General features: G+C 42.6%; 102 protein-coding genes, 5 pseudogenes and 2 riboswitches (1 of these 109 running past the window's edge). Of the genes and pseudogenes, 94 read left to right on the top strand and 13 right to left on the bottom strand.

The window, feature by feature from the left end; translation table 11 throughout:
• The 9 genes from ygfK to DSOL_RS27885 all read left to right on the top strand — a co-directional run.
• Nucleotides 1-1,190 carry the final stretch of a putative selenate reductase subunit YgfK gene (gene ygfK / locus DSOL_RS07095; protein WP_075364176.1) on the top strand. It extends 1,864 nt beyond the left edge of the window, so 1,190 of the gene's 3,054 nt are visible here — the last part of the coding sequence; its start codon lies off the left edge, out of view; the stop codon is at nucleotides 1,188-1,190.
• A 516-nt stretch (nucleotides 1,191-1,706) separates the two neighbouring features.
• Nucleotides 1,707-3,056, top strand: a complete 1,350-nt coding sequence (locus DSOL_RS07090; RefSeq protein ID WP_075364175.1) for a nucleobase:cation symporter-2 family protein — start codon at nucleotides 1,707-1,709, stop codon at nucleotides 3,054-3,056.
• A gap of 82 nt (nucleotides 3,057-3,138) precedes the next feature.
• On the top strand, nucleotides 3,139-4,371 hold the full coding sequence (gene preA, locus DSOL_RS07085; RefSeq protein ID WP_075364174.1) for an NAD-dependent dihydropyrimidine dehydrogenase subunit PreA: 1,233 nt from the start codon (nucleotides 3,139-3,141) through the stop codon (nucleotides 4,369-4,371).
• A gap of 18 nt (nucleotides 4,372-4,389) precedes the next feature.
• A complete protein-coding gene (gene ssnA, locus DSOL_RS07080; RefSeq protein WP_075364173.1) occupies nucleotides 4,390-5,718 on the top strand; it encodes a putative aminohydrolase SsnA in 1,329 nt (442 codons plus the stop codon).
• Nucleotides 5,719-5,728: 10 nt separating this feature from the next.
• Nucleotides 5,729-6,976: a threonine synthase gene (thrC, locus tag DSOL_RS07075; protein ID WP_075364206.1), complete on the top strand. Its 1,248-nt coding sequence runs from the start codon at nucleotides 5,729-5,731 to the stop codon at nucleotides 6,974-6,976.
• A 166-nt stretch (nucleotides 6,977-7,142) separates the two neighbouring features.
• On the top strand, nucleotides 7,143-8,624 hold the full coding sequence (locus DSOL_RS07070; RefSeq protein WP_075364172.1) for a pyridoxal-phosphate dependent enzyme: 1,482 nt from the start codon (nucleotides 7,143-7,145) through the stop codon (nucleotides 8,622-8,624).
• A gap of 219 nt (nucleotides 8,625-8,843) precedes the next feature.
• Nucleotides 8,844-11,531: a PAS domain S-box protein gene (locus DSOL_RS07065; protein ID WP_075364171.1), complete on the top strand. Its 2,688-nt coding sequence runs from the start codon at nucleotides 8,844-8,846 to the stop codon at nucleotides 11,529-11,531.
• A gap of 222 nt (nucleotides 11,532-11,753) precedes the next feature.
• Complete coding sequence (locus DSOL_RS07060; RefSeq protein ID WP_075364170.1) at nucleotides 11,754-13,235, top strand: putative sulfate exporter family transporter; 1,482 nt, start codon at nucleotides 11,754-11,756, stop codon at nucleotides 13,233-13,235.
• Nucleotides 13,236-13,276: 41 nt separating this feature from the next.
• Nucleotides 13,277-13,453 (top strand): hypothetical protein, encoded by a 177-nt coding sequence (locus tag DSOL_RS27885; protein ID WP_170871460.1) that lies wholly within the window; start codon nucleotides 13,277-13,279, stop codon nucleotides 13,451-13,453.
• Nucleotides 13,454-13,702: 249 nt separating this feature from the next.
• Here the strand turns inward: DSOL_RS27885 and DSOL_RS07055 are convergent, their stop codons facing one another.
• Nucleotides 13,703-13,999: a hypothetical protein gene (locus tag DSOL_RS07055; RefSeq protein WP_235838724.1), complete on the bottom strand. Its 297-nt coding sequence runs from the start codon at nucleotides 13,997-13,999 to the stop codon at nucleotides 13,703-13,705.
• Between the two features lie 330 nt (nucleotides 14,000-14,329).
• Here DSOL_RS07055 and dpaL point away from each other — a divergent pair, with 330 nt between their 5' ends.
• The 21 genes from dpaL (at nucleotide 14,330) to DSOL_RS06950 (ending at nucleotide 40,161) form a co-directional block, all read left to right on the top strand.
• Entirely contained in the window at nucleotides 14,330-15,553 is a 1,224-nt protein-coding gene (gene dpaL, locus DSOL_RS07050; RefSeq protein WP_075364169.1) for a diaminopropionate ammonia-lyase, read from the top strand.
• Nucleotides 15,554-15,756: 203 nt separating this feature from the next.
• Nucleotides 15,757-17,529, top strand: a complete 1,773-nt coding sequence (locus DSOL_RS07045) for a sigma-54-dependent Fis family transcriptional regulator (protein WP_075364168.1) — start codon at nucleotides 15,757-15,759, stop codon at nucleotides 17,527-17,529.
• 336 nt (nucleotides 17,530-17,865) lie between these two features.
• Entirely contained in the window at nucleotides 17,866-19,116 is a 1,251-nt protein-coding gene (locus DSOL_RS07040) for a YgeY family selenium metabolism-linked hydrolase (RefSeq protein WP_139314405.1), read from the top strand.
• Between the two features lie 52 nt (nucleotides 19,117-19,168).
• Entirely contained in the window at nucleotides 19,169-20,173 is a 1,005-nt protein-coding gene (locus DSOL_RS07035; protein WP_075364166.1) for an ornithine carbamoyltransferase, read from the top strand.
• A 2-nt stretch (nucleotides 20,174-20,175) separates the two neighbouring features.
• The gene (arcC, locus tag DSOL_RS07030; RefSeq protein ID WP_075364165.1) at nucleotides 20,176-21,126 is read left to right on the top strand and encodes a carbamate kinase; all 951 of its coding nucleotides are present in this window, start codon (nucleotides 20,176-20,178) and stop codon (nucleotides 21,124-21,126) included.
• Between the two features lie 152 nt (nucleotides 21,127-21,278).
• A complete protein-coding gene (gene hydA / locus DSOL_RS07025) occupies nucleotides 21,279-22,691 on the top strand; it encodes a dihydropyrimidinase (RefSeq protein ID WP_075364164.1) in 1,413 nt (470 codons plus the stop codon).
• Nucleotides 22,678-25,236: a selenium-dependent xanthine dehydrogenase gene (gene xdh, locus DSOL_RS07020; RefSeq protein ID WP_075364163.1), complete on the top strand. Its 2,559-nt coding sequence runs from the start codon at nucleotides 22,678-22,680 to the stop codon at nucleotides 25,234-25,236. Before hydA ends, xdh begins: the two co-directional genes overlap by 14 nt.
• Nucleotides 25,237-25,291: 55 nt before the next feature.
• Nucleotides 25,292-26,080 (top strand): selenium cofactor biosynthesis protein YqeC, encoded by a 789-nt coding sequence (gene yqeC, locus DSOL_RS07015; RefSeq protein ID WP_075364162.1) that lies wholly within the window; start codon nucleotides 25,292-25,294, stop codon nucleotides 26,078-26,080.
• Nucleotides 26,062-26,691, top strand: a complete 630-nt coding sequence (locus DSOL_RS07010; RefSeq protein ID WP_075364161.1) for a nucleotidyltransferase family protein — start codon at nucleotides 26,062-26,064, stop codon at nucleotides 26,689-26,691. Before yqeC ends, DSOL_RS07010 begins: the two co-directional genes overlap by 19 nt.
• On the top strand, nucleotides 26,678-27,466 hold the full coding sequence (locus DSOL_RS07005; RefSeq protein ID WP_235838723.1) for an XdhC family protein: 789 nt from the start codon (nucleotides 26,678-26,680) through the stop codon (nucleotides 27,464-27,466). Before DSOL_RS07010 ends, DSOL_RS07005 begins: the two co-directional genes overlap by 14 nt.
• On the top strand, nucleotides 27,459-27,773 hold the full coding sequence (locus tag DSOL_RS07000; protein WP_075364160.1) for an XdhC family protein: 315 nt from the start codon (nucleotides 27,459-27,461) through the stop codon (nucleotides 27,771-27,773). The genes DSOL_RS07005 and DSOL_RS07000 overlap by 8 nt, the downstream gene beginning before the upstream one ends.
• A 46-nt stretch (nucleotides 27,774-27,819) precedes the next feature.
• Complete coding sequence (gene yqeB / locus DSOL_RS06995) at nucleotides 27,820-28,650, top strand: selenium-dependent molybdenum cofactor biosynthesis protein YqeB (protein WP_075364159.1); 831 nt, start codon at nucleotides 27,820-27,822, stop codon at nucleotides 28,648-28,650.
• A gap of 99 nt (nucleotides 28,651-28,749) precedes the next feature.
• Nucleotides 28,750-28,850: riboswitch (purine riboswitch) on the top strand.
• A gap of 56 nt (nucleotides 28,851-28,906) precedes the next feature.
• Nucleotides 28,907-29,758 (top strand): FAD binding domain-containing protein, encoded by an 852-nt coding sequence (locus DSOL_RS06990; protein WP_075364203.1) that lies wholly within the window; start codon nucleotides 28,907-28,909, stop codon nucleotides 29,756-29,758.
• Entirely contained in the window at nucleotides 29,745-30,212 is a 468-nt protein-coding gene (locus DSOL_RS06985; RefSeq protein ID WP_075364158.1) for a (2Fe-2S)-binding protein, read from the top strand. Before DSOL_RS06990 ends, DSOL_RS06985 begins: the two co-directional genes overlap by 14 nt.
• Complete coding sequence (locus DSOL_RS29465) at nucleotides 30,209-31,474, top strand: xanthine dehydrogenase family protein molybdopterin-binding subunit (protein ID WP_075364157.1); 1,266 nt, start codon at nucleotides 30,209-30,211, stop codon at nucleotides 31,472-31,474. Before DSOL_RS06985 ends, DSOL_RS29465 begins: the two co-directional genes overlap by 4 nt.
• A complete protein-coding gene (locus tag DSOL_RS29460) occupies nucleotides 31,471-32,478 on the top strand; it encodes a xanthine dehydrogenase family protein molybdopterin-binding subunit (RefSeq protein ID WP_075364156.1) in 1,008 nt (335 codons plus the stop codon). Before DSOL_RS29465 ends, DSOL_RS29460 begins: the two co-directional genes overlap by 4 nt.
• Nucleotides 32,479-32,622: 144 nt before the next feature.
• Nucleotides 32,623-33,987, top strand: a complete 1,365-nt coding sequence (locus tag DSOL_RS06970) for an NCS2 family permease (RefSeq protein ID WP_075364155.1) — start codon at nucleotides 32,623-32,625, stop codon at nucleotides 33,985-33,987.
• Between the two features lie 182 nt (nucleotides 33,988-34,169).
• Nucleotides 34,170-35,501: a 5'-deoxyadenosine deaminase gene (locus DSOL_RS06965; RefSeq protein WP_075364154.1), complete on the top strand. Its 1,332-nt coding sequence runs from the start codon at nucleotides 34,170-34,172 to the stop codon at nucleotides 35,499-35,501.
• A gap of 179 nt (nucleotides 35,502-35,680) precedes the next feature.
• Entirely contained in the window at nucleotides 35,681-37,420 is a 1,740-nt protein-coding gene (gene ade / locus DSOL_RS06960) for an adenine deaminase (protein WP_075364153.1), read from the top strand.
• Nucleotides 37,421-37,604: 184 nt separating this feature from the next.
• The gene (locus DSOL_RS06955; RefSeq protein ID WP_075364152.1) at nucleotides 37,605-38,969 is read left to right on the top strand and encodes a sodium-dependent transporter; all 1,365 of its coding nucleotides are present in this window, start codon (nucleotides 37,605-37,607) and stop codon (nucleotides 38,967-38,969) included.
• Nucleotides 38,970-39,093: 124 nt separating this feature from the next.
• Complete coding sequence (locus DSOL_RS06950; protein ID WP_075364151.1) at nucleotides 39,094-40,161, top strand: HD-GYP domain-containing protein; 1,068 nt, start codon at nucleotides 39,094-39,096, stop codon at nucleotides 40,159-40,161.
• A 153-nt stretch (nucleotides 40,162-40,314) separates the two neighbouring features.
• On the opposite strand, the gene DSOL_RS06945 is transcribed toward DSOL_RS06950, so the two are convergent.
• Nucleotides 40,315-42,450: a thioredoxin domain-containing protein gene (locus DSOL_RS06945; RefSeq protein ID WP_075364150.1), complete on the bottom strand. Its 2,136-nt coding sequence runs from the start codon at nucleotides 42,448-42,450 to the stop codon at nucleotides 40,315-40,317.
• Between the two features lie 108 nt (nucleotides 42,451-42,558).
• On the opposite strand from DSOL_RS06945, the gene DSOL_RS27135 reads away from it, so the two are divergent.
• The 4 genes from DSOL_RS27135 to DSOL_RS06930 all read left to right on the top strand — a co-directional run bounded on the left by DSOL_RS27135 (nucleotide 42,559) and on the right by DSOL_RS06930 (nucleotide 46,343).
• Nucleotides 42,559-42,771, top strand: coding sequence for a hypothetical protein (locus DSOL_RS27135; protein WP_139314404.1), 213 nt, complete (start codon nucleotides 42,559-42,561; stop codon nucleotides 42,769-42,771).
• A gap of 320 nt (nucleotides 42,772-43,091) precedes the next feature.
• On the top strand, nucleotides 43,092-43,676 hold the full coding sequence (locus DSOL_RS06940) for a TetR/AcrR family transcriptional regulator (protein WP_075364149.1): 585 nt from the start codon (nucleotides 43,092-43,094) through the stop codon (nucleotides 43,674-43,676).
• A gap of 41 nt (nucleotides 43,677-43,717) precedes the next feature.
• On the top strand, nucleotides 43,718-45,400 hold the full coding sequence (locus tag DSOL_RS06935; RefSeq protein WP_075364148.1) for a PEP-utilizing enzyme: 1,683 nt from the start codon (nucleotides 43,718-43,720) through the stop codon (nucleotides 45,398-45,400).
• 37 nt (nucleotides 45,401-45,437) lie between these two features.
• On the top strand, nucleotides 45,438-46,343 hold the full coding sequence (locus tag DSOL_RS06930) for a PEP/pyruvate-binding domain-containing protein (protein WP_075364147.1): 906 nt from the start codon (nucleotides 45,438-45,440) through the stop codon (nucleotides 46,341-46,343).
• Between the two features lie 542 nt (nucleotides 46,344-46,885).
• Here DSOL_RS06930 and DSOL_RS06925 read toward each other — a convergent pair.
• Nucleotides 46,886-47,047 (bottom strand): annotated as a pseudogene (locus DSOL_RS06925) (DUF255 domain-containing protein); the annotation flags it as partial.
• Nucleotides 47,048-47,603: 556 nt separating this feature from the next.
• On the opposite strand from DSOL_RS06925, the gene DSOL_RS06915 reads away from it, so the two are divergent.
• The 3 genes from DSOL_RS06915 (at nucleotide 47,604) to DSOL_RS06905 (ending at nucleotide 50,606) form a co-directional block, all read left to right on the top strand.
• Nucleotides 47,604-48,809: an MFS transporter gene (locus tag DSOL_RS06915; RefSeq protein ID WP_075364144.1), complete on the top strand. Its 1,206-nt coding sequence runs from the start codon at nucleotides 47,604-47,606 to the stop codon at nucleotides 48,807-48,809.
• Between the two features lie 155 nt (nucleotides 48,810-48,964).
• The gene (locus DSOL_RS06910) at nucleotides 48,965-49,603 is read left to right on the top strand and encodes a corrinoid protein (RefSeq protein WP_075364143.1); all 639 of its coding nucleotides are present in this window, start codon (nucleotides 48,965-48,967) and stop codon (nucleotides 49,601-49,603) included.
• 25 nt (nucleotides 49,604-49,628) lie between these two features.
• Complete coding sequence (locus DSOL_RS06905; RefSeq protein WP_075364142.1) at nucleotides 49,629-50,606, top strand: uroporphyrinogen decarboxylase family protein; 978 nt, start codon at nucleotides 49,629-49,631, stop codon at nucleotides 50,604-50,606.
• A 165-nt stretch (nucleotides 50,607-50,771) separates the two neighbouring features.
• Here the strand turns inward: DSOL_RS06905 and DSOL_RS06900 are convergent.
• The 6 genes and pseudogenes from DSOL_RS06900 to DSOL_RS06875 all read right to left on the bottom strand — a co-directional run.
• Nucleotides 50,772-50,933: pseudogene (locus DSOL_RS06900) on the bottom strand (DUF255 domain-containing protein); the annotation flags it as partial.
• Between the two features lie 118 nt (nucleotides 50,934-51,051).
• Nucleotides 51,052-51,375, bottom strand: coding sequence for an IS66 family transposase (locus DSOL_RS06895; protein WP_075364140.1), 324 nt, complete (start codon nucleotides 51,373-51,375; stop codon nucleotides 51,052-51,054).
• A 7-nt stretch (nucleotides 51,376-51,382) separates the two neighbouring features.
• Nucleotides 51,383-52,084 (bottom strand): ABC transporter permease, encoded by a 702-nt coding sequence (locus DSOL_RS06890; protein WP_075364139.1) that lies wholly within the window; start codon nucleotides 52,082-52,084, stop codon nucleotides 51,383-51,385.
• A gap of 39 nt (nucleotides 52,085-52,123) precedes the next feature.
• Nucleotides 52,124-52,724: pseudogene (locus DSOL_RS06885) on the bottom strand (ABC transporter substrate-binding protein); the annotation flags it as partial.
• 289 nt (nucleotides 52,725-53,013) lie between these two features.
• Nucleotides 53,014-53,391 carry a hypothetical protein gene (locus DSOL_RS06880; protein ID WP_170871459.1) on the bottom strand — a complete coding sequence of 126 codons (378 nt, stop codon included), beginning with the start codon at nucleotides 53,389-53,391 and terminating at the stop codon, nucleotides 53,014-53,016.
• Nucleotides 53,392-53,626: 235 nt separating this feature from the next.
• Nucleotides 53,627-54,109: a hypothetical protein gene (locus tag DSOL_RS06875; protein WP_139314403.1), complete on the bottom strand. Its 483-nt coding sequence runs from the start codon at nucleotides 54,107-54,109 to the stop codon at nucleotides 53,627-53,629.
• 1,141 nt (nucleotides 54,110-55,250) lie between these two features.
• On the opposite strand from DSOL_RS06875, the gene DSOL_RS06870 reads away from it, so the two are divergent.
• From DSOL_RS06870 to DSOL_RS06715, 32 genes and pseudogenes are all read left to right on the top strand, one after another.
• Entirely contained in the window at nucleotides 55,251-56,114 is an 864-nt protein-coding gene (locus tag DSOL_RS06870) for a branched-chain amino acid ABC transporter permease (protein WP_075364136.1), read from the top strand.
• Nucleotides 56,101-57,039, top strand: a complete 939-nt coding sequence (locus DSOL_RS06865) for a branched-chain amino acid ABC transporter permease (protein ID WP_083642359.1) — start codon at nucleotides 56,101-56,103, stop codon at nucleotides 57,037-57,039. The genes DSOL_RS06870 and DSOL_RS06865 overlap by 14 nt, the downstream gene beginning before the upstream one ends.
• 13 nt (nucleotides 57,040-57,052) lie before the next feature.
• Nucleotides 57,053-57,811 (top strand): ABC transporter ATP-binding protein, encoded by a 759-nt coding sequence (locus tag DSOL_RS06860; protein WP_139314401.1) that lies wholly within the window; start codon nucleotides 57,053-57,055, stop codon nucleotides 57,809-57,811.
• The gene (locus DSOL_RS06855) at nucleotides 57,808-58,524 is read left to right on the top strand and encodes an ABC transporter ATP-binding protein (protein ID WP_075364134.1); all 717 of its coding nucleotides are present in this window, start codon (nucleotides 57,808-57,810) and stop codon (nucleotides 58,522-58,524) included. Before DSOL_RS06860 ends, DSOL_RS06855 begins: the two co-directional genes overlap by 4 nt.
• Nucleotides 58,525-58,642: 118 nt before the next feature.
• Nucleotides 58,643-59,941: an ABC transporter substrate-binding protein gene (locus DSOL_RS06850; protein WP_075364133.1), complete on the top strand. Its 1,299-nt coding sequence runs from the start codon at nucleotides 58,643-58,645 to the stop codon at nucleotides 59,939-59,941.
• Nucleotides 59,942-60,020: 79 nt separating this feature from the next.
• Nucleotides 60,021-60,884 (top strand): FAD binding domain-containing protein, encoded by an 864-nt coding sequence (locus tag DSOL_RS06845; RefSeq protein WP_075364132.1) that lies wholly within the window; start codon nucleotides 60,021-60,023, stop codon nucleotides 60,882-60,884.
• A complete protein-coding gene (locus DSOL_RS06840) occupies nucleotides 60,881-61,348 on the top strand; it encodes a (2Fe-2S)-binding protein (RefSeq protein WP_075364131.1) in 468 nt (155 codons plus the stop codon). Before DSOL_RS06845 ends, DSOL_RS06840 begins: the two co-directional genes overlap by 4 nt.
• 13 nt (nucleotides 61,349-61,361) lie before the next feature.
• Nucleotides 61,362-63,650 (top strand): xanthine dehydrogenase family protein molybdopterin-binding subunit, encoded by a 2,289-nt coding sequence (locus DSOL_RS06835; protein WP_075364130.1) that lies wholly within the window; start codon nucleotides 61,362-61,364, stop codon nucleotides 63,648-63,650.
• 425 nt (nucleotides 63,651-64,075) lie between these two features.
• A pseudogene (locus DSOL_RS06830) lies at nucleotides 64,076-64,971 on the top strand (IS110 family RNA-guided transposase); the annotation flags it as partial.
• A gap of 89 nt (nucleotides 64,972-65,060) precedes the next feature.
• Complete coding sequence (locus DSOL_RS29960; protein ID WP_083642356.1) at nucleotides 65,061-65,303, top strand: molybdopterin cofactor-binding domain-containing protein; 243 nt, start codon at nucleotides 65,061-65,063, stop codon at nucleotides 65,301-65,303.
• Nucleotides 65,275-65,586 carry a molybdopterin-dependent oxidoreductase gene (locus tag DSOL_RS06820; protein ID WP_139314400.1) on the top strand — a complete coding sequence of 104 codons (312 nt, stop codon included), beginning with the start codon at nucleotides 65,275-65,277 and terminating at the stop codon, nucleotides 65,584-65,586. The genes DSOL_RS29960 and DSOL_RS06820 overlap by 29 nt, the downstream gene beginning before the upstream one ends.
• A gap of 11 nt (nucleotides 65,587-65,597) precedes the next feature.
• The gene (locus DSOL_RS29455) at nucleotides 65,598-65,927 is read left to right on the top strand and encodes a molybdopterin cofactor-binding domain-containing protein (RefSeq protein ID WP_139314399.1); all 330 of its coding nucleotides are present in this window, start codon (nucleotides 65,598-65,600) and stop codon (nucleotides 65,925-65,927) included.
• Nucleotides 65,902-66,414 carry a molybdopterin cofactor-binding domain-containing protein gene (locus DSOL_RS29450; RefSeq protein ID WP_075364125.1) on the top strand — a complete coding sequence of 171 codons (513 nt, stop codon included), beginning with the start codon at nucleotides 65,902-65,904 and terminating at the stop codon, nucleotides 66,412-66,414. The genes DSOL_RS29455 and DSOL_RS29450 overlap by 26 nt, the downstream gene beginning before the upstream one ends.
• Before the next feature lie 410 nt (nucleotides 66,415-66,824).
• Nucleotides 66,825-68,651 (top strand): sigma 54-interacting transcriptional regulator, encoded by a 1,827-nt coding sequence (locus tag DSOL_RS06805; RefSeq protein ID WP_083642354.1) that lies wholly within the window; start codon nucleotides 66,825-66,827, stop codon nucleotides 68,649-68,651.
• 128 nt (nucleotides 68,652-68,779) lie between these two features.
• Nucleotides 68,780-69,124, top strand: coding sequence for a cupin domain-containing protein (locus DSOL_RS06800; RefSeq protein ID WP_075364123.1), 345 nt, complete (start codon nucleotides 68,780-68,782; stop codon nucleotides 69,122-69,124).
• 267 nt (nucleotides 69,125-69,391) lie between these two features.
• Nucleotides 69,392-70,600 carry a tRNA-dihydrouridine synthase gene (locus DSOL_RS06795; RefSeq protein ID WP_075364122.1) on the top strand — a complete coding sequence of 403 codons (1,209 nt, stop codon included), beginning with the start codon at nucleotides 69,392-69,394 and terminating at the stop codon, nucleotides 70,598-70,600.
• A 70-nt stretch (nucleotides 70,601-70,670) separates the two neighbouring features.
• The gene (locus DSOL_RS06790) at nucleotides 70,671-71,447 is read left to right on the top strand and encodes a carbon-nitrogen family hydrolase (RefSeq protein ID WP_075364121.1); all 777 of its coding nucleotides are present in this window, start codon (nucleotides 70,671-70,673) and stop codon (nucleotides 71,445-71,447) included.
• Between the two features lie 101 nt (nucleotides 71,448-71,548).
• On the top strand, nucleotides 71,549-72,247 hold the full coding sequence (locus DSOL_RS06785) for a DUF2848 family protein (protein WP_075364120.1): 699 nt from the start codon (nucleotides 71,549-71,551) through the stop codon (nucleotides 72,245-72,247).
• Nucleotides 72,248-72,359: 112 nt separating this feature from the next.
• Nucleotides 72,360-72,566, top strand: a complete 207-nt coding sequence (locus tag DSOL_RS06780) for a 4Fe-4S dicluster domain-containing protein (RefSeq protein ID WP_075364119.1) — start codon at nucleotides 72,360-72,362, stop codon at nucleotides 72,564-72,566.
• Entirely contained in the window at nucleotides 72,563-73,735 is a 1,173-nt protein-coding gene (locus DSOL_RS06775; protein WP_235838722.1) for a 2-oxoacid:acceptor oxidoreductase subunit alpha, read from the top strand. Before DSOL_RS06780 ends, DSOL_RS06775 begins: the two co-directional genes overlap by 4 nt.
• Nucleotides 73,705-74,535 (top strand): thiamine pyrophosphate-dependent enzyme, encoded by an 831-nt coding sequence (locus DSOL_RS06770; protein WP_075364118.1) that lies wholly within the window; start codon nucleotides 73,705-73,707, stop codon nucleotides 74,533-74,535. The genes DSOL_RS06775 and DSOL_RS06770 overlap by 31 nt, the downstream gene beginning before the upstream one ends.
• Nucleotides 74,536-75,063 (top strand): 2-oxoacid:acceptor oxidoreductase family protein, encoded by a 528-nt coding sequence (locus DSOL_RS06765; protein WP_075364117.1) that lies wholly within the window; start codon nucleotides 74,536-74,538, stop codon nucleotides 75,061-75,063.
• Nucleotides 75,064-75,221: 158 nt separating this feature from the next.
• Nucleotides 75,222-76,586 (top strand): MFS transporter, encoded by a 1,365-nt coding sequence (locus tag DSOL_RS06760; RefSeq protein ID WP_170871458.1) that lies wholly within the window; start codon nucleotides 75,222-75,224, stop codon nucleotides 76,584-76,586.
• Between the two features lie 76 nt (nucleotides 76,587-76,662).
• Nucleotides 76,663-79,422: a molybdopterin-dependent oxidoreductase gene (locus DSOL_RS06755; RefSeq protein ID WP_075364115.1), complete on the top strand. Its 2,760-nt coding sequence runs from the start codon at nucleotides 76,663-76,665 to the stop codon at nucleotides 79,420-79,422.
• A gap of 85 nt (nucleotides 79,423-79,507) precedes the next feature.
• Entirely contained in the window at nucleotides 79,508-80,347 is an 840-nt protein-coding gene (locus DSOL_RS06750; RefSeq protein WP_075364114.1) for an FAD binding domain-containing protein, read from the top strand.
• A complete protein-coding gene (locus DSOL_RS06745) occupies nucleotides 80,344-80,847 on the top strand; it encodes a (2Fe-2S)-binding protein (protein ID WP_075364113.1) in 504 nt (167 codons plus the stop codon). Before DSOL_RS06750 ends, DSOL_RS06745 begins: the two co-directional genes overlap by 4 nt.
• A 2-nt stretch (nucleotides 80,848-80,849) precedes the next feature.
• A complete protein-coding gene (locus DSOL_RS06740) occupies nucleotides 80,850-83,141 on the top strand; it encodes a xanthine dehydrogenase family protein molybdopterin-binding subunit (protein WP_170871457.1) in 2,292 nt (763 codons plus the stop codon).
• Nucleotides 83,142-83,499: 358 nt separating this feature from the next.
• A complete protein-coding gene (locus tag DSOL_RS06735; protein ID WP_075364112.1) occupies nucleotides 83,500-84,285 on the top strand; it encodes an XdhC family protein in 786 nt (261 codons plus the stop codon).
• Entirely contained in the window at nucleotides 84,278-84,631 is a 354-nt protein-coding gene (locus DSOL_RS06730) for an XdhC family protein (protein WP_075364111.1), read from the top strand. Before DSOL_RS06735 ends, DSOL_RS06730 begins: the two co-directional genes overlap by 8 nt.
• Before the next feature lie 16 nt (nucleotides 84,632-84,647).
• Nucleotides 84,648-85,580 (top strand): DMT family transporter, encoded by a 933-nt coding sequence (locus DSOL_RS06725; protein WP_075364110.1) that lies wholly within the window; start codon nucleotides 84,648-84,650, stop codon nucleotides 85,578-85,580.
• A gap of 33 nt (nucleotides 85,581-85,613) precedes the next feature.
• The gene (locus DSOL_RS27880) at nucleotides 85,614-85,856 is read left to right on the top strand and encodes a hypothetical protein (protein ID WP_075364109.1); all 243 of its coding nucleotides are present in this window, start codon (nucleotides 85,614-85,616) and stop codon (nucleotides 85,854-85,856) included.
• A gap of 240 nt (nucleotides 85,857-86,096) precedes the next feature.
• Nucleotides 86,097-87,761 (top strand): methyl-accepting chemotaxis protein, encoded by a 1,665-nt coding sequence (locus DSOL_RS06715; RefSeq protein ID WP_075364108.1) that lies wholly within the window; start codon nucleotides 86,097-86,099, stop codon nucleotides 87,759-87,761.
• A 176-nt stretch (nucleotides 87,762-87,937) separates the two neighbouring features.
• Here DSOL_RS06715 and DSOL_RS06710 read toward each other — a convergent pair.
• Nucleotides 87,938-88,174, bottom strand: a pseudogene (locus DSOL_RS06710) (ABC transporter permease); the annotation flags it as partial.
• 16 nt (nucleotides 88,175-88,190) lie between these two features.
• Between DSOL_RS06710 and DSOL_RS06705 the strand changes: the two are divergent.
• The 4 genes from DSOL_RS06705 (at nucleotide 88,191) to DSOL_RS06690 (ending at nucleotide 90,115) form a co-directional block, all read left to right on the top strand.
• Nucleotides 88,191-88,379 carry a ferredoxin gene (locus DSOL_RS06705; RefSeq protein WP_075364107.1) on the top strand — a complete coding sequence of 63 codons (189 nt, stop codon included), beginning with the start codon at nucleotides 88,191-88,193 and terminating at the stop codon, nucleotides 88,377-88,379.
• A gap of 95 nt (nucleotides 88,380-88,474) precedes the next feature.
• On the top strand, nucleotides 88,475-89,356 hold the full coding sequence (locus DSOL_RS06700) for a VOC family protein (RefSeq protein ID WP_075364106.1): 882 nt from the start codon (nucleotides 88,475-88,477) through the stop codon (nucleotides 89,354-89,356).
• A 188-nt stretch (nucleotides 89,357-89,544) separates the two neighbouring features.
• Entirely contained in the window at nucleotides 89,545-89,817 is a 273-nt protein-coding gene (locus tag DSOL_RS06695; RefSeq protein WP_045574418.1) for a type II toxin-antitoxin system Phd/YefM family antitoxin, read from the top strand.
• Nucleotides 89,804-90,115, top strand: coding sequence for a type II toxin-antitoxin system RelE/ParE family toxin (locus DSOL_RS06690; RefSeq protein WP_075364105.1), 312 nt, complete (start codon nucleotides 89,804-89,806; stop codon nucleotides 90,113-90,115). The genes DSOL_RS06695 and DSOL_RS06690 overlap by 14 nt, the downstream gene beginning before the upstream one ends.
• Before the next feature lie 51 nt (nucleotides 90,116-90,166).
• Here the strand turns inward: DSOL_RS06690 and DSOL_RS06685 are convergent, their stop codons facing one another.
• A complete protein-coding gene (locus DSOL_RS06685; protein ID WP_075364104.1) occupies nucleotides 90,167-91,126 on the bottom strand; it encodes a DMT family transporter in 960 nt (319 codons plus the stop codon).
• 137 nt (nucleotides 91,127-91,263) lie between these two features.
• Nucleotides 91,264-91,414: riboswitch (FMN riboswitch) on the bottom strand.
• A gap of 160 nt (nucleotides 91,415-91,574) precedes the next feature.
• Between DSOL_RS06685 and DSOL_RS06680 the strand changes: the two genes are divergently transcribed.
• Both DSOL_RS06680 and DSOL_RS06675 read left to right on the top strand, forming a co-directional pair.
• Nucleotides 91,575-92,429, top strand: coding sequence for a 4Fe-4S binding protein (locus DSOL_RS06680; protein ID WP_075364103.1), 855 nt, complete (start codon nucleotides 91,575-91,577; stop codon nucleotides 92,427-92,429).
• Between the two features lie 111 nt (nucleotides 92,430-92,540).
• Nucleotides 92,541-93,074 (top strand): GNAT family N-acetyltransferase, encoded by a 534-nt coding sequence (locus DSOL_RS06675; RefSeq protein ID WP_075364102.1) that lies wholly within the window; start codon nucleotides 92,541-92,543, stop codon nucleotides 93,072-93,074.
• Between the two features lie 211 nt (nucleotides 93,075-93,285).
• Here the strand turns inward: DSOL_RS06675 and DSOL_RS06670 are convergent, their stop codons facing one another.
• A complete protein-coding gene (locus DSOL_RS06670) occupies nucleotides 93,286-93,810 on the bottom strand; it encodes a 3-isopropylmalate dehydratase small subunit (RefSeq protein WP_075364101.1) in 525 nt (174 codons plus the stop codon).
• Between the two features lie 15 nt (nucleotides 93,811-93,825).
• The gene (locus DSOL_RS06665) at nucleotides 93,826-95,112 is read right to left on the bottom strand and encodes a 3-isopropylmalate dehydratase large subunit (protein ID WP_075364199.1); all 1,287 of its coding nucleotides are present in this window, start codon (nucleotides 95,110-95,112) and stop codon (nucleotides 93,826-93,828) included.
• Nucleotides 95,113-95,332: 220 nt separating this feature from the next.
• Between DSOL_RS06665 and DSOL_RS06660 the strand changes: the two genes are divergently transcribed.
• The 19 genes from DSOL_RS06660 (at nucleotide 95,333) to DSOL_RS06570 (ending at nucleotide 115,289) form a co-directional block, all read left to right on the top strand.
• Nucleotides 95,333-95,983, top strand: coding sequence for a Crp/Fnr family transcriptional regulator (locus tag DSOL_RS06660; RefSeq protein ID WP_075364100.1), 651 nt, complete (start codon nucleotides 95,333-95,335; stop codon nucleotides 95,981-95,983).
• 89 nt (nucleotides 95,984-96,072) lie between these two features.
• Nucleotides 96,073-96,243 (top strand): hypothetical protein, encoded by a 171-nt coding sequence (locus DSOL_RS27875; protein WP_170871456.1) that lies wholly within the window; start codon nucleotides 96,073-96,075, stop codon nucleotides 96,241-96,243.
• Nucleotides 96,244-96,294: 51 nt separating this feature from the next.
• Complete coding sequence (locus tag DSOL_RS06655; protein ID WP_235838721.1) at nucleotides 96,295-96,516, top strand: Fic family protein; 222 nt, start codon at nucleotides 96,295-96,297, stop codon at nucleotides 96,514-96,516.
• A 195-nt stretch (nucleotides 96,517-96,711) separates the two neighbouring features.
• Entirely contained in the window at nucleotides 96,712-96,963 is a 252-nt protein-coding gene (locus DSOL_RS06650; RefSeq protein WP_075364099.1) for an adenylate cyclase, read from the top strand.
• A gap of 21 nt (nucleotides 96,964-96,984) precedes the next feature.
• Nucleotides 96,985-97,533: a hydrolase gene (locus DSOL_RS06645; RefSeq protein ID WP_075364098.1), complete on the top strand. Its 549-nt coding sequence runs from the start codon at nucleotides 96,985-96,987 to the stop codon at nucleotides 97,531-97,533.
• A 476-nt stretch (nucleotides 97,534-98,009) separates the two neighbouring features.
• Nucleotides 98,010-98,288: a DUF429 domain-containing protein gene (locus tag DSOL_RS28740; protein ID WP_075364096.1), complete on the top strand. Its 279-nt coding sequence runs from the start codon at nucleotides 98,010-98,012 to the stop codon at nucleotides 98,286-98,288.
• A 30-nt stretch (nucleotides 98,289-98,318) separates the two neighbouring features.
• Nucleotides 98,319-98,549 carry a hypothetical protein gene (locus DSOL_RS28735; protein WP_075364095.1) on the top strand — a complete coding sequence of 77 codons (231 nt, stop codon included), beginning with the start codon at nucleotides 98,319-98,321 and terminating at the stop codon, nucleotides 98,547-98,549.
• A 149-nt stretch (nucleotides 98,550-98,698) separates the two neighbouring features.
• Entirely contained in the window at nucleotides 98,699-99,388 is a 690-nt protein-coding gene (locus DSOL_RS06625) for a restriction endonuclease (RefSeq protein WP_075364094.1), read from the top strand.
• Between the two features lie 16 nt (nucleotides 99,389-99,404).
• Nucleotides 99,405-99,725: a nucleoside triphosphate pyrophosphohydrolase gene (locus DSOL_RS06620; RefSeq protein WP_139314398.1), complete on the top strand. Its 321-nt coding sequence runs from the start codon at nucleotides 99,405-99,407 to the stop codon at nucleotides 99,723-99,725.
• Nucleotides 99,726-99,737: 12 nt separating this feature from the next.
• Nucleotides 99,738-102,044, top strand: coding sequence for a DEAD/DEAH box helicase (locus DSOL_RS06615; RefSeq protein ID WP_075364092.1), 2,307 nt, complete (start codon nucleotides 99,738-99,740; stop codon nucleotides 102,042-102,044).
• Nucleotides 102,045-102,162: 118 nt separating this feature from the next.
• Complete coding sequence (locus DSOL_RS06610; protein WP_075364091.1) at nucleotides 102,163-102,528, top strand: hypothetical protein; 366 nt, start codon at nucleotides 102,163-102,165, stop codon at nucleotides 102,526-102,528.
• 519 nt (nucleotides 102,529-103,047) lie between these two features.
• Nucleotides 103,048-104,601 carry a DEAD/DEAH box helicase family protein gene (locus DSOL_RS28395; protein WP_207649613.1) on the top strand — a complete coding sequence of 518 codons (1,554 nt, stop codon included), beginning with the start codon at nucleotides 103,048-103,050 and terminating at the stop codon, nucleotides 104,599-104,601.
• Complete coding sequence (locus tag DSOL_RS28390; RefSeq protein ID WP_207649612.1) at nucleotides 104,544-105,848, top strand: type I restriction-modification enzyme R subunit C-terminal domain-containing protein; 1,305 nt, start codon at nucleotides 104,544-104,546, stop codon at nucleotides 105,846-105,848. The genes DSOL_RS28395 and DSOL_RS28390 overlap by 58 nt, the downstream gene beginning before the upstream one ends.
• A gap of 1 nt (nucleotide 105,849) precedes the next feature.
• Nucleotides 105,850-107,427 (top strand): type I restriction-modification system subunit M, encoded by a 1,578-nt coding sequence (locus DSOL_RS06595; RefSeq protein ID WP_075364089.1) that lies wholly within the window; start codon nucleotides 105,850-105,852, stop codon nucleotides 107,425-107,427.
• The gene (locus DSOL_RS06590; protein WP_075364088.1) at nucleotides 107,424-108,899 is read left to right on the top strand and encodes a restriction endonuclease subunit S; all 1,476 of its coding nucleotides are present in this window, start codon (nucleotides 107,424-107,426) and stop codon (nucleotides 108,897-108,899) included. Before DSOL_RS06595 ends, DSOL_RS06590 begins: the two co-directional genes overlap by 4 nt.
• Entirely contained in the window at nucleotides 108,896-110,611 is a 1,716-nt protein-coding gene (locus tag DSOL_RS06585) for a restriction system-associated AAA family ATPase (protein ID WP_075364087.1), read from the top strand. Before DSOL_RS06590 ends, DSOL_RS06585 begins: the two co-directional genes overlap by 4 nt.
• Nucleotides 110,611-111,684, top strand: a complete 1,074-nt coding sequence (locus DSOL_RS06580; protein ID WP_075364086.1) for a hypothetical protein — start codon at nucleotides 110,611-110,613, stop codon at nucleotides 111,682-111,684. Before DSOL_RS06585 ends, DSOL_RS06580 begins: the two co-directional genes overlap by 1 nt.
• 471 nt (nucleotides 111,685-112,155) lie before the next feature.
• Nucleotides 112,156-114,240, top strand: a complete 2,085-nt coding sequence (locus tag DSOL_RS06575) for a RecQ family ATP-dependent DNA helicase (RefSeq protein WP_235838720.1) — start codon at nucleotides 112,156-112,158, stop codon at nucleotides 114,238-114,240.
• Nucleotides 114,237-115,289 (top strand): DNA-processing protein DprA, encoded by a 1,053-nt coding sequence (locus DSOL_RS06570; RefSeq protein ID WP_075364085.1) that lies wholly within the window; start codon nucleotides 114,237-114,239, stop codon nucleotides 115,287-115,289. The genes DSOL_RS06575 and DSOL_RS06570 overlap by 4 nt, the downstream gene beginning before the upstream one ends.
• The last annotated feature ends 54 nt before the right edge of the window (nucleotides 115,290-115,343 follow it).

The raw sequence follows: 115,343 nt of genomic DNA, 5'->3' as shown, positions 1-115,343 counted from the left end.
GATTTCAGTATGTCTATTTGGCAATTGGGGCAGGTAAGACCAACACTCTCGATATAAAAGGAGATACTGGACGGGTTATGGGGGCCATTCCGTTCTTAGAAGCCTTTAACACCAACAGGGATGCCTTAAATCTTGGGAGGAGTGTAGCTGTGGTCGGGGGCGGTAATTCTGCGATGGATGCTGCTCGAGCTGCCCTCAGAGTCAAAGGCGTGGAGAAGGTTTATATCATCTATCGCCGAACAAAAGATTATATGCCGGCAGACAAAGAGGAACTGCACTATGCAGTCGAAGATGGGGTTATTTTCAAAGAGCTCCTTTCCCCAGTTTCTTTAACTGAGGGTGTGCTGAAATGTCAGACGATGGAACTGGGTCAACCGGATACCTCGGGTCGGAGAAGTCCTGTGGCTAAAGCGGGTGCTTTCGAAGAATTACCAGTCGATACCGTTCTGGCAGCGATCGGGGAACTGATTGATTATGATTTGCTGAAGAACAATGGGATAGAAGTAGGGGATAAGGGTAAAATCAACGTTAATGAAACAACGTTGGAAACGAGTGTGGAGAATGTCTTTATTGGCGGGGATGCTCTTGTCGGACCTTGGACGGTAGTCGGAGCCATTAAGCATGGCACGCAAGTGGCTAAAGCTATTCTGGAAAAAGAACAGTTTGAATTTAAACAAGAGTATTCTTCACGGATCTCCTTTAATAATGAAAAGCAGTTGTTAGAAATTGCTGAAAAGAAAGGAGTTATGAAGCCGGTTCGTGACGATGAACAAGAACCGAGCCGATGTTTAGAATGTAACAAGGTTTGTAATATCTGTGCGGAGGTTTGTCCAAACCGTGCCAACCTTATGATTCCGGTCAATGGACAAGGTTTCACCAGCATGAATCAGATTGTGCATGTCGATGGAATGTGTAATGAATGTGGTAACTGCGCGACCTTCTGTCCATATTCAAGTGAGCCTTACAAAGTTAAATTAACGTTATTCTGGAGTGAAGAAGAATTTATGAATAGTTCGAATTCAGGCTTCTTGCTCTTAGGTGACGGTACAAAGGCGGAGTTCAAGCTTCGCCTGGACGGAAAAATAATAATAGCCAAGTTCGATGAAATGGGGAAACCGAGTGTTCCGATGGAAAGTTCTATTGCGTCTATTGTCTGGACCGTCTATAAACAGCATCAATATCTGTTTTAGAGTTTAAGACTGTAAGTTCATGATTTCAGAGGCTAAGGTTGGCCTTGGTCTCTGAAATTAATCAACCTCTTACTATCATTACGATAAAAGCAGTTATCACAATGATAAGTCTACTGTGGAAGAAGCATACCATGATGCCTTTGCTACTTTCATCTTGATAACAGTTTTTAAATACTCCTAATCTAAAGATCTCATTATCATTTTGATAAGATTCGTCTTCGAAGCCTATAATGTAGGTCGTATTCTGGGCACATTTGACGATATTTGTCGGTTGGCACGAAACTTGCTACAATCATAGATATGTGCACTGAAGTACAATCATAAATCGTCCATATCCTATCTTTCGCCTTACCACCGACCCAAACAATGGTTTGTTTAAACCTTGAATTGAAAGGTCGGCTTATGAAGTAAGACCCTCGAAGTAGTTTGCGGGACCACTTACGAGGTTGAATGATCTAGGGAGGTGACCTAACGCTTAATCGAATTATTCCGCAATGAAAAAAAGGAGGAACAAAAATGGCTAACACAAAACAATCAGTGGCTCCTGTTGACGAGATGATGCCTGCCGGCAAGCTTTTTGTGTATGGGTTACAACACGTTTTAGCGATGTATGCAGGAGCGGTTGCTGTACCTTTGATTATTGCGGCTGCAGCAGGTTTATCAAAATCCCAAACTGCTTTTTTGATTAACGCTGACTTATTCACCTGTGGTTTGGCGACGTTACTCCAAACCTTAGGAATTTGGAAGATTGGAATTAAAATCCCGGTCATTCAGGGGGTCACATTTGCTGCCGTAACACCCATGATTATGATTGCCAAGACGGGTGGCATGCCCACAATTTATGGGGCTATTATTGTAGCCGGTTTATGTACGTTTCTACTGGCCCCCTACTTTAGTAAGTTGATCCGGTTTTTCCCCCCGATTGTTACCGGAAGTGTCATTACGGTTATCGGTATTTCTCTGTTGCCGGTTGGTATAGCCTGGGCTGCAGGCGGAGTTGGGAATAAAAACTATGGATCTTTAACTTACCTAGCGGTTGCAGGGATTGTTCTTTTATCCATTCTTCTAATTAACAGACTTTTTAAAGGATTTGTTGCGCACATTTCCGTGTTAATTGGTTTAGCTATCGGTCTTATTATTGCGATGCCCTTAGGTCTGGTGAACTTTGCGGGGGTTTCTTCCGCCGCTATGTTTGGGATTGATTATCCGTTTGCTTTCGGACTACCGAAGTTTGACATCGGTGCCATTATCGCTATGATCATAGTCATGTTGGTCGTAATGGTTGAGTCTACCGGTGATTTCCTGGCTATTGGTCAGATGGTGGAAAAACCAATCGGCGAGAAGGAACTCACGGCTGGATTAAGAGCGGATGGGTTGGCTACAGCACTCGGTGGCATTTTTAACGCTTTCCCTTACACGGCGTTTGCCCAGAACGTTGGACTGGTAGGTTTAACGGGTGTTAAGAGTCGTTTTGTTGTCGCTACGTCTGGATTGATCCTTGTTGTATTGGGTTTTTTCCCAAAATTAGCCACTATAATTGCCTCGTTGCCTAACCCAGTACTCGGCGGCGCAGGGATTGCTATGTTCGGAATCGTTGCAGCGAGTGGGATTAAGACTCTCTCTAAAGTTGACTTCGAGAAGAATGCTAACAACATTTTCATTGTCGCCATAAGTATCGGTATGGGTGTAATCCCTGTGGTGGACCCGAACTTTTTCAAATTATTCCCTAATTGGAGCCAGACCATATTACACAGTGGTATTACCTTAGGTTCAATCACCGCCATCATCCTCAATGCTTTCTTCAACGGTAGCAAAGGGGCAGGAGACTTAGACGATCTCAAAGATAATGCTGGAATGAACGGATAATAAGTTGGAGTGGGAAAGAGAATCCTTTCCCACCTTTCCTGTTTGTCAGAACGAAACCGGCACTGCGAAGGGGCTTTGAGCAATGACAGTCGATTTAGCGGTGGATTTTTGCGGACTTGAACTGGAAAACCCCTTTATCTTGGCCCCTTCGCCTTGTACAGATCAGCTCGATCGTTTGATTCAGGCGTTCGAAGCTGGGTGGGCTGGGGCAGTGTTAAAGACGGTCACAGTTGATTCCAGTATAGTAAGTCGAGTTTTCCCCTTGGTCATCGGTGTAGATCAAGGGGCTGAGTTCATGGGTTTGCAAAACATAGATCTTGTCTCTGAGCATTCGGTAGAAGATATCGAACAAAGTCTGCGCACCCTTAAAGCACGGTTTCCAACCAAAGTTGTGATCCCCAGTATCATGGCCACTAAGAAGGAAGATTGGCAAACGTTGGCAAAACGGTTTGTCGAGGCGGGTGCGGACATCATAGAATGTAGTATTTCGTTTCCGCATGGAGCTGAGTGGGGTTTATGTTCTAAGGTTCAAGAGCCAGTGGGAACTGAGCAAATTGCTCGCTGGGTGAAGGAAGCGGTCGGAGACGTTCCTGTTGTCATCAAATTATCAGCACAGGATTCCGATATCATTGCCACGGCTGTAGCAGTAGAGCACAGCGGCGCGGATGGAGTTTGTGCGGTAAACACAATAAAGAGTATTACTGGAGTTAACCTGGCTACATTGATTCCTTATCCCAATGTAGCCGGGCTTTCAACATATGGAGGACTTTCTGGACCGGCCTTGAAACCGATTGCCTTGCGTTGTACAGCGGAAATAGCGCAAAAGGTTGATTTGGATATTTCTTCCAGTGGTGGGATTACCACTTGGCAGGATGGGGCTGAATTCTTGCTTCTTGGAGCTTCAACTTTGCAAATTTGCACCGCTGTTTTGCGGTACGGAATAGGAATTATAGACGAACTTGTTCTCGGCTTGAAAGGCTGGATGGAGGAAAAAGGTTTCCAGAACATGACGGATGTCATCGGAAGGTCGTTGCCCTTTTTAGTTGAACATTCTCAACTTCCGAGAGGTATTCAATTTGTATCGCATATCCTACCAGAAGTCTGTAATGGTTGTGGCGTTTGCTATACCGCTTGTCGAACAGGCGGACATGAAGCGATCGTTTTGCGGGAAGGATATTTACCTCAGGTGATTAAGAGTAAGTGTATTGGGTGTGGCATTTGTCGGGCGATGTGTTCCTTAAAGGCAATCACTTTAATCCGGCCTGCCGAAGAACTTAATTCGTATCAGAAGGAAGATCTGATCATAAATTTGTAGAGGGAGGATGAGTACATAATGCTTTTAATTGGTAATGGTATGGTGTTAACCCTTGGAAAAGCCAATCGGGTGATCCCTAATGGTGGGGTTCTAATTCAAGATGCTAAGATTTTAGAAATCGGTTCAACTCAAGATTTGCAAACTCGCTTTCCAGACGCAAGGTTTATCGATGCTCACGGAAAGCTCATCATGCCGGGCTTGATTAATACCCATATGCATCTCTACAGCACTTTCGCTCGGGGAATGGATTCCAAGAGCAAATCTCCCCAGAACTTTCGTGACATCTTGGAAGGGCTCTGGTGGAAACTCGATAAATTGTTATCCATGGAAGACGTTTATTACAGTGCCCTGACCCCGTTGATCGAGTGCATCAAAACGGGTACGACCACGATAATTGACCACCATGCTAGCCCGATGGCTATTACGGGAAGCTTGTCCACTCTGGCCAAGGCGGCCAAGGAAATGGGAGTTCGCGCTGCATTTTGTTATGAGGTCTCAGATCGGGACGGCGAAAAGATTGCCCAAGAAGGTATTAAGGAAAATGCCGACTTCATTTCGGCTTGTCAGGCCAAACCGGACTCCATGGTTGCGGGATTATTTGGGCTTCACGCTTCGTTGACCTTATCCGATCAAACTTTGGTTGCTTGTAGTGAGGCTGCCAAACGTCTGGGAGCAGGTTTTCATGTTCATGTTGCCGAAGGAATTGAAGATGTTGAAGACTGTCTGACTAACCATGGTATGCGAGTTGTGGAACGTTTCGAGAAATTCGGGGTACTAGGACCGAAAACAATTGCGGCCCACTGTGTGCACATCAATGATCACGAGATTGAACTTATTAAAGCTTCCAATACTCAAGTGGTGCATAACCCAGAATCGAATATGGGCAATGCGGTGGGAGTGACTCCAGTCCTGAAAATGTTGGATCAAGGAGTTAGGGTTGGACTGGGGACCGATGGCTACACCTGTGATATGTTTGAGAGTGCAAAAGTTGAAAATGTCCTCCAAAAACATGCTGCAGCCAATCCCAGTGTGGCCTGGGCCGAAGTTCCGCAAATGCTTTATGCCAATAATCCTCAGATCGCCTCTGATTTATTTGGCGGGACGTTTGGGGAACTGAAGGAAGGGGCCTGGGCAGATGTCATTGTTGTAGACTATGTGCCACCAACTCCGCTGGATGCGAACAATTGGAGTGGACATCTTTTGTTCGGGGTTTCCGGACATGCTGTTGAAACAACGGTCATCAATGGGCAAGTGCGCATGCTCGATCGAGTCCTGGTAGACATCGATGAAGAAGGAATCTGTGCTCGCTCCCGGGAATTGGCACAGGTTATTTGGAATAGAATTTGAGGTGATCGAATTGGAAAATGTTTTAGGTCTACGCTGTATTCAGTGTGGAAAGGGGCTTGCTGCTGAGCCTGGGGTGTATACCTGTCCTTCCTGTGGCTCAAAAGCAGGCATCATGGATGTTGAGTACGATTATCAAGTGATTAATCGCCTGACTTCTCGCGAGAAACTGACTCAGTCGAAAGATTATTCCATCTTTCGATATCTGCCATTTCTACCGATTCGTCCGGAGACTCCCCGTCCCCATCTCAGAGTGGGCTGGAGCCCACTTTATAAACCGTCGGAGTTGGGAATTAGTATGGGGATGAGTAACTTATATATCAAAGATGACGGGCAGAACCCAACAGCATCGCTAAAAGATAGGGCTTCGATTATTGCGGTCATCAAAGCAGTGGAGGAAAAGGCTCCAACCGTCGCTTGTTCTTCAACCGGTAATGCGGCCTCCTCCTTAGCGGGAAGTGCAGCTGCTATGGGATTAAAAAGTGTTATCTTTGTGCCGAGTCGTGCCCCTCAAGGCAAGGTTGCCCAATTGCTGATTTTTGGGGCAACGGTGATTAGCGTGCAGGGGTCTTATGAAGATACCTTCAGACTTTCGGCTGAAGCGATTGATCGCTTTGGCTGGTACAATCGAAATGCGGCCATTAACCCCTATCTTGTTGAAGGTAAGAAAACTGTGGCCTTGGAGATTGCGGAGCAATTCAATTGGGAAGTTCCAGATTGGGTGGTTCTCTCCGTCGGCGACGGTTGCACGATTGCCGGGGTTTGGAAAGGATTTAAGGATCTTTACCAAGCGGGGTGGATTGAGCGTTTACCCAAAATCGTAGGGGTTCAGTCAACAGGTTGTTGCCCCCTCGTGGATGCCTTTTTAGAAGACAGACCTTGGCGTCCGGCTGAAGAGAATACCTTGGCTGACAGTATTGCAGTTGGTGTACCGCGCAATCCAGATAAAGCTCTACGCGCGGTTCGGGAGTCGGGCGGGACAATGATAGCTGTGCCTGATGGAGCTATCTTGGAAGCCATGCGTGAACTGGGTAGAACAAGTGGTATTTTCGGTGAACCGGCTGGTGTGACTGGAATGGCAGGGCTTAAAGTTTTGGTGGAAAAAGGTGTTATCGGAGTAGACGAAAAAGTGGTGGCCATTGTCACGGGTAATGGTTTAAAAGATGTCAAAAATGCTATTGCGGCAGTTGGCGAACCGATTAAAGTGGAACCGTCGCTCGAAGAACTTATGGTGAAGCTTGACGCGAGGCTCGATGCGTGAGGCTCGATGCGTGAGGCTCGATGCACGACGATTCGCGATTTCGTGGCGTAGTTTAGTGTCTACAGTTCACAAGTGCTATATTTCGATAGTCTTACTTTGATGAGAGAGCACATGGTGAGAAGCGTGATAGTCGAGCCTCGTGCTTCGATAATTAGGGAGGAAAATCATGAGTAACTTGATTGATTTGACAATTAATGAGGAACAGCTTAAAAAGACGGTGCAGAGTGTTAAAGAAAGAGACATTTTAATCCCAACCATGGCTCAGATGAAGGATCCTGATAAGATACCTGCAAAAGTAAAAGAGAAATTGAAGAAAACTGGTTTATGGGATGTTGATCCTATTAACTTGTTTAGAATCTCCTGGAAAAATGAACCTGTTAAGGAAGGTGGATTATTCAATAAATTACCAAATTATGTAGAGATTCCGACTGAAATTTCAGGAGTCAAAGCAAGAATTATTGCTATGGCAGGGAAATATTTTCCGACAGGAGCTCACAAGGTTGGAGCAAGCTTTGCTTGTTTAGTTCCCCGGTTAGTGACTGGACAATTTGATCCAAAATACCATGAAGCAGTGTGGCCTTCAACAGGGAACTACTGCCGTGGTGGAGCCTATAATTCTGCCTTATTAGGCTGTAAGTCCATTGCTATTTTGCCGGAAAATATGAGTAAAGAGCGTTTTGATTGGCTTAAAACAGTCGCTGGCGAAGTTATTGCGACTCCTGGTTGCGAAAGTAACGTTAAGGAAATTTATGATAAAACATGGGAACTAAGAAGAACCCGAGATAATGTAGTGATCTTTAACCAATTCGGAGAACTTGGCAATCATCTGTGGCATTATGAAGTCACGGGTAATGCAATGGATGAGATTATTAAAGCGGAAGCCGGTTCGAAGGGCAGACTTGCAGGGGTATGTTTAACGTCAGGTTCTGCGGGCACACTTGGTAGCGGGGATTACTTAAAAGATCAATATCCACATGCTAAACTAGCGGTTGGGGAAGCCTTACAATGCCCAACATTATTAAATAATGGTTTTGGTGACCATAGAATTGAAGGGATCGGGGATAAACATATCCCTTGGATTCATAACATCAAAAATACAGATATGGTGATCGCCATCGATGATAATGATAGTTTGGGTATGTTCCGCCTCTTTAATGAACCTGCTGGCCAAAGCTATTTAAGAGAGCAAGGAGTTTCTGAAGAGGTTATTTCCAAGCTTTCTTGGGTGGGGATTTCCGGAGCAGCCAACATCCTATCCTGCATTAAATTCGCAAAATACTTCGAGTTAACAGAGGATGATATTGTTATAACCGTCCTTACGGACTCGGCGGAAATGTATCAGTCGAGATTGCAAGAAATGGAAGCTGAAAGAGGCAAAGGCTATAGTTCCCTGAATGCTGCCATTGACCATAACAGAAATGTTTTGGGCGTTAGAACCGATAGTATGGAAGAGTTAACTTACCAGAGTAAAAAGCGCATTCATAACCTCAAGTACTACACTTGGATTGAACAACAAGAGTATGATTTAGATGAGCTGAATGCCCAATGGTACGATTACGACAATTATTGGGGCAAGTTGCATCAGATGGGACCTGAACTCGATAAACTGATTGAACAGTTCAATGAGAAAACTGGTATTGCAAAATAAACTTTAAGGTTTTATCAATATGAAAGGTTATAGGTTGTCTAGAGGCAGCGGTTCTTGCTAAGGAACCGCTGCCTCTTTTTAATGAGAAAATGAGACCACATTTGTTTTAAAATAAACTGAACTCCTGAAATCATTATTATAATACGACAAATTTCTGATAACATTGGAGGTACAATTGAAACAGTTGACTTAGATTGTTAGCAAAATGAGGTGGCTGTTTTGTACTATAACTTTGTAATTAATGTTGCTGCGGTCTTATTTCTTTGTGGCTTTGTCATATGGATAGATTTGTCACTTAATAGAAAATACTCTCCTTACATGTTGGGTGTTTTGTTCGGTCTTATCACTATTTTTGTAATGAAGGGTAGAATCATGGTTGTCGAAGGTCGTTTTTATGATTTCCGACATATCACAATGACTATGGCCGGTTTTATTGGTGGTCCAGTAACTGCAGCAATAGCAGCTATCATAAGCGTTCTGTATCGGTACTATGCGGGCGGAACTGGTTCGATGGGAGGCATCACCAACATTATCGTTTTTGCTTGTTTTGGAAGTATCTTGGGTAGACATTTGAGGAGTAGCCAAAATGGAAAGAAAGTATTATTTTGGTTTATCATCGGCATCGTCATGGCATGTATTTTGCTTTTTATTATTGCTTTTATCCCCCCGTGGAAGAGTGGCTCAGCAATGGTTCTTAGAATTGTCGCTGGTCCTTTTTTATTAATTACTCCCTTGGCAACGACTATAATTTTTAACTTCTATTTCTGGACCTATAATTTCTTTGGCAAAGCATCGATTCTGAATACCATAATAAACTGCAGTCCAGTAAACTTAATGATTTTTGATGCCCATGGGCCAATACTGTTTAGTAAAAGACTAAAAACGCAAGGCCAATCTTATCCTTTTATTGAAAACCTGAATTTATTACTGTATAACGATAAAACATGGCTGAATACGACAAAACAACAACATAGAGAAATCGCTACAGAAGACGGAAGGCAATTTGTCGTTGACTTGTCTAATTTTCAGATGCCTAGCGGAGAATACGCATGTGTAGCGATTGTTAACGATGTAACTGAACGGAAAAGGGAACAGAAAACGCTCAGGGGAGCAAAAGATAGATTTTCCAAAGCTTTTCAGTTGGGTCCCCATATGATGGCCATTATTAAGACGTCTGACTATAGATATGTTGATGTTAACCGTCGTTTCCTTGAAGCAAGAGGTTTTGAATATGAAGATGTAATTGGTAAAACACCAATCGAGATTGGTGTGTCCGAAAGTGAATTTAAAAAGACTATTGAAATCCTTGAGAGAGTAGGGTCAGTACAAAATATTGAAACTTCACTAGTTACGAAATACGGTCCTAAAGGTTCGGTTATTCTTTCTGCCGAAAAAATACAAATCGACGATCAAGAATGTATTTTGTTCGCGTATAACGACATTACTGAAATGAAACAAATGCAAACGGAAAGAGTGGAACAACTCACCAAACACTTAGAATTAGAGGCGGATCTTTCCCGGAGTAATCAACTCATTGCAGATATTATCAATAATATGCCTGACACTTTCTATGTATTAGATGATCAATGGCGGTTTACGTTTGTAAATAAAAAGGCAGAGGAGTTATTGCTAAAAACACGAGAAGAGCTTTTAGGTGAAGTTTTATGGGAAGTGATTCCCCAAATACCAGGAAGCTTACTCGAGCTAAATTATCAGAAGGCGAAGAATTTTTGTAAACCAATTACGTTCGAAAGTCCTGGTCATTTATGTAAAGACATATGGTATCAAGTAACTGTGTTCCCCTCGAAGTTTGGATTGTCCGTTTATTACAGGGATATTACTGAACGAAAATTAGCGAGTGGGAAATTGATTAAATCTCAAGAAGAGATGGCTTCTATTCTGGAAAGTATGACAGATTGTTTTTTTGCGATTGATGGGAACTGGCAATTCACTTACATAAATCACCCAGGCGAAATAGCCTTCGGAAAATCTCGTGACGAGTTGTTGGGCCGAAATATCACTGAAGTATTTGGGGTCAATGAAACCGCCCTACAACACTATCATGAAGTAATGAGCGAAAAGAGGCCAGTTACGTATGAAAATATTTGCCAAACTTCAGGTAACAAATGGTTCGAGATAAGTCTCTACCCATCAGAAAGTGGACTGATCTGTTTTTTTCGAGATATTACAAGCCAGAAAATAGCAGCAAACGAAATAGCTAGACTTGACAGTCTTAACCTTGTGGGGCAATTGGCTGCTGGAATCGGTCATGAAATAAGGAATCCCATGACCACGGTGCGTGGTTATCTCCAACTGTTGGGCGCAAAACCTGATTATGTAGCTCAGAAATCTACCTTCGAGCTGATGATTTCGGAACTAGATCGTGCAAACTCGATTATTACAGAATTTCTCTCCCTGGCTCGGACAAAACAAACTGAACTAAAATCCCAAAACCTCAACGACATTCTAAATAATTTATACCCACTATTAGAAGCGGACGCTTTTACTCAAAATAAACAGATTCTTTTCATTCCGGGAGAGATTTCCGACCTGAAACTTAATGGAAAAGAAATCTCCCAACTGATTCTTAATTTGATCCGTAATGGGCTTGAAGCAATGGAGGAGAGAGGTTGCCTGACCATTAAAAGTTATGTAGAGGATGATAAGGTAGTGCTGGCGATTGAGGATGAAGGATGTGGTATTCCATCAGAAGATCTCAATAAGTTAGGCACCCCTTTCTTTACTACTAAAGACAATGGAACTGGATTGGGCCTAGCAACATGCTACAGAATTGCAGAATCTCATAACGCCAAGATTCACATCGATTCTAGTCCTAGAGGGACAACATTCTTTGTATTTTTTCCTATTCGTGTTAAGGGGCAGGAACAAAATGAAATGATCGCCTAATTATAATACCAAGTCAGAAAGTATAAGTTTCGGGTGGATAAGTTCAAAGACTTCCGCCGGCGCCTGTGGCTAGGCGTAAGCCAGGTTTTCTTTATGTGTCCTCATCAAAGCTTGTTATATTTCTCAATATACAGAATAAAAGAATGGTAAGGAGGTGGAAAGACGGCTTAGCAAAGCCAAATAGGCTGTGGCTTTTAATTATCGGAAGAAAGGGTGAAAAACATGATTGCGGAAGGAAATGGGCTTTTTCAGAAAAAGTCAGTGCTCAAAAGTGAAGATTGGTGGGCAGTCTGGCTTGGGTTGTTTGTCTTTGTACTGAGTCTGGGTCCCGTTATCGGGATAGATCTGCTGGGATGGGTAGTCAAATTCAATGTCTGGATAGACACGTCCAAAGCACTAGCGCCAGTGTCTAAAACCTTTCAAAGTATGTCGGGCATTAATGCAGCCTTGTTAACCTATCTATTCTTGCTAGTAATCACCACTGTCGGCGCGGTGGCTATGGGCGCAAAGCCCGTAAAATATCTCGTTGGTTTCAGTATCATTTACTGGATTACCTTTAGCTGCCTGTTATTGGGTAACAACGCTTTCATTGCTGCCACTCCCGACAAACAAGCCAGTCTCAAAATTCCCTGGTCTTTGAGCTTGGGAGAGATGGGCTTTGTTTTTGCCATGATTATCGGACTTATTATAGGAAACTTTTTCCTTGGCTTTGCTAAGTTCCTGGAAGAGGCAGCAAAGCCCGAATGGTTCATTAAAACCGGTATTGTAATCTTGGGTGCGGCCATTGGTATAAAGACGGTGGGCGCTCTAGGACTGGCCAGTACGGTGATTATCCGGGGACTTTGCGCTGTGGTCGAGGCATACTTAATATATTGGCCAATAGTGTATTTCATTTCGCGCAAATACTTTAAATTCACACCGGAATGGGCTGCTCCCCTGGCTTCGGGTATCTCCATCTGTGGGGTTGCGGCTGCCATCGCCACTGGCGGAGCAATTCGAGCCCGACAAATGATTCCGGTTGTTTTGTCTGCTGTCATTATTGTATTTGTAGCTGTAGAGCTGCTCTTTTTACCTTGGCTTGCTCAGTCTTGGCTGTTTCGCGAACCAATGGTAGCCGGCGCATGGATGGGCTTGGCAGTGAAGAGCGACGGTGGGGCTGTAGCTAGCGGTGCGATCACAGATTCGCTGATCCGAGCCAAGGCGCTGAAAGAACTAGGGATTAATTGGCAAGAAGGCTGGATCCTGATGGCAGCGACCACCACTAAAGTCTTTATTGATGTCTTTATCGGCGTGTGGGCATTTGTCTTGGCGGTCATCTGGTCTGTTTTCCGGATTGATAAAACTAAGACCCCAAACGCAGGTAGCAAGGTTTCAGCGGGAGAGATCTGGGAGCGTTTCCCAAAATTCGTGATTGGTTTTGTTTTGACTTTCTTGATCCTACTGGTGATGGGCTTGAATAATCCTAGTATCGTTAAGGCGGCGACTGCAGGCTCAGACCAGGCGAACGCTTTGAGGACATTTTTCTTTGCGTTATGTTTCTTCTCTATTGGTTTGGTTACCAACGTACGTAAACTCTGGGCCGCTGGTATGGGTCGTATTGTAGGGGTGTATGCTGTCTGCCTGTTTGGCTTCATACTCTGGGTTGGCTTGTTTGTTTCCTGGATTTTCTACCATGGTATTACACCGCCGATCATCGGCGGCTAGCTAAGAACAGTTTTAAACGTGACAAGGGGAGGTCTGAAAATATGGCAAAAGAACAATCCAATAAAACAGGGCAGCCAACAATAGATGTTCAGGCAACGCTCGAAGTTGATGAATGGTATGATTTGCTCCCTATTGAGAAAAAACTTATCTCCTATAGTTTAGGGTTGGGTTTGGCATTACTGGCTATCTTTATAGTAATCTTTGGTGTGCTTAAATGATAAGATCATGAGGGGTACATTAAAGGGTCAATCCTAAATAATGGTGCAAGGATTTAAGTTTTTGAGCAATCTTCTTCCCAAGGTAGCTAGAACAGCTGAAAAGATGCTCTTAATCTCGACAACCATCGGAACAGCGATTGAGGATGTAACTTCTGCAACTTGCAAACAACTTGTCCGCTGAGGCAGGCTGGGTAGAGATAAAAACACCGTCTTCGGCACTATGTTGTGATGGCGGTGTTTTGCTTAAAGTTATGGTTTTCTAAAAGGTATCACCTTGCCTTTGTTTTTCTTAGGCATTTGCTCGCTGTCGTTGCAAGATTCGCATCCTCCGCTACAGCCTGTTTTGTTACCAATAAATACTTTGCGCCAGAACACCTGCCATTTTTCGTCGATTTGCTCTACCTGGGTCTCGATTTCATACTGGGGTCCGCGTTGTTGATTGGCTAACCTTGCTTCGGTTGTAGCAACAATATTGGCAGTTTTTAACGCTTGCTTCTCAGAATCATAGAGAGTCTGTATTTTTACCCATTCAATTAATTCCATCATGAATCGCTCCCTTAGTAAACACTTCTCTCTTCCTATGATAACCACTTTGTTGAAGGGATTGCAAGTTTCTTAAATTCTCGAATTAGGTATACAATGTATGGCTTGTATGGTGGCCCTTCGAGGGCTACTTTTTTATGGGTTGTTTGCATTGATCTTGCAGCTCGAATTGTTGGCACAATAATTGCATTAAGTATTACCGAAAGTTGAGGTCAATCAATTCGTTTAGGGGGAGATATAGAGCTAAAAGGTAAAACAAGAAATTGTTTTTTTGATACTGTATTGAAAGATTATTTTGGTCGCACAATATCTAGGAATAGGAGCGGATTAATTATGAATGAAGAAATCAAATGGATAGAGAACAACATGCTTAAAAACTATGGAGACGGTGTTTCGACCGAGCTTTTTAGTGAACTTGAAATAGATAAAGCGAGGAAATTTCACTCGACGTTCCCTGATTACGAGCCTACCCCTTTGCGTTCACTTCAGAAACTTGCCATGAATTATGGTGTAGGCGGGATCTTTGTCAAAGATGAGTCTTTTCGTTTTGGTTTGAATGCCTTTAAGGCTTTAGGGGGTTCGTACGCGATCGGAAGATACTTAGCGAAGCGACTCAACAAAGATATTAGTGAGCTACCTTTCGATGTTCTCACTTCACCCGAGGTTAAGAAACAATTAGGGGACATCACCTTTGCCACCACGACGGACGGGAATCATGGTCGGGGAATCGCTTGGACCGCTCGGCAATTGCGCCAAAAATCTGTAGTCTATATGCCGAAGGGATCTTCTCAGTTCCGTTTAGAAAAAATTAGGGAGGAGGGCGCGGAAGCGTCAATTACTGATTTAAATTACGATGATGCTGTACGGATGACAGCTGTCGAGGCTGAAAAAAATGGTTGGATAGTTGTACAAGATACGTCCTGGGAAGGGTATGAGGAAATTCCAAGCTGGATTATGCAAGGCTACGGGACAATGTCGGCTGAGGCCTTAGAAGAGATGAATAACTTGGGTGTGGAGAAACCGACCCATATTTTTGTTCAGGCAGGGGTCGGAGCCTTAGCTGGGTCTGTGCAGGGTTATTTTGCATCTTTGTTTAAAGCTGATCGTCCCAAAACTGTGATAGTAGAAGCCAATAAAGCGGATTGCTTGTACAAATCGGCTCTTGCTAGGGATGGTAAACCGCGGGTGGTTGGTGGAGATATGTCAACGATTATGGCCGGGCTGGCCTGTGGAGAACCCAATCTCATTGGCTGGAATATTTTGCGGGATTACAGCAATATGTTTGTATCTTCTCCCGACTGGGTCGCTGCAAGGGGAATGAGAGTTTTGGCCAATCCTCTGCTTGGCGATCCGAAAGTAATTTCCGGTGAATCAGGCGCAGTGACAGCCGGGTTGCTTAGTTCGCTTTTGAAAGATCAAGCCTTCAAAGATGCGCGGGAAGCGCTTCAACTGAATGAAAAATCTCAGATTTTGATCTTTAACACCGAAGGAAATACCGATCCCTATAAATATCGCAGCATTGTGTGGGACGGGGAATTACCGTCAACAGGCCGATAATCAAGGGTATACCATTTGAAGTTGTACTTTTTGAGGGATCACAAATAGTTTATTATGAAGCACAGTTTCGTTGGAGAAAGGTGCTTCTTTTTTTAAAAATTTAACATACTTTCTCTTTTTTCACCTATCTTTGTATTTAGTATCGAAATGAGACAAAGAGTTGTATATAATAAAGTTATAGCTAAAGATTTGAGGGGGAAAGCATGTATAACCTGCGCGACATAAAGAGTACAGTACAACAAACCGCAGATGCTATCGCAGCAGCACTAAAGATTGAAGTTGAGATCGCAGATGCCGATCTTATACGTGTTGCGGGGACGGGTAAGTATAAGAGTCGTTGCGGTTACCCAATGGATGATGGTTTTGTATACGGACATGTGATGAAAACCGGGGTGCCAGTTATTATCGACAATCCCGGATTTAATGAACTCTGTCAGCCTTGTCCATGCCGCGGAAACTGCTTGGAATATGCAGAAGTAGCTATACCCATACGTTCTGAAGATCAAATTATTGGGGTTATTGGCCTAGTTAGCTTTGATGAGGAACAAACAAAACGACTAATGGATAACAAGCAATCCTTGCTGCTCTTTCTGGAGAAGATGGCGGACCTTTTAGTGGGAAAAGTCGTTGAAAATCAGCAAAACCACGAACGAGAACTACTGACCAATCAATTGTTGACGGTGCTGAATCTCTTGCACGATGGAATTTTATTGATAAATGATCAACAGCAAGTGACGCATTTTAATACGCATGCAGGCAAATTGCTGGATATTGATGCTGAGCAAGAACAGGCGTTATATCAATTGTTGGATGATAAAAAACTGTGGAAAGCCGTTGAACGAGGGGAAACATTTTCGGGTCCCATCCAGGGGAAGAGGGTTGCTACCCAGCTTTATTGTGATGTTGTTCCTATTACAAATAATGGTAGTTTTGAAGGTGCTGTTGTCACTTTAAAGGATATTCAGCAAATTAAGAAGTTAGTTAAAGAAGCCACCGTTAGCGAGATTGAAACTCACTTTTCACAGATTATCGGAAATTCTTCCAAGATGAATGAGTTAAAAACCATGGCCTTGCGCGTGGCCCCCAGTAAGGCGACGCTCTTGATTCAAGGAGAGAGCGGAACAGGAAAAGAACTGTTGGCTCGTGCGATTCATCAGAGCAGTAATCGAAAAGGGCATGCGTTCATTGCTATAAATTGCGGTGCCATACCTGAAAATCTCCTGGAGAGCGAATTATTCGGCTATGAAGAGGGGTCGTTTACGGGTGCTAGACGGGGTGGAAAACTAGGGAAATTTGAACTGGCGCACAATGGTACCATATTTTTAGATGAAATAGGCGACATGCCACTTCATTTACAGGTTAAAATCCTAAGAGTCTTGCAAGAAAGAAGAGTTGAACGTGTTGGTAGTAACCGCTCAATCCCCTTGGATGTACGTGTGATTGCCGCAACCCATCGAGATTTAGATGAAATGGTAAAATCGGGTGAGTTTAGAGAAGATCTCTTTTATCGTTTAAATGTAATTCCTTTAACGATTCCGCCGCTTCGTGAACGTCAAGAGGATATCCCCATCTTGATTCAATTCTATTTAGATCATTATTCGACGGTAACCGACAAAGTGGTCAGAGGAATCACGCCAGAAGCAATTGAAATCCTAACCCATTACCCTTGGCCAGGTAATGTTCGAGAAATGGGTAATGTCATAGAGTACTGCGTTACAATGGTGGTAGGGGAGGATAATATTACGCCTGATATACTGCCCAAACGGGTCAAAACGGAACCTAAAGCCGAAATAGAAGCGAAAAACTTGTCCCTAAACCTAAAAATCTTAGAGCGGGAAGCGATCATGAAGGCCCTAACTCTAGTTGATGCAGAGGGACATAAGGATGATGCGGCAAAATTACTGGGGATAAGCAGGGCAACCCTCTATCGTAAAATTAAAGATTATAACATTGGTGAAAATAAAACGTTTTTCTAGTGATTGGTCAAGACTAAAATTGCTCATTTACGTTAAAATGGTGTGTCAAAACCAGACTTATGTATCATAATGAGATTAGATGCAAAGAGTGTCGAATTGGCGACCGTTTAGAGATTCATGTCATGCTATTTTCCTAACTAATCATCTCAAGATGAGACAATGCTGCAAGCGTCAGACGGTGGAATTAATGGAGAATGTAAAATTATTTAGATAAAAGATTCTGGTAAAGCCTGATGGAAGGTTGGCACGGTTCTTGCATTAAATATTATCTGAAAGATGATACTAAGCATGATTGACTTTCACAACAATCCAAGAGTAGCGAAAGGGGAATTTATAGTGGATACCGATTTTGCAAAAGTTCTAGATCTGGCTAAAAAATATGAGCCAGAAATAAGCCGTTTTTTAAGGGACCTTATCGCCATTCCTGGCGAAAGCTGCGGTGAGAAGGAAGTTGTACTGCGTATTAAGGAAGAAATGAAAAAAGTAGGGTTCGATAAAGTGGATATTGACCCAATGGGTAATATTCTAGGCTATATCGGTCATGGCAAACATCTGATCGCGATGGATGCTCACATTGATACGGTTGGCGTGGGTGATCCTGAACTGTGGAAGTACGACCCCTATCTAGGGTATGAAGATGAAGAAATTATTATTGGCCGCGGTGCCTCTGACCAAATTGGTGGGATGGCCTCAATGGTTTACGCCGGAAAGATTATTAAGGATCTTGGTTTAGAAAGCGAATACACTATGGTTGTTGTAGGCTCAGTGCAGGAAGAAGACTGTGATGGCCTATGCTGGCAGTACATCATCAACGAAGACAAAGTTGTACCAGAATTTGTCGTGATTACCGAACCGACTGATGGCAAGATTTATCGAGGACATCGTGGTCGGATGGAAATTAAAGTTACGACTAAAGGGGTTAGTTGTCACGGTTCGGCGCCAGAGCGCGGAGACAATGCGATTTACAAAATGGCTCCAATTCTATCTGAACTGCGTGGCTTGCATGAAAACCTCATGGACCATCCGTTCCTTGGTAAGGGAAGTTTGACGGTTTCCGAGATCTTCCATACCTCTCCTTCTCGTTGTGCTGTCGCTGACAGCTGCTGGATTTCTGTCGACCGCCGCCTGACAGCAGGAGAATCATGGGAATATGCTATTCAACAGATTAAGAATCTTCCTTCAGTGAAGGCTGCTAATGCGGAAGTTACGATGTACTCTTATGAAAGACCTTCCTATACGAATCTGGTTTATCCGACAGAAGCCTATTTCCCGACTTGGCTAATCGAGGAGGGGCATCCAGTAAGCTCAACACTGGAAGAAGCCTACAAGGGATTATTTGGTAAAGATCCGGTGGTCGATAAATGGACGTTCTCTACGAACGGGGTTTCCATCATGGGTCGCTATGGAATTCCTTGCATTGGTTTTGGACCGGGCCATGAGGATCAAGCCCATGCGCCAAATGAGCGGACTTGGAAAAAAGAACTGGTGAATTGCGCAGCTATGTACGCAGTGATTCCGAGTCTTTTTGTGCAGAAGTATGCGGATAAGATGCCGAAAGCGACGGAGAATTTAGTGAAAATAAGTTAGTGTGGTAAACCCTTGTGCATTAAAATAAACATTATTTTAGGAGGAAAAATAAATGCAAACCGTTTTTAGAGGAAGACATTTCATCAACTTAGAGGATTTTACTAAAGAAGAAGTAGACACAATGCTTGAGGTTGCCTTGGATCTTAAGAAGAAATTTGCGATGGGTGAAGATACCCCTTATCTTAATAACAAAACTGGCTTTTTGATGTTCTTCGAGCAATCCACCCGGACCAGAAACTCGATGGAAGCGGGTATGGCTCAATTGGGTGGTCATGCAGGATTCCTAGATTCCAGCACGATGCAGGTTGCTCATGGTGAGACCGCGAAGGATACGGCGATTATTCTTTCTCGTTTTGGACACATGATTGCTTGCCGTTATTGTAACTGGGGTAGAGGGAATGACTACTTGAATGAAATGGCTAAATGGTCGTCTGTGCCGATCATGAACTTGCAGTGTGACCTTTATCATCCGTTCCAAGCTCTGGCAGATTTAATGACGATCAAAGAGAAAGTCACAGATTTACGACGTAAGAAAATATCCATCATCTGGGCATATGCTGAGAGCCACAAGAAACCAATTTCTGTGCCTGTATCCCAAGTTCTTCTCTTCCCCCGTTATGGTATGGATGTTTGGTTGGCTTATCCAAAAGGCTGGGAGCTTCCTGAGTGGGTTATTACCCAAGCCAGAGAAAATGCTGAGAAGTATGGTGGTACCCTGACAATTACTCATGATGAAGCTGAAGCATATAAAGATGCGGACATCGTCATTCCTAAGAGCTGGGGTAACTGGGTCACTGACCAAACAGGGGCTACTGTTACTGGTGCAACTGCAGTTATTGACGATGCTCTGATTGCTAATAAGAGCTGGAAGTGCACGGAAGCTAAAATGGCTACTGCCGGCAAAGATGTTATGTATATGCATGCTTTGCCTGCTGACCGTAACAATGAAGTTGAAGACTCTGTTATTGATGGACCTCATTCCATTGTTTATGATGCTGCTGAAAACCGTTTGCATACGGCTAAGGCTGTTATGACATTGTTAGTGGGTGGAAAATAATCGTGAGTACATTAGCTGTAGTAGCCATCGGTGGAAATTCTCTGATTCGTGATAAGGCTCATGAATCCGTCGAGGATCAATATCAGGCTGTTTGTGAAACGGCTAAGCATATTGTTGGTATGATCGAGCAGGGGTATGAAGTTATCATTACGCATGGCAACGGCCCGCAAGTTGGGTTTATCCTTAGACGGTCTGAGATTGCTACGGATGTAGCCGCGATGCATCAGGTACCGTTGGTGAGCTGCGGGGCTGATACCCAAGGGGCTATTGGTTACCAAATTCAACAAGCTATGGATAATGAATTCAAGAAAAGGGGTCTTGATAAATCGGCTGTAACCATCGTAACTCAAGTAATAGTTTCGGCGGATGACCCGGCTTTTCAGAAACCTGCTAAACCGATTGGTTCATTTTATTCGAAAGAACAGACCGACCTTATTCAAAAAGCTAACCCTTCATGGGCAATGGTTGAAGACGCTGGTAGGGGATACCGCCGAGTGGTCGCGTCTCCCCGTCCTCAAGAAATTGTAGAAAAAGATGTCATCAATCTATTGGCACGCGCAGGGTATTGTGTGATCAGCGTTGGTGGTGGCGGGATCCCTGTTATGAGACGAGAAGATAATTCATTGCAGGGTGTGGACGCCGTTATTGATAAAGATTTTGCATCGAGTCTTTTGGCTTCAGACATTAAGGCCGATCTGCTAATAATTTCGACGGGCGTTCCAACGGTTTATCTGAATTATGGTAAGCCGAACGAAAAGGCTTTAGATAACGTTTCTTTAGCAGAACTGAAACAATATATGTCTGAAAATCACTTTGCTCCTGGAAGTATGCTCCCTAAAGTTCAAGCTGTAATCAGCTTTTTGGAGAATGGTGGCAAAGAAGCGATCATTACTAATCCGGAATCTCTGGAAGAGGCTATTGCCGGAAAGACTGGAACTCATGTTTATGCGTAGGTTCTTAAGATAAGTTACTATACTTCAGATGGGGTGATACTCCATCTGAAGTAAGTCTTTCCCCTATGCCCTGAGTGCCTAGAAGAAACTAAAGAAATTCTATGTTCGCGTAACGCGTATCGCACTTCGCGCTTCGCAAAGGAGAAATGAACATGGGTATAGTGTTAAATGGTGGAACGATTGTTACGGCTGCAGATGTGTATCAAGCAGACGTCCGTATTGAAGGCGAGAGTATTGTGGCCATTGGCTACGAGATCAAGCAACCTGGTGATCAGGTGATAAATGTGGACGGCTGCTTTTTATTTCCGGGCGGAATCGATCCCCATACGCATTTTGACCTCCCTGTGGGAGATATGTCTACGTCGGATGATTTTTCATCCGGTACTGAAGCTGCCTTGATGGGCGGGACGACAACCATCCTCGATTTTGCCACTCAGTTTAAAGGGGAAACCTTGAAAAAAGGTTTGCAAAACTGGCATCTGAAAGCGGATGGCAAGAGTTTTGTTGACTATGGTTTTCATATGGCAATCACAAATTGGAACGATCGGATTGTCCATGAAATGAAAGAAATAGTTCAAAAAGAGGGCGTACCTTCTTTTAAATTCTATATGGCCTATAAAAATGTCATGCAAGTGGACGACAGCGCGCTTTTACAGGCTTTGCGCCAAGCTGGAGAGTGTGGAGCGCTCGTTTGTGTTCATTGTGAAAATGGGGATGTTGTTGACAATTTAGTGCAAAGGGCGCGTATTCAGGGACATACAGCTCCACTTTATCACCCGCTGACTCGGCCACCTGAAGCGGAAGCGGAGGCAACGTCTCGAGTCATCACCTTAGCTCAAATTGCTGACGCCCCTCTCTACATTGTTCATCTCACTTGTAGTGGAGCGCTGCAAGCGGTAACCAATGCCAAACTTAATGGATTAGAAGTTTACGCCGAAACTTGCCCACAATACCTCTTGCTGGATGACAGCAGTTACCGTGCAGAGGGATTTAATGGCGCTAAATATGTAATTTCACCACCCCTGCGTCCGATTCAACATCAGGAAGTGTTGTGGTCGGGGTTGCGCACGGGGGTCTTAGATACTATAGCAACTGACCATTGTGCGTTTAATTATAAAGGACAAAAAGATTTAGGATTGCACGATTTTAGTAAGATTCCGAGTGGGGCACCTGGTGTGGAAACTCGCATGGGTTTGCTGTACACCTATGGTGTTATGACTGGGAAGCTAACGATTAACCAATTTGTGGCACTGACTTCGACGAATGCGGCAAAACTATTTGGATTGTATCCACGAAAAGGAACCCTTGCTCCTGGAAGCGATGCAGACATCGTGGTCTGGGACCCTCGTGTCTCGTCAGTGATCACCGTCCGAACTCTTCATCAGCAGGTGGATTACACTCCTTTTGAAGGGTATAAGCAGATCGGTCAAGCGACACATGTGTTTATGCGCGGCACGCAAGTCGTGCAGGACGCTAAACTAAGGGTGCAACAACCCACTGGGATATATTTATCCCGTAAGCCATTTCTCAAGAGAAAGGTTGGGGGAAATGATGTTCAATCTTGAAATTAACGGGACAGTGCATGCTGTACAAGATGATATGAATCTGCTGGACTATTTACGGGATCAACTCCATATCACCTCTCTGAAAAACGGATGCGGTGAAGGGGCGTGTGGCACTTGTTCAGTGCTGGTGGATGGTAAGAAGTTGCGGGCTTGCACCTTGACTTTGGCCAAGGTTGCTGGAAAAAAGGTTTTGACCGTGGAGGGGTTATCTGAGCGCGAAAAAGAAGCTTATACTTGGGCATTTGCAGAAGCAGGAGCTGTTCAATGCGGTTTTTGCATACCGGGCATGATCATTAGTGCTAAAGCTTTAATCGATAAGGTGCCCAATCCCACACCTCAGGAAGTTAAAGAAAGTATTCGCGGGAATATTTGTCGTTGCACCGGGTATGTCAAGATTGAACAAGGTACCTTACTGGCTGCTAAAGTATTGCGGGGAGAAATCCAGCCCCAATCATCTCTTCAGTCTGGGGCTGGAATTGGAGCGAGCATTCAAAGAGTCGATGCTCGTCAAAAGGTTCTGGGTACGGGTCAATATGTTGATGATATGTATGTCGATCAGATGCTTTATGCGGCGGTGCTGAGGACCAAATATCCTCGTGCAATTGTTAAAAGAATCGACGTCTCTGCGGCACGGAGTCACCCGGGCGTTGAAGCCGTGATGACGGCGGAAGATATTCCAGGAGATCATGATCATGGTCATATTTTTCATGATTGGCCGACTTTAGTTTCCGTTGGGGAAGAAACGCGATATATTGGCGACGCTATCGCCTTGGTGGCGGCACAAACTAAAAAACAAGCCCGTGAGGCTTTGGCTTTAATTGAGGTTGAGTACGAAGAGCTTGAACCGATACTCAGTCCGACAGAAGCCCTCGCTGATCATGCTCCTAGTATTCATCCAAAAGGGAATTTATTAAGTACGACTCTTATTAAACGAGGGAATGCTCAGGAAGAATTGGCTAAATCTGCACATGTGGTCACTAATCGTTACTCAACTCCCCCCACCGAACATGCTTTTATGGAACCTGAGAGCGCCTTAGCGATTCCTCAGGAAGAGGGGGGAATAACAGTCTATGTTGGTGATCAAAGCGTTTATGATGACCAACATGGAATTATGGGTATTCTCGGGCTGCCTGCGGATAAAGTGCGTGTGATTAGTAAACTGGTCGGTGGAGGGTTTGGTGGGAAAGAGGACTTAAGTGTTCAGCATCATGCAGCCTTGCTGGCCATGAAAACGCAAAGACCTGTGAAACTCACCTTATCTCGCCAGGAAAGTATCTTGGTTCACCCAAAGCGTCATGCCATGGAACTGGAGATTACTACAGGGTGTGACGAAAAAGGAAGACTTACCGCCATGGTGGCAAAAATTGTTGCGGATACTGGGGCCTATGCCTCACTGGGTAGCGCTGTTTTGCAACGCGCTTGTACCCATGTTAGTGGGCCATATAAAGTGCTCAATGTGGATATTACAGGCCTTTGTGTCTATACAAATAATCCTCCTGCCGGAGCGTTCAGAGGTTTTGGCGTACCGCAGGCAGCTTTTGCGTCGGAAACTAACATGGATCTATTAGCCGAAAAGGTAGGAATTTCTCCATGGGAGATCCGTTATCTCAATGCCCTTGAACCGGGCATGATCAATTCCACGGGCCAGATTACGGATGAGGGGACTGCGATTAAAGAAACACTAATTGCAGTTCGAGAAATTTACGAATCCCACCCTCATGCTGCTGGAATAGCTTGTGCCATGAAAAATACTGGTACAGGTGTGGGTCTCCCAGATACAGGTCGCGTTAAATTGAAAATTCTCAATGGTAAAGTAGTAGTGCTTACAAGTGCAGCTTGTATAGGGCAGGGTTTAGCTACTATTGCGACTCAGATCGTCAATGAAGCAACTGGTTTACCCATAGATCGCATTGAAGTGGGAGCGCCGGATACCTTCTTGACTCCGGATTCGGGTACCACAACTGCTTCACGTCAGACTCTATTTACTGGCGAGGCTGTGCGCCAGGCAGCGCTTAAATTGCAACAAGCGCTGCATAAGGCCTCCTTGGAGGATATGGAAGGGCAAGAATTTATTGCTGAATACTTCGGAAAAACTGATCCGATGGATTCGGATAAATTAAATCCAGTTAGCCATGTAGCCTACAGTTATGCAACTCATGTAGTCTTACTCGATGAACAGGGAAAAGTCGAAAAGGTTGTGGCAGCGCACGATGTGGGAAGGGCCATTAATCCTAAAGCGGTTGAAGGTCAGATCGAAGGCGGAATCGTCATGGGACTGGGCTATGCCTTACGCGAAGACTTCCCTCTTCAGAAGGGGGTACCGACTGTAAAATATGGGACATTGGGCCTCCTTCGTTCAACGGATATTCCTGAAATTGAGTCTATCATCATCGAAAAGAATTCCTCTCCTCTTGGCTATGGTGCCAAAGGGATTGGTGAAATCTCTTCTATTCCAACAGCACCAGCGGTTTCCTTAGCCTACTACAAGTTTGACGGAAAGCTGCGGTGCACTCTACCCTTGCGTGAAACACCCTATAAAAAGTGATCTAACTTAGCATTAAGTAATTAGAGTGTCGTCTATACGGTCGTAGGAGAAGACTATGAATCGTTTATCAGGGTTAAATATTGGTTGGAAAAGTGGAAGTTTATGGGACATGGCGAGGCGCGAGCAGGTCATCACGTTCATAGGGGCTGGAGGGAAGACGACTTGCCTACAAGCGATCACCCAAGAAATCGACTCCGCCGGGCAACGGGTCATTGCGACGACGACCACAAAGGTTTTTCCTGAGCAACATTTTAAGGCCTTGAAAACTATTAATCCGCCTCCACACACCCTAGCGGATGCCTGTTTTTGGTATACTCAAGTTGAGGATGAAAGCGGAAAATGGATCGGTCCTTCCCTAAAAACTGTGGACGATGCCATTGCCGCAGATCCTCACTCTAAGCGTTTTTGGGTGATCGAAGGTGATGGGGCTCGGGGGCGGAAGTTAAAGTGCTGGGCGCCCCATGAACCACAAATTCCTGAGCGTACGGAGTGTGCCGTTCTAGTGTTAGATCGCGGTTTATGGGGAAACGTTCTACTGGCGGATCAAGTTCATCGAGGGGAGCGCTGCCAGAATCTGCTTGGACACGTTTGGAATGCTGAGAAGGCCTGGAATTATTTCATGAGTTCTCCTGTCTTTGCTCCTCAATATGGACATATGGCCTGGGTTATTCTTCTGAATAGTAGGGAAAACGTAGAGAATGAGGCATTGATGCTGCTAAACCTAAGCCATAGATGGGTGGAAATTCGACAGGATATTAATGACCTGAAATCCAAGCCAAGGCATTTACGTTTGGCTGCGGGGGATGCCAAGGAGGGAGAATTACGATGGTTCGATTTGTGGTAATGGCTGCGGGCCAAGCGACCCGAATGGGGCAAGACAAGCTTGTCATGCCTTGGGGTAAATCTACCGTGCTCGGTTTTGTTTTGCAAACAGTACTCGATGCGCTTGAACTTCAGGTTGAATCTTGTACTGAGATTTATGTTGTCGCGCGACACCCGATTGAGGCTTATGCTTCGGAAGAAACCATCGCCAGATTTAGAGCCTACTCTGGGACTTGGCTTCAAGTGCCAACTCCTAAACCCCTTGCAGAGACGATTCGTTTAGGTTTGCAAGATTTGAACAGTGAGATAGAAGAGATCGGTTTTTTGCCGGGAGACCAAGTGGGGGTCACGGTCCTTGGACTGACAGAATGTCTGCTGCAGGTTTTGCGAATTCGGCCGGACTTTCTTGTACCAATAGCCGGGAATCGGACCGGATCTCCGGTTTTTTTTCACAGGCGCTATGTTCCAGAACTTTTGGCGCTCCGAGGGGAACAAGGAGGAAGGGAAGTCTTAAAACGCTACCCCGATCGATGGAGTAAGTATTCGGTTGAAGAAAGCTTATTCCAAGATGTTGATACGCCAGAAGACTACCAGTGCTTACTGGAAAAAGGAAAGGTTCATGCAAATGATTGAGTTTTATGCTGCGCTAAATCGATGGGTAAACGATAATCGTCTCGGTGTCACGGGGACCATCGTAAGTGGGAAGCTGAGCAAGTGTCCAGTTGGATCTAAATTTTTGACAGATGAGAACGGGCAGGATGTTCTGGGCCAAATCGATGCAGAGCTAATGACTTTGCTGGAAGAATCGATTCAAGACGTCTTGCGTATAAAGACTCCTAAATTGATAGAGCTAGAGTTCCTGAATGAATCAGTAAAGGTCTTCCTAGATCCCATTCTACCCCAAGCTCGTTTGCTCATTTTAGGGGGAGGGCATATTGCGGTACCCTTAGCCGAAATGGGTAAACTTTTAGAATTTCAGGTAAGTGTGGTGGATGATCGCCCTTCCTTTGCCAACTCAGCACGTTTTCAGCAGGTAAGTCAAGTTCTATGTCAGGATTTTGAGACCGCGATCCGGGAATTTGAGTTTGATGCCAATACATATATTATTATCGTGACCCGCGGGCACCGGCATGACAAAACTTGCCTTGCGGAAGTATTAAAAAAGACAAAACCGGCGTATATTGGCATGATCGGTAGTCGGCGGAAAGTTGCTGCTTTGTTCGAGGATTTGCGCGAGGATGGATTTTCGGAAGCAGAGCTGAAGAGCGTTCATGCTCCTATCGGCTTAGATATTGGAGCGCAAACTCCGGCAGAAATCTCAGTGAGCATCATGGCGGAGATCATCATGATTCGTCGTTTTGGGTATAGTAGTGGGCTTAAAACGCAAGGGGGTAAACGCAATGGATAGTAAGGTGCTTGATGAGATTATGCATCTAAAAAATGATGAACAAGCGGCCATTGCTACGATTATTTCGACCCGTGGATCGACCCCACGTAAATCCGGATCTCAAGTCCTATTCTATCGCGATGGGCAAACGGTAGGATCGATTGGGGGGGGCTGTGGTGAAGCAGAAGCCAAACGTTTAGCTTTGATGGTTATGGAGTCGGGAATTCCAACTGTGGTTGAAGTGAACTTAACGCATGATGTCGCTGAAGCAGACGGCATGGTTTGCGGTGGGGTTATGGAGATCTTTATTGAGCCGTTAAAACTATGACGCAACTGATGTTTAATGGACGATACAGTAAAGGAGAATCGGACGTATGGAAGACAAACGTGTCATGAATGGGCCGGTCGTGTTAGTTCGTGGAGCAGGAGAACAAGCCTCTGGGGTGGGATGGGCTTTAGCTAAAGCTGGGTTTCGAGTGGTGATGACCGAAGTGGCAAAACCACTTATGGTTCGTTGGCCGGTCTGTTTTGGGACGGCCGTGGCGGAAGGAAAATGGCAAGTTGAAGGGATTCCGGCTAGGCGTGTTGAAGATTCTAAAGCGTGTGAAGGTGCTTGGAGTGCTGGAGAAATTCCTGTGCTCGTTGACCCTGATTTGAAGGGGTTGCCAGTGCTTAACCCTTCGGTATTAGTGGATGCAATTATGGCCAAACGTAACTTAGGGACAAGACAAGGTATGGCCTCTAGGACGATCGGCTTAGGGCCGGGTTTTACGGCGGGAACCGATGTGGATGTCGTTGTGGAAACCAACCGAGGACATCACCTGGGGCGGCTGATTTATTCTGGAGCTGCCGAACCCAATACAGGCATACCTGGAGTCATTGCGGGATTTTCCAAGGAACGGGTTATTTATTCGCCCAAGGCTGGACTCTTTAAGGCTAAAAGGGCTATTGGAGAACAGGTTTTAGCAGGAGATTGTTTGGGTACAGTAGATGACGGGGTGCGGGCTGAAGACGTTTTCTCTTCAATTAACGGTGTTTTAAGAGGATTGTTGCGAACAGATACCCCTGTTGCTGCATTAGTTAAGATTGGGGATGTCGATCCGCGCGGACACGAAGAATACTGTTGGACAATTTCTGAGAAAGCTCGTGCTATAGGGACCGCGGTATTGCTGGGAATCATGGAACTGGAACAAAGGCCTAACTAGTCCTCAGTTTCAAAGATATTCCATTCATGGGAATTAAATATTCTAACTACCTTGGTAGGAGAATGCTCGCAGATAGCGAATAAGTATGGTGTAAGAAAAAACAGAATAGTGAATTTCACTCATATATCCTTGATAATTGGATCAAGGGTTTCTACGAGGCAACCGTAAATTGCTTCTCTATGAGCCAGGGATGGTTCATGGGGTAATTGTAATTAGGGTTGTTTTTTTGTTGTTATCAATTTGTGGGGGTGGGAAAATGAATTATTTTCAACCGCAGAGCGTAAGTGATGCAGTGAAGATAGCCCAGACATCTGGGGCAACTTTTTTGGCTGGAGGAACGGATCTCGTTCTTCACATGCAAACGGGCAAAATTCACCCGAATGCACTTATCGATCTTGGGAAGATTTTAGAACTTAAAGAAATTAAGGAATCGAATGGTTATTTGGATATTGGTTGTATGGCTACGTTTGCCGAATTGGGGCAGAGTGAACTTGTTTTCCGGAACGCCTTGGCCCTGTGGCTAGCCTGTCAAACGATGGGTTCACCGCAAATTCGCAATCAGGCCACTTTAGGTGGTAACTTGGGTAACTGCTCGCCAGCCGCTGACGGGTTACCACCGTTACTGGCGTTGGGGGCAGAAGTGCATCTGATTTCTCGGGAGGGAGATGAGGTTGTCCTGCTCGAAACTTTATTAAGTCGCACGCCCCTTCTATCTCAGGACACGCTCATACGAGGATTTCGTATTCCTTTAAAGGGGTTGCAAAGTGGATTTGCTAAGCTAGGTCGGCGCAGAGCACTAGCCATTGCTCGCCTGAGTGTCGCTGTAGCCATCGAGCTAGAGGACAACCACGTAGGCAAGGTTTGCATTGCTTTGGGCGCGGTGGGCAAACGTGCTTTCTTGAGTGAAACCCTCGCCCGAGAATTAAGCAATCAGGAACTGAATAAGGCTTGGATCGAAAAAGGGGTTGAAGGAGTTCAATGGGTTGTCCGGGAAGCCTTAGGATCACGGGCATCTGCCCCGTATAAACGGGTGGCGGTTTCCGGGGTTTTTCGCGAGGCTCTGGGTTCATTCATTCCGGAGGGGGGACAAACGTATGATGGAGATTAAACTAGTTGTCAATAAAAAGCCCTATACTTTAAACGTCGAGCCAAGTGAACGTCTATTGGATGTCTTACGTACCCGCTTAGGGCTTATGGGAACAAAAGAGGGATGTGGCGAAGGAGAATGTGGGGCCTGCACCGTGATTATGGATGGGATAACGGTGAATTCTTGTCTTGTTCTTGCGCCTCAGGCCGACGGGCGTGAAATTACCACGATCGAAGGGGTAGGAAATCGGCGCTCTCCACATCCCGTTCAGAAAGCTTTTGTCGAAGTTGGGGCTGTGCAATGTGGTTTTTGTACACCCGGAATGGTGCTTTCAGCGAAAAATTTATTAGACAAGAAACTGCGTCCTAGCGATGATGAGATTGGTGTTGCTATGTCTGGAAATCTTTGTCGCTGTACGGGCTATGATAAAATTTTGCGTGCGGTCAAACTGGCCGCTGAGGAGGGGAAGGGATGAACACTACTATAGTGGGTTCCCGAGTGATTCGCGAGGATGCTTGGGGGAAAGTCTTCGGACAGACCAAATTTCCGGCGGACGTCAATTTGCCAGATCAAATCTATGGGGTGGTTGTTCGAAGTCCTCATCCTCATGCCCGAGTTCGGAAAATAAACATTGATCAAGCGATGGGGTTGCCGGGCGTGGTGACAGTCCTGACGGCAAAAGACGTTCCGCATAATTCTCATGGTGTGCTTTTCCGTGATCAGCCTGTTCTGGCAGACTACATTCGAATGGTAGGAGACCCAGTTGCAGTGGTTGGGGCGGAAACAATAGAAATTGCTCGAGCTGCAGCTAAACTTGTGGACGTGGATTATGATCTTTTACCTGCGGTATTTGACCCAGAGGAGGCGATGATCCCTGACGTGCTCCCTCTTCATCCGGAGCTTCGTCCGACCAATATCCTATATCATCTCCCAATTCGTCGAGGTGACATGGACAAAGGCTGGGATTTAGCCGATGTGGTGATTGAGCGAGATTACAGTACTCAACATGTCGATCATGCTTTCTTACAACCGGAGGCTGTGCTGGCTTATGTGGATGAGAGAGGTCATATGGTTGTCCAGACGGCTACCCAATATGCCCATTATGATCGAGGGGAAATAGCACATGCTTTAGGGCTTCGCTTTAGCCAAGTTCAAGTTAAAACCTTGGCAGTTGGAGGAGCTTTCGGAGGGCGTGAAGACATATCGCTCCAGATCTTAGCAGCCCTGATAGCTTGGACAACGCAAAGACCTGTAAAAATGGAAAACACTAGGGAAGAGTCTTTTTATTCTCATTCTAAACGACATCCCGTGAGGATGCATTATAAGACAGGAGCGACCCAGGATGGTAAACTGGTAGCTATGGAAACGAAAATTATTGGGGATGCAGGTGCTTATGCTTCGTGGAGTATTAACGTCTTGCGTAAGTCTGCGGTTCATGCCACTGGTCCTTATGAAATTCCGAACGTCTTAATTGATAGTTATGCCGTATTCACCAATAATCCCTTTTCAGGAGCCATGCGTGGCTTTGGAGCGGCACAGACCGTGCTGGCTTATGAGAGCCAAATGGATCTCTTGGCCAAGGAGTTAGGGATTTCCCCGTTGGAAATCCGGTTGCGCAATCATTTCAAGGTAGGGAGTACCACGGCGACCGGACAAGTATTGAACGGTAGTGTCCCATTGGATCAGTGTTTGGCAAAAATATCATCCTATCTCCAGAAAGGGGAGGACACTCTATGAAAAAGCGGGGAATTGGCTTAGGCTGTGCTTGGTACGGAACCGGTTATGGCAACGGTTTCCCGGATGTTTCCAGTGCCTTTGTGGAAATTCATGATGACGGCTCAGCAACAGTTCTTACAGGAGCGGTTGATGTGGGGCAGGGAAGCAATTCGATCTATGCTCAAATCGTGGCAGAAGAACTTGGGCTTGAGACCCAGGATATCTGTGTGTATTCAGCCGACACGGATGCGACACCGGATTCAGGGACAACGGCTGCAACTCGGCAAACCTATAACACGGGAAATGCTGTCCTGAAAGCGGTTCGGCAAGCGAAAGTTCGTTTACTGGATTATGCAGCACACGAGTTTTCCTGTCCGACGCCGGAAGGAATTGAACTGAAAGCGGGTTATATCGGGGTTAAGGGTGATCCTTCCCGCTGGATGCCCTTGGCTGACATGGTGTTTAAGGCTCGTTTACACGGTGAACGCTTGATCAGCGCAGAAAGTTCGACGGCTCGCTCGACTCCGGTCGATCTGGAAAGCGGGCAGGGAGCGCCTTACTGGCCTTATGCGTATGGGTGTCAGATGGCTGAGGTTGAAGTTGATACGGAAACAGGCATGGTCCGTGTGCTGAAAGTGGTTGCGGTTCATGATGTAGGAAAAGCCCTAAATCCTACGCAAGTGGAAGGACAAATTGCTGGCGGAGTGGCCCAGGGGCTAGGGTTTGCTTTGCTTGAGGACCTAGAATTACAAGAGGGACGAATAAAAAACCCCGCATTTTCTAGTTATTTGATTCCCACGGCACTTGATGTGCCTAGTATAGAAGCATTCTTCGTAGAAGAGGCAGAGGAGACGGGCCCTTATGGCGCAAAGGGACTCGGCGAACCTGCAATGCTACCAACGGTTGCGGCCGTTATTAACGCCATCGATGACGCAGTGGGAGTAAGGATCACGTCTTTACCAGCGACACCAGAAAAAATACTCAGCGCTATTAGAAAAGAAAAGGAGGAATTGGAGGAAAAATAAGATATATTATGCATTTTTAAATTCATGACAACTGAGTAAGGCAGCATGTGAACATTAAGGTCTAATAAAATAGGTGTATTTAGACTAAACTACTAAAGTATGCAAGCAGATTTTGGGAAAGTTATCTAAATAGGAGGGCTGCACATGTCAACTGCTAGGAAAAATACCCCCCCGGTAGTCAAACCTGATGGTCTACTGGAAAGAATCTTTCATTTATCGGAATTGGGTACTAACGTGCGCACGGAAATTCTGGCTGGCGTAACTACGTTTGTAACAATGGCCTATATCCTCTTTGTTAACCCAAATATCCTAAAGGATGCTGGGATGCCAGTAAATGCGACGTTTGCTGCAACAGCCATTGCCGCAGCGGTCGCTACACTGATTATGGGTTTGTATGCAAATTATCCTATCGCAATGGCTCCAGGCATGGGGCTCAATGCGTTCTTCACCTACGCCGTCGTCATCGGCATGAAACTTCCTTGGCAAACGGCTCTAGGTGCGGTTTTCATCTCAGGATTCGTCTTCTTCCTCATGACAGTAACCAAAGTTCGGGAATGGATTATCGAGGGCGTTCCTCAGGTGTTGCGGATCTCTATTGGAGTCGGGATTGGCTTATTTATTGCTTTTATCGGACTCAAAGACGGGGGCATCGTCGTAGCGAACCAAGCAACGTTTGTGGCACTCGGTGACATGAAATCGGCTGGTGCACTTGTAACTGTTTTTGGTTTGATTGTTACTGGATTTTTAATGGCTAAACGAGTCAAAGGTGGCATGTTAATCGGAATTTTTGTCACTACTATTTTCAGTATGATTATGGGCGTTTCCCCGCTTCCGACTGGGATATCCAGCTTCGTCAGCCCTACTAACCCAGTCACAGCAATCGCTCCAATTGCGTTTCACTTGGATATTATGGGAGCCTTTAGTTATGGCTTAATTTCAATTCTCTTTGCTTTTACATTTGTGGATTTATTTGACAATATCGGAACTCTGCTTGGGGTTTCCCGTAAAGCAGGGCTTCTGGATGAAAAAGGCAATTTACCCCGTGCTGGTAAAGCTTTGATGGCCGACTCGATTGGGACAATGTTCGGAGCAGCTATGGGGACTCCAACGGTGACTTCTTACATCGAAAGTGCTTCTGGTGTTTCTGAAGGCGGCAAAAGCGGCTTGACAGCGGTTACAGTTGCAGCTCTTTTTGCCATCTCGATTATTTTTGCTCCCCTCGTCGGATTGATTCCTGGACAAGCGACCGCACCGGTTCTTATTTTGGTGGGTGTCTTGATGATGAGCGAAGTGACTCAAATTAATTTCGAGGACTTTACAGACGCATTCCCGGCCTTTATGACGATTGTGATGATGCCTTTAACGTTCTCGATTGCACAAGGTTTAGCGTTTGGGTTCATGTCTTTCACGATTATTAAATTAGTAACTGGAAAGCACAAGGAAAATAATGCTGTCACCTATACTCTAACAATATTATTTATCATTCACTTTATACTCGGCGGCGGTTGATCTAATTCTAGATCTGGCTCCGAGAAATGTGCATTTAAAGAGGCTCGATGTGTGATGTTCGAGGTTCGAATATCACACATCGAATGTCGCGCATTGTACGATTATCCCATAGATATACGAAATGCTATTCTTTCGGTCGGAGGAGAGAGCTTTTCGCATGAAGGGAAAGGATGGGAATAGGAATGAGTATTCTCTTTAAGAATGCCAAGATTGTGACTATGAATGAACAACGTGAGATTATCCAGGGCGACCTGCTAGTGGATGGGTCTCAGATCGCGGCGGTGGGTGGAGTAATTGAACAACCTGCGGATCAGGTGATCGATCTCCATGGTGACTTACTGATTCCCGGCTTGATTCAAACCCACATCCATCTTTGTCAGACCTTGTTTCGAGGACAGGCCGATGATTTGGAACTACTAGATTGGCTTAAATTTAAAATTTGGCCGCTGGAAGGCGGACATGATCCTGAATCCTTATATGATTCTGCTTTATTGGGAATTGGAGAATTATTCCTTGGAGGGACAACGACGATCGTAGATATGGAGACTGTGCACCACACGGAACAAGCTTTTGAGGCTATCCTTTCCAGCGGCTTAAGAGCCTTGACTGGGAAGGTTATGATGGATGATCCTAACGGCGATATTCCACCTTCTTTGCAAGAGACAACAGAAGCTTCTTTGCAAGAAAGTGTGGACTTATATGAGAAATATCACGGGAAAGGCAACGGGCGTCTGGAAGTCGCCTTCACGCCTCGTTTTGTTATTTCCTGTACTGATACGTTATTAAAAGAAATTTCGCAGATCGCGCGTGAGAAAAATGCCTTTGTTCACACTCACGCTTCAGAAAATCGGGGAGAAATCCAGGTTGTGGAGAGCACACGGGGGATGCGCAACATCATCTATTTGGAAAAGGTTGGCCTTACTGGTCCAAAACTTATTTTGGCTCACTGCATCTGGTTAGATGAAGCAGAAAAGGAAATCCTGATTCAGAGTAAGACGCGGATTTCACATTGCCCTTCTTCAAATTTGAAACTGGCTTCCGGCATTGCACCAATTCCGGAACTAATAAAACGTGGGGCCGAGATTTCTCTAGCTGCGGATGGGGCACCCTGTAATAATAATCTAGATGGATTCCGAGAGATGCGTCACGCTGCCTTGATCCAAAAACCCTTACATGGACCGACAGTCATGCCCGCTCAAAAGGTCTTCGAACTTGCTACTCTCGGTGGCGCTCGGGCCATCGGACATGAACAGGATCTAGGGAGTCTGGAAGTTGGGAAAAAGGCAGACTTGGCGGTCGTTAGCCTGCAGGGTTTACACACTTGGCCAAACGAACACGTTGATGTATATTCGCAGTTGGTCTATCAGGCAAATTCATCTGATGTCCGCCTCACCATGGTGGATGGACAAATCGTGATGCAAGACCGACAGCTCCTGACAATTGATGTTCCGAGGCTTAAATCAAGCTCGACACGTAGTCTGAATCGAATCATGCAACGGGTAGGACTTGGGTGACACTGGGAAGCATAGGGACGGTTCGTGTGCTTCCTTGAGCGCACATATTCGTGCGCTATCCCGTGTCTATGGTCGCTTTCATTGAGTTTGCTAAATCTGCTTATGTAAAGACGTAGAGCCTGTGTGATAATGTGATTTGGTCTGGGTGGCGAGTAGCGAAGAGAGAAGGGGGGCTAAGAATGTCGAGTTTTAAGCAGAGAATGGATGAAGCTCGGGGGCTTGTTAAAATAGACATGGTTCTGAGAAGGGCTAGGCTGGTTAATGTTTTCTCTGGTGAAATTCATGAAACGGAAATTGGAATTCACGAAGGGAACTTTGTTGGGATTGGGAAGTTCAGTGAAGCGGAGAAGGAACTGGATTTGTGCGGAAAGTATGTGGTTCCGGGACTGATCGACGGACATGTCCATATCGAAAGCTCACTTCTCTGCCCCGAAGAGTTTTGTTCGCTCCTTCTTTCTCACGGCGTAACAACGGCTGTTGTGGATCCTCATGAAATCGCTAATGTTTTAGGGGTCAAAGGGATTCGTTATATTCTCGATAGCACCGATCCGTTACCCTTTAACACCTTTGTAGCCCTCCCTTCCTGTGTTCCAGCGACGGATTTGGAGACTTCTGGGGCGCGGCTAGGGGCGAAGGACTTAACTGAATTCTTACCTCATCCCAAAGTGATTGGACTGGGGGAAGTGATGGATTATCTAGCGGTAATTGAGGCAAAATCCAATATGGTAGAAAAGTTGGAACTCCCGGTAAGATTTATGGATGGGCATGCTCCAGGTATATCTTCGCAGGATCTTAACGCTTATTTTCTAGCCGGAATTCATACCGAACATGAATGTTCGACGGTGGAAGAGGTTAGAGAACGTTTGCGTCGAGGGTTTCATGTCATGCTCCGCGAAGGAAGTGCCGCCAAGAATCTCTTAGATCTTTTGCCAGCTGTGACTTCTGAAAATGCGGGACAATGCCTCCTTGTGACGGATGACCGTCATCCAAGAGATCTGATTTTGGAAGGAAGCATTGACCACCTTGTCCGCCTGGCGATAGGGGCTGGGAGGGATCCGATCCAGGTAATTCAAATGGCAACGATAAATGCTGCACGGGCAATTGGGCTTCCCCATTTGGGCGCAGTCGCTCCGGGGTATCAAGCGGACTTTGTTATTCTAGAGGACCTAAATCAATTTGACATCAAGGAAGTCTATTGGCGTGGGATGAAACAAAGTGGAGGTGGAAATAGAAGGCGAGAACGTCCGCGTTTCCCGCGCTTCAGTATTAAGGGGCTGACAGAGAGTGTTCATCTCGCTAACTGGTCTCTCAATAAACTTAATGTCTCGGCGGGGACAGAACTTGAAGCAACTCATGCTATGGTTCGAGTGATTGGGGTTCAGGAACATTCACTTGTTACATCAGCCTTGATTCGGAAACTCCCAGTGGAGCACGGATTTGTGCAGACAGCTCCTACTCAGGGAATTGCAAAAATTGCGGTGCTTGAACGGCATCATGAGACTGGGAAGGTCGGTATAGGGTTTGTTGAGGGGCTAGGCCTGAAAAATGGAGCTATCGCCTCAACTGTAGCTCATGATTCTCACAATCTTGTTGTCGTGGGGATGAGTGATGAGGAAATGAATCTGGCAATTCAGACCTGTGTGGAGATGGGTGGCGGACTTTGTCTTGTCGATAAGGATCAAGTAATTGGAAAGCTTCCCTTACCGATTGCGGGTCTTATGACGGATCAGGAGGTTGAAGCAGTCGCTCAAACACTGGATGAGTTACATAAGAAGGCACATCTTCTGGGGATTAGCGAAAAGGTGGATCCGTTTATGACCTTGGCCTTTCTTTCTCTCCCTGTGATCCCAGAATTGAAACTGACAGATTTAGGGTTGGTCGATGTGGATCGCTTCCGGTTGACGGAGACCGTCTTGTAGAATTCTAGTTAAAAAGGCCAATTAACCAATCATACTAAAAGAATAGTACTATCGATAAAAACGCCTTCTTCAGCAAATAATAGCTGAAACGAGAGAAGGCGTTTTATGTTGCTCGTTGTTTCAGGAGGAAATGAGGAATATGTGTCGAATTATAAGTTAAAATAGCCGAAATGGAGGAAAAAAGGTGCAGGAGATTCACTCTAAACGAGAAGGTTTTTCGAGTAGCATTGGCGTTATTGCCGCTATACTAGGTTCCGCGGTAGGTTTAGGAAACATCTGGAAATTTCCCTATGTCACGGGTGTTAATGGCGGGGCAGCTTTCATATTGGTATATTTACTATGCCTCGCTTTGGTGGGCTTGCCTGTGATGTTAGCAGAGCATCTACTTGGGCGTCATACAAAAGCGAATGCTGTGGGTGCTTTTAAGGCATTGCAACCCGGAAGACCATGGTTTTTAGTCGGTGGCGCAGGTGTCCTAAGCGCCTTTTTGATTATGGCCTTTTACACGACGGTTGCGGGTTGGGTCTATTCTTATATTTTTAAAGCGGCTGGCGGGACACTTCTTTCAACTAAACCAGAAGATACTTCCCTTGTTTTTAAAACACTTGTATCAGGGGTGAGTGAACCTCTATTTTGGCAAGTGTTTGTCTTACTTGTGACAGGGAGCATAATAATGGCTGGGGTGACCAAAGGAATTGAACGAGTCACAAAGGTCCTGATGCCTCTTCTCTTTATTCTTCTCGTAGTTATTGATATTCGGTCCTTGACACTTTCAGGTGCAGGGGCAGGGCTCTCGTTCTTATTCAAGCCCGACTTTTCTAAGATTACAGTCAGTGTCGTATTAGCTGCGTTAGGTTTAGCTTTTTTTAAGCTCAGCGTAGGAATGGGTGCCATGATTACCTATGGAAGTTACGTCGATAAGAATGAGAACTTACCAAAGATGGCCATTAAAGTCGCTCTCGCGGATACGCTGGTTTCCCTAATGGCTGGCGTTGCCATTTTTCCTGCGGTGTTTGCGTTTGGTTTCAAACCCGATGCAGGTCCAAAGCTACTGTTCATTATCATCCCGACCGTCTTTAATTCCATGCCCTTTGGCAGAGTTTTTATGGTCTTATTTTTTGTTCTTACCGCTATTGCTGCAACTGGAGCTATGCTATCCTTGCTGGAAGTTCCAATTGCATATTTAACAGAGCAGTATCAATGGACGAGACGCAATGCGACATTGTTAACTATTTTAGGCATTGCTTTGCTCGGGTCTACCGCCACACTATCTAACAGCCTTTTGGCCAAGGTTACGCTGTTTGACAAGACCTTTTTTGATTTCTTCGATTTTGCTACGTCTAATGTTCTCCTACCATTGGGGGGCATTTTCATTGCTTTATTTGTGGGGTGGCAGTGGGGATATGCCAAAGTAAAACAAGAAATGTCCAATGAAGGGAAATTGGAAAACGATGGGTTGGTCCGTGTATATATGTTTTTAGTCAAATATGTTGTACCAACGGCGATAGCTCTGGTACTGTTAGCAGGCTTGAATATTATTCACTTCTAAATAGGACCAAAGGGAAAATTTCAAAATTCTCATAAATATAAGAGGTTTTTTATTGCTTTCTGACGAATTGGATCGTTTATAGTAGTTAATACTTGATTAGATATGTGAGAATGGGTGAGAAATCTTGCGTTTGGTAAACACACGTTACATTGAGGAAGGATCGGTATTGGCACGTCCAGTGATTAACTCTGCCGGTAAGATTTTATTACAGGCAGGGGTACTGATGACCACTTCTTATATTACACGTTTAAGGACCTTAGGGTATGATGCGTTGTTTATTCAAGATGACAGACTAGAAGACGTTGAGGTACATATGTCGATTACGGGTAAAACCCGTGAAGTGGCGTATAAAACCATTCAAAATATTAGTAACTATATTGAGTGTGATTCAGAAGATTCCTTGCCTTTGGCTGATATCCGTAGATCAATTCAGGAAATGATCAACGATCTTTTATCTAGTGCGGACGTTTTGGGAAACTTGATGGAAATTCAGGGGTATGACGATTACACTTATCATCATTCTGTTAACACAACCATTATTGCTCTCGTACTTGGTATTGCATCTGGATATTCCGAACAGAAGTTGATTGAACTGGGCATGGGCGTTTTGATGCATGATATCGGAAAAATCAAGATTCCAGAGTACATTCTAAATAAGAAAACGCCGCTTACAGAAGCTGAATTTGAAGAGATCAAGCTGCATACGACAAATGGGTTTGATATTCTGCGCAAGAATAATGATTTTAGCTTGCTTTCCGCGCATATTGCCTTTCAACACCAAGAAAAATGGGATGGGTCTGGTTATCCAAGAGGGCTTAAAGGCAACGAAATCCATGAGTACGGAAGACTGGCTGCGGTGGCTGATGTCTATGAAGCCTTGACAAGTAAACGGGTTTACAGGAAGGCCATCGAACCTAATGAGGCGTATGAATACATTGTTGCTCAAACAAACACGCATTTTGAACCTAAAATTTTAGATGTTTTCAAGAAACATATCGCTGTTTATCCCTCAGGTTCAGGTATACTTTTGAGTAATGGGCAAAGAGGAAATGTTGTAAGACAAAACCCAGCTTTTCCAAACCGTCCTAATGTCAGAGTATTCTACGAGAATGAAAAAACGTTGAAGGTTCCAATTGACTATAATCTGGCGGATTTCCCTTCCTTGATGATTGTTGCCGTGGATAATCGCTAGATGAGATTTCCATGATCCATATGAAGGTTATACTTGTGAAGTGTACATTTGGACACGTAGTAGTACTTTCTGACATTGACTTTTAATAATAGCATTGATTTAAATAAAAATAGACCTGTTAAATTGCAATTAACAGGTCTATTAGGTTTGGGCTTAGGAGTTTTTCAAAAGTGCTTTGAATTCTTCAACCTGCTGGACGGGGCGTTGACAGGTAAAGTTTTGACATAGATAGGCCGTGACAGCACCGGATATAATGGGGTAATCTCGGATCCAAGGGACGATCTCGTTTAGACTTCCTTCTTGATAAAGAACAGAAGCATAAGGGCGAAACGTGGAAAAGAAGATCTGGCGCATTTTAGGCAGTTGGACCGATTCGAGAGAACCAGCTAGAATCAATTCCTGACTCGGATGAAGGGCAAACTGTAAGGCTTGCAGAAAAGCTGTATAGCCAGAGGGGTGTTCTTCGAGGGCATCACGGAAATCAAGCAGTAGTTGTTCTGCTTTTCGTTCCCAGCGTTCGTCGCCAGTGAGACGTGCTAGACGGAGAAGGTTGAGCGCGGTGATCGAGTTGCCAGAAGGAAGCGCTCCGTCATAACTATCTTTAGGACGGATGAGAAGTTCTTCCGCATCTATGCCGGTGAGATAGTATCCGCCCCCTTCTTCATCCCAAAAGAGCCGTTCTTGTTCTTCTTGTAGTTGAAGTGCGGTTCGGAGATAGTGGGGTTTACCACTAGCGGAGTATAGTTCTAGGAGCCCCCCAATGAAAAATGCATAATCGTCCAAGTACCCAAGGTAGGCTGCGTCCCCCTCGCGGTAACGGGCCAAGAGGCGGCCATCGCTGCGCAGAAGGTGGGTGAGGATGAAATTTGCTGCTCTTTCGGCGGCTTCCAGATAGCTCCTATTTCCAAGAATTTGTGCCCCTTTACCCAAGGCAGCAATCATGAGTCCGTTCCAAGCGGTCAAAATCTTATCATCCTTATGAGGGTGGATTCTTTTCTCACGTGTGACAAATAAAGTTTGACGAGCACTTTCTAAGGAGTGCAGAACGTCATCTTCAGTGAGAGAGTTGTCATGGGCGATTTTACCTAAAGTTCCTTGTGAAAGATTGGGAATGCTTTTCCCTTCGAAATTACCTTCAGGGGTGATGTCATAAACAGCAGAGTACCTGGCTGCTGTCTCTTGGTCTAGTGCGGCTTCAATCTCTTGGGGAGTCCAAACATGGAATTTTCCTTCGATCCCCTCAGCGTCAGCATCTTCAGCGGAGTAAAATCCCCCTTCAGGGGAAGTCATGTCGCGCAGCACATAAGTGAAGATGTCTTGTGCTATTTGGGCATCTTTGGGATGGTGCTCGAGTTGATAGCTTTCCAGATAGGCTAAAGCGAGCAAGGCATTATCATAGAGCATTTTTTCGAAGTGAGGGACTATCCACTTTTCATCCGTACTGTACCTTGCAAACCCGAATCCGACATGATCATAAATCCCACCTTGAGCCATACCGTCAAGCGTTTTGCGAACGATCGCTAGAGCTTTTTCCTGCGGATGGTCTTGGGCATAGCGAAGGAGGAAGGTAAGGGTATGTGGTGTAGGAAATTTCGGAGCACGACCGAATCCTCCGTAACGTGCATCAAAGCTTTGCGCTAAGAGCTTGTAGGCTTTCTCGATAAGCTGTGTTCCCCAGGTTTGAATGGCTTCGGAAGCGGAGCCCTGGCCGTCTTTTAAGGAGGGGTCGTTGATAGAGGAAGAAAGGGGCCTGGTTTTATTGGGAATGGACCGTTGTGAATGGACGGCAGCTACAATTTCATCGCCGGACTCACGCACTTTAGCTTCGTTTGTCTTCCAGAGTGACCCGACTTGTTCTAACAGCTCCATAAGCCCCCGGCGACCATAACGTTGGGTTTTGGGAAAGTAAGTTCCAGCAAAAAATGGTTTTTTCTCAGGCGTCATGAGAAGGGTGAGCGGCCAACCGCCTGACCCGGTCAGAGCTTGGCAGAAAGCCATGTACAAATGGTCAACATCAGGGCGTTCTTCACGGTCGACTTTAATGGCGATAAAGTAGCGATTAAGTACGGCTGCAACCTCCTGGTCTTCGAAGGATTCTCGTTCCATTACATGACACCAGTGACAGGTTGAATATCCAATACTTAGGAAAATAGGCTTATTTTCTCCAGCAGCCTTATCAAATGCTTCTTGCCCCCAGGGGTACCAGTCCACTGGATTATAAGCATGTTGCAAGAGATATGGGCTTTTTTCTTTGATTAATCGATTAGTTTTTTTATCAGAGTTAATCATTTTGTCCTCCAAAAGTGTGGTTATTGAACGTGACAATGATATTAGTATGTCAATATATCTAGGATTTATAAAGGAATTGTTCCTATTATTCTAAACGGGAAAATCCAGTTGACCCGACAGTATGTTGAGGAGAATGCCTGCGTAAAATTGGACCAGGCTGAATACCAACAACGGTACGCAAGCTTTGAAGCAAGATACCAAAAGGCCAAGGTAAGCTGGAAAAAATCGAAGAACAGCGGCAAGCCCGCCGGTAAAGAGGGTGCAACTGGATACCTTTATAACGAAGTTGTTGCGGCAGGATTCCGTTTTGACAGAGTTTGACGAAGATCTTGGATAGCGGTTGTTGATAAAGTCACAGTCTTATCAGATGATAACGTCCGGTTTACCTTTAGGGATGGTACGGTGATTAGGGCATAATATTCTCAAAACAACGAACCCGCAGAGTTGGCAGTAATGTCGACTTTGCGGGATTTTACTATTTCACAATTAATTGTCCCAAAAACTGAAAACATTTTTCTTGACAGTGGGAAATATTAGGGCAATAATGAACTATATCATTAAATGTACATCGTACATGAAATGAACGATATACATAATAATGTCCGGTTAATTATGTCTACAATTTGAGGTGAAAGATTGTAATGAAATTAAGAGATAAACAAAAGGCGGAAGTTAAATCCGCCCTCGTACGAGCCGGTGAAGTGCTTTTCAGGACTAAGGGGTTTACGGAAACCACAATTGAGGAGATCACTGGCACAGCCGGGGTAGCAAGGGGAACCTTCTATAATTATTTTCAGACAAAAGAAGATTTAGCACTTGAGATATTTTACGGGACAGAAGAATTAACAGCAAAGCAAGTTGAAGATTTTTTTGCAACCACTTCAGGAACAGAGAATCAAATTCAGGCAATCATTGCAAATGCCGTCGAGTGGACTCTAAAGAGACCGGAACTCTTCTTGGTCACCCTGCTCGAAAAGATGAAGCGCGGACATACACCAGAACACCCGAACGGAACTCTCTTCCGGAGGATGATCACAGAAACCTTCGAACGTGGTCAGATCGCTGGAATTGTAACGAGAGAACGACGTCCACAGGATCTAGCTCACGATATTGATGGGTTATATATGGTTCACATGGTGAGATGGTATCATTATGGTAAACAAGACGACCTCTTATCCGCTCTTCTATCCGCGGTTAACACCTACTTAACAGGTGCGTTGATATAATAGTGAGAATCAATCTAAAAATTGGGGGAGGTAGAAAAACAATGTCTCTTTGGGAAGCTAAGGAATTCTGGATGCGAGATAATATTCATTGGCCGAGACCAGTACACCCACTTTTTGTCTCTTATGGACTCATTCCTGTCGAAGTCGGATCAGCTCGAGCTTTTGAGGAATGGTCTATGCCTTCTCTTAAATATGCCTACCTTGTTCTCCATGGATATGTCTTTCAACGTATTGAACCCATTGGGGGAGATGCTCCGCCAATTATGGAGAGGTTTCCGTTTCTCTTTCATTTGTGGCGGATTAATCCGAAGCTCCGCAGCCGGGTCTTTGGTTTTGGTCGGTTTCTCAAGGAAAAAGGGTTTGAGAATCACGTCCATGCATGGAGGGATGTATGGGAGCCGGAAGCTCAGAAGCGTCTCAAGCCGATTCGGGATTTTGATCGCGCAAACGCGAGTTTAGAAGAACTGGCCAATCACCTTGATCAATGCTATGACTTTTTATGCTGGGCCTGGAATCCACATAATAAAGTTGTCATGATCGGTATGTACATTCGTGAGCGTTGGATGCAGGTATGTAAAAGACTCCTTAATCTAACAGAATTTGAAGCCTACGAATTAGTTCAGATTAGTGATCCAGCGGTATTTAACACAATAAATCGTCTCTTAACCTTGGTACGACTTACAGCTGCAGACCCAACGATTAGCGATATTTTGTCTTTACCTAGTGAAAAAGCACTCGAGCGGCTATCCAATACTTGGTTTAAGGAAGAACTCGATCAATTCTTAGAAGTTGAAGGAGATCGTCCTGCAGATGGTTTCGAATTCGAGCCCACGTGGAAAGAAATGCCGGAGATGGTGGTCGGAATTATCAAGGGGTTAATGGACTCAGATGACTCCATGACCGAAGACTCTGATTTTCAAGCATACCGGCTTCAGCGGATCAATGAACTTCGTAGCACTTTAACAGGAGAGGAGCGGGAGGAGTTCGACGCTTGGCTTGAATTAGCAGAGCAAGCTCACCCGTTATCCGAAACCCACGACTACCTTTTAATGAATGTTCCCCTTTCCCATACGCGTTATGATGCAATTGAGGCTGGCAGAAGATTGGTTCAGGATCGTTTTCTTGATTGTCCGGAGGACACTTTATTCCTATACCGAGAAGAATTACTCTCTGCTCTGAGAGGAAATTACAACCTTGCTAGCTTAAAGGGATTGGTGGCTGAGAGGAAGGCAGAGCATACCAAAAATTTCTCGTTAGTGCCTCCACAAACAATTGGAAGAATGCCCATCGAACCCCCTTTGGATGTATTTCCCCCTATTGCAGCGGAGGGAATGAAGATTTTTGTGAAACAAGCTTCCCATATTGAAGCGCAACAGGAAGCTTCGATGGAGCTATCTCCTGAAGGAGAGTTGTTTGGTACCCCAGGTTCTCCGGGAGTGGCAGAAGGACCCGTGCGTATTATTCATACGGCTGAGGAGTTCCACCTGGTTCAAGAAGGGGAGGTCTTAGTCTGTCCTTTAACTACCCCAACTTGGACGGTACTATTTCCGCATGTGGCTGCCTTAGTCACTGACTCAGGAGGAATGTTATCCCACGCAGCAATTGTTTCTCGAGAATACAGACTCCCTTCGGTAGTCGGGACAATTAATGGAACCAAAATATTACATAATGGCCAACGTGTCCGTGTGGACGGAGCCGCTGGAAAGGTTCAAGTTCTAGATTAAGAATAGCTAAAGGAATAGCTAAACGGAGCATAATGAAATGAAATATGTACGGTTACTTCAAGAATTAACAAGAGAAGATCTATCGTCAGCTGGCGGAAAAGGGGCTAATCTAGGTGAATTAGTGTTAGCAGGAATGAAAGTACCCCAGGGCTTTGTTTTAACCGTTGAAGGGTATCGTCGTTGCATAACGAATGTCCATTTACCGAAAATTAACGTCTATGACTTACCAACTTTAGAAGATGTAACTTCTAAGATTCAGATGGAAATAGAAAATGTATATTTGCCTGATGAAGTAACGATAGAAGTCCTTAAAGCTTATAGAAGGATGGGAAGCCCTAAAGTTGCTGTTCGTTCCTCGGCTACGGCTGAAGATTTACCCAGTGCAAGTTTTGCAGGTCAACAAGAAACTTATCTTAATATCCAAGAGGAAAGTGCAGTTCTCGATGCCATAAAAAAATGTTGGGCTTCACTTTGGGCGCCCCGAGCAGTGCAGTATCGTTCATTACAAGGATTTGGAGATAGTGAAGTCGCTCTTGCTGTGGTCATTCAGGAAATGGCACCGCATGAGGTCTCGGGAGTGGTCTTTACAGTTAACCCTCTTTCAAATGACTCAAGTGAGCTGATCATTAATGCTGCACATGGTGTTGGGGAGGCTTTGGTTCAAGGAGAAATCATTCCTGATCAATGGCTTGTCAGACGCCCTGATGGAGCAGTTCTTAAATTCACTCCTGCTCCGAAGAATAGACAATCGCCTTCGCCCTTCATTCGTACACAACGCCCTGTCCGAGGGTGTTTAACCTCCCAACAGGTTCGGGAGTTGGCCTGTCTATGTCTCCGGATAGAAGAGCATTTCAATGGAGTACCTCAAGATATTGAGTGGAGCTATGGCTTAGGGGAGTTTTACCTGCTTCAAAGCAGGCCCATTACTACACTTAAGGACTAGTGATTCTGAGCGTAAAGCTTCATGCATTTTTGATACCCTTTGTCTGCACGCTGTTTATGCTCTGTACTGCGTAAAAGTATAAATTCAAAAGATAGCACGACTCCCTCGTTTTAAGGGGGTCTTATCTTTACGCAAAACAATAACTTCGCGCTTCAGTATCAAGTTTACCCCAAACATACGTTGAAAAAGTCGTGTTGGTAGAGCAGAGGTAGCATGATATCAAGGAGATTCAAGGTTATGGATAATTTAATAGTGTTTTTAGGTTCCCTAAAACAATGTTCAGAGGGAACTTTTGTTATAGGGTTCTAATTAATAAAATGATAATGCCAATTTATTATAATAATATTTACAACTTTGTTATCAACGAAGAAACAAGGAGGGCTTAACACTGATGGATGTTAATAGTCTGCTTGATATGCTATTGTTGAAGCAAACACATTAACAACGAACATATTAAGCAATGAACACTATGGATCCTTAGGTTTTAATGGTTACAGAAACGGGATTGCCACCAATGACAAGTAGATTTCTATAACCAACTAGGAATACCCGATAGATAAGAAAACAGGTTTATTCTCTGTTTTCGCTATTTGAAAAACCTCTTCGCTCCAAGGGTACCAATTCACTGGATTATAGGCATGTTGGAGCAAGTAGGGGGACTTTTCGTTAGCTAATCTATTGGGTATTGTGTTATTTGTTGTCATTGGGCAATCACCTCCTTATATGTAATTGGATTTTAATATAGTTTGGCTTTAAATATATAAAAAATTGCGAAGACGAAGTGGAATAATTAATATAATTCCATATTGTGAAGGTTTCTCCTCTACACAAGTATGGCAAGGATATAAATATTTGTCATAACAACCCAGGGGTTAAATGCCCTTGGGCTTTGATGTTAATAGCGATCGTGCCATGACGATCCATGCACATCACAGGCTGATACCCGTTGGCATGGGGTTGCAAACGGGTATAAAAAACAAAAATGATCTCGATTTTATTACATCAAGTGAAATATGTGCTTGACAAAATTCTAATTCATATTATTATGAATATACAGATATATATACATCAGTATGTATATACAAATTTTCAGGTGGATTTTATTTACCAAAAAAGGGGGGAATCGATGAGCAAGAAGTATTTGGTTGGCCTAAGTGAAGTTGCCGTATTATAAGATGCTAAAAAGCAAAAATGCTGACCATTCACAATGGGATCAAGGACCTATGGATACTATAACTATTTTATGGAAAGGAAGATATTATGAATGAGAAAAGGCAGTCGTTAGTATTATTGGCCATATTCTCTTTTGGTTTTCTTGCTATGGGCATCGGAACCATTACACCTGCCATAGCAACTATAGGAGGAGCATTCCCGACTGTAAGTTTCAGTACTCTGTTGCTGGTATCCACGATTCCTGCTCTTATATCCATACCAGTATCGATTATTGGTGGCAGTGTTGCAGGAAAATCTGTGAAATACAGGACATTGGTGCTTTTTGCAACATTGGTGTTCAGCATTGCTGGGGCAATACCATATTTTTTGCATGATTTCACCCAAATATTGTTTGCCAGAGGTCTTTTCGGATTAGGACTAGGGCTTATTATGCCCCTGAACAGTGCTTTGATTTTCAATCTCGTGCCGGCTGATAAGCAGGCAAGTGTCATGGGAATAAATAGCGTTGTAATGAATATCGGAGGAATTGTGCTCCAATTGCTGGGCGGTCTTCTTGCCTCAGTAAGCTGGAATTACAGCTTCCTAGCCCATGTTCTTGGTATAATCACATTTATTATTGTTTTGATTTACCTGCCGGAGCCTCAGAAGGCAGAAATGTCTGCAGGGTCAGTTGGTGCTGAGCAAGTAAAATTAAAAATGCCCGCTTCGGTAATAGGCTGGAGTATAATATTTGGAATAATTACGATTTTAGACTATCCATCACTAACAAATATGTCTTCTGTACTTTTGACCATCAAGGCCAATGCTGCAGTTGCCGGTGTAGTTCTAATGTTCATGACTGTAGGAGGAATGGCGGCCGGAGCAGTGTTTGGTAAAGTGTTTCAAAACTTAGGAAGGCAGACTCTTAATATAGGACTTGTCTTTTTTATTGTTTCTCAAATAATTTTTTCTTTCAGTCAAAGTGTAACATTGTTTATAATTGGTGAAGCGTGTATGGGTGTTGGCTTGACCCTTAGTATGTCATCGATTTATATGCTTGCTGGCGCTTCAATGCATCCCAGCCAGACTCCGATGGCTATGTCCATAATTGTGTCAGGAATGAATTTGGGTGGATTCCTTTCCGGATACTTTTATGCCGCCATTATGGAACCTCTGCATATCACTACTTTGAGATTTCAATACTATTTCGGGATAGGAGGATATTCAGCTATCTTAGTATTCTTCTTAATAGTATTTGCAATCAAAAAGCAAGCAGCGCCTGTCGAACCTCCCATTCAAACACATGCGCAATAAAATTGTCAAGTTTATACACAAGCTCTTAGGTTGTGCGACCTTCGCTAATCTATTTATGCATTCTCTACTCTAATTTAATATCGTTATTACCTCGTAAGATACTGTCAAGAATCTAGCTACTAGTAAAATGTAATAATCCAAGGAGGAACATAATGATGTCTAAGATTGAAGAAGTAAAAGCTTTGCTAGAGGTAGGAAAAGCTAAACTCGTTCCAGGTTTAGTACAGGAAGCATTAACTGAAGGAAATGCAGCGAAAGATATTCTCGAAGCAATGGTTGACACTATGCGTGTTGTCGGTGACAAATTTTCCGCAGGAGAAATTTTCGTGCCTGAAATGTTGATGGCAGCTAAAGCCATGTCCAAGGGTGTCGATGTGCTAAAGCCGCTATTCGCGGGTCAAAGCACATCATCTTTAGGTACTTGCATTATCGGTACTGTTGAAGGAGATCTTCATGACATTGGCAAAAACCTCGTTTCAATGATGATCGGTAGTGCCGGATTTGACATGGTTGACCTTGGCGTAGATGTATCAGCAACCAAATTTGTTGAGGCAATCAAAGAAAATAAGAACGTAAGTATAGTGGCATGTTCAGGACTTCTAACAACAACAATGACGAAAATGCAGGAAACCGTTCAAACACTTAAATCCAGCGGACTGACAGGCTTCAAGGTTATCGTCGGTGGTGCGCCTGTATCAGCAGAGTTCGCAGCTTCAATCGGTGCAGATGGCTTTGCTCCCGATGCAGGTAGTGCGGCTGTGAAAGCGGTAGAATTAGCAAAAAATTTAAAATAAGCTACCGATTAAGGAGGAGAGATTTATGTTATCAAAGAAACATAATTTATTGGAGACGATTAAAGGCGGAAATCCCGACCGTTTTGTGAATCAATATGAGTTTATGCATTTTATAATGGAGGCTCCCGGTGGAACGTTTCCCCAACCTGGTCAGACGATAAAAAACGAGTGGGGCATAACCTTCAAATGGCCGGAAGGTCAACTTGGCGGTTTCCCTGTGCATGATAATGAACACAAAGTATTGAAGGATATCACAGAATGGAAAAAGTACGTTAAGGCGCCTGTTATTCCAACTACGGACGAAGCTTGGGCTGCGGCTGCAGCACATGCGAGTGCTGTTGATCGTAACGAGGAATTTGTAACAGTGTTCGTTGCACCCGGTGTATTTGAAATGACCCATCATCTTATGAGCATGGAAGATGCATTAATGGCTTTATATGAGGAGCCGGAAGCTATGCATGAGCTTATTGATTACCTTACTGAACATGAGTTAGCCTATGCAAAAGTATTGATCGATCATATCCATCCTAATTGCATTTTTCATCATGACGATTGGGGTAGTCAAAAATCCTCCTTCATTTCTCCCGCGATGTTCGAAGAGTTCTTTCTCCCAGCTTATAAGAAAATATATAGCTTCTATAAAGAAAATGGGGTCGAACTGATCGTGCACCACAGTGATTCCTATGCAGCTAACCTAGTTCCCTATATGATTGAAATGGGAGTAGACATCTGGCAAGGAGTCATGACAACGAACAACACGCCTGAACTTATCAAGAATTACGGTAGCCAAATCAGCTTCATGGGAGATATCGATAGCGGTGTCGTTGATTTTCCTGCTTGGACACCTGAAATAGTAGCTAAAGAAGTCGAGCGGGCCTGCAGAAATTGTGGAAAGTTATTCTTTATCCCTTGTTTAACCCAGGGAGGGAATTGGAGTTCATTCCCAGGCGTCTACGATAGTACAAATGAAGCAATTGACAGAATGAGCAAAGAAATGTTCTAAATCACAGAGGATTTCTCGAAGTGATGGTGCTTGGTAGAGAAGCGGTAGTCCCAAAGAACAAGAAACGGGTTCAGCGTAGAAATGCTGGACCCGTTCGTTTCTTCAAATTTGGTTTTAGTAACTGGATTGCCACCAATGACACGTACGTAATTAACACCAAATTCAGCTATACCCAATAGATAAAAAAACAGGTTTATTCTCTGTTTTCGCTATCTGAAAAGCCTCTTCGCCCCAAGGATACCAATTGACTGGATTATGAGCGTGTTGGAGCAGGTAGAGAGATTTCTCGTTAGCTAATCTATTGGGTATTTGGTTATTTGTTGTCATGGGCAATCACCTCCCTTATATATATTAGATTCTAATATAGTTTGGCTTTAAAAGCATAAAAAATACTATTTAAAAAGATCGTCCCGAGATGCAATACAGTTGTACTTTCCTATTGATTCTAAGAGGTAATTACCAAGAATTGTAGAATACCAATATAAATGGGGTCTACTGATATAGGAGGTTGTGAAAACATCGGAATATTTAATTTATCGGCATAATCCGTGATCAGGTAGCCGGAAAAACCGTCCAGAAATTTTCTGGCATTTTCGCCTGCCCGGGTACGGGTATACTGGAACAGAATGACCGGTGCGCCCTCACACGGCCCGTTCCGATGTAGCCAGAAGTACGAGTTGCTCGATGCCTTCCGGCCTTCCTCCTTATTACACTGGATGGTCGTCTCGTCACTCATGACGATATCATACGTAAGCAGCTTTTCACGCATTCTTTCGCTATGGCCCTCCTTGCTGTTTCTGTTGGAGTAGGGTTAAGCCTAATGTTGCCCTATAGGCAAGTAAACATAAAATGATACTTAAGGCAATAACGATGTCGAAGTTGCCTTTGGAAACTTCGAGGACAGTTGCAGTCGTTAGAACTCGCGTCTGTCCTTTAATGTTTCCTCCGACCGCCATAGATGCCCCAATTTCAGAAACGATAGCTCCGAAACCGGCAATGATGGCCGCAAGGAGGGAAAAGCGCACCTCTTTAAGCAACAGCCAAGTATATTGAAGGCGATTGGCACCCAAGGCCCGGATCTGAAGCCTTAGTTTGGGGTCGGTTTGTTGAAGAGCGGCACAGGTTAAGGCAGCGATAATGGGAGAGGCAATAATTGCTTGGGCAATGATAATAGCCGTCGGGGTATACATGATGTTTAAAAAGCCAAAAGGGCCGGAACGCCAAAGGAAAATCGAAACCCAAAGTCCGACTACCACTGGGGGTAACCCCATCCCGGTATTTACAACGCTTAAAACGAATCGACGCCCGGGAAAGGGTTTGAGAGCCAAGGGCGTGCCGAACGGAATCCCGATAAGGAGACTAATTAACGTTCCTGTAATGGAAATTTTAAGGGTAAGGAGCGTAATATCGATTACCTCGGGATCCCCGGTTAGAAGGAGGTGAATGGCAGCTATAATCCCTTGCCAGATCATTTCCATGGGGCTAGATCCCCTTCCTTTGCGAGCAGTTAAGTGGAATTATTTAACGAGATCCTCTATTTTTTTGCCAGCATCTGGGAAGAAGAGGGCTTCCCCAAACTTGTCTTTACCGAAGGCTGCAATTTGTTTTTGGGTATCCGCATTCGTCATAAAATCAACAAAAGCTTTGGCCCCATCGGCATTAACTTTGGGGAATTTATCGGGGTTAACTTGCATGACATGATAAATGTTTAGAAGTGAAGCTTCTCCTTGGAGGAGAATATCTAATTTTAGGTTTTTCTTCGTGGAGAGATAAGTTGCGCGGTCAGTGAGGGTATAACCCTCTTTCTCAGAGGCCATGGTGAGAGTTTGTCCCATGCCCTGTCCACTTTCCTGATACTTACTCCCTGCCGGTTTGATATTGGCCTTCGCCCATAAGGCTTTCTCCATCTTATCCGTGCCAGAATCATCCCCGCGGGAGACAGAGAGAAGGACTAGCATATATCGCCTTTAAGGCATCTGTGGTTGTTTTTGTCGCTTTTACCTTAGCTGGATCCGTCGCTGGTCCAACGAGTATGAAGTCGTTATGCATCACAAGTTGATAGTTTATTCCTGTTTTATTATCAACCAGCTTTTTTTCTGAGGCGGGTGTACGAAGAAGCGTATAGGATCGTCTCGGAATTCCATGAAGCACTATAATCGGAATCGAATCCATTCGTGCATTCACTATCTAACCCCGGAGGAGTGCTATAAGGCGGCCTTAAAGGGCACGATGAAGTTTAAATCAGTAAAACTATGAGAGCGATCCCAGCGAGCTTTACAATGAGGGTGGACGTGATAGGCTTATTTGCCAGACGGCATAAAGCGAAGCCGCTGCCGGCCAGCCGTCGAACATCACGCCCGCGGAGGCTCGTTGTCAAGCTCGCGGATTCATACTAAGACCTGCATAATTATGAAATTAAGAGTACCTTAACCATGGTGCTTTTAGGATCCGGTTTCCTTCCCCGCTTAGGCTTGGTTGATCGTTGTTGTAGTTCCGAAAGTGCATTTTCAGCTTCATCCATGGCAGCCATTCGAAACGCCTTGTCATGAACTACTTTTACCGGGTTGTAGCACAGGATATACCTTGTGTGCGCCTCTTTGTTATCATCCTCTTGGACAGTCGGTACCTCTAGGTAAGACAGGTTATCCTTCAACTTAGCGTAAGCCTGGACGTCCGTATACGTTTGCAACAAAGTATCACTGACGATCCGGCCCCGTTTATGATACCCAACAATATAGGGATACCCCGCTTGAGCTAACACAATGAGATTTTTGTCCGTCACCATTCCACGATCCCCAACAAAGACACATTGCTTTACGGTAAATTCCTCTTTCAAACGTTTCAGGATCTTCGGCACGGTATTTTTATCGGGCGTTCGCCAGAGAACACTTCATGTGTGATCGGAAGACCTTCCGGTGTCACCAACAATCTGAGTTCCACCTGTTCGAGATCTGGGCGATGGGTGCGAGTATGACCATGCTTAGCTATGGGACAATGATGCCCCGTGACATGGGTACTTGTCAAATCGTAAAGCACCAAAGACATTGTAAGTTGAATAAATCTGTGAGCCGATGATACAAGAAACGCTCAAGCTGTGGCTTGATATCCATGAGATAATCGAGGGCCCGAAAGAAATGCTGGAGTTGCCATTTGTGTGACACATCGGGCAGATAAATATCCTCAATAGTGTCGAATAAATGCATCTTGCTGGAAGGATCGATCAGTCGGTTGATGACCATGGCTTGTAAATAACCGGACACATCAAAGGTCACAGCGCGCTCTTTTAGGGCATCACGAATTGCCTTGGTTAAACCAAATTGATCCCACAAAAATTGAACCACGTAGGGAATCCCAAAATGTAACGTTGCTTTAGGATCAAAGTCATTAAGCGAACCCAAGACCCTATTTTGTAGGAGCGAATTGAGTTTAAAAATGATCTGCTCAATTTCTTTTTCGGAATACTCATCAATGTTGCCCAAGCTAGCAATACGGCGTTTTGTCACGGTTTTACCGTCCCGGTAGGACGTAGGTCTTACCATCGGCCTTCTTTGTGGATACAATTTGAGGAAACAACAAGCTCACCAACGCTCACTTTATTACCTACAATTGTACCAGTAAATATCAAACAATTAAGACAAATTTCAAAGAAATATGCGTATCGGTTTGACCTACATTTTTCAGCAAATGGCCAACTTTACGTCGAGAAAAACCGCTATTCATGCGGGTTTGAGGCTTAGAATTTTCGAATTGAAGGCGTTTCACTGTCAAGGATGAGATATACCTATGGAATGGGAAATAGTCATTGAATGTATGGAATTCGTGGATGCATAGGGTTTGTAACACTCGAAAAGAAGTTTTGTTATAGCCCCTTTTTCGTCATTTTTCACTTACTTCTTATTTAATGTACCTACCTTGCTCCAATGCTACTTTCCTTCTTCGACGTTGCACGAGCAACAATGCGATAGCAATAAGAATTACAATAACCTGAACAGAATGGAATAACATGTAGTCAATAGCTACAGAAGGTAATAATAGAACCCTCGTAAAATTTCACTGTTAGTTACCCGCGATAGTCTGAGCTATTGGAGGGGAGTAGTGGTAAGTGTGAACAAACAACTTACCAGGATTTGTTGTAAAGGTTAAGGTTTCTTCATCACGCTGGATTAATCCTGAGACAATGTAGCTTCTGGTAGCCGCATTGTTAACTGTATCTAATAAGACGTTATCTTTGAGAATTAATTTACAGTTTACACCAACATTGTCGGTCCCAAAATATTTCTCAAGGATGAGAAAATATTTCCATTTTTGTCAAAAATGATAACTGAAATTTGCGAAAGTTTATGTCGGAACTCCTCAAACTGATTAGCTGATGGGGGTTAGGATAATTGGCATGAAAATTGCAAATATTCAATTTTGTCAATTGGGCTATTGAAATAAGGGAGGGATAAAATGAATTTAAATTATACTCTGGATAGCGTACCAAAATTGATGAAACAGGAAAAATCTGTTACACATGGGGACAGGTGTTGTAAATTTTATCACTGGGAAAATGAGAAATGAAAAAATATTCTTAATTAAAGTAACGACTTAACTCAAAAAGTAACATGAGGTTAAGATATTTTATTGAAAGAGAGGAGGCTATTCATGGATTATCTTCCTTATTTAATTTCAGGTTTAGTTAGTGGAACAATCTTACTACTAGGATCAGTTGGGTTTTCACTTGTTAGAAGAATTGAGAGTTTCTTAAACATCTCCCATGGGCAAATTTTAACGTTAGGGGCATATTTAGGTTACACCTTCAATGTAACACTCGGTATTAATATTTATATCTCCTTTCTATTATCTACATTAATTACCACATTGGTAGGGTGGTTAACATTTAAAGTATTTTATAAGCCGATTCGAAATTATGGGAGCCTTTACTTATTATTCACTTCTGTTGGGGTTTCCTATATACTTCACGGATCGATCGAAGCTATTTATGGTGTGCAAGCGAAATCCTATAATGTGACATCATCTAAAGTCTTTGAAATAAACGGTTTTCCCATAATCTCAGGGACAGAAATGACAGTGATTATATTAGCTATAGCTAGCGTATATGGACTACATCTTATTTTAACTAGGACCTTGACCGGTAAAGCGATTAGAGCCATGGCTAGTAATTTGACTTTGGCAAATGCTAGGGGGATTGACACGGAAAAAATTGCTTCGATTGCTTGGTTAATTTCTTCGGCTTTAGGGGCTATGGCTGGAATTTTTTACGGTTTGATTGGAACTGTGTACACTGACATGGGATGGTCAGTTATTCTACTTATTTTATCAGCTGTAGTATTGGGGGGGATTGGGAGTCTATACGGGGTAATGATTGGAGCCATGATCATCGGTGTAGGCATGGATATGAGCGTAATAATTCTTCCAGCTGCTTATCGCCCTGCTGTCGCCTTTGCCATGGTTATTTTAGTACTGATCTTTAAACCACAAGGGATTTTGGGAGGTGAGGGCAATTAATATTGGAGTATTTATTGCGGGGATTGTTGTTTTGATGGGAATTTATACATTACTCGCCTTGGGTTTGAATATGAGGTTTGGCACGACTGGCTTAATTGATTTAGGCGTTGTGGCCTTTTTCGCAATTGGAGCTTATACCTATGTTATTTTAACAGCCCCCTCTCCGAATACTACGGATGCCTACATGTTTGGCTTTCATTTGCCAATGATCGTGGGCTTTATTGGATCTGGTTTGGTTTCTGCTATATTTGCTTTTTTAGTTGGATTACCCGCTATTCGCTTAAAAGGCGAATATTTAGCGATTGCTACTTATGCCTTTGCAGAAGTTGTTAGGTATCTGTTTACTAATGAAACTTGGTTGACTAACGGGGTAACGGGTTTTATTGGGCTAAGACAACCATTTCGCGAGCTGTTTGAATCTGCGGACTCTTACCAGTATTTTTATGCCTTACTTATCGTCGTCGCGGTTGGTTTTTTTTGGTTTCTATTCTCACGCCTTGATCGTTCGCCATTTGGTAGGACGCTTAAGGCTATCAGAGAAAACGAAGATGCTGCATTAGCAGCAGGGAAAAATATTGCGAAATTTAAAATGTGGTCATTCGTTCTTGGGGCTGCAGTGATTGGTTTTGCAGGATCATTTTATGTTTGGTATACAAGTTTGATTGTCCCATCCCTTTTTGTCAGTGAAGTGACCTGGATCGCTTGGATTGCCTTAACCATCGGGGGTACGGGTAATTATAAAGGAATGATATTAGGATCAGCCGTGATTGTAGGTATTCAAGAAGCGACAAGGTTTATGCAGGCTTCTGCGGAATTAGCTCCGATTATGGCTGCAAGTAGGTTTATTGCAATGGGGTTAATTTTAGTTTTAATCATTCGTTTTAAGCCCAAAGGAATTCTTCCAGAACGGAACGCGGTAGATTGAGGAGGTGAGGTTAGTGCTACTTAACGTTAATAGGGTGAGTAAGATTTTTGGCGGACTCATAGCAGTAAACGATGTCAGCTTAAAAGTTCAGACAAATTCCATCACGGGTTTAATCGGACCAAATGGTGCGGGTAAAAGCACTCTGTTCAATTGCATTGCTGGTTATTATCCTGCTACTAATGGGGATGTTTACTTTAAAGAGGAAAAAATTAGTCATTTACCAGCAAATAAAATTGCTACTTTGGGGTTGGCCCGAACTTTTCAGACTTCTCAAGGCTTTGCGCAAATGACAGTTATGGAAAATATGATGGTAATTCCGAAAGGCCAGAGAGGAGAACACCCTTGGTGGGGTCTGATTAACGGAAAGAAAGTCAAAGAGCAGGAAGAAGAACACCGAAACAATGCACTAAAGTTATTAGAGGAATTCGGATTACTAGAACGTAAAAATGATTTGATAGCTAACCTCAGTGCAGGTGAGGCTCGTATTGCTGAAATCGCAAGGCAGTTTATGCTAAATCCAGAAGTATTATTATTAGATGAACCTGCGGCTGGAATTAATCCGACCTTGCAGAATCAACTAGTAAAAATTTTATTAAAACTTCGTGCGCAAGGACTGACATTATTAATAGTTGATCATAATCTAGGCTTTATTTCAAGCTTATGTGATTACATTTATGTTCTGAACTTAGGTCAAAATATCGCGGAAGGCACACCTCAGGAGATTTTTAAAAACCCGAAGGTTATTGAAGTGTATTTGGGGGGGACAGCATGAGTTTATTAAAATGTAAGTCTGTAGAATCTGGTTATGGAAAAATACCTATCCTTCATGGAGTTGAACTCAGAGTGGAAGAATCTGAAATGGTAGCAGTCTTAGGACCAAACGGTGCTGGAAAATCTACTTTGATGAAAACAATAGCTGGGATATTACCTCTGATGAAAGGTCAGATCTTATTTAAAGAAGAAGATATTTCGCCACTTAAGCATCATGCTCTAGCAAGCCGAGGTTTAGGCTATGTTCCGCAGGAAAAAAACGTTTTTGCAGATTTAACAGTAGCAGAAAATCTAGAATTGGGAGCCTTTACGATTAAAAATCCAAAAGAAGCCATTGAAACCATCTATCATCGATTTCCGAAATTAAAAGAGCGTTGCAAACAAAAAGCCGGGACTTTAAGTGGAGGAGAAAGACAACTATTGGCTGTTGGTAGTGCATTGTTACTTAACCCGCGATTATTGATTCTCGATGAGCCAACATCTGGTTTATCGCCTCAAGCAACTGAAACAATGATTAATCTAATTAGCAAAATTAGGGATGATGGTACTGCAGTTATCTGGGTAGTAGAAGAAAGCCCTAAAGAAGTTTTGGCTCACGTTGATCGTGTCTATCTTTTGGAATCTGGCTTGGTACGAAAAGAAGGTTCAGGGGAGGGATTTTTAGAGGATGAAGAGGAATTCGAAAGGCTGTTTTTAGGTCACAATGTTAGTTAATCTAGAATGGAGGTGAATGGAGAACTTTGCTGTTAGATGCATATGTGGGAAAGTTTAAGTCCATAGCTCAAACTGTTCAGTTAAGATTAGATAATAAATCATGGGAGGATGAGAATGAATGTTAAACTTGCGTATGTCTAAGTACATAAAAAAATTTGGCATGCATAGTTTAGTTGTAATTTTATGTATTGGTCTTCTTGCCATATCGGGGTGCACTAAACAGACTAGTGGGCCTTCCGATACGGGAAAAACCACGGGAAGTACGAGTGCAAGTTCGAGTGGCGACATTCCAATCGGAATACTTACATCTTATACGGGCGAGATGGGGGCCTTTGGTAAACCTGTTTATAATGCTGCCAAGCTGGCAGTTGATCAAATTAATGCCGCTGGTGGAGTAAATGGCCGTAAGATCATGCTCTACACTGAAGATGATCAAAGTACGGTTGAGAGCGGAATTCGGGGAGCAAGAAAACTCATTACAGCTAACGGAGTAATCGCGATGCATGGAATGATCTCCGACGTTTTGCTGGCGATATGGGATTTTGCAAAACAAAATAAGGTGTTTATAGCCTCTCCCTATGCAGGAACAACAAAATTGGATAAAATCGGCGGGGACTATCAGTTACGAACTGTTCCGTCGGACTCTTTGGATGGTAAGGTAGCGGCTCAATCACTTTGGGACAAAGGATATCGTAAAATTGCTATCATGTTCGAAACCGCGGAAAGTACTACTTCGATTGGCAATGCAGTGAAAGAACAGTTTGAGAAACTAGGTGGCTCAGTCACAATGATTTTGCCTTTCCAGAGCCGACAATCAAGCTACTTGGCAGAACTAAAAAAGGTAGCTGATACAAATCCAGAAGCTGTTTGGTTGGGAACAGGGCAAGAAACCGCCCCAACTATTCTCAAACAATGCAAGCAACGTGATTATAAATGGCAGTGGATGGTTTCGAGCGACGTCGCTGTGCCTGAAATTTTCAAATTAGTAGGTAAAGATATTATGAATGGTATTCTTACTGAAATACCGGCGGGAGATAACACCAGTGAAGATTATAAGAAGTTTTCTTCTGAATATAAGGCTACATTTGGGAAAGAACCGGGAGGTAATTTTGAGGCGAATTCTTATGACGCTATGATGATTATGGCTTTAGCAATTCAAGCTGGTGGTAAGGCGGATGGAACTACCATAAATCAAAATTATAAGAAAGTAGCCAGCCCTCCAGGAGTTAAAGTTCACTCTTACAAAGATGCATTTGCTGAGTTAAAAAAAGGAAATGATATTGATTACGAAGGACCCTCTGGAGATTGTAACTTCGATGATCATGGGACTACATCTGGCAGCTTTAATGCCCTCATAGCAAAAGATGGTCAGTGGGAACAATTTAAATTCTATCCAGCATCAACATTTGAAAATTAGTTAACGGTATTATTTCGAAGGGGGTCTCAAAGTATTATCAGAGACCCCTACCGAAAAGCTAAAATGTGAGGTGATCAGTGTGGTACAAGCAGAAATCTACTTTAGACCTAAAAGCCTAGAAAAGGCCCTGAACTATTTAGACGAACATAAAGACGCAACATTATGGGCTGGAGGCACTGATTTGGTGGTTAAACTAGAACATAAAAAAGTTAGGGTATCCCAAATTATTGATTTAAAAAGCGTTAACGAATTAAATTTCATTGAAGATGCAGACCAAATACGGATAGGTGCTTTAACTACAATCCATGATATTGAGGTTTCACCGGTAATTAAAAGGGAATTCCCTTTACTTGCCGAAGCAGCTCATGTTTTAGGATCTTGGCAGGTACGGACTTTAGCCACTGTAGGTGGTAATTTAGTTACGGCTGCTCCTTCAGTGGAGACAGCTACGCCGATCTTGATTTTAGGGGGCACTATGATTGCCCAAAGTAAGAATGGTGATAGGATAATTCCAGCAAAGCACTTTTTTAAAGGGCCCGGAAAAACTGCCTTGATTCCTGGAGAAATTCTCAAAGAGATTCAATTACCTAGATTGCCCCTAGATTACCAAAGTATTTACCTGAAAGAAAGTTTAAGGCGATCAATGGATATTGCGTTAGTCAGTGTTGCCTGTGTTCTTAAATTAGATGGAGATAGATGCCAGGAAGTCCGCTTAGGTTTGGGAGCTGTTGCTCCTGTGCCGATGAGGGCGATAAAAAGCGAAGAGTCATTAACCGAGCAAATTATGAGCGCTGAGCTTATTGAAAAAGCAGCGAAAATTGCGGCAGACGAATGTCAACCGATTGATGATATACGTGCCAATGCCAGTTACCGGAGGGAATTGGTTCAAGTATTGGTAAAGAGGGCTTTAACATCCCTTTGGAAAGCAGGTGCAAAGTCATGAAAATGCAGATTACTTTAACGGTAAACGGAGATAAATATGAATTGTTAGTTTCCCCCCTAAGCAAATTAGTCGATGTACTTAGGGAGGAACTCGGTATTACTGGAACCAAAAAGGGCTGCGGGGAGGGTGAATGCGGTGCTTGTACTGTAATTATGGACGGGCAACCTGTGAGTTCATGTTTAGTATTAGCTCCTCAGGCAGATGGAAAATCGATCTTAACAATTGAGGGGCTAGAGAGTAGAGATGGGATTTTAGATCCTATCCAAGAAAGTTTTATGAAAAAAGGGGCTATACAATGCGGCTATTGCAGTCCAGGTATGATTTTGACTGCCAAAGCTCTACTGCTGGTTAACGAACATCCCTCTGAAGACGAGATTAGGAATGCTATCTCAGGTAACCTTTGCCGATGTACAGGTTATCAGAAAATTGTTGATGCGGTCCTCGATGTAACGGAAAAAGAGTAAGGAGGTGAACAAGTTGTCCGGAAATAACGAATTTAGCTATATAGGGAAGTCCGTCACCCCAGTTGATGCATGGGAGAAGGCTACGGGTAGGGCAATGTTTGTTACCGATCTTAAGCTACCAGGTATGTTGTATGGTAAGATCCTACGCAGTCCCCATGCTCATGCTCGGATTGTGAAGATCGATACCAGTAAAGCGCAAGCCCTTAAAGGGGTCAAGGCAGTCGTTACCTTTGCAGATACCCCACAAATAAAGTTCGGCCCCATGGCTAGCAATGAGGATTGGTACATATTTGCCAAAGATAAAGTGCGCTTTATTGGAGAAGAAGTTGCGGCAGTTGCAGCTATCGATGAAGAAACTGCGGAAGCAGCCCTTGATTTAATTGATGTTACCTATGAAATACTCCCCTCCGTATTTGATCTTGAGGAGGCCATGAATTCTGGTGCTCCCTTGATTAATGAGGATTGGCAGAAGAATATTGCTTCCGAAGCCCATATCGAACAAGGAGACATTGACACCGGCTTTGCCGAATCAGATTTAATTATTGAAGAGACCTTTTCCACAAGTCAGGTTTATCAAGCCTACATGGAAGCGATGGCGGTTATAGTTCGACCGGAAAAGGAAAAAGGGTTGACCATGTGGCTACCGATTCAAGTTCCAAATAAAGCACGCTTGATCTATGCTAAAGCTCTTGGAATATCTTCGGAAGATATTCGGGTAATCAAACCCTTTATCGGAGGAGCCTTTGGGGCTAAATTCGAAGCGAACCTCCACTTAGCTTGTGCTATCCTTGCTGAAAAAACCAAGCATCCGGTTAAAATAGTCAATACCCGTTATGAAGACTTTATTGCTGGAAACCCTAGAGTACCTATGCGATATTGGATCAAAATGGGGTTCAAGAAGGATGGAAAGATAACTGCAAAACATATGCGGATTATCGCTGGTAATGGTGCCAGGACAGTTTACGGCCCTGCGATTATGTCTACAGCTTGTATTCGGATTGACTCGTTGTATAATTTTGAAAATGTCAAGGCAGACGGTTTTGCGGTTTACACTAACACTATTCCGACCGGTTGTTTCCGTGGCTTCGGTAACTCTCAATCTATTTTTGTCTTGGAGTCGGTAATGGACATGGCCGCCGAAAAATTGGGAATTACACCAGAAGGAATCAGGAAACTAAACGTCATCCCAAGCAATTACGTCAACGTTCATGGTTGGAAAATTGGCACTTGCGGGTTAGTTGAGACAGTTGACAAAGCAGTTGAGGCTATGAAGAATAGGGCCAATGAAGATGTTAAACCCGGAAAATATAGGGGGATAGGTCTAGCTTGTACTAACCACGTTTCAGGAAACAGAGGATTTTTCCCAACCTTCGACGGTTCAGCTTCACTTGTCAGGATTGGCGAAGACGGCAAAATTATCTTGTACCATGGGGAGTGCGACATGGGGCAAGGCCAGGATACAGCTTTTGCCCAAATTGCGGCAGAAGCACTAGGAGCCAAACTAGCTGATCTTAGGGTGGCCTCGATTGATACTCAGATTTCCCCGTTTGGCCTAGGGTCTTATGCTACCAGGGGGACTACCGTCGGAGGGATGGGCGTCATAGCAGGGGCAAAAGCTGCGCAAAAAAATTTATTTCAAGCTGCAGCTGCGATGCTTGGGGTCAGTTCGGACGAATTAGTTGCTAGGGAAAGCATCATATATCTAAGAAACCAACCGGAGAAACGGTTGACTTTTTCAGAAGTTGCCAAGACATACGTTTTTGAACACGGGGGCGCCTCAATTATTGGTAATGGGTATTATATAACCGATACAGTGCCGCCTGACCCCAAAACAAAATACGGAAATATCTCTCCTGCTTACGTTTTCGGAACCCATATTGCCGAAGTAGAAATAGATGCGGAGACAGGGCATGTAGATGTCGTTAACTATTGGGCTGCTCACGATGTGGGCAGGGTTATCAATCCGACTCTTTTGGCGGGACAGGTTGAAGGCGGTGTAAGTATGGGCCTCGGGTGGACTCTAATGGAAGATATGTTAACAAGGGAAGGGCAAATTTTAAATGCGGGCTTTTTAGATTACCGAATTCCAGGGTCTAAAGATGTCCCACGCGTCCAGAGTATGTGGGTAGAACCAGTAGAACCTAATGGACCTTTCGGTGCTAAGGGAATAGGGGAACCTGCATTGAATCCGGTGCCAGCGGCAATTGCCAATGCAATTTACAATGCGATTGGTGTGCGCTTTAAAGAATTGCCGATAACGCCAGAAAAAATTTTAAGAGCGCTTAAAGAAAAGGAAAAATAAACTTGAATCAAGAAAGTTGGTACTTTCTATCAGCGAGGATGGAATTTGACAGCAGGGGTTGCTAGTATTGTTGATTTGTCCTGATTTCGAAATATTCATAGATTAATAATGTTTCTTTAGAAGGTGTTTAAATCATGTATCAAAAGGCGGATCAGGCTGGGTATTGGTTCAGGACCTAGTCTTGATTATGTTATGGAGAAGAAATACAATGTGAGTCCGAAGTCGACGCTTTGGAAATGGACTGTGGTTTAAGCTTTGAGAAGAGAAGAGAAGAGACTTGGTGCCGCGAGCCCGTTAGTCAGACGGAGCACATCGACCTGGTGCATCGCAGATTGTTGCTCCTTCGGGAAGCACGCAGGGCAGAATAACCCGTATTGGTTGTTGCACCAGCCATAAACAAAACCAGTCTAAGGAGAAGTTATGGTATGGAAGTCTTGCATGAACGTTGTTGCGGTCTGGATGTGCATAAAAAGAGTATCACAGCCTGCATCATCACTCCCAAAGGAAAGGAGATTCGAACATTTGCAACAATGACCCGGAACCTAATCGAACTGGTGGACTGGGTCAAAAGCAACCGCTGCTCCCATGTCGCGATGGAGAGTACGGGTGATTACTGGAAACCTATCTATAACCTTTTAGAACTAGAGGACCTCCAGCCGATGGTAGTCAATGCTCAGCACATAAAAGCAGTGCCTGGACGAAAAACGGATGTTAAAGATGCCGAGTGGATTACGCGTTTACTGCGTCATGGTCTGGTACAAGGGAGCTTTATCCCGAACCGGGAGCAAAGAGAATTAAGAGAGATCGTCCGCTATCGGCGAAGCATCATTGAAGAAAGAACGCGGGAAGTGAATCGTCTCCAAAAGGTATTAGAGGGAGGTAACATAAAGCTATCCTCTGTGGCTTCAAATGTTTCGGGTGTATCTGGGCGAAACATGCTGGAAACCATGATCAAGGGAGAGAAAGACACTTCAATTTTGGCGGATTTTGCTCAAAAGAAGCTAAAGGTTAAAAAAGAACAATTGAAACTTGCGCTAGAGGGACGACTCGGAGCACATCAATTGTACATGATAGAGAAACAATTGGCTCATATCGATTACATCAATGAACTAATGAGCGAGTTAGACGCTGAAATCGAGAAACGTATAACTCCTTTTACGGAAGACATGAAGTTATTGGATTCCATACTCGGAGTTGGAAAACGAACCGCTGAACAAATTATAGCGGAAGTTGGTACAGAGATGTCACGATTCCCTACACCTGGTCACCTATGTTCGTGGCAGGGATGACTCCAGGTCATGATGAAGCGCAGGGAAAAAAAGACGACTAAAACGCGTTTGCGTTGTAAGACCCGAAGATGGCCTCAAAGCCTAGCGAGGGTATTTTCGTAAGAAAAGACATCCTTTCCATATAAAACATCGCCTTGGGGTATCGAAAGAGGGTTTTCTTACAGCTATCGACGTTAAGTTTTTGGCTGACACCGGAGCTTACTTATCCTTCGGACCAGGAGTAGTTATTCGTGCGGTCGTACATTCAACAGGCCCATACCGGATTCCTCATGTAAAAGTTTTTGGCCAAGCAGTTTATACAAATAATCCTCCGAGTGGAGCAATGAGGGGATTTGGTGTTCCGCAAATCGCTTATGCAATTTGAAAGTCAAATGGATATCGCAGCGAAAATGCTGGGAATCGATCCTGTAGAAATACGTCGTATCAATGGTTATTGTGCAAATAATTATACTGCTACAGGTCAAGAATTGGAGAATCAATTAGCATATCTTGACACTCTACCTTCGCTAAAAACAGAATATCAGCGGGCGAACGAAGAAATAGCAAAACACGGGAAGAACGACATAGTTAAAAAGGGTGTTGGGGTGGCTTCAATGTGGTTTGGACCAGGGAAGACAGGCCTAGCGGATCAATCTGAAGTTTCTTAGAATTGCTTCCGATGGGAAAAGTCCGATTAGTAACTACCGCCGCGGATATAGGACAGGGTTTAGATACTGTAATGGCACAACTTGTTGCAAAAGCTTTGAATCTACCCTTTCAGATGGTTGAAGTAAGTTCTAAAGACATTTTCGATTCTCCAGATGGTGGCTTTACCTGTGCCAGTAGACAAACCTACAATACAGGAAATGCAGTATTAATGGCAGCAGAAAGAATGAAATCTGGTTTGCTGCAATGCGCATCGGAAATATTAAATCTACCAACTGACGAGTTAGTTATGGAAAATGGTTTTGTCAGTTCGGCACTTGATCAGAAAACTTCTGCTGGTTAGGCAGAAGTTTACGCACGAGGGATACCGCGCGCATACGGAAATTACTCAGCAAGTGTTAACACCCTTGGATAAAAATGGGCAAGGTGTCGGTTATGAAACCTATACATTTGGAACTCAAATGGCTGAAGTAGAGGTTAATGTGGAAATCGGGGAGGTAAAAGTGGATCGGATTGTCGTAGCTCATGACGTGGGAATCGCTATCAATCCCCAAAGTGTTGAAGGACAATTGGAAGGCGGGGTGATGATGGGCCTAGGAATGGCTTTAAAGGAGAAATATATTACAAATAAGAGTGAAAACTTCGAAAATTATCATATTCCGCAGTTAAGTGATGTTCCGGAGATAAAAGCAATTCATTTAGAGGTTAAACATGAACATGGACCTTTCGGAGCCGCTGGTGCAGGCAAATGCTCCTTAATACCGACAACATCAGCAATTAAAATGCAATATCTAACGCAATCGGGTATAGATTTTTCGATTTACCAGTGACTTCGGATAAAGTTAAAATAGTTCTTTCTGCTACTCCTCCCCAAGCTTAATACGAATGTCGTGAAGTTTAATCTCAACTAAGGTATTATGATCATCTTCAAAGGGGTAATTCAAGTAATTTTGAGTTATCCCTTTTTTATATCCGATACGAATGGAAAGGGAAAGAAGAAGGGATTGTCTCTCCTCCATATCGTTAAATGTAGTTTGCAGTTAAAACATAGTTTTAAATTATTAGGCATCATGGGCTATAAGTGTTGATTTAGTAGCAAGTTAATGTATAATTGTGGTATTCCCTAAAGTCTTAGGTAAAGACCATAGCACACGTCATGTGTATACCAAGGAATTCCGGATCGCCAAACTTTGAATAATAGTGAATAAATAATATTTTCACCTTTAAGGAGGAGATATCATTGACGCCAGAATTAGCCTCTGTAAAAGAATTTGTTCAACAAGTCGTAGAAGCGATTGCTGTAGCATTAAGTATAGATGTTATGGTATTCGATCCAGAAAGAACAATCTTGGCTGGTTCAGGTGTTACGAAAGCGGAAATTGGAACCATTTATAACGAGAACAGCTTGACTGGGTCAATTTTGGTATCTGGACATCCAATTATTACACGGGACTCCGGGCGCTCGGAAGAATGTAGACATTGTTATCGATATGGCACTTGTCTTCATTTAGCCGTAGTAGCATATCCGATAAAGATCGAGAGTGACGTTTTAGGTAGCTTTTGTCTAGTGGCAACCGATGAAAAACAGAAAAAACGTCTATTAACCGACGAAGAGGGTATGATGAAGTTTTTAGACAAAGCGTGTCAAATGATTGGCAGTGTGATTAATGAACGACGAGTTCAAGATCAACTAAACACAATACTTAAGCGTTACGATAACGTGGTCAATACCGTTCATGAAGGAATTATTGTGACTGACGAAATGAGTAAAATAATCCACTTGAATCGGTCTGCCCTTGAACTTTTAGGTATTACTCCTGAAGAAATTCTAAACAGACACATCACCAAAGTATTCCATGACTTTTCTTTAACCTTAGATGAGCTCGCAAAAAGAAATAAAATTGAAATCGAAATTACTTATCAGAAAGATACTAAGCACAAGAAAAAGTCTTTTTTGGCCACTGTCATGCCTATACTTGCTGAAGAGGGACTGGAGATAAAAGGCGCAACAATTTCGATGCGAAGCCTTAAAGAGGTGCATTCGTATGCAGCTAAACTCGTGGGTACTTATAGTAAATACGAGTTTAAAGACATAGTTGGACAGAGTGAGGAAATTGTTCGTGTTAAGAATAAACTGCAAAAGGCTGCCTTAACTGATTCAACAATTTTAATAAGAGGAGAAAGTGGAACTGGGAAAGAACTATTTGCCCATGCTGTTCACGGAGCAAGTTATCGCCGTAAGGAACCGTTCATTGCCATAAACTGTAGTGCCATCCCAGAAACATTAATAGAAAGTGAACTATTCGGGTATGAAGAAGGGGCATTTACCGGGGCAAAGCGGGGAGGAAAGCCAGGAAAATTCGAGTTGGCTGATGGTGGAACCTTATTTTTAGACGAGCTTGGGGATATGCCCTTGCACGTACAAAGCAAGCTCTTACGGGTTTTAGAAAATCATTCGATCGAACGTGTCGGAGGGATTGAGTCCATAACGACAAATGTACGGATTATTGCGGCAACTAATCGAAATCTAGAAGAGATGGTAGAAAGAAGCGAGTTTCGTGGTGATCTGTATTATCGACTCAGCGTCATCCCGATTTTCATTCCTTCTTTGAAAGAACGAAAACAAGATATTCCGCTATTTATAAGTTATTTTTTAGAAAAATATGGTTCAATAATGGACCGTCCAATACAACAACTTGATACTGCGACAATGGCAACTTTATTAAATTACAGTTGGCCTGGTAATGTACGAGAACTCCAAAACACTATTGAATATGCAATTAATATGAGCGAAATCGGTCAGGAAATTATGTTAGAACATCTTCCGCAGAAAATTCTTGCCATGGCAAATGTGAAGAACGAAGTGGAAGATGTAATGACGAAACAAATAATTACCAAAGAGTCTGATAAACAAACTAAGATAAAACTGAAGAACTTAGAAAAAGAAATAATAAAAGAGGCTCTAGAACGTTTTGATAATACAACCATCGGGAAAGAAATGGCTGCAAAGTATCTAGGAATAAGTATTTCGACTTTATACCGGAAATTAAAGGAAATTAGTTACTGAAATAAGAATTATCAATTAGGAATATTAATAGTTTAGTAAATTTTTCTATTTTGACATATGGCATAATATTTGCATGCTACCAATTTAAACAGCACCGAAGCTGAATAAATTGGGGAGGATGATAAAAAATGGGTAAACCAGAGTTAGAATTTTTTGATCATGATCTTAATATTGGTTGGCGTCAGGTCGAGGGAGCGTTGGATGGGATTATTGAGAAAATATTAAGCCTTGATCCTGAGACTGGCTCCTATACAAGACTTTTAAAATTTCCTCCAGGGATCACAACAAATGAAACCCTGATTCATGATTTTTGGGAAGAAGTTTACATTTTGAAAGGTAGTTTAACAGATCTTAAAAAGAAAGAGACATATATTGAAGGTATGTATGCGTGCCGTCCTCCTCAGATGACTCATGGTCCGTATAATATACCTAGTGGCTGCATGACCTTAGAGATTCGCACTTACGTGAAGTAACTTAAAGAATGAAACGTTATCAAGAAACCTGTAACTGTTAGCAATTATTGCAAACAGTTTTTTTTTTACATAGAGCAGGGATATTTGACTATTCCTAATAATAAGAAAAAAGAACCATTTTTATCAAAAATGATAATGATAATTGCGAGATAAGGCAAAATATGCTGATTATCAAGCTAATTAAGTTCCTAAGTAGTTGGTACGATATTTGCAATTCATGATATTGTACCATCCACAATTGATAACGAAAAGAGAGGATTGATCAACATGAAACCTGATTTGAGCGTAGAGGTATGGGGTAAGAAGTTTAAGAATCCAATTATTGTTGCTTCGGCAACTCCCACCAAGGATGCCAATTACATGAAGAAATGTGTCGATGCTGGAGCTGGGGGGCTTATTTCTAAAACAGTGACTTATGAAAAAGCTTTGCATCGTTACGTTTCACCTAGGTTTACAGTCTTGCACAAGAAAGGTTGGCCACACGCATTTTCAAATTATTCCGCTGAGTTCTTAGCGACGTATACTCCTGAAGAATGGATGCCAGAGATGGTAGAGACAAAAAAATATTGTGCAGAGAATAATACCGTTTTTATAGGCAGTATTTCCGGCGATACTTTAGAGAATTGGGGCAAACTTGCCAAGATGGTGGAAGAATCCGGAGCGGATATGATTGAGTGTAACTTTGGCTGTCCACACCCGCGAGATTTAGGTTATAAGAGTGGACAAGAATTAGGCAGTGATCCAGAGGCGGCAGCTCAAGTTACTAAGATCGTTGTCGAGGCGGTCAAAATTCCGGTAATTATTAAACTGACAGCAGAGGCTGTGGATCCAGTTTATGTCGCGAAAAGGGTTGCCGCAGAAGGGGCTAGCGGTGTTACCGTCCATAATAGGTTCCCAGCTCTGGACATTAACATTGAAACGGGTCGGCCACTCTTACATTCTACGTTCGCGGGAGTAGGTGGTCCTTGGATGCGCCCGATTATGTTGAAGTGGGTTGCGAAGGTTGCGAAGTCTCTGGACATTCCAATCTCCGCTACCAATGGAATTTGGACGTGGGAAGATGTTGTTAAATCAATTATGGTGGGGGCATCGACCGTTCAGACTTGCACGGCGATTATGTATGGCAGCAAACAGTTCGGCGTTATCCAGGACTTTATTAAAGGGTTAGAAGATTTCATGGGAGCTAAGGGGTACAACAGCATTGCGGAGATGCGGGGAATTACCTTGAATCAGCTAAAAACGTGGGATTTAGTGGATCGAGAGAGTCGATTCCTTTCAGAAGTAAATCCGGATAAGTGTAACGGTTGTAAACTCTGTGTAAACTGGTGTTTCTATGGTGCAATCACCATGGAGGACAAAAAGGCGCAGATTGATCGCACTAAATGTGATGGGTGCGGCTTATGTCCCTCACTTTGTCCCAGAGATGCAATTACTTTGGATGGACTTGGACATAGCTATTTAGGTAATTTCCGTTAATTGTTAAACTAACTGATTAAGTAATTATAGAAAGTATTCTCATACGATGAATGATTTAGGGGGTATCACCTTGAAAGTATCTTCTATACAATTTCTAATCAAGGATGATGAAAATAAAGAACAGCGATTAAATCGTATGTTGGAAAAAATAGATGCCTGTCGTGGCTCCCAGTTAATTATTATGCCGGAAATCTGGAAGACAGGGTATTTCAATTTTGATAGTTATGAAGCAGAAAGTGAAAGTTTAAATGGGGAAACCGTAACACTAATTGCAGCTAAAGCAAGAGAATTGCAAGCCTATATTATGACTGGGAGTTTTGTCGAAAAGGATCAAGGTAAACTGTTTAATACTAGTGTTCTCTTAAATCCCCTAGGAGAAATAATTGCTACTTATCGGAAGATCCATCTTTTCGGGTATGGCTCTGAAGAGGCCCGTGTTCTTACTCCAGGTTCCCAAGTAGTAACGGTAGGGACCGAATATGGAACTTTTGGTTTGGCTACCTGCTACGATCTTAGGTTTCCAGAATTGTTCCGGAAAATGCTGGATCAAGGTGTGGATTTTTATCTAATTGCTTCAGCGTGGCCCTATCCTCGTCTGGATCATTGGCGGACACTCAATCAGGTTAGAGCGTTAGAAAATGAGTGTTATTTAATCTCCGCTAACTGTGCAGGTATAAATAAAGGCAAACAATATATGGGTCACAGTGCTATCGTGGATCCTTGGGGTGTTATCATTGCAGGCGCAGGCGATGAGGAGGTTATCATCACTGCAGAGATTGAAGCTTCCGAGGTTAAGCGGGTTCGGGAGATTTTTCCTCCGGTGAAGGATAGGGTAATCTTTGATTAAAACCAAACGATTATTATTTTCGAAAACATTAATATTTATCACATTCCTTATATCGCTCACAAAGCAACTGAATAATGCGTTCAAAAAAAGGAGGGGCGTTTATGACTAATTTTACTTTCTTTATTAATGGGGATCCAGAGCAAAAATTAGAGTTTATGACTAAACGAATCCTTAATGGTGGTTTCATTGGTCGGAATCAAGAACAAGTTAAAAAACACATTCAAGAGCTTGCGGAATTAGGCGTTCCCGCACCTAAGGAAACACCCGTTTTTTACCCTCTTCTTCCAAATAAGTTGACAACAAACCAAGAGTTAGAAGTAGTTGGAACAGGAAACTCTGGAGAAGTAGAATTTGTACTGCTCTATACAGCAGAAGGACTATTTGTTGGGGTGGGTAGTGATCATACCGACCGTGATTTAGAGAAGTCGAGTATTCTTAAATCTAAACAGGTTTATCCAAATATTATGTGCCCAGATGTTTGGAGTTATGACGATGTTATTGATCATTGGGATGAGCTAGAGATGAGAAGCTGGCTAGGTTCAGCTAAAGAAATTCTATATCAGGAAGGCACCTTAGCCCAATTGATGAGACCAGAGGATTTGAGGGAGCGGGCGGAGTCTTTAATTGCAGGAGAGCTTCAAGGAACCGTGCTATTTTCCGGAACGCTAGCAACACTTGAGGAACTAAGATTTAACGAATACTTTAATATGGAATTACTAGATCGCAAAAGGAATAAGAAGCTGACTTATTCTTATAAAGTTCAGCCTCTAAAGTGGTTTAAAGGAGAACTGGAAGGCTAATGATTTGGCTATAAATTAGTTTATTTAGTGATAGCGCGATTTTTGTAGGCCAGGATGGTTATTTAGCAACGATTATTATTTTTCGACAAATTTTAGGGGAGGGTAGGGAAAAATGTCACAAGTTATAAATGTGGTAATTCTTATAGATCCAATTCGATGCAAAAAATGTGGACTTTGTCAAGCATTTTGTCCGCAAAAAGTCTACACTTTAGCAAAAGACGGGACACCGCTTGTAACTAGCCCAGAAAAGTGTACCAACTGCCGCCTGTGCGATCTGCGCTGCCCTGATTTCGCGATAACCTTGGAGGTGTTAACGTGATCAGACCACTTGGAGTACAATTCATGCAAGGAAATGAAGCTTGCGTTTATGGGGCTCTGGATGCAGGGGCAAGGTTTTACGGGGGTTATCCAATTACACCTTCCTCTGAAATAGCAGAACTTTCAGCTGAATTATTACCGCAGTTTGATGGTGTTTTCCTTCAAATGGAGGATGAAATTGGGAGTATTGCAACAATCATTGGTGCTTCTGCTGCTGGTAAGAAATCCTATACCGCGACAAGTGGCCCCGGATTTTCGCTTATGCAAGAGAATTTAGGGATGGCCATCTATGCCGAGGTTCCTATAGTACTTATTAATATCCAGCGAAATGGACCTAGTACAGCTCTTGCCACGCGCCCGGCTCAGGGAGATGTGATGCAGGCACGTTGGGGCACGCATGGTGACCACCCAATCATCGTTTTGTGCCCGGATTCAGTCCAAGAATGTTATGACCTAACCATCCGTGCATTTAATTTAGCAGAAAAGTATCGGATTCCGGTAATCTTACTGGGTGATGAAGTTATCGGTCATATGCGAGAGAGCTTAACTATTCCAGAACTAGATAAGTTAGAAATTATAAATCGTAAAATGCCGAGTGAACCCGTTGAGGGATTTAAACCATATAAAACAGAACAAGATGATATCCCTGCTATTCCCCCTTATGGAACAGAGTATATTGTGCATATTAGCAGTTCTTGTCATGATGAATCGGGTTATTCCCATAATGCTCCTCAAACAGCAGATAACTTAGTACGGCGCTTACATCGAAAAATAGAAAACAATAAGGCTGATATCGTCCAGGTGGAATGGTTTGGCCCTATTGATGCAGAGGTTAGCATTATTGCTTTAGGAGTCGTATCACGTTCTGCCAAACAGGCTGTGATAGATGCCCAAAAAAAGGGGCTCTCTGTAAACCTTTTAAGGCTGATCACTCAATGGCCTTTTGCTGATGATGAAGTTAGGGAAGTACTAAAGAAAGCCAAGGCAGTTATCGTACCTGAACTTAACTTGGGACAAGCGGTTCAGGAAGTAGAGCGCCTTAATTCGTTTAATACCCCCGTTTATTCACTTTCTCGGATCGACGGTGAAATTATTACCCCTACACAGATCGCTGAGAAAATTGAGGAGGCGTTATACAAATGTCAGCGCGACTTTACCAAGAGTATTTAGAAAATGGCAAGTTACCTCACATGTGGTGTCCAGGCTGTGGAGATGGCATCATATTACGCGCTTATACCGAAGCTTTAGCAGAACTAGACCTTGCCCCAAAGGATGTTGTCTCTGTGACCGGAATTGGTTGTTGGGGAAAAGCAGATGACTATTTATCCACTCAGGCCTTTCACGGAACCCACGGCCGTGCATTAGCCTTTGCCACTGGTATAAAATTAGGAAATCCTGATTTAACGGTTGTCACCTTAATGGGAGACGGAGATGCCGTCACAATAGGCGGAAACCACTTTATTCATGCTGCTCGTCGCAATATCGACCTTACTGCCATAGTTGCAAACAACTACAACTATGGAATGACAGGAGGACAGTATTCAGCTACCACCCCTTTAGATAGCAAAACCACTACTTCACGAAAAGGGACAGCTGAACCGGGGTTTGATGTCTGTTTGCTCGCCGAAGCTGCTGGAGCGAATTTTATAGCAAGGACAACAACTTATCACGTTGGTGCACTCAAAAACCTTATAAAAGAGGCAATAACCCACAAAGGATTCAGTTTAGTCGAAGTTATCAGTCCCTGTACTACTTATTTTGGCCGATTCAATGGTCAACCCAGTACTTTGAGCATGTTCAATTTGTTAAAAGACAAAGCGATTCCCATCCAAAAATACCGAGAAATGTCAGTTCAAGAACAAGAAAAGTATTTTGCCATTGGTACCTTGATCAAGAGAGAAAGGCCTGACTTTTATACCACGTATCGTCGGATTAATAGTGGTAGCGAAACAGCAGGGAGGAAAGAGTAGATGGCAGAGAAAACATGGCAAATCGTTTTAGCGGGTACAGGAGGCCAAGGGTTAGTTTTAGGTGGGGTAACCTTAGCCAAAGCCGCGGTTCTAGAAGGAAAAAATGCCGTGCAAACTCAAACCTATGGAATTCAATCACGGGGAGGGTACTCTCAGTCTGAGGTGATAATCAGTGATGAAGACATCTATTTCCCTAAGTGTGATCGGCCGGACTTAGTGCTCGCTTTGAGCCAACAAGGATATGATCGCTATAGGGGTATTGTATCGGATGAATGTATTATTCTTTATGATCAAGATACCGTAAAAAATAATAATCGGTTACACGATATTGGGTATCCATTTAGTGCTAAAATAATGGATTTAGGAAATGAAAAGGCGATTAATTCTTTGTTTTTAGGCAGTGTTCTGAAACTTTGTCCAGTCGTTGCCAAAAAAAGTCTTGCTAAGGTTTTGGAGAATTCATTACCTGCTAAGATCTTAGTCGTCAATTTAAAGGCCTTGGACTTAGGGTACGAGGAAATTAGTTGAGGCCTTTTCTAATTTCTAAAGTACGAAAGAAGGGAGGCTTAGTTCGTAAATTTATTGAAAATTTAAAAAATTGTTTTTATTTTAAATTGAAAATCTAATTAATGGTTAATTTTAAAAAGATTTAATAAAAGGAGTTGTTTTTAATGTCTACATTGACATTGGAAAAACTAACTGGTCGTATGGAAAGGTTACCCTTTTCGAAAATCCATAAGAAAGTATTTTCACTTGCAGCAATGGGTTATCTTTTTGATGCTTATGATGTGGCATTGTTGGGTTTCATCATGCCATTAATGTCTAAAGAACTACATTTGACCCCTGTACAAATAGGATTTACGTTTAGCATTGGATTGTTCGGTATGTTGATAGGGGCGCTAATTGCTGGAACCTTAGCGGATAAATTTGGCAGGTTGAAGATATTCCAGTATACTCTTTTGACCTTTGCAATAGCCACTGGTTTAACAGCGTTTGCACCCAATTACACAATACTTCTTGTTTTACGCTTCATTACAGGTTTGGGACTTGGTGGAGAACAACCTGTCGTATTTACCTTTTTGAGCGAAATGGTTCCTAATGAATATAGGGGTAGAGTAAATGGTATGACTGAGGCAATGTGGGGATTTGGTACTTTACTTGCTGCAACTACGGCTTTCTTTGTTCTGCCGGTATTCGGATGGCGCATGACATTTGCTTTTGGTGTGCTTCCCGCAATATTGGTTTGGTTCTTTAGATTAGGAATTCCAGAGTCACCGAGGTGGTATATGATTAAGGGTCAAATTGATAAAGCTGAACAGCAGCTAATAATGATTGAAAAAATAGTCGAGGGTGAAAAGGGTCCATTGTCTGAGCCGCAGATAGTAGCTCCTATTACATTACTTACAGGTTACAAGCATGCAGCTTTAATGAAGCCAGTATTTCTTAAACGCTCGGTTGTTTTGTGGGCATTATGGTTTTTTTCAATGTTCGGTTTTTGGGGTGTAACTTCATGGATGCCTACTTTGATTAAACAAGCAGGATACTCTCTGTACGCATCGATCGGTTTCGTATTTATTATGAATCTTGTGTGGGTTCCTAGTGGGATTGTATCATCCATTCTAATGGATAAAATTGGGCGAAAGACACCTCTGACAGTATACCTGGTACTTGGCGGAATTGTTACCCTTTTGTACGGTTGGGTTTTGGCTAACCATATTGGGGGAGTTGCGGCCCTCTTAAGCTGTGGAATGGCAGTAATTTTTTGCATGGCAGGCGCCTTCCCAGTTATTTTTGCGTACACCCCAGAGAATTATCCAACTGAAATTCGGGGAACTGGTACTGGAACGGCGAATGCGTGGGGGCGAGTTGGAGGTATTCTAGCTCCCACTATTGTTGGATTTTTATATCCTATAATTGGACTAACATATACATTGGGAGTTGTGGCTGCGGCTTTTGCACTTGGTGGAGTGGTAATGGCACTATGGGGAATAGAGACAAAAAATAAGATTCTTGAGGAAATTTCTAATGTTAATTTTACTGCTAATGTTTGATGACTTGAAAGAAAGCATTAGAAGTTAGAGGATTTTCCGATATGTGTTAAGGACTAAGCGAAAAAGGGGGATAAAAATGGGAATTCATGAGATTCAATTCAGGATTAATGGTCGACCAATTAAACTTTTGGTAGACCATAGTAAGACTTTGCTTAATGTGTTGAGAGATGATCTAAGGTTAACAGGAACTAAAGAAGGGTGTAAAGAAGGGGTATGTGGAAGTTGTACCGTTTTAATTGATGGCAATCCTGTAAATTCGTGCAAGTTACCTATTGAGCGAGTGGCAGGGAAAACGGTTGTTACTATTGAAGGAGTTGGTACCAGAGACAATCCTGATGCCATTCAACGTGCCTTTGTCGAGGTAGGAGCGGCTCAATGTGGTTTTTGCACGCCAGGGATGATTCTTACTGCTAAATCAATCTTAGACAAGAACCCTAATCCATCACGAGAAGAAGTACGTCAATCCATAAAACGTACCCTCTGTCGTTGTACTGGTTATAAGAAGATAATTGATGGAGTAATGCTCGCTGCTGATTTGCGGAGGGAACCAACTATCATTAGAGATCGAGATGTCAGTGAATACCGCTTAGGAGGCAGCATTCCGCAGTTAAACTCCTGGGAAAAAGTCACCGGCAACTTGAGATTTTCCCAAGACATTTATTTAGAGGACATGTGTCATGCTAAAGTTCTACGTAGCCCACATTTTCATGCCTTAGTAAAAAACATTGACACCAGTGAAGCGGAAGCTATGCACGGGGTAGTTGCCATAGCTACAGCTAAGGACTTGAAAGGTCCTAATCGGGTCAAATATATTTTCCATGACTTAAGGGTGGTTGCCGACGAAAAGGTCAGGTATTACGGTGAACCTGTGGCGATTGTAGTTGCCCGTACTGTAGCAATTGCAGAAAAGGCCCTTGCAAAAATCAAAGTAGATTACGAGGTACTGCCAGTAGTAACCGACCCCTTTGCAGCGCTTGAAGTGGGAGCACCTGAAGTGCAGGAACAGGATTATCCTGGTAACATGCTCATGTACCAAAACTTGGTTCAAGGTGATATTGAGGAAGGTTTTAAAGAAGCTGATATCATCGAAGAAAATACGTTTACGACTCCTGCAAATATTCATGGTTACCTTGAACCCGATTCTGGTTTGGCCTACTTCGACGAAGAAGGACGTGTCGTAATTTATGCCTGTGGTCAGGCTCCCCACTACCATAGGGATGAGGTGGCACGGGTTTTGGGTTTGGGTACCGATGAAGTCCGTGTGGTTGAAGATGGTACTGGTGGCGGCTTTGGCGGGAGAATAGATCCATTTGTGCAAGTACTTTTGGGTTTAGCCGTGTACAAGGCCAAGTTACCAGTGAAGCTTCAGTTTACGGCTGAGGAAAATTTTATTGGTATTCCAAAAAGACATCCCTTTACGATTAAACTCAAAACTGGTGTACGTAAAGATGGAAAGATTGTTGCCCATTACGGTGAAATCGTGGGCGATGCAGGGGCCTATGCTTTAGCAAGCCCGGGAGTCTTAATGCGGGCCATAGTCCACTCTTATGGGCCGTATGAAATTCCAAATATCAAGGTGCTTGGCAAGATGGTATTAACCAATAATACTCCTACTTCTTCGATGCGGGGGTTTGGGGTCTCTCAAATGTGTTTTGCAGTAGAAACGCAAATTAACCGGATTTGCCAGAGGTTAGGTATGAACGTTCTGGATTTTGCCAAGCTTAATGGTTTTAAACAAGGTACGATAACCGCAACTGGACAACTCATTAAAGACCCCCCGGGTTATCTGGAAGTTATAGAAACCATTGAAAACCATTGGGCTAAAAAAGTCGATAAAGCCACTGACCCGGATAAAACTGCTAACCTCCCTCCTCATATTAAACGGGGTAAGGGATTTGCCACTACTTGGTATGGGATTGGCAAGACGGGATTACTTAATTTATCTCGATGTAATGTAGAGATCACTAAGCAGGGGACATTAATACTCAAAGAAGGAGCTGCGGAGATTGGTCAAGGATCAACGACTGTTATGGCCCTGATTGCTGGGGAGGAATTGGACCTCACTCTAAATAAAATACAAGTAATTGCTGCTGATTCACTGCTTACACCTGACTCAGACCTTACTTGTGCCAGTAAGCATACGTTTTATACCGGAAACGCGACTCTATTAGCTTGCAAAGAACTTAAGAATAACCTCTTTGCCGCGGCTGCAGTAGAGTTAAAGGCGGAAGCAACAGAACTCCAGACTAAAAACGGGTTAGTGTTTGTTAAAATACATCCAGAGAAAGCCTTGAGCTTCGGCGAACTGCGCCAACGCGGTTACGAATTGACCGGATTCGGGGAATTTATAGTTCCGCTTGACCTGTTAGACCAGGATACCGGTCAGGGTACGTTATATGTAGTATTCACTTACGGAGCTGCTGTTGTGGAAGTAGAAGTTAACACCGAAACTGGCGAAGTCAAGGTGCTTAACTCTGCAGTGGCTTTCCAGTGTGGACGTGCTATTAATAGGCTGGCGATGGAAGGTCAAATGGAAGGCGGGGTTGCCATGGGTGTGGGCTATGCTCTAATGGAGGAATATATACCTGGAAAGACCAAGAGTTACAAGGATTATCGGTTGCCCCGCTCTACCGATGTTCCTTTGGATATAAGCACCTATGTTGTTGAAATTCCTCAGGGTCCAGGGCCGTTTGGTGCTATCGGTATGGGTGAGGCAGCTCATTTTCCCCAGGCACCTGCCATTATTGCTGCGATACATGATGCGTGCGGCATTTGGATTCATGATTTGCCAGCTAAGCCACAAAGAATTTTAGAGTCTTTAAGTCGGAAGGTCTAGTAAATATTGAAGGGTTGCGATGGCTTAAGGGTGGCTGGATCTGGTCTCCCTTAAGCATTATTAAGCGAAATAATGGGGTGAAGAGTTGATCACTGCATACGAAAGGGTCTTTAGCATAAGTGAGGCAGTTCAGGCTTTAGAAACATATAGACCATGGGGGAGAATTCTAGCCGGTGGCACAGACCTTTTACCTAAAAACAGGCTTAATAATAACATATCAGTTCCGCTAGTTTTTGTAGATATTAAGCGGATTCCCGAACTCAAGGGAATATACTTGGATAATAATTGGCTTGTGATTGGCTCCAACACAACTTTAAATGAGTTAATAATAGACAAACTGGTACAAACTTATGCTCCAATGCTAGCCCAAGCTGGCTCAAAGGTAGGTTCATCAGAAATTAGGAATAGGGGAACGGTTGGGGGCAATATTGGGAGTAAGAATGCTAAGGCTGATTTACTAATACCTCTAATAGCTTATGGAGCTGTGGTAGAACTATATAATCTGGCGGGAAAACAAGAGTTATTACTGGAAACACTATCTCCGGAAATAATTAGATTGTTTGGAAGCGAGAAAGTCCTTGCCAAGGTTAAGGTTCCCTTGGCTAAATCTGTTAAATGGGCTTACAATCGTTGGACTAAAGAAAGCATGGGACGGCCATTTGTCAGTGCCATGGTAGGAATTGAACAAATCAATGAGGGAGATTTCTGTCGATTGATCACTGTACTGGGAGGAACTGGTCGGTGGCCTAGAAAGGTAGAAATGGTTATAAAAGCTGATTCAATTTTAGATCAAGAAGAATCTACTGCGATGGTAAAACGTATTGTAAATCAGACCATCCCCATAGATAAGGATGAATATTGGCTACGGATAGCTCAAGTAGTGTTATCTAAAGGAATCAGTGATCTAGGCGGGTGTAAGCTATGAACTATAGGATTCGATTGGTTGTGAATGGTTTTGACTACGAAAGTGACGTTAAAGCCAATGAGACATTATTAGATTTCTTAAGAAATCAATTGGGCTTGACTGGGGTTAAAAAGGGATGTGATGGAGGAGAATGCGGGGCTTGTGTAGTACTGATTAACGGCCAACCCGTAAACGCTTGCCTTGTATTAGCAGTTGAGTTAGACGGGGATGTAGTAACAACAATAGAAGGGTTAGACGATGAGGATTCTCGCTTGATCCAAGAGGCTTTTGTTGCTGTTGGAGCAGTTCAATGTGGATTTTGTAGTCCAGGAATGGTCATAGCTACTAAAGGTCTGTTAGATGTAAATTCAGCCCCCACCCAAGAAGATATTAACCAAGCTATGGTGGGGCACCTCTGTCGATGCACTGGCTATTCACGTACTGTAACTGCAGTTCAGGATGCTGCCGATCGACTAAAAGCCCGTCGACTAAAACAAACTATTCTAGAAGAGGAGGGATAAGTTTGTCCGGAGACTTAATCGGAAAAAGTATTCCTATGATTGATGGCTTGGCTAAAGTTAGTGGCAAACTTACTTTTACCTCGGATTTGGAACTACCTGGGTTATTGTATGGTAAAGTCTTGCGCAGTCCTTTGGCACATGCCAAGATTTTAAACATTGATACCAGCCAAGCTAAGAAATTAACGGGCGTTAGAGTGGTCCTAACGGGGCGAGATCGATTGTATCCTTATTATTCGGTTGCAGGTCAGTCGGTTTTGGATGAGCAGCTTTTGGCAGGGGAAAAAGTGCATTACGTAGGTGACGAAGTAGCCGTTATTGCCGCCATAGATCCTGATATTGCGGCTGAGGCTCTGCGGCTAATAAAGGTTGACTATGAGGAATTGCCTGTCCTGCTTGATCCCCTAGAAGCTATGAGAGAGGGAGCTCCTCTGATTCACCCTGATCAACAAAGTAATGTTCCCTATAAAATAGAGTTTTCTCGCGGCAACTTACTACAAGGATTTAAGGAGTCAGCAGTCATTGTAGAGGATTCATTTAGCACACCACTACAGTATCATGGTTATCTTGAACCCCATGCAGCAGTAGCCCAGTGGGATGCTAGGGGGCGTGTTACTCTATGGATTCCTATGCAATCCCCTACTTTGGGGAGGATCACTTATTCTAAGGCTTTAGGAATTTCGGAAGACCAAGTACGAATTATACAGATGCCTATTGGTGGGGCATTTGGGGGTAAGCTGGAATATAAACTGCATGTTCTGTGCGCTTTACTGGCAAGAGAAGCTAACCGACCGGTAAAGATGATCAATACTAGGGAAGAAGATTTCTTATCAGGTCTGCCACGTGTCCCCATGCAGATTCGAATGAAGCTTGGCGTGCGAGCGGACGGAATTCTGGCTGCTAAGGAAACGGAAATTGTTGCAGATAGTGGTGCTTATGTTAATTATGCTCATGGGATATTGTTAAGCGCTTGCCACAGACATGACAACCTCTACCGGATAAACAACCTTCACACCAAAGGATTTTTGGTTTATACGAACAAATTAGCGACTGGTTGTTTTAGGGGGTTTGGCAATCCCCAAGTTCATTTCGCGTATGAAAGCTTACTGGACATGGCTGCCGAAAAGCTTAGTATGGATCCAGCCGAACTTCGACTGAAAAATGCCATTCAGGCTGGAGATACAACTCCCCATGGCTGGAAGGTTTTAAGCAGTGGTTTGAGCGACTGCATTCGTCAAAGCACTAACGGTGCTGATTGGAACACTAAACGTCAACAGAAACAGGAAAACAAGAGATTTGCTCGGGGAATTGGGCTAGCCTGTTGTCTCCATGTGTCGGGAAACCGTACCTTTCTACCCTATTTTGATGGTGCTTGTAGCGATATTCGTATTAACGAGCAGGGTAAAGTAATCGTCTTTGTGGGTGAAACGGATTTGGGTCAGGGAGCTCTGACTACTTTCGCCCAAATTGCTGCTCATGAGTTAGGGGTGGACATATCTGACGTTACAGTATCTTACGTTGACACTGATACCAGCCCTCATGGGTTGGGCACTTTTGGAGACCGAGCAACCACCCTCGGCGGTAATGCAGTGAGGCTGGCGGCTATTGATGCTCGAGTAAAGTTATTGACTGTCGCAGCCGCAGTACTTAAGACCGAAAAAGATGAACTAGATATTAGTAAAGGGATAATAAGCAGCGTTACTAACTTAGAGAAAAAAATGACAGTTGCTGAGGCAGCAAAATTTGGTTGGGCTCAGTTGGGTGGGGGGCTTATAACTGGACAGGGGGTTTATATACCGCCCGATGTCAGTATGGTTGATCCACAGACTAAGTATGGTAATATTTCCTGTGCCTATCCCTTTGCGGCTCAGGTAGCGGAAGTAGAAGTGGATAGGTTAACTGGAACGGTTAAAGTTCTTAATATGGTAGCTGCCCATGATTTGGGTAAAACCCTCAATCCACTTTTGGCGGAAGGCCAAGTGCAAGGCGCTATAGCTCAAGGAATTGGCTATACGCTCATGGAAGATATGGGAATGAAAAAAGGTATTGTCTTTAATCGAAATTTCGAAAAATATAATATGCCTCGAATTACGGACGTTTCTCCAATCACAACTATCTTTGTCGAATCGAATGACCCTAACGGCCCTTATGGAGGGAAGGGTTTGGCAGAACCCGCATTAACGCCTACGGCACCGTCAATTGCCAATGCAATATTCAATGCAGTGGGGGTTAGGATCAAGGAATTGCCGATTACGCCGGAAAAGATCTTAAGGGCAATGGAAGATAGTAATATATGATTTAGAAAACTGAATCTATCGGCTGACAGGCCCTTTTGCCTGTATAAAAGGAAAAGGGCTTGTGTAATCTCAGAATCAGCATTGGGAGGTTGGTATAGATAACGTAAATTAACGAAATAACGAAGACATATTGAAAATCTTGTTATGGTATATAAAAAAGCCTTATAGTCGAGATCGAACTAGTTCCTGACCGTTTCTGTTTTACAGAATCCTAATAAAAATTTTTTGGAAAAGCTCGATTACCTGTACTTGTACAAGGAGGTATGTTTAAAGCCTTGTACGTTCTAAAGGAAGAAGCTAGAGGGGGATAAATTTTAAAGTTATCTTTGAAAACTTATAACGGGAAAGGTTGATACATATGATCGAGTTCTATTCTGCTGTAAACCAATGGATGAAAGACAATCGTTTCGGGGTCACGGGTACCATTGTCAGTAGCCAATCTGATCGTTGTTTCACAGGAGCTAAATTTTTGGTTGACGGGACAGGGCGGTATATCTTGGGCCAAATTGATTCAGAGATAATAGCTTTACTGAATGAATCTATTCAGGACGTTCTACGTGCGAAAGCTTCAAAAGTTGCTAATATAATCTACATCAATGATTCTATTAAGGTTTTCCTTGATCCCATTTTACCCCAACCTCGTTTGCTTATTTTAGGTGGAGGACATATTGCGGTACCCTTGACAGAAATGGGTAAACTGCTTGAATTCCATGTTAGCGTTGTTGATGATCGCTTATCCTTTGCAAACCCAACTCGTTTTCAGTCCGCTAATCAAGTACTATGCCAGGATTTTGAGAAAGCAATTCGTGAATTTCCTTTTGATACAAATACGTATGTGATCATTGTGACGCGTGGGCACCGTCACGACAAAACATGCCTAGCCGAAGTTTTGAGGAGAAAAGAATCAGCTTATATCGGAATGATCGGAAGCAAGAGAAAAGTTGCTGCCTTGATCGAAGATTTGAGCGAGGAAGGATTTACTGAAGAAGAATTAATAAACGTCTATGCACCTATCGGCTTGGATATTGGGGCGCAAACTCCGGCAGAGATTGCAGTAAGTATTATTGCAGAAATTATTATGGTACGTCGCTATGGGTACAGTCATGGACTGAAAACACAACAAGGAGGTATGAACAATGGATAGCAGGGTACTTGATGTCATTATGTGTTTAGGAAAAGATGAACAAGTCGCCTTAGCAACGCTTATTACAACTCGAGGGTCGACCCCTCGTAAAGCAGGCGCCCAAGTCTTGTTCTTTCGTGACGGGCAAACGGTAGGAACGATTGGGGGAGGGTGCGGCGAAGCAGAAGCCAGAAGGGTTGCCTTTATGGTTATGGAGTCGGGACAACCAATTACGGTACAAGTAGACTTAACACACGATGTTGCTGAAGCCGATGGTATGGTATGTGGCGGTATCATGGAGATCTTTATCGAACCCTTAAATCTAAAAGAGAGACAAATTGCTAATAAAACCACTCAAATATCTTAAGAAAGGAGTGGTTTGAATGGCCAAAAATTTCGATCCTTTACCACACTTAAAACTTATTATGGTTGCCTTAATTTTTAGCACTAATTTTATAGTTGGAAAAACCCTTGTTGAATTTCCACCACTCTTTATAGGCACAGTTCGCTTTTCCGTTGCGGGTTTATTTTTCATTCCGATACTTTTTTTTAGTAAGACTAGACTTCCAAAAGGGCGTATTTGGATAAAAATCATCGTTATGGGTTTAACCGGAGTTGCAATATTTAATCCCTTGGTTTACTGGGGACTTCACTATACTAGTAGTATTAATGCGACTTTAATTAACTCGTTTAACCCGATGACTATTGCTTTTCTAGGTTATTTTTTGCTAAAGGAAAAGTTAACTCGCTCAAGTCTGTTGGGTTTACTGATTTCATTCCTTGGTATAGCTTTTATAGTTGGCCGGGGAAGCTTATTAGATCTTTTAAAACTCCAATTTAATATTGGAGACTTGTTAGTATTTTCGAGTACTTTTATTTGGGGGTTTTATACTGTTTTAATCAGAAACGTTTCGAATGTACTAAAGCCCATGCAAAGCACCTCTTTGGCAGTAATGGCAGGGCTAATCTTTATGATTCCGGGTAGTTTGGTGGAAAGTATATGGCAACCAATACCTCATATTACATTAGGTGCAGGCCTCTCGTTGTTATATCTAGGTATTTTTCCGTCAGTGGTTGCTTTTTTATTTTGGAATACTGGCGTTTCCAAAGTAGGTCCAATACAGGCTAGCGCCTACTATAATTTAATTCCGGTATTTAATGTTTTGTTAGCTTCTTACATACTCAATGAAAAATTACTTTCATATCACATTGTCGGAGGTATGTTTATTATCATGGGTATTGTAATTACTTCTATTGGCCAATATAAAACCCAAATGCGAAATAGAGTTATACAACCGCATTCTAAAACGCTTTAAGAGGTTTAAGATTATAAAAGAGGTCCCAACAGGATGATTGATGATGAAGCAACCACCAAGGTCAAACAGCTGCCACTAGAATGGATGCTCACTCATGCTGTTGAGGCGTATGTTTCCACCATCGCCACATCTGTTACAGATTCGGCTGTATTAATGGCTTTAAAATTATGCGGGTTTTTTAAAAAAAACAGCAGTAAAACCCCTGATTTTAACTCTCCCATAAATCCAAATGTTGTAAAAGAAAGGTTCCCTAAGTCAGCAGAGAATTGGTTGTAGTCCTAAATATTCATCCTATCAGACGCTACAACCTTGCTGGGCCTATTGGTGGAAAATTATGTCGCTAAACTTGGGTTAGTACAAAGAGAAAAAACTCGCAAAACAGCTTGAGAATTTCGTTACGGCAAAAGTTACCCCTACTCAGGTGAATACGTTAAATAAGTAAGGTTAAGGTTGAAGAGATTAGGTTATCTTTAAAATTAGAGTAGCCAAGAGTATTGAATGGTGAGGTAATAAATTATGTTTAAAAAATACAGTTTGCAATTTAGTATGGGTCTCATTGTTTTTACTTTCGTCATTGCCCTTGGTATTTCTATTAGTGGACTAATTTCAGATAGTCAAATTATGGACAAGATGGCCAATACCAACATTGAAATTTTGTCAACTGCAAAGGACATTCAATTTGATGAACTTACTTTAACCGATGCTGTTAGGGGGATAATAATAGACCCATCCAACCAGGAACTTACTAGATATAATTTATATGCAGACAAGATTGATAGTGATATTAAGAGAATGCAAGAACTTGACCCTAGTAGCAAAGTAGACTTTGATAAGATTGACGGATTAAATAAACAAATGGTTGTGCTTGAAGACCAAATGATGACATCGCATGACGAAGCAGTAAATATATATAAAGGGCAGTATTCTACTCTGAGGCAACAACTCCAGACTATTATGAATGAATTTATTGATCGTGAGAAAAAGATTATTGCTCAAGAAGGAAAAGATGATATTGCACGTAGCGTCATTTTGCGAAATGTGGCAATAAGTATAGGATCTATTGCAATACTTATAAGTATTATCATAGCTTGGTTTCTCCTTCGAAGTATTATTAGCCCAGTAAGAGCCATAGCTGCTGAGGCAACTAAAATAGCGGACGGGGATTTAACAGCAAAAGAAATTGAAGTAAAAGCTAAGAATGAAATTGGGGAGTTGGCAGCAGCATTTAATCGAATGACCCAGAATTTGCGAGACTTGGTCAAACAAGTATATGAATTGTCTGAACAGGTGGCGGCATCGGCGGAAGAATTAAATGCTAGTGCTGAGCAAAATACCCAAGCAGCCAACCAGATTTCCGTTGCGATTACGGGTGTTTCTTCTGGTGCTGAGAATCAGTCAAGTGCCATCGAAGAGACCTCCGCCGCAATTCAGAAAATGTCTGCAAGCATAGAGCAAATGGCTGCCACGGCCAGCACCGTGGCTCAACAGACTGAAAGAACCTTTTCCGTTACACAAGAAGGGCAGAAAGCTGTGGACAATGCAGTCAAACAGATGGGTGCAGTTGCAAAAGGCACGTCAGATGTTAGAGAAAGTATCGGTAAACTAGCGGGAAGTTCCAAACAAATTGGAGAAATTACAAATGTGATTTCGGACATAGCAGGACAGACCAACTTACTGGCTCTCAATGCTGCTATTGAGGCTGCAAGGGCGGGTGAGCAGGGACGTGGCTTTGCGGTTGTCGCGGAAGAAGTCCGTAAGCTCGCCGAGCAGTCAGCAGAAGCTGCTACCAAAATAGCTGGACTAATCAAGGAAAATCAAACTAACATTCATGATGCGGTACGGTCCATGGAAGTAGGGGCTAACGATGTGGAGCACGGAATCGAGGTAGTAGATAAAGCAGGTATGGCCTTTGCCGAAATTGCGAGGTCTGTTGAACAAGTATCCACCCAAGTCCAAGAAATTACCGCGACGACACTTCAAATGGCTAATAGTAGCCAACAAGTCGTGACTAAGGTGCGAGAAATTGAAAATATTAGTAGGTCCAATTTAAGCGAAACTCAGACGGTTTTAGTTGCTACAGAAGAACAAACGGCTTCAGTTGAACAGATCGCTGCAGCTAGCCAAACTCTCACGACGATGGCTCAGGAATTACAAAATACATTAAATAAGTTCCGCTTCTAGAACTGTATTTGGATATTTAACATGGATTCAGAACGGCGACGTGTAAAAAAGGCTATGAAAAAAATGCTCGCCGTCACGTTCGACAACAACTCGGTTAACCGAAGCCGGGAACTTTCAGTTTATGGAGCTTTTCAAGGAGCTTAGCTGCTGTTCAGCTTTATTAATTTGTCCCTTAATCATATACCACCTCGGTGACTCTGTTTTTGTTGGAGTAGGGTTAAGCCTAAGGTGGCCCCATAGGCTAGTAAGCATAAAATAATACTTAAGGCAATAGCGATGTCGAAGTTGCCCTTGGAAACCTCTAGAACGGTTGCAGTTGTGAGAACACGAGTCTGTTCTTTTATGTTCCCTCCGACCGCTATAGACGCCCCAATCTCCGAAACAATGGCCCCAAAACCAGCAATAACCGCTGTTACAAGGAGGTACATTATGATTGCTGAAGTAGACAAAGAAGAGTGCATCGGGTGTGAATCATGCCCTGAATTCTGTCCTGAGGTATTTAAGATGGAGGCGGATGGGTTGGCAGTAGCCTATGTAGAACCGGTTCCCGCTGAGTTTGAGGCAGCCGTCAAAGAAGCTGCCGAGGGCTGCCCAGCACACTGTATTCACCTTAAATAGTTACGAGTTGATAAGTTAATAGGACTGGGAAAGGCGGATGATTATCATCCGCCTTTAATAAAATTAACCAATAGGATAAAGCAAGGAGAATCAAGATGCAAAAGATTGTCCCACACTTATGGTTTGACAAGGAAGCCGATGAGGCATCGAAGTTCTATACGTCTCTATTCGATGGATCAAAAATCAAGAACAAAACGATATTAAATGACACACCCTCAGGATCAGTGGATATGATCACAGTTGAGCTCGCAGGACAAGAATTCATGTTGCTGTCAGCGGGTCCATTATTTAAATTTACACCCGCGGTATCATTTCTGATCGCTTGTAGTTCTATTGAAGAAGTTGAAATGTTATGGAATAAACTTATCGAAAATGGCGCAGCGCTCATGCCCATAGATGTTTATCCGTTTAGCGAAAAATATGGCTGGGTAATGGACAAATACGGCCTTTCTTGGCAAGTAATGTACATGCGTGATCTTGAGATCAAGCAAAAAATAACCCCAACTCTTATGTTTGTCGGGGATCAGTGTGGAAAGGCAGAAGAAGCCATCCAATTCTACACAACTTTATTTAAACACTCCAGCGTTGGTCATATCCTTAGATACGACGAGGATGCTGCCCCAGACAAAGCTAACACGATCCAACATGTTGACTTCGTACTTGAAAACCAAACATTTGCAGCGATGGACAGCGCCTATGAGCACGGCTTTACGTTTAATGAAGCTATTTCATTGATTGTAAAGTGCGATACACAAGCAGAAATAGACTATTATTGGGATAAGCTTTCTGCAGTTCCGGAAGCAGAACAATGTGGTTGGTTAAAGGACCGCTACGGATTTTCATGGCAGATTGTCCCCACGATGATGAATGAGATGATACAGAATAAGGATGCTGCAAAATTGGCACAAGTGACTGAAGCATTTCTTAAAATGAAGAAATTTGATATTGCTGAATTAATAAAGACCTATGAAAAATAAATAATACATAGGTATTCAGCGTTAATTGAGTAAGTTGATTCGGTAGGGGCATCATGAAAAGTGATGCTCCTTTTGAAGCCCCTGGTTGGCACTTGCCAAGAAAAGCGATGAGAAATTGACTCTTGCAAATTAATTAAGGTATAATATGAGTAGAATTATGATATTCCTAATTTGAAAGGGGATAGGGTATGCCCACCATTAAATCGTCTACCTCACTACGCAATGATTATAGTAAAATCTCCAAGTACTGCCATGAAACCGGCGAACCGGTGTACGTTACTGTTAACGGCGAAGGTGATTTAACCGTAATGAGTATCGACGCTTTTGAGAAGCGCGAACGGGCCTTGGAAATCCGCGAAAAGCTACTGGAAGCACAATTGCAAAAAGCCAATGGCGTGCCTATGCTAGACTTCGACGAGGCTATGAGCGAACTGAAGGCGCTGGCTCATGGCAAACTATAAAATCAAAATCACTCAGATTGCCCAAGATGACTTGAAGAGTATAATTGCGCATATTCGCCTTAATAATCCCGATGCCGCCATCAGAATGTATGAAACGATAAAAGAGTCCATTGGCAAGCTGGCAGACTTCCCTCTCATGGGTTCAGTACCGTTGGACACCAAGATTGCTGGACAGGGCTATCGCATGATCGTTGTTGATCCCTATCTTGTTTTCTACATCCTAGTTAAGGAAGAGAACACGGTGGAAGTTCATCGAGTGCTTCATGGTAAACAGGATTTTCCGCGCATAATGACATAACAAATAATTAAAGTGAACTGATTGATTTCAAAATCATATCAGCACTTTCAACTAGCAAGCTAAATCGGACAGATGGGAAACGGACGTCTCCGGTACCTTCGGGTCATTGCGCAACCGCGACAAATGCAGCACGGCCATCCAGATGATGGCAAAACCGATCCATTGGCCTAGGTCAATGGTCTGGTGTAATATAAGCCAGTTGAGGAGTAAGCCAGTTGCAGGGAAGGCGAGCTCTGCAATAGTTGCATGAGAGGCCTTGACCCCATTCAACCCTCGGTAATAAAACAGTAGACTCAATAGACTTGGCACAATGGTTTGGAATAGTAGGTTTGCCCAAACTGGTGCCAAACTTAGTGCCTGGCTGAGACTGTGCCAATTCGAGTGTTGCACTAGGATGATGAGAGTCAATAATGGCAGCGCTACAGCAAATCTTAATGCCGTTACGGTGGTAAACGACACCTTGCCGACAAGGCGTTTACCCATGACCGTCGAACCGCCCCACAGAGCGGCTGCTCCTAAAGCATATAACGATCCGATAAGCTGCATGCTATCGCCGGTCGTCGGAATGTGCAGGCCGAAGGTGAGTAGGTAGGCACCGATGAGCACCACAACCAACATCATCCAGAAAGCCTTCACCATGCGCTCTCTGAGTATCCAGGCGGCTAACAGAACCGTGAAAACGGGCCGTACCTTTTGCAGGATAAGCACCACGTTCGGATTGCCGTACGTAAATCCGGCTGTAAACAGGAGGGAGGCCAGAGCCGATCCACCCCAGGCGATGAACAAGATGGCTAACCAGTCGCCCAGATTCAGACATTTGAGCTCATGACGCTTCCAAATGAGCACGGGCGCGGCAAAGAGCAACAATAACATGTGCTCTACCCAGACAATCTGGGAAGAGGTCAAATAGTTGAGCAACGTCACGATAAAGACACCGTCGAGTCCCCACATAGCGGCTCCAAGAGCGATCCACCATATGCCCATGTGGGATGTTTGTTTTTTCTGTACCAATTGAAAACCCTCCAACCTGATCTGATATTTGAATTGAACCGACATAACGCGAACGGAACAGCGCGCATCAAAAATACCTCGAGAAGTTTCTCGAGGCAGCAAGTTTCACTAGAAAAGACCTCTTAGTCTAACCCAGTTTGTTCCTTCTCTCATCCGGACTATACCGTCGGCCTTGGAATTTCACCAAGTCAATCGGCGCAACAATTATGGTTACGTCGAGTCGCGGGCTGGATTGCACGGGCAATCGTCACCGCCGGTAGGGAATCTCACCCTGCCCCGAAGGTTCATATTCAGTTAATGAAGTATAACATAATCGGAAATACAGTGGTAGTAGATACTTGGAGCATGTCGCCCCAAGAGGCTCCGTAAGCAAGTTTAATAATTGGACAGGATTTCCAAAAAACTTTCTCGAATAAGTATAAATAAAGTTGGTTTGCGGGAGGTAGTTATGGATAAGAAGGACATTGTCAAAATGGCGACATGGTTTGTGAAAAACTCCGATCACAATCTTATATCTAAGGAAGTTGCGCTTTCAGAGGCGGTCGTTGGTATGAGGATTTTTGAGACTCCAATTTTTGCGTTTGGTGCTGCAGATGATCAGTATTTTGAAATATTGAAACAGCCATTAGTAATAGGACAACACTTTATGCCTCCCCAAGAATGGTTACCCCAGCCCAAAACGGTTATCTCCTTTTTTCTACCCTTTACCGAGGCAGTAAAAAAGGGCAACAGACGAGATATGTCATGGCCTTCAGAAGAATGGTTGCATGGACGGATTGAAGGTCAAGCTCTAGTTGTTAAGCTTTGCCAATATTTGAATTCCGAATTGATAAATGCCGGCTATAAAAGCCTTGCGCCGTCTTTGGATGAAAGATTCTGGGCCAAAACCAAAGATAATAAACCGGCTCAGAATTCGGACAATAATAGGAGAACAGACCTATTATTCACGAGTAATTGGTCTGAAAGACATGTTGCCTTTGTATGTGGTCTTGGGACATTCGGACTTTCTAAAGGCCTAATCACCGAAAAAGGGATTGCTGGCAGATTCGGCAGCATCGTTACAGAATTGGAGTTGCCTCCTGATAAAAGGATGTATGAAAACATTTATGATAACTGTTCCATGTGTGGAGCGTGTGTAAAAAATTGTCCAGTCAATGCGATATCTCTTGATAAGGGGAAAAACCACATACTTTGTTCTGAATTCATAAACAAAACAAAGGAGAAATGTAAACCAAGATATGGTTGTGGAAAATGTCAGATAGGAGTTCCGTGTGAAAGTAGTATTCCTAAAAAGATAAATTGAATTTTGATGGTAGCTTCCGCCTACCGCCGGGGTGGCGTTCTGCTAAACTTGGACGTTTTAAAAAAACTTGTCAAGAAAGCCATCCCCCCCCGAATAGAAAGGTGATTTTATATGACTCTTGAGAAAGTAAGTATTAAAGAAATTAATAACGAGGTAAGTTTGTCAGATAGCTTAAACGTTATCAAGGATTCATTTATCACAGTTGCAAGAGAGCTTAACCTAACGGAAGAAAATTGTCCTTCGAATCCAGCATTCGCAAATTTGGTAAATCTCCAGAAGATGAAAGATAAAGGGATCGGTATGTTTGGTTTGTATAAAGAAAGAAATCAAATTGGATTTGTAGCAATCGAAAAGGCTTATGATGTTTTCTACATAGAAAGATTATCGGTGTTACCGGGATATAGGCATAAAGGGTATGGGAAACATTTAATGGATTTTGTCTTTGATTATGTGAAAGCCCAAGGAGCAGAGAAAGTCTCTATTGGTATTGTTGATGAGAATTTAGTTCTAAAAAATTGGTATAAATTGTATGGCTTTATCGAGACTGGGTTGAAAAAATATGAGCATTTGCCGTTTACGGTATGCTACATGGAAAAAGTAGTTGAGAGGGAATGTAGTAAGATAACCTTGACGGACAGGTTATGACGACTGTTCGCGCATACGCGCAATCATAGGGAAAGTGAGTTAATATGACCAAGGACAACCTGGATTATCTCATGGCAAATAATCTATACGAACATTTTGCTTTGGTGACAGACGATGTGATGGCAGTAGAATTAGAATTGAGTGTCCGGGTGAGTTGACAATAAGATAGGCACAGCAAAAAATAAAGCTGTGCCTATCTTATTCTTAAGAATCAATAGTTTTTATCAGCGTAACCAACCCAGCCGCCTTCTTTAACAAGTGTCTTGTCAAACTCGCCGACTTTGAAATCAATTTCTTCTGATTTATCGGATGAAGTTACAATAATCTTATCTTTATTAATGTCAATTGTTATTAAAGTGTCCTTCTCCGCGTAGTTCTCAAAAAGATATTCGACCTTATCCTTCGGTAATTCGATTGCAAACATGCCGCAGTTATACATGTTCTGTCTGAATATTCTTGCAAAGCTTTCAGCAATCACGACATTGATTCCATTGACTTCTAAGGCCCATGGAGCATGCTCTCTGGAAGAACCACAACCAAAATTGGCTTTTGTTACAAGCACAGCTTTGTCCTTAATATCTTCTTTTGCGTTAAATCCAACAAGAGATAAATCCTCCAATAAATAAGGTTTCAAGGCCTCTTTAGTGATTTCAGTAAGATACTTGGCTGGAATGATTTCATCGGTATTGATATCACTTCTATCTAAGAATAAGACTTTTCCGCTAAATTCTTTCATTTTCCCCTCCGATACTTACGCTTGATAAACTTTAGAATTTGTTATTTTACCTTCAATGGCTGACGCTGCAGCAGTAGCAGGACTCATCAGATGAACTGTACCGCCCTTACCCATTCTGCCGTTAAAATTACGGTTTGTTGTAGACGCACAGGCTTCGCCATTTGCAAGAACCCCATTACTCATGCCCAGACAAGCGCCACAGGTTGGGTTTGTAACGCAAAAACCAGCGTTGTGGAAAATCTCGATCAGTCCTTCTTTTAAGGCCATGGAATAAACATCTGGAGTTGCGGGGCTGACAATGGCACGCACATCATCACTTATTTTTTTATCCTTAAGGATACTGGCAGCTATTCTCAGATCTTCTATACGACCATTGGTACAACTCCCTATATAAACCTGATCGATTTTTGTACCGGACATTTCATGGACTGTTTTTACTTGGTCCGGTTTGAACCCAAACGTAACCATAGGTTCTAAATTCGTAACATCATATTCGTAGACTTTTTCATAGGAAGCATCCGCATCCGAAATCCAGTTTGAGTATTCTTTCAAAGCGTCTTCCTTTGTGCTAAATTCATCTTTAATGAAGTCCCATAGATATTCGACGGTTGTCATATCCGGGTAGCAGATCCCACAAGTTCCTCCGGCTTCAATTGCCATATTGCACAAGGTCATACGTGATTCCATCGACATGGCATCAACAACCGGTCCTGTAAATTCTATGACCATGTTCGTTGCACCGTTTACCGTCAGTTCTTTAATAATGAAGAGGATCAGGTCTTTGGCATAAACGCCCGGTTTTAAGGTGCCATTGAGCACAAATTTAATTGTTTTCGGAAAGTGGAAGGCACATACACCCTTAAGGATACCTACTTCCAGGTCAGTCGTTCCGACACCTGCGGCAAAAGCTCCAAACGCTCCATGAGTACAGGTGTGCGAATCCCCCATGATAACCGTATAACCCGGTCTTACGAATCCTTTTTCAGGGAAGATCGCATGACAAACACCATTTTTTCCGATGTCAAAAAAGTCTTTAATGCCCTGCCTTCTAGCCCAGTCCCGTAGTATCTTTCCCTGTTCAGCTGTTTTAGAATCTTTGGCAGGCGTTACGTGATCTATGACAGCCTTAATTTTCGTGGGATCAAAGACTCTGTCCATTCCCCTGGCCATAAGATCCGTGATGGCAATGGGTGTGGTAATTTCGTGGCAGAAAACCCTGTCCAATTTTAAAACATGCGTATCAGGAAACGGCATATTTACCCTGTGGGTATCAAATATTTTCTCAGCTATTGTTTTTCCCATATTCGTCTCCTTGCATTTTACTTCCTTAATCACAAATCTGTGTTTAACGTGTAAACCTTCTACCCCATAAATCTCGTAGGATAAATGGCTAGTAATCGAGCTTTTCATTCCATTTCAACTAAGCCACCTCCATATAAGGTTTTACTTATTATGACATGGAACTTCAAATAAGAATGTTACATGTGATACAATTTGAAAATAAGGAAAGGAGGTGTTTTTCTTGAATGAGTGGAATTTATTTTCAACCCATAAAAAAGATATACCAACCGAATTGTTTGAGACCTTTAAAACAAAACCAGCTCAGACGTTTAAGAAAAATCAAATCATCTATCGGCAAGGAGAAATCGCTAAAAGTTTTTATTACTTAAAAAGTGGGCAAGTTCAAATTTATGTAAATTCCTTAGATGGCTTAGAAAAAACTCTCATAACTCATAAAAAGGAGACGATTTTCGGAGAAGCATCTTTTTTTGATGGTTTTCCAAGAATGTCATCAGCAAAAACTCTGTTGGATTCAGATATTATCATAATTGATAAAGCTGATATTATGTTGTATTTTCAAAAAAGCCCCTTCCTCGCTTTGAATCTCATAGAGCTTTTATCACAAAAAGTAAGGATGTTATCAAATGAAATAGACAACATCTCATTTTTATCAGCAGATAAGAGAATTGCCCAATATCTGTTTAATATCAATTTCGAAACTAAGCGTTCTATTAATTGTACACATGAAGATATAGGAAAAGCTGTTGGGGTAAGTAGAGTTACTGTAAGTAGGGTTTTAATCAAATTTTCGCAGCATGGATGGATTGATACTAAATACAAGAAGATTATTATATTAGACAAAGATGCCCTATTAGAATTTATAGAAACATAATAAATGGACTAGTTCGGACGATTATATCCCTTCAGATTGAATAATAATACTACTAAACAATTGTTCAAACTTATGAAGGGTGGTACAATATGGATAAAGAGAGTACTGATATTGAAAGGGATGTTAATATGGCTATTGCCAAAGAGACCAAGAACGGTGTTCAACTAAATACTTCAAACGACCATAATAAAAAAGTTTCTAAAGCAATTAAGGAAGTTACATCCCATCACTCAAAGCTCCTTAAGAAACTAGCTGAGTAGTTATGGTTAACATCGAACTTTTATCAGTTAACGATATCCTTGAGATTCACAATGAGGCAATTGGAAGCTTCGGTGGAAGCTTCGGTTTTTACAGTGATACTAAGTCTAAAATTAAAAAGCATCCTTGATCAACAATATCCTCATTTCGGTTTTGATAAATATCCTACTCCTTTTAATAAAGCAGCAATGCTCTGGTACTTCCTCACTAAAAATCACTGTTTTGTAGATATCAATGAACTATCAGATTGGCTAGAAGAGCGATTCGTTGATTAACTCAGATCTTGTTTTCAGGATCTGTTTTTGTTTTCCAACCCTTAAGACTCATATGCAAGGAACATTTCAGCTAACAGATATATTTCGAACTTCGTTAATGGTACTCTGAATGTAGCGTACTGAACCTCAAATCATTACAATCGCTGGATATAAAACTCAGGGAAAATTCCGAGACTTGAAGTGGAGGTTTGCTGAATGTCTTTTACAATTAGAACTCAGGGTGATGTATTAAAATTTGCACTTCCTCTGTATGATTATCTTAGCCAGAATGGGCATGTCGAAGAGGCTAATGCTCTGGTCAAAGTGGTGGACTCCTGTTACCCCCAGGACGCTCAAGCTTTGGATGCGCATCGAAGGGCTTTTAAAAAAATCCGGGAAACGGTTCATGACTTGCCATCACGATACCTGCTTGCTCTCGATGATGCTTTAGGAATGTTATCCGAATAATATTTGAGAGGAGTCTTAACCTTGAACAAATATGTTCTAATAGAGGCCGAAGTAGTGCTATTGGTAATCGATATCCAAGACAGATTAATTCCTGCGTTGAAATACGGAGAACAAGTTATTCAAAACACCAATATACTAATTTCCGTTGCCAAGAAATTAGGTGTTCCTATCATCGTCACAGAACAATACCCCAAAGGTCTAGGGAAGACCGTTTCAGATGTGAGCAACAATCTCGAGGGAGCGTTAACCTACGAAAAGACTTCCTTTTCAGGCTGTACAAGTGAGGTAACTTCGGAACTAAAGGGGTTAGGACGGAAGAAAATCATTATTACAGGAACGGAAACTCATGTTTGTGTTTTTCAAACGGTAAGGGATTTACTTGCCAATGGTTACCAGGTTTTCGTAGTGGGTGATGCAGTGTGTTCAAGAACCAAGGGGAATTACCTAAATGGGTTATCCCTTATGTCATCTATGGGAGCAGTAATTACTAACACAGAAACAGTATTTTTCGATTTAATTAAGCAAGCAGGTACACCTCTGTTCAGGGAACTCTCCAAACTGATCAAATAGGGTTGCTTAGAAACACTGGATTTTTCCTTCAAGCTCTCGTAGGGTCTTCGCTAACAACTTGCTTTGCCCATAAAATATCGAGCCGCAATAAATATTGACCGTAATGCCGAACACTGTGAAGAATTCAGACCTTAGTAGTGCTGATAACGGCGAGATGATGTTCTGAAGATAGAACAGGAAGAGAATGTCATTTGAGTGGATAACCAATACAGGGAGCGAAACTAAGTGAACCTTAGATTTCGCTCCTTTTATTGTTCTGATCAACATAGAAATGTCTGAGTTGAGTGCTATGATTTACGCAGAATATGCTAGGCAAGAAAGACTATTAAGCAGGGAGTCCTTGCAAATAGTGTGTAATTTCAAGAATATTGTAAAACGAAACAGTTGTTGGCAGGGTTTTGCAAAATAATGAAGAATTTAGGTTTATTAATAGGGTTTGTCACAAGGAAAAGCCAAGCGCTATCGGAGGTGAATCAATGCATTATATTGGAATTGACTTAGCGTGGACCTATACCAAAGAATCCGGGATTTGTATCATCGATGACTTTGGCAAGATCGTATATTGTGAATCCCAAGTGTTCACTGATGAGATGATCGCTTCAATCGTTGAAGAATATGCCCAAGATGGGGCAATCGTTGCGATTGATGCACCACTAATCGTGAATAACGAAACAGGTTCTCGATACTGTGACGGAGCTCTTATGAGAGAAAAAATTCACATTGGGTATTCAAGCTATGTCCAAGAAAGGGTTTAAGAATCTGGAGGACAAGCTGGATACCTTTTTATGTGCTTATGCAGCGAACTGGCACGAAAAAATGATGGGAAAGTGTTCGGTGATGATCAGGAGGGTTTAATTGCATTACCTGTGATAGATGGAAAAAGTGTACATGTCTCAGTTGAATCCGAAAATCAGGATAGTGATTTAAAGCATATGATTGAGGCAGTGAAGCGATTTCATCTGAAGAATGGGTTTGACATTGGAACTCAGAGTCAACAACGGTGTTTTACGGTATGAACCTCTTAATTGAGGAGCAAGGGTAAAAAAGTCGGGCAATATGAACGTGTGTCAAATTGGGAAGGTGAGATTTGAAGGTGAGAATTGTATTGAATTGACTACATATCAACTATCAACTTATCAAGGGAGTAATACAAGGAGGGGTTTCTATGCCGATATTTTCAATTAAGGACATATTTTTTGCATTTGTAAAAGGGATGTTGGCCCTTTGGCAAATGTGGCTAATTCTAGGGATTATGGCTCTTTTAAAGCTTGCTTATATACTTTGGGAAAAAAACCGACTATCGAAATCTGGTATCGACGAAATCGATCATATGGACGGGATTACCTTCGAAAAGTATCTTGAAGCACTTTTCGAGAAACTCGGTTACAGGGTCGAGAGGACACAATACGTCGGTGATTATGGTGCTGACTTGATTACTTCTAAAGATGGAATTAAAACTGTGATCCAAGCAAAAAGATATAAGCAAAGAGTGGGAATAAAAGCGGTACAAGAGGCGGTAGCAGCAAAGGGAAAGTACGGATGCTCGGAGGCCATGGTCGTGACTAATAGCTATTATACAAAAGCTGCAATGGAACTGGCTAAAGCAAACAGAGTTGGATTGTGGAACAGGAACCACTTGGTAAAGGCGCTGTTGTCAATTAAGAAGGACAGTCCTGTTGTTGAGCATCAACAAGAAGTTGCAGCTACGAATGTTGAACAAGCCACAGTCGGAAATGACGTTTGTGCTATATGCAATAAACCAGTTTCTGAAAAGGTGAGACAATATTGCTTAGCCAATCAACAGAGGTTTAGTGGCAAAGTTTATTGTTATGACCATCAACATAATAGGAAGTAAAGGAAGATTCAAATCAATGAGTGTTAAAGTCTACAATAAACTTATTCGTGATAAAATACCCCAGATCATCGAACAAAGTGGAAAACAGGCAATCATCAAGAAGGCCTCCGGTAAGGAGTACCTAGACTCATTAAACGCCAAATTGAGTGAAGAACTTCAGGAATATCTAGAAAGCCAGAGTATTGAAGAGCTGGCAGATTTGGTTGAAGTCGTTTATGCGATCTTGGACGATAAGAACATCTCCTTACAACAGTTCGAACTGATCAGGAAACAAAAGGTTCAGGAGAGAGGCGCTTTCAAGGAGAAACTGTTGCTAAAAGAAGTCGTTGACGGTTGAGGGGTTAAATTAATGACAGAAAAGATTAAGCAGAAGGGAAGTCTGGGTAGTGTCGCTGAAGATCTTTTTGTCGAGCTGTTTTGTGACACCTTCGGCCCGGAGAAATCAGAGTTTCTTTTTCTCCAGTATCCCTTCACAGATATTTATGGAAACAGGCGCTCCATCGACTTTGCACTGGAAAGTGAGAACTTAAAACTAGCCATAGAAATTGATGGAGAAACCTACCACAACCCCAATAAGGTTTCCTCCAATAAATATTACGATGATCTCACCAAGCAAAATAGCCTGATTTATCAAAACTGGAAGGTTTATCGCTGGGTTTATAACCAGTTGAAGCAATATCCTGAAAAGGTCAAGGATGAATTACGTATTTTCGTGGGGGAGATTCCGACATTTAAAATGATCGAGGATCACCTGCCTAAGCAAAAGGGAAAACTCATTGAGCTACATGAGCATCAGCAAGCGGCCTTAACGAGTTTACAGACAATGCGCGATCAGGGGGAGAGCATCGCCCTGCTCTATCATGCCACCGGCGCAGGAAAAACGGTGACCGCTGTCAGTGATGCCAAACGACTCGGAAAAAGAACCTTGTTTTTGGCGCACACCAAAGAACTAATAACCCAGGCCCAAGGTACCTTTGAAACTATCTGGGATACTGCGGAGACTGGCTTGTATGTAGCTGAGCAGAAAGATAACCAGGCTTATGTCGTTTGTAGTAGCATTCAAAGTATTTCTAGAAATCTTGATCAATTCAAGCCAGATGATTTTGGCTACGTCATCATCGACGAATGCCATCACGGAGTGGCAGACACCTATAAGAAGGTTTTAAGCTATTTCAAACCAGAATTTACATTAGGGCTTACGGCGACCCCGGACAGAACTGATGGAGAAAGTATCCTTGAAGATTTCAAAAATGTCGCGCATAAGCTGGATTTGCAACAAGCGGTTGAACTAGGCGTGCTTGTTCCCATACGGTGTATCCGGGTCAAGACCAATGTCGATCTTTCCACGGTTAGAATTAATGGGGTTAAATACTATGCTCAGGACTTAGAAAGCAAACTGTTTGTGCCCGAGAGAAATAATATCTTAGCCGAAACCTATTTGAACTTTGTTAAAGGCAAGAAAACCGTGGTTTTCTGCGCTTCCGTTCGACATGCCAATGAAATATCGGAGCTATTTAAACAGAAGGGGATTCAGTGTGAGGCTGTGTCCGGCTCCATGAAGTCGGCAGAACGATCGAGAATTCTGGATCAGTATGAAAATGGGGATATCCAAGTGTTATGTGCGTGCGACCTTTTAAACGAAGGATGGGACAGTCCAAAAACTGAAGTCTTGTTTATGGCGAGACCGACGCTGAGCAGAACACTTTATGTTCAACAACTGGGTAGAGGGATGCGTAAATCTGAAGGCAAAGACTACCTGATGGTCTTTGATTTCATCGATAATGCCAGTATGTTTAACGTGCCCTACTCCTTGCATAGGATGTTTAATCTCAAAGAGTATAAGACAGGGGAGTACGTTGTAGCTTCACAGAAACAGTTTCAGCTTGATTGGGATTTAATAGCCCGAGGGGAGAAACCCTCTGTTTTTCTAGACTTTCCGGTGGATGTTGCTGATTATGAGCTGATTGATCTGTTTAACTGGCAGGATGAAGTTAAGGATATGATTTCTCAGCTGGAGTTCGTGAGAATGGTCGATGTCCAAACGGAAACCATTGAACGATATATACGTGAAGGGAAGATAACCGCTGATTTAGAGGTACCGTTTGGGGATAAAAGAAGCTTTAAGTATTTTAGGGAAGCAACCATTGAGAATTATGCTAAACAGTATGGCTGGGACCTTATTACCGCGGCCAATATGAAAGACAAGTTTATGGAGATGGTCAGGACCATGGATATGAGTTTCTCCTATAAGCCGGTATTGCTTAAAGCGATGCTTGAGCATGTGGACGAAAACGGAAGAGTTAGGGTCGAGGACATCGTTAATTATTTTATAGATTTTTATAGCGCTAGAAAAGCGAGAGCGCTAGTGGTTGAGAAAAAATCCAGTCTGTACTGTAAAGACGAATATACGAGAAAGGATGTTGTGAGAAATATCTTTGGCAATCCGTTTAAGCGGTTTGAGGATATGCGATTTATGAGTCGATGTAGGGATATTGAGTATGTGGAGTTTAATAGGTATGTTTGGAAGAGGATGGCGCAGGAAGAGAAGGCATGGATTGATGGGTGGTGTGATGAGAGTTTGGAGGAGTATTATAAAAACAGTTATTTTAAGGTGATAAGTCTTACTGTTGTCTCAAAAGATATTGATGCCCAGTAAGAAGCGCGATGCAGCAATTCTTCTCGCTGGGATCTGTGCGAGGTATGCCGGGAAACAGGTAACTCTACTGTGACTATGTAATACACGAAACTGATGATAGATTCATAGGAGGGCAACTATGATAAATAAAAATTTATGGTCAATTGTTTTGGTAGCATTTTCAGCTTTTTTTGTTTATCAGTTTGGTAGACGGTCGAAAGGAAGTGATTCTTTTCTTGAGAGCTTGAATAATAGTTACGAGAATCTCTATTACCCTATGTATATGATGCTTAAGAACATCAAAGAAAAGCCAATTAGTGAGAGGGAACAGCTAGTCTCTGATTATTTCAAAATATATAGTTCATCAGATTCAAACTTAAAACTAATTGCCTCAACGTTTATTTTAGAAAAGTATTTTGATCTTGAAAAAAAGTATAAAAGTTCGTTTGGGAATCAAGATGAGCTTATTAGATCTGAATTTTGGAAGTGCTTTGATTCGTTTTAATAATTATCGCAAATGAATTTTGGGAAGCTCACGATATTATCTATAAAGATTACTTGAAGACTAAAACTCTTATTAATAGAAATCCATTACTGAGAATATTAATGGAAATCAGTGTTTTAATCTATAATATTATAACTTTTGCTGTTTATACAACATTGGCAATAATATATTTATCAATATGGAATAGTTTTACAAATGTCGGCATTTTTCCAAGCTGGTGGGAAATTAAGCACGCAATATTCCTATTTTTAGTAGTCTTAATGTTGTATGGATTCATGCTTATAATATCGAGTTGGTATATCGCTACTAGAAATAAAAGGAAAAGTGAGTTTATGAAAATCATAGGTACTAGCACTGGAAAGCATTTAACTAATTTCACCGATTACATCAAACAAAAGCTAAATAGAACCCCGTAATTAGACACTACAGTATGTAACTACGAATTAACAGACACTGAACATTAAAAGTGTGTTAGGATAAAAGTGACCTCACCTAGCAAGTCCTAAGATAGGAGAAACGATGAAAACTGAAGCAGAAACACGAAAAGAACTTATTGATGCAAAACTACATAAAGCGGGTTGGGATGTAAATAATCTCACCCAAGTCTCAAAAGAGTTCGATATTGCTGTGCCCTTACCAGATGGAGTGGCAGAGGCGCGAACACCTTATGAAGGTCATCAATATAGTGATTATGTTTTATTGGGGAGAGATGGGAAGCCGCTAGCTGTTGTTGAAGCTAAAAAGAGTTCCAAAGATGCAGCAATCGGTCGGGAACAGGCAAAACAGTATTGTTACAACATTCAAAAACAAAATGATGAAAAACTACCTTTCTGTTTCTACACTAACGGTCTTGAGATCTTCTTCTGGGATTTAGAAAACTACCCTCCCCGAAAAGTAGTCGGCTATCCAACGCGAGATGATTTAGAGCGGTTTCTTTATATTCGAGAACATCGAAAACGTCTTGCTGATGAGCTGATTAATACGGAAATTGCAGGAAGAGACTATCAGATCCGGGCAATTCGTTCTGTAATGGAAGGAATAGAAAAGAAACAACGAAATTTCCTTCTGGTGATGGCCACGGGAACTGGAAAAACAAGAACATGTATTGCCCTAATTGATGCACTCATGCGGGCGGGTCATGCAGAGCGGGTGTTATTTCTGGTGGATAGAATTGCTTTACGGGAACAGGGACTAACGGCTTTCAAGGAACATTTACCGAATGAACCTCGTTGGCCTAAGCTTGGTGAAAAGCTCATTGCTAAAGATCGCCGTATCTATATTTCAACCTATCCCACAATGCTCAATATAATAAGGGAAGAAGATAACACCCTTTCACCTCACTTCTTCGATCTGATTGTGATTGATGAAAGCCATCGCTCCATATATAATACCTACGGAGAAGTCCTCGATTATTTCAAAGCGATTACACTCGGCCTAACTGCAACTCCGACAGATATTATTGATCACAACACTTTTAAGCTTTTTGATTGTGATAATGGTCTTCCAACGTTTGCCTACACTTACGAGGAAGCAGTTAATCACATACCGCCCTATTTGTGTAACTTTCAAGTGATGAAGATACACACTAAGTTTCAGGAAGAGGGTATTAGCAAGCGAACTATCTCCCTGGAAGACCAAAAGCGATTAATTCTTGAAGGTAAAGAGGTAGAAGAGATCAATTTTGAAGGCACCGAGCTAGAGAAGACTGTTATCAATAAGGGAACCAATGCACTCATCGTCAAAGAGTTCATGGAAGAATCAATAAAAGATTCCAATGGTGTTCTTCCTGGTAAAACAATATTTTTCTGCTCTTCAATGTCCCATGCCCGAAGAATCGAACAGATTTTTTTGATTCCCTGTACCCTGAGTATAAGGGGGAACTGGCAAAAGTTTTGGTTTCGGACGATCCGCGGGTTTATGGCAAGGGTGGGCTACTGGATCAGTTTACAAACAACGATATGCCGCGTATTGCCCTCAGTGTCGATATGCTGGATACCGGGATTGACATTAGAGAATTGGTTAATCTTGTTTTTGCTAAGCCAGTCTATTCTTACACCAAGTTCTGGCAGATGATCGGCCGTGGTACACGCCTTTTGGAATCACATAAAATAAAGCCTTGGTGTACAGAAAAAGATATCTTCCTTATTTTAGATTGCTGGGACAATTTTGAATATTTTAAACTTAGTCCCAAGGGCAAAGAAACAACTGTTCAGATTTCGCTCCCTGTGCGTTTTTTCGGAATCAGGCTTGATAAAATCGAAAAAGCAATCGACATTCAAAACGATACTATTGCCGAAAAAGAGATTATTAAACTCCGACAGCAGATTCAGGAACTCCCAAAAAACTCGGTGGTTATTCAAGAGTCAGCCACAGACTTACTAAAAATCGAAGATGACAATTTCTGGACAAAACTGACACGTGAAAAGATTGAATATTTACGTGCGACCATCAAGCCACTTTTTAGAACGGTTTCTCAAACTGACTTTAAGATGATGCGATTTCAGAAAGATTTACTTGAAACATCATTGGCGAAATTGGCAAATGAGAAAGAGAAGTTTGAGACATTAAAGGATAATATCGTTGAGCTGATTGGCGAACTTCCGCTTTCCGTCAATATTGTTGCCAGGGAAGAGTCTATTATAAGACTTGCTCAAACAAATAACTATTGGGCAAAGGCAACAGACGGAACATTTGATGAACTTGCCGAAAAGTTATCTCCACTGATGAAATACCGTGATGGTGATGTTCAAGCACTTGGACCTGCTCGGTTTGACTTTGTGGACTTGCTGAAAACAAAAGAAGTGGTGGAGTTTGGGCCAGAACATTCGGCGGTGAGTGTTTCTAAGTATCGAGAAATGGTAGAGAAGCTCATCATGGAACTTACTGAGAGTAACCCTATTCTGCAGAAGATCAAAGATGGGAAAGAGGTTACCGAAGATGAGGCACAGGAACTTGCTGCACTGTTGCACGATGAGCACCCTCATATCACCGAAGATTTACTTAAAAATGTCTATCGAAACCGCAAAGCAAAGTTCATTCAGTTCATCAGACATATTTTAGGGCTCGAAATCCTGGAAAGTTTCCCTGAAACAGTCACCAAGGCATTTGAGCAATTTATCCATACCCATACGAACCTTAGCTCCCGGCAACTGGATTTTTTAAATCTTTTGCAGGATTTTATCCTAGAAAAAGAGACCGTGCAAAAGCGAGATCTGATAGAATCACCCTTTACAGTATTGCACCCCCAGGGAATCCGTGGCTTGTTTACCCCTGCAGAAATCAACGAAATTCTAGAACTTACAAAAAGGGTGGCAGCATAATATGTTACAAAACAATTCAGCACTTAAAAGTAAAATTACCCAACTTTGGGATAAATTCTGGAGTGGCGGTATATCCAATCCGCTTACGGCCATTGAACAGATTACCTATCTGCTCTTTATGAAGCGGTTGGATGATCTTGACCTTAAGAGGAAGGCAGATGCCGAATTTACAGGAGAACTTTACACCTCAAAATTTGAGGGAAAATGGCTGCCGACTGGGATGCCTGACAAAGAAGAGAATTATGTAAATAAAGCAACTCTTTGCTGGAGTCATTTCAGACATTTGCCTGCGGAAGAACGGTTACAACACATTCAACTAAATGTGTTTCCTTTCTTGAAAATGCTCAATGGGGATGAATCGTCCTTTTCTCATCACATGAAGAATGCGGTCTTTATTATCCCTAAACCAACCTTGTTAGTAGAAGTAATGTCAACCATTGAAGAGATTTTTGCGGAGATTGAAAAGGATGCTAACGAGGGTGGACAGGCGTTTCAGGATATACAAGGGGACGTCTATGAAATGCTCCTCTCTGAAATCGCCTCAGCAGGAAAAAACGGACAGTTTAGAACTCCGCGACATATCATTAAGCTTATTGTCGAACTGGTTGAGCCACAATTGGGTAACCGAATTGCCGATCCTGCCTGTGGAACCGGTGGTTTTTTACTTGGCGCTTATCAGTATATGGTGACTCAGCTGGATAAAAATAAGAAGAATCTTCAGCCCGATGAAGATGGGTTTATCCGCAATTCGGTGAGTAGTCTCTTGACTAAAGAAGTAAGTGATATTCTGAATAACCGTCTGTATGGTTACGATATAGACGTGACCATGGTGCGGCTGGGGCTGATGAACCTGATGATGCATGGCGTAGACACTCCGCACATTGATTACAAAGATACCCTGAGCAAAGGTTTTACCGAGTCCAATCAATATCAGATTATTATGGCTAACCCGCCATTTACTGGCAGTATTGATAAGGGCGACATTAACGAATCGCTTAAATTAGGAACTACCAAAACTGAACTCTTGTTTGTCGAAAACATTTATAATCTGCTTAAAATGGGTGGAACTGCCGGCGTGATTGTGCCGCAGGGTGTTTTATTTGGCAGTGGTAAAGCCTTTGTTGAAGCAAGAAAAATACTCATTGAAAAATGCGAATTAAAAGCAGTTATCACCATGCCAAGCGGAGTATTTAAACCCTATGCCGGAGTTAGTACCGCCATTTTAATCTTTACCAAGGGAGGCGAAACTGAGAATGTTTGGTTTTATGATATGCAAAGTGACGGTTACATCCTTGATGACAAGCGGGCAAAACTTGAGGGGTATGGCGATCTGCAGGATATTATAACACAGTATAAAAAGCGGGATCAGCGGATAGAGAGCAACCGCAAAGAAAAGTTTTTCTTTGTGCCTAAAGACAAGATTATCGCAGAAAACTATGATCTCTCTATGAATAAGTATAAGGAGGATGTTTTTGAAGAGGTCGAGTATGGGAAACCGGCTGTAATTTTAGCCAAGCTCAAGAAAATTGAGTGTGAGATTACTCAGGAGTTGAATGAGCTTGAGGGGATGTTGGGATGAAATACGAATACCTTGGTAAAATAGTGGACATTTCAAAAGGCAAGAAGCATAACCCTGTAGAAGCTCCCAGCTTAAGTTCTAAGAGAATAATAGGGATTAATGACCTTAGAAATGACATTACCATTGTCTTTACAGATGACAATAAAGGTGTTGAGGCTTACGAAAAGGATATTCTTATTGCTTGGGATGGAGCAAATGCTGGTACTATAGGCTACGGGAAAAAGGGCTATATTGGTAGTACGATATCGAGATTGCGTATAAAAGATACAAAGAAATATTCTGAAGTATTCCTCGGGAAACTGCTTCAATCAAAGTTTGACTATCTTAGATCAACAGCCACGGGTGCGACAATTCCGCATATAAATCGTGCTGCTTTGGACAGTATTAAAGTTCCCCAATTCGATTTATCTGACCAAATCCGCATCGCCGCCATTCTGACTCGGGCGGAAAATCTAATTGCCAAACGCAAAGAGAGCATCATGGCGTTGGATGAACTCTTGAAGAGTACTTTTCTGGAGATGTTTGGGGATCCGGTGAGGAATGAGAAAGGATTTCAAATATCTCCATTATCAGACTTCATCGTTCACATGACAAGTGGAGGGCGAGGGTGGTCTAAGTATTATTCTACTGTGGGGGATAGATTTATCAGGTCACTAGATGTACAAATGAATCACATATCCAAAGAAAATGCTGTATACGTCTCACCGCCCAAAAGCAAAGAGACTGATCGAACGAGAGTTCGATCAGGAGATGTTTTATTGACTATTACAGGTTCATGCATTGGTAGAGTTGCTTATGTACCAACTGATTTTAGTGATGCGTATGTTAGCCAACATGTTGCAATAATTCGAACTCGAGGAATAAATTCAACATACCTGTCATTTTACTTATCTATGCCAAATGCTGGTCAGCGATATGTAAAAAAGCAACAATACGGACAAACAAAGCCAGGTCTGAATTTTAAACAAATTGAATCTTTTCCAATTTTAAAATCGCCACGTATATTGCAAGACAAATTCTCCACTATTGTCGAAAAGGTCGAGTCACTCAAATCAAAATATAATAGAAGTTTAACAGAGTTGGATAACATCTACAGTTCATTAATTCAACGCGCCTTTCGAGGCGAGCTGGATTTGAGCAGTATTCCTGTGGATGTAGTGGTTGAGGTCGAACCGGTGAAAAAAAACGTGAAGTATTTGCCGATAGAAGTGATAACCACAAAACAATTTTCTGAGGAAACTCTGAAAACAATAATTGAGACAAAGTTAGGACAACCTTTTGATTTCAGTGAATTAATGGAATGCTTAGAAGAAATCTTCTTTGAGGAACTGCCAGAGTATGATGAAGTGAAGAAAATACTCTACTCAATGTTGAAAGGAAACAAGCCTTTTATCAAACAAATCTTTATAGAAGCAATAGATAAGAATACAGGTGAAAAAAAGAAAAAAGTCATGCTTAAGGTGAATGTATGAAGCTATTACGTCTAAAAATCAACGACCCCAACGGATTCAGAAGTCTGAACCAAGGATTCACTGTTGATTTCCTGAGAAATCAGAATAATAAAGACAATGATACAGAATTTAATCCATACATTCTTGCAGGTCCCAATGGTTGCGGTAAGTCAAATATCTTGGAGGCCTTAGCCGCTATTTTCTATCACATAGAATGCATACATCTTCGCTATCGGCCTGATAGTCTACGCTATGATGAAGAAGAAAACGCCGGAGGATTTCGCGAAGAGATTGCAACGCCTGATGCTTTTGAATTGGAGTACCTTATGCCCTTGCCGGACTCGTTAAAGAACGAAAAAATGCAAACCATTGCCCACTTAAAAATAGTCAAAAAATTAGGTCTAAGACCTAAAATATTTTGGTGTAACCGCGCTGATGGTATTAATCGATCTGTTCCTCTTGACAAAAAAACGGCCAAAGAACTCTTGCCAAAATATATTTTAGCCTATTCTTCAGGTGAAAACGAAATTTTAAGTCTGCCTTTTTTTAAAATGAGATTTATCCATTTCGATGAGTATAGAGACATGCTGACGCGAGATGACTATTATGGGCAAGCCCCTGAAGGGCGATTGGTTTACCTTGACGACCATTTTAGCCAAGCTATTTTGCTTAGCAATCTTCTGTTACAGCCAGAAGATATACTACTGCCTTTCAAAAGAGAACTAGGGCTTAAAGGAGTGAAAGAGTTCCGGCTTATTATTGGTAAGCATCATTACGAAGAAATTCACGAAGATCGTTTGCGAACATTATCCAACCAAGAGAGGAATGATTACTCAAAAACTCATAGAGAGTTAACTTCGAATATCAATATAACAATAGATAAGTTCAAAAACTGCGCAACTTCATCGTATATTAACTATGATGAGGACGGTAATGAAAAGTCCCTCACATTGGACTTTTTCGTGGACGATAGCACAAAAGAGGCTTTTCGTTTTCATTTTAGCAATTCACCATTGGAATTATTCCAAGCATTTCAAATTTTGTATACTCTAAACTATTATTGCATTGACCAAATAACACGAGCCCGGATATATACATCGAAAAATATCTATTTGAAGCAAGATATGACGTCGATCGCTTTAGGGGAAACAAGTATATTTCGAATTAAGGAGTTTGAGCTTGACATAGATCAGATTGGTAACGTAATTTATACTCGGTCGTTGTCCGACGGTGAACATCAGTTTATTCATTCGATAGGATTATGTCTTTTATTTAAAGATGAGCCATGCTTATTTCTTTTGGACGAGCCCGAAACTCACTTTAACCCAGACTGGAGGGCCAATTTTATATCACGTTTGCGAGAGTGCTTTAATAATACTAAACAAATTATGAGAGAAATGCTGATAACCACGCATTCCCCATTTCTGATATCTGATAGTAAGCAAGAAAATGTCTTGCTTTTTTCAAAGAGTAAGACAACTGCACGTATCAATATATCTCGTCCCGATTTTAATACCTTTGGAGCATCTATTAATAAAATTACTATGAAAGCATTTGGTAAGGGAGAAACGATTGGTGGATACGCCGAGCAAATGCTTGAGCAATTGAAAGAACGTTTCTATCATGGAGAAAGCAGAGAAAAAATCATTGACGAAACTAATAAATTGTTCGGCGAATCTGTCGAAAAGATACTTTTGATTAATAGTATTCTTACTTCAAGAGAGGATAAATAATGCATTACGTTTATGAGTTTATACCCCATGAAATAGAAACAATGCAAGAATATATCGATTATATATTCGATGAAGTATGGTGTAAAGCTCCCAGTCGACAGTATAGAATTACTCTTTTCAATAAAAATACTGAATTGAAGGCTATTATTACTAATAATCGCTTTCTTGCAACTAAAACGGGAAAACTCTTTGTTGATCAAATAAAAGCGATTTATGCTGTGTTTAAAACCTTGTCACAGAATGACATTGACAGACTTGCGCGTTGGTTCAAAGCCAATAATCACATAGAAGCACTTTGTGGGAATCAGCCAGGGGAAGATCCAGTGACGTATGAGGAATTAAAACAATATCATCATAATCTTGCTGTTAAATTGGAAGTTTTTTATAAGTTTCTTTGGAATTCTAATATTTTTTCGTTACAAGCAATAAAATCAAGAATCGGTAAGATTTCCGATCATTACAGTAAATTTATTTTAAAAAACACTGAAAGAATATGTCCATTTTGCGGTATTCATAGAATTAAGGGGGAGTTTAATTCTAAGCGAGAAGATTATGACCATTATCTCCCTAAAGATATTTATCCATTTAATTCGGTCAACTTAAAAAATTTAGCACCTACTTGTATGGAATGTAACCGCTCATATAAATCTGCTAAAGATCCACTACGTGACCTTTCAGGCAGTCGAAGAAAAACATTTTACTCTTATATGGCGATGAAACCACCTATAAATATTGAACTACACTTTCTTAACGGTATAGTTAATCTAATACCTGATAATTTAGACTTGAGGATTAGTTGTGAGGGTCATGAAGAAGAAGTACAAGCATGGAGAGAGATCTTTTCTTTAGATGAAAGATATAAAGCAATATATTTGGATAAGCACACAACAAATTATTGGTTCATGCAAATTGAAGAGATGGCAATAAACAAGGGCTATTTAATACAAGAGGCTTTGGAAGAGTTGAATAGGTATGCTAGACACTCTCCTCTTCAAGAAATCAACTTTTTAAAAGTTCCTTTTCTTGAGGCTTGTGAGAAGAATAACTTTTTTGGTAGTTATTCTATTCGATGAGTGGCGTAACTTTCTTTAATCGGTTATTAGAGTACTGTGAGACCAGACACGTCTATTCAGAGAACTTTCTCTTTACTGGGCGGTCCAAAAGCCGAGCATGATCTCAGAACTAAAACGGGAATCCTAAACAGTGACAGGATAGATTTTCTAGTCTCGTTTATTAGGTGTAGTGGTTTACGGTTGATCATCAATGAGCTACTCAGGTTACAATGGGTGGCGGCAAACTACGGGTTATCTCAACGTCCTATTTGGGAGCTACTAACTTTAAAGCAGTGGAGCAGCTCAGTAGTATGAAGAGGTCCCAAGTATTTAATGATTAAGCCAAATTAGTAAGACGCTTTGTATCAGATATAAGAAAAGGATTTACAAGTCCCTTCTCTTACAAGATTGGCTATCAATACATTAGCAGGAAATAGTTGGTTTATGAAGAATTCCTGTTGTATTGGCAGTAATTGTGAGAGGTGGGGGATCGTGACTAATAATGAGAATATTGAGCAGAGCGCGTTAAATCTCTTAAAAGGTATGTTAGGGACTGATGCAAGCTTTCGGAATGGTCAATGGGAAGCCATCGAATCTATAGTAATTAAAAAAAGACGAACCCTGGTTGTTCAACGGACGGGATGGGGAAAAAGTGTCATCTACTTTATAGCTTCCAAATTGCTTCGTAATCAAGGATTAGGTTTTACAATTATCGTGAGTCCTCTTTTATCGCTGATGCGTAATCAAATTGAGGCGGCGGAACGTATTGGCGTCAAAGCTGCCACTATAAACAGCTCTAACGAGGAGGAATGGCCTCAAATCGAAGCTGAATTGAGTAAAGGGTTACTAGACATTATTATAATTTCCCCCGAAAGACTTGCTAACCATAGGTTTGTTGAGATGTTTTCCAGTATCCGCGAGGCCATAGGTATGTTGGTTGTCGATGAAGCGCACTGCATCTCGGATTGGGGTCACGATTTTAGACCGGACTATCGGCGAATCGTGGAAATTGTGAAAATGATGCCCCCTAATATTCCAATCTTGGCTACAACCGCCACAGCCAATTCTCGAGTTGTGGACGATATTTCCGAACAACTTGGTCCCGATCTTTTGGTTTTGAGAGGAGCATTGGCTCGTGACTCGATTCAGTTGCAAGTTATTCAACTAGCGCATCAAGCGGAAAGATTAGCGTGGCTGGCAGAAAACTTATCTAATCTGCCGGGCTCGGGTATTATATATTGCTTAACTATAGCCGACTGTCGCCGAGTAGCTCAGTGGCTTAGGAAAAATCACCATGATGTTGCAGAATACACAGGGAAAATTGATAATCCCATAAGGGAAATACTAGAACAGAGACTTCTGAAAAACGAAATTAAAGCATTGGTTGCTACCATTGCGTTAGGTATGGGTTTTGATAAACCTGACCTAGGTTTTGTAATTCATTTTCAAAGACCCTCTTCTGTGATAGCCTACTATCAACAGATCGGCCGTGCAGGAAGAGCGTTAGATACAGCTTATGCTATACTCTTAACGGGTAGTGAAGATGACGAAATAGGGGAATACTTTATCAACTCTGCGTTCCCGACGTCTGGTGAAATGGTTCGAATTGTCCACTTGATTGAGGAAGCTGAGCATGGTTTAACAATAAATGAGATTCTTAAACTCGCAAATTTGAGTAAAGGGCGAATCGAAAGATGTATAAAGGTTTTAGAGATTGACGGAATTATTGCTAAAAACAAGAGTACCTATTATAGAACGGTTAATCCCTGGAAGCTAGATCTCGCGCGTTTTGAAAAGGTTACGGCATTGCGACAACAGGAAATGGGGATTATGAGGGAATTTACCCAAACTAAGCAATGTTTTATGGAATATATATCGAAAGAACTGGACGACCCATATGCAAAACAGTGCAATCGCTGCGCTAACTGTACGGGAGAACGCTTGTCTACGTCTGTAGAAGCTGGTATTGTAAGGGAAGCGATTACCTTCTTGCGCAGAGATTTTCTGGAGATTGAGCCAAGAAAGCAGTGGCCTCCCGGTGGAGTTGGCGACAAAAAGGGACGAATTCCTGAAGATTTACGTAATGAATCTGGCCGTGTCCTTTGCATCTACCGTGATGCGGGTTGGGGTAGCTTGGTAGCCAGCAATAAATACATTGACGGTTGCTTCAGTGATGAGTTGGTCGATGCAGCTGTTGAGCTAATAAAAGCGTGGCAACCTAATCCCTACCCTGTTTGGGTGACCGCAATTCCTTCTTTGCGGAGGCCTTTGTTAGTCCCTGATTTTGCACAGAGGCTTGCACGAAAGCTAGGAATACCTTTTCATTCAGTGTTAATTAAAACTAGGGAAACCCCTGAGCAGAAAAGCATGCAGAATAGGATACAACAGGCGTCCAATGTTCTCGGAGCGTTTTCTGTTCAAGGAGTGGTTAGGGCTGACCCAGTTCTTCTCGTCGATGATATGATTGATTCACGTTGGACAATGACTATATGCGGCAATTTATTACGCCAGGCCGGGTGCGGTCCGGTAATTCCTTTGGCAATTGCTTCAACATCTGGAGGAGGTGATATTGAATGACAATAAGTTTGTCTGTTGACAGCCAGGCAATTCTTTTACTGGCTAGTAACGTTGGTTTACCTATAGTCAAGAATATGGATTTAAAACCTTTGAGCTCTTCAGAATGGAACGCAATGTCTGAGAAACTAAGTCATTCGACCTTGAAGTATCCAAGGAAGTTTTTTGAAGCTGATCCGAACGAGTGGAAAGAACAACTTGATTTAAATGAAGCTCAAGTCGAACGCATGCAAAGGTTACTAGCCCGCGGGGCAAACCTATCGATGGAAATAGAACGATTATCTAGCTTAGGAATATGGATAACGACGCGAGCAGAACCTACTTACCCCCAACGCCTAAAGAAAGTACTTAAAAGAAAATGTCCTGTCATTATGTTTGGTGTCGGGGATTATAATCTTGCTTCTGCTGGGGGAGTTGCCATCGTTGGGTCGCGTGATGTTGATAGCGCTGGTGTGGAATTTACAGCAAAACTTGCTCAGAAGTGCGCGAATGAAGAACTGGTTGTTATTTCTGGAGGAGCGAGAGGGGTGGACTCTATTGCTCAAGATACAGCACTTAATAACGGCGGGCGAGTTCTATCTATTCTGGCAAACGGGTTAGAGAAAATCATTCAGCGCCGAGAAGTGAGAAAAAATATTTTGGAAAACAAAATGTTATTACTCACTCCGTTTCATCCAAAAGTACCCTTTCACGCTTATAATGCAATGGAACGGAATAAATTTGTGTATGCTATGTCTAATTATACAGTTGTGATTTCAGCTGCGGAAAAAAAGGGAGGTACATGGACTGGAGCCGCGGAGAATCTTAAAGCACAGTGGGTACCACTTTTTGTTCGAGATGAAGAATCATGTCCTAGTGGAAATCGCACACTGATTGACCAAGGTGCTATACCCATCGATTCGGCGGTGTTGTCAAGCACAAAGCATTTGAGCGAATGGTTTACGCAAAAATTAGGCGAAAAAGCTCAGCGATTAGATATTCATCGTAAATATATGAGTAATGAGGAGCAGAATCTAAAGGCTATGGTTAATGAGCAGATTGCTTTATTTTAATATAGCTAAGAAGTCCCTGACAATCGAACATTTGTCGGGGACTTCTTGTTACTA

Origin of the sequence: Desulfosporosinus metallidurans (genome assembly GCF_001936615.1) — a bacterium.
Classification (GTDB): Bacteria; Bacillota; Desulfitobacteriia; order Desulfitobacteriales; family Desulfitobacteriaceae; genus Desulfosporosinus; species Desulfosporosinus metallidurans.
The sequence above is the reverse complement of the archived record's forward strand: the minus strand, read 5'-3'. Positions and strand labels throughout refer to the sequence as shown.

What these genes read in the sequence shown, in the direction of transcription:
- DSOL_RS07090 (WP_075364175.1), top strand. Translation starts at nt 1,707, where the DNA reads ATGGCTAACACAAAACAATCAGTGGCTCCTGTTGACGAGATGATGCCT.
- preA (WP_075364174.1), top strand. Translation starts at nt 3,139, where the DNA reads ATGACAGTCGATTTAGCGGTGGATTTTTGCGGACTTGAACTGGAAAAC.
- ssnA (WP_075364173.1), top strand. Translation starts at nt 4,390, where the DNA reads ATGCTTTTAATTGGTAATGGTATGGTGTTAACCCTTGGAAAAGCCAAT.
- DSOL_RS07070 (WP_075364172.1), top strand. Translation starts at nt 7,143, where the DNA reads ATGAGTAACTTGATTGATTTGACAATTAATGAGGAACAGCTTAAAAAG.
- DSOL_RS07060 (WP_075364170.1), top strand. Translation starts at nt 11,754, where the DNA reads ATGATTGCGGAAGGAAATGGGCTTTTTCAGAAAAAGTCAGTGCTCAAA.
- DSOL_RS27885 (WP_170871460.1), top strand. Translation starts at nt 13,277, where the DNA reads ATGGCAAAAGAACAATCCAATAAAACAGGGCAGCCAACAATAGATGTT.
- DSOL_RS07055 (WP_235838724.1), bottom strand. Translation starts at nt 13,999, where the DNA reads ATGATGGAATTAATTGAATGGGTAAAAATACAGACTCTCTATGATTCT.
- dpaL (WP_075364169.1), top strand. Translation starts at nt 14,330, where the DNA reads ATGAATGAAGAAATCAAATGGATAGAGAACAACATGCTTAAAAACTAT.
- DSOL_RS07045 (WP_075364168.1), top strand. Translation starts at nt 15,757, where the DNA reads ATGTATAACCTGCGCGACATAAAGAGTACAGTACAACAAACCGCAGAT.
- DSOL_RS07035 (WP_075364166.1), top strand. Translation starts at nt 19,169, where the DNA reads ATGCAAACCGTTTTTAGAGGAAGACATTTCATCAACTTAGAGGATTTT.
- hydA (WP_075364164.1), top strand. Translation starts at nt 21,279, where the DNA reads ATGGGTATAGTGTTAAATGGTGGAACGATTGTTACGGCTGCAGATGTG.
- xdh (WP_075364163.1), top strand. Translation starts at nt 22,678, where the DNA reads ATGTTCAATCTTGAAATTAACGGGACAGTGCATGCTGTACAAGATGAT.
- yqeC (WP_075364162.1), top strand. Translation starts at nt 25,292, where the DNA reads ATGAATCGTTTATCAGGGTTAAATATTGGTTGGAAAAGTGGAAGTTTA.
- DSOL_RS07010 (WP_075364161.1), top strand. Translation starts at nt 26,062, where the DNA reads ATGGTTCGATTTGTGGTAATGGCTGCGGGCCAAGCGACCCGAATGGGG.
- DSOL_RS07005 (WP_235838723.1), top strand. Translation starts at nt 26,678, where the DNA reads ATGCAAATGATTGAGTTTTATGCTGCGCTAAATCGATGGGTAAACGAT.
- DSOL_RS07000 (WP_075364160.1), top strand. Translation starts at nt 27,459, where the DNA reads ATGGATAGTAAGGTGCTTGATGAGATTATGCATCTAAAAAATGATGAA.
- yqeB (WP_075364159.1), top strand. Translation starts at nt 27,820, where the DNA reads ATGGAAGACAAACGTGTCATGAATGGGCCGGTCGTGTTAGTTCGTGGA.
- DSOL_RS06990 (WP_075364203.1), top strand. Translation starts at nt 28,907, where the DNA reads ATGAATTATTTTCAACCGCAGAGCGTAAGTGATGCAGTGAAGATAGCC.
- DSOL_RS06985 (WP_075364158.1), top strand. Translation starts at nt 29,745, where the DNA reads ATGATGGAGATTAAACTAGTTGTCAATAAAAAGCCCTATACTTTAAAC.
- DSOL_RS29465 (WP_075364157.1), top strand. Translation starts at nt 30,209, where the DNA reads ATGAACACTACTATAGTGGGTTCCCGAGTGATTCGCGAGGATGCTTGG.
- DSOL_RS29460 (WP_075364156.1), top strand. Translation starts at nt 31,471, where the DNA reads ATGAAAAAGCGGGGAATTGGCTTAGGCTGTGCTTGGTACGGAACCGGT.
- DSOL_RS06970 (WP_075364155.1), top strand. Translation starts at nt 32,623, where the DNA reads ATGTCAACTGCTAGGAAAAATACCCCCCCGGTAGTCAAACCTGATGGT.
- DSOL_RS06965 (WP_075364154.1), top strand. Translation starts at nt 34,170, where the DNA reads ATGAGTATTCTCTTTAAGAATGCCAAGATTGTGACTATGAATGAACAA.
- ade (WP_075364153.1), top strand. Translation starts at nt 35,681, where the DNA reads ATGTCGAGTTTTAAGCAGAGAATGGATGAAGCTCGGGGGCTTGTTAAA.
- DSOL_RS06945 (WP_075364150.1), bottom strand. Translation starts at nt 42,450, where the DNA reads ATGATTAACTCTGATAAAAAAACTAATCGATTAATCAAAGAAAAAAGC.
- DSOL_RS06940 (WP_075364149.1), top strand. Translation starts at nt 43,092, where the DNA reads ATGAAATTAAGAGATAAACAAAAGGCGGAAGTTAAATCCGCCCTCGTA.
- DSOL_RS06935 (WP_075364148.1), top strand. Translation starts at nt 43,718, where the DNA reads ATGTCTCTTTGGGAAGCTAAGGAATTCTGGATGCGAGATAATATTCAT.
- DSOL_RS06930 (WP_075364147.1), top strand. Translation starts at nt 45,438, where the DNA reads ATGAAATATGTACGGTTACTTCAAGAATTAACAAGAGAAGATCTATCG.
- DSOL_RS06915 (WP_075364144.1), top strand. Translation starts at nt 47,604, where the DNA reads ATGAATGAGAAAAGGCAGTCGTTAGTATTATTGGCCATATTCTCTTTT.
- DSOL_RS06910 (WP_075364143.1), top strand. Translation starts at nt 48,965, where the DNA reads ATGTCTAAGATTGAAGAAGTAAAAGCTTTGCTAGAGGTAGGAAAAGCT.
- DSOL_RS06905 (WP_075364142.1), top strand. Translation starts at nt 49,629, where the DNA reads ATGTTATCAAAGAAACATAATTTATTGGAGACGATTAAAGGCGGAAAT.
- DSOL_RS06895 (WP_075364140.1), bottom strand. Translation starts at nt 51,375, where the DNA reads ATGCGTGAAAAGCTGCTTACGTATGATATCGTCATGAGTGACGAGACG.
- DSOL_RS06890 (WP_075364139.1), bottom strand. Translation starts at nt 52,084, where the DNA reads ATGGAAATGATCTGGCAAGGGATTATAGCTGCCATTCACCTCCTTCTA.
- DSOL_RS06880 (WP_170871459.1), bottom strand. Translation starts at nt 53,391, where the DNA reads ATGGTGACGGACAAAAATCTCATTGTGTTAGCTCAAGCGGGGTATCCC.
- DSOL_RS06870 (WP_075364136.1), top strand. Translation starts at nt 55,251, where the DNA reads ATGGATTATCTTCCTTATTTAATTTCAGGTTTAGTTAGTGGAACAATC.
- DSOL_RS06855 (WP_075364134.1), top strand. Translation starts at nt 57,808, where the DNA reads ATGAGTTTATTAAAATGTAAGTCTGTAGAATCTGGTTATGGAAAAATA.
- DSOL_RS06850 (WP_075364133.1), top strand. Translation starts at nt 58,643, where the DNA reads ATGTTAAACTTGCGTATGTCTAAGTACATAAAAAAATTTGGCATGCAT.
- DSOL_RS06840 (WP_075364131.1), top strand. Translation starts at nt 60,881, where the DNA reads ATGAAAATGCAGATTACTTTAACGGTAAACGGAGATAAATATGAATTG.
- DSOL_RS29455 (WP_139314399.1), top strand. Translation starts at nt 65,598, where the DNA reads ATGGGAAAAGTCCGATTAGTAACTACCGCCGCGGATATAGGACAGGGT.
- DSOL_RS06800 (WP_075364123.1), top strand. Translation starts at nt 68,780, where the DNA reads ATGGGTAAACCAGAGTTAGAATTTTTTGATCATGATCTTAATATTGGT.
- DSOL_RS06795 (WP_075364122.1), top strand. Translation starts at nt 69,392, where the DNA reads ATGAAACCTGATTTGAGCGTAGAGGTATGGGGTAAGAAGTTTAAGAAT.
- DSOL_RS06785 (WP_075364120.1), top strand. Translation starts at nt 71,549, where the DNA reads ATGACTAATTTTACTTTCTTTATTAATGGGGATCCAGAGCAAAAATTA.
- DSOL_RS06780 (WP_075364119.1), top strand. Translation starts at nt 72,360, where the DNA reads ATGTCACAAGTTATAAATGTGGTAATTCTTATAGATCCAATTCGATGC.
- DSOL_RS06770 (WP_075364118.1), top strand. Translation starts at nt 73,705, where the DNA reads ATGTCAGCGCGACTTTACCAAGAGTATTTAGAAAATGGCAAGTTACCT.
- DSOL_RS06765 (WP_075364117.1), top strand. Translation starts at nt 74,536, where the DNA reads ATGGCAGAGAAAACATGGCAAATCGTTTTAGCGGGTACAGGAGGCCAA.
- DSOL_RS06755 (WP_075364115.1), top strand. Translation starts at nt 76,663, where the DNA reads ATGGGAATTCATGAGATTCAATTCAGGATTAATGGTCGACCAATTAAA.
- DSOL_RS06745 (WP_075364113.1), top strand. Translation starts at nt 80,344, where the DNA reads ATGAACTATAGGATTCGATTGGTTGTGAATGGTTTTGACTACGAAAGT.
- DSOL_RS06735 (WP_075364112.1), top strand. Translation starts at nt 83,500, where the DNA reads ATGATCGAGTTCTATTCTGCTGTAAACCAATGGATGAAAGACAATCGT.
- DSOL_RS06730 (WP_075364111.1), top strand. Translation starts at nt 84,278, where the DNA reads ATGGATAGCAGGGTACTTGATGTCATTATGTGTTTAGGAAAAGATGAA.
- DSOL_RS06725 (WP_075364110.1), top strand. Translation starts at nt 84,648, where the DNA reads ATGGCCAAAAATTTCGATCCTTTACCACACTTAAAACTTATTATGGTT.
- DSOL_RS27880 (WP_075364109.1), top strand. Translation starts at nt 85,614, where the DNA reads ATGATTGATGATGAAGCAACCACCAAGGTCAAACAGCTGCCACTAGAA.
- DSOL_RS06715 (WP_075364108.1), top strand. Translation starts at nt 86,097, where the DNA reads ATGTTTAAAAAATACAGTTTGCAATTTAGTATGGGTCTCATTGTTTTT.
- DSOL_RS06705 (WP_075364107.1), top strand. Translation starts at nt 88,191, where the DNA reads ATGATTGCTGAAGTAGACAAAGAAGAGTGCATCGGGTGTGAATCATGC.
- DSOL_RS06700 (WP_075364106.1), top strand. Translation starts at nt 88,475, where the DNA reads ATGCAAAAGATTGTCCCACACTTATGGTTTGACAAGGAAGCCGATGAG.
- DSOL_RS06695 (WP_045574418.1), top strand. Translation starts at nt 89,545, where the DNA reads ATGCCCACCATTAAATCGTCTACCTCACTACGCAATGATTATAGTAAA.
- DSOL_RS06690 (WP_075364105.1), top strand. Translation starts at nt 89,804, where the DNA reads ATGGCAAACTATAAAATCAAAATCACTCAGATTGCCCAAGATGACTTG.
- DSOL_RS06680 (WP_075364103.1), top strand. Translation starts at nt 91,575, where the DNA reads ATGGATAAGAAGGACATTGTCAAAATGGCGACATGGTTTGTGAAAAAC.
- DSOL_RS06675 (WP_075364102.1), top strand. Translation starts at nt 92,541, where the DNA reads ATGACTCTTGAGAAAGTAAGTATTAAAGAAATTAATAACGAGGTAAGT.
- DSOL_RS06670 (WP_075364101.1), bottom strand. Translation starts at nt 93,810, where the DNA reads ATGAAAGAATTTAGCGGAAAAGTCTTATTCTTAGATAGAAGTGATATC.
- DSOL_RS06665 (WP_075364199.1), bottom strand. Translation starts at nt 95,112, where the DNA reads ATGGGAAAAACAATAGCTGAGAAAATATTTGATACCCACAGGGTAAAT.
- DSOL_RS27875 (WP_170871456.1), top strand. Translation starts at nt 96,073, where the DNA reads ATGGATAAAGAGAGTACTGATATTGAAAGGGATGTTAATATGGCTATT.
- DSOL_RS06655 (WP_235838721.1), top strand. Translation starts at nt 96,295, where the DNA reads ATGAGGCAATTGGAAGCTTCGGTGGAAGCTTCGGTTTTTACAGTGATA.
- DSOL_RS06650 (WP_075364099.1), top strand. Translation starts at nt 96,712, where the DNA reads ATGTCTTTTACAATTAGAACTCAGGGTGATGTATTAAAATTTGCACTT.
- DSOL_RS28740 (WP_075364096.1), top strand. Translation starts at nt 98,010, where the DNA reads ATGCATTATATTGGAATTGACTTAGCGTGGACCTATACCAAAGAATCC.
- DSOL_RS28735 (WP_075364095.1), top strand. Translation starts at nt 98,319, where the DNA reads ATGTGCTTATGCAGCGAACTGGCACGAAAAAATGATGGGAAAGTGTTC.
- DSOL_RS06625 (WP_075364094.1), top strand. Translation starts at nt 98,699, where the DNA reads ATGCCGATATTTTCAATTAAGGACATATTTTTTGCATTTGTAAAAGGG.
- DSOL_RS06620 (WP_139314398.1), top strand. Translation starts at nt 99,405, where the DNA reads ATGAGTGTTAAAGTCTACAATAAACTTATTCGTGATAAAATACCCCAG.
- DSOL_RS06615 (WP_075364092.1), top strand. Translation starts at nt 99,738, where the DNA reads ATGACAGAAAAGATTAAGCAGAAGGGAAGTCTGGGTAGTGTCGCTGAA.
- DSOL_RS06610 (WP_075364091.1), top strand. Translation starts at nt 102,163, where the DNA reads ATGATAAATAAAAATTTATGGTCAATTGTTTTGGTAGCATTTTCAGCT.
- DSOL_RS28395 (WP_207649613.1), top strand. Translation starts at nt 103,048, where the DNA reads ATGAAAACTGAAGCAGAAACACGAAAAGAACTTATTGATGCAAAACTA.
- DSOL_RS06595 (WP_075364089.1), top strand. Translation starts at nt 105,850, where the DNA reads ATGTTACAAAACAATTCAGCACTTAAAAGTAAAATTACCCAACTTTGG.
- DSOL_RS06590 (WP_075364088.1), top strand. Translation starts at nt 107,424, where the DNA reads ATGAAATACGAATACCTTGGTAAAATAGTGGACATTTCAAAAGGCAAG.
- DSOL_RS06585 (WP_075364087.1), top strand. Translation starts at nt 108,896, where the DNA reads ATGAAGCTATTACGTCTAAAAATCAACGACCCCAACGGATTCAGAAGT.
- DSOL_RS06580 (WP_075364086.1), top strand. Translation starts at nt 110,611, where the DNA reads ATGCATTACGTTTATGAGTTTATACCCCATGAAATAGAAACAATGCAA.
- DSOL_RS06570 (WP_075364085.1), top strand. Translation starts at nt 114,237, where the DNA reads ATGACAATAAGTTTGTCTGTTGACAGCCAGGCAATTCTTTTACTGGCT.